84 protein-coding genes, 4 tRNA genes and 5 pseudogenes (1 of these 93 cut by a window edge) are annotated in these 85,926 nt (G+C 62.4%); 31 read left to right on the forward strand and 62 right to left on the reverse strand.

The window, feature by feature from the left end; translation table 11 throughout:
* The 11 genes and pseudogenes from rplJ to rpmB all read right to left on the reverse strand — a co-directional run.
* On the reverse strand, positions 1-43 hold the start of the coding sequence (rplJ, locus tag H7J73_RS15950; RefSeq protein WP_264068424.1) for a 50S ribosomal protein L10. 602 nt of this gene lie to the left of the window's left edge; only the first 43 of its 645 coding nucleotides appear in the window; it begins with the start codon at positions 41-43; the stop codon falls past the left edge of the window.
* 287 nt (positions 44-330) lie between these two features.
* Entirely contained in the window at positions 331-1,239 is a 909-nt protein-coding gene (locus tag H7J73_RS15955; RefSeq protein WP_264068425.1) for an ROK family protein, read from the reverse strand.
* Positions 1,239-1,844 carry a DUF7158 domain-containing protein gene (locus H7J73_RS15960; protein WP_264068426.1) on the reverse strand — a complete coding sequence of 202 codons (606 nt, stop codon included), beginning with the start codon at positions 1,842-1,844 and terminating at the stop codon, positions 1,239-1,241. The genes H7J73_RS15955 and H7J73_RS15960 overlap by 1 nt, the downstream gene beginning before the upstream one ends.
* On the reverse strand, positions 1,841-6,019 hold the full coding sequence (locus H7J73_RS15965; RefSeq protein WP_264068553.1) for a glycoside hydrolase family 38 N-terminal domain-containing protein: 4,179 nt from the start codon (positions 6,017-6,019) through the stop codon (positions 1,841-1,843). The genes H7J73_RS15960 and H7J73_RS15965 overlap by 4 nt, the downstream gene beginning before the upstream one ends.
* Positions 6,020-6,296: 277 nt before the next feature.
* Positions 6,297-7,283, reverse strand: a complete 987-nt coding sequence (locus H7J73_RS15970; RefSeq protein ID WP_264068427.1) for a helix-turn-helix transcriptional regulator — start codon at positions 7,281-7,283, stop codon at positions 6,297-6,299.
* 189 nt (positions 7,284-7,472) lie between these two features.
* A pseudogene (locus H7J73_RS15975) lies at positions 7,473-7,979 on the reverse strand (HAD-IC family P-type ATPase); the annotation flags it as partial.
* Positions 7,934-8,163, reverse strand: a pseudogene (locus tag H7J73_RS15980) (DUF1490 family protein); the annotation flags it as partial. The pseudogenes H7J73_RS15980 and H7J73_RS15975, both read right to left, overlap by 46 nt.
* A 290-nt stretch (positions 8,164-8,453) precedes the next feature.
* Positions 8,454-8,711 carry a 30S ribosomal protein S18 gene (rpsR, locus tag H7J73_RS15985; protein WP_264068428.1) on the reverse strand — a complete coding sequence of 86 codons (258 nt, stop codon included), beginning with the start codon at positions 8,709-8,711 and terminating at the stop codon, positions 8,454-8,456.
* Positions 8,712-8,716: 5 nt separating this feature from the next.
* A complete protein-coding gene (gene rpsN / locus H7J73_RS15990) occupies positions 8,717-9,022 on the reverse strand; it encodes a 30S ribosomal protein S14 (protein WP_264068429.1) in 306 nt (101 codons plus the stop codon).
* Between the two features lie 4 nt (positions 9,023-9,026).
* Positions 9,027-9,194 (reverse strand): 50S ribosomal protein L33, encoded by a 168-nt coding sequence (rpmG, locus tag H7J73_RS15995; protein ID WP_264068430.1) that lies wholly within the window; start codon positions 9,192-9,194, stop codon positions 9,027-9,029.
* Complete coding sequence (gene rpmB, locus H7J73_RS16000) at positions 9,194-9,430, reverse strand: 50S ribosomal protein L28 (RefSeq protein ID WP_264068554.1); 237 nt, start codon at positions 9,428-9,430, stop codon at positions 9,194-9,196. The genes rpmG (H7J73_RS15995) and rpmB overlap by 1 nt, the downstream gene beginning before the upstream one ends.
* Before the next feature lie 111 nt (positions 9,431-9,541).
* On the opposite strand from rpmB, the gene H7J73_RS16005 reads away from it, so the two are divergent.
* The 3 genes and pseudogenes from H7J73_RS16005 to H7J73_RS33990 all read left to right on the forward strand — a co-directional run.
* The gene (locus H7J73_RS16005; protein WP_264068432.1) at positions 9,542-9,694 is read left to right on the forward strand and encodes a hypothetical protein; all 153 of its coding nucleotides are present in this window, start codon (positions 9,542-9,544) and stop codon (positions 9,692-9,694) included.
* A complete protein-coding gene (locus H7J73_RS16010) occupies positions 9,691-9,948 on the forward strand; it encodes a type B 50S ribosomal protein L31 (protein ID WP_264068433.1) in 258 nt (85 codons plus the stop codon). Before H7J73_RS16005 ends, H7J73_RS16010 begins: the two co-directional genes overlap by 4 nt.
* A 28-nt stretch (positions 9,949-9,976) precedes the next feature.
* A pseudogene (locus tag H7J73_RS33990) lies at positions 9,977-10,108 on the forward strand (GTP-binding protein); the annotation flags it as partial.
* A 141-nt stretch (positions 10,109-10,249) separates the two neighbouring features.
* Here the strand turns inward: H7J73_RS33990 and H7J73_RS16015 are convergent.
* Entirely contained in the window at positions 10,250-11,362 is a 1,113-nt protein-coding gene (locus H7J73_RS16015; protein WP_435405505.1) for an N-acetylmuramoyl-L-alanine amidase, read from the reverse strand.
* Positions 11,363-12,038: 676 nt separating this feature from the next.
* Positions 12,039-13,298 (reverse strand): hypothetical protein, encoded by a 1,260-nt coding sequence (locus H7J73_RS16020; protein WP_264068434.1) that lies wholly within the window; start codon positions 13,296-13,298, stop codon positions 12,039-12,041.
* Between the two features lie 558 nt (positions 13,299-13,856).
* On the opposite strand from H7J73_RS16020, the gene H7J73_RS16025 reads away from it, so the two are divergent.
* Together H7J73_RS16025 and H7J73_RS16030 are read left to right on the forward strand one after the other, a co-directional pair.
* The gene (locus H7J73_RS16025; RefSeq protein ID WP_264068436.1) at positions 13,857-14,462 is read left to right on the forward strand and encodes a DinB family protein; all 606 of its coding nucleotides are present in this window, start codon (positions 13,857-13,859) and stop codon (positions 14,460-14,462) included.
* 2,014 nt (positions 14,463-16,476) lie between these two features.
* Complete coding sequence (locus H7J73_RS16030; RefSeq protein ID WP_264068437.1) at positions 16,477-17,685, forward strand: O-antigen ligase family protein; 1,209 nt, start codon at positions 16,477-16,479, stop codon at positions 17,683-17,685.
* A 257-nt stretch (positions 17,686-17,942) separates the two neighbouring features.
* Here the strand turns inward: H7J73_RS16030 and H7J73_RS16035 are convergent, their stop codons facing one another.
* Positions 17,943-19,166: an MATE family efflux transporter gene (locus H7J73_RS16035; protein ID WP_264068438.1), complete on the reverse strand. Its 1,224-nt coding sequence runs from the start codon at positions 19,164-19,166 to the stop codon at positions 17,943-17,945.
* Positions 19,163-20,215, reverse strand: a complete 1,053-nt coding sequence (locus H7J73_RS16040; protein WP_264068439.1) for a glycosyltransferase family 4 protein — start codon at positions 20,213-20,215, stop codon at positions 19,163-19,165. The genes H7J73_RS16035 and H7J73_RS16040 overlap by 4 nt, the downstream gene beginning before the upstream one ends.
* 735 nt (positions 20,216-20,950) lie before the next feature.
* Between H7J73_RS16040 and H7J73_RS16045 the strand changes: the two genes are divergently transcribed.
* Positions 20,951-21,724, forward strand: coding sequence for an FkbM family methyltransferase (locus H7J73_RS16045; protein WP_264068440.1), 774 nt, complete (start codon positions 20,951-20,953; stop codon positions 21,722-21,724).
* A 203-nt stretch (positions 21,725-21,927) separates the two neighbouring features.
* Here H7J73_RS16045 and H7J73_RS16050 read toward each other — a convergent pair whose 3' ends face one another.
* Positions 21,928-23,937 carry a heparinase II/III family protein gene (locus H7J73_RS16050; protein ID WP_264068441.1) on the reverse strand — a complete coding sequence of 670 codons (2,010 nt, stop codon included), beginning with the start codon at positions 23,935-23,937 and terminating at the stop codon, positions 21,928-21,930.
* A gap of 1,727 nt (positions 23,938-25,664) precedes the next feature.
* Here H7J73_RS16050 and H7J73_RS16055 point away from each other — a divergent pair.
* Entirely contained in the window at positions 25,665-26,975 is a 1,311-nt protein-coding gene (locus H7J73_RS16055; RefSeq protein WP_264068442.1) for a nucleotide sugar dehydrogenase, read from the forward strand.
* 83 nt (positions 26,976-27,058) lie between these two features.
* Positions 27,059-28,198, forward strand: coding sequence for a glycosyltransferase family 4 protein (locus H7J73_RS16060; protein WP_353961997.1), 1,140 nt, complete (start codon positions 27,059-27,061; stop codon positions 28,196-28,198).
* Between the two features lie 173 nt (positions 28,199-28,371).
* Here H7J73_RS16060 and H7J73_RS16065 read toward each other — a convergent pair whose 3' ends face one another.
* Both H7J73_RS16065 and H7J73_RS16070 read right to left on the reverse strand, forming a co-directional pair.
* Positions 28,372-29,142: an alpha/beta fold hydrolase gene (locus H7J73_RS16065; protein ID WP_308207421.1), complete on the reverse strand. Its 771-nt coding sequence runs from the start codon at positions 29,140-29,142 to the stop codon at positions 28,372-28,374.
* Positions 29,143-29,284: 142 nt separating this feature from the next.
* Positions 29,285-29,710, reverse strand: coding sequence for an Lrp/AsnC family transcriptional regulator (locus H7J73_RS16070; RefSeq protein ID WP_264068445.1), 426 nt, complete (start codon positions 29,708-29,710; stop codon positions 29,285-29,287).
* A gap of 70 nt (positions 29,711-29,780) precedes the next feature.
* Between H7J73_RS16070 and H7J73_RS16075 the strand changes: the two genes are divergently transcribed.
* Both H7J73_RS16075 and H7J73_RS16080 read left to right on the forward strand, forming a co-directional pair.
* Positions 29,781-30,419 carry a LysE family transporter gene (locus H7J73_RS16075; RefSeq protein ID WP_264068446.1) on the forward strand — a complete coding sequence of 213 codons (639 nt, stop codon included), beginning with the start codon at positions 29,781-29,783 and terminating at the stop codon, positions 30,417-30,419.
* Between the two features lie 59 nt (positions 30,420-30,478).
* Positions 30,479-31,815 (forward strand): annotated as a pseudogene (locus H7J73_RS16080) (ISL3 family transposase).
* A gap of 371 nt (positions 31,816-32,186) precedes the next feature.
* Here H7J73_RS16080 and H7J73_RS16085 read toward each other — a convergent pair.
* The 7 genes from H7J73_RS16085 to H7J73_RS16115 all read right to left on the reverse strand — a co-directional run bounded on the left by H7J73_RS16085 (position 32,187) and on the right by H7J73_RS16115 (position 41,084).
* Complete coding sequence (locus tag H7J73_RS16085; protein ID WP_264068556.1) at positions 32,187-33,596, reverse strand: tyrosine-protein kinase domain-containing protein; 1,410 nt, start codon at positions 33,594-33,596, stop codon at positions 32,187-32,189.
* A gap of 161 nt (positions 33,597-33,757) precedes the next feature.
* Complete coding sequence (locus H7J73_RS16090) at positions 33,758-35,605, reverse strand: DUF4012 domain-containing protein (protein WP_264068447.1); 1,848 nt, start codon at positions 35,603-35,605, stop codon at positions 33,758-33,760.
* A gap of 158 nt (positions 35,606-35,763) precedes the next feature.
* A complete protein-coding gene (locus H7J73_RS16095; RefSeq protein WP_264068448.1) occupies positions 35,764-36,138 on the reverse strand; it encodes a hypothetical protein in 375 nt (124 codons plus the stop codon).
* Between the two features lie 631 nt (positions 36,139-36,769).
* Complete coding sequence (locus H7J73_RS16100; protein ID WP_264068449.1) at positions 36,770-37,666, reverse strand: cyclopropane mycolic acid synthase family methyltransferase; 897 nt, start codon at positions 37,664-37,666, stop codon at positions 36,770-36,772.
* Positions 37,667-37,796: 130 nt separating this feature from the next.
* Positions 37,797-38,666, reverse strand: a complete 870-nt coding sequence (locus H7J73_RS16105; protein WP_264068450.1) for a cyclopropane mycolic acid synthase family methyltransferase — start codon at positions 38,664-38,666, stop codon at positions 37,797-37,799.
* Between the two features lie 107 nt (positions 38,667-38,773).
* Positions 38,774-39,712, reverse strand: a complete 939-nt coding sequence (locus H7J73_RS16110; RefSeq protein ID WP_264068451.1) for an alpha/beta fold hydrolase — start codon at positions 39,710-39,712, stop codon at positions 38,774-38,776.
* 10 nt (positions 39,713-39,722) lie between these two features.
* Positions 39,723-41,084, reverse strand: coding sequence for an ABC1 kinase family protein (locus tag H7J73_RS16115; RefSeq protein ID WP_264068452.1), 1,362 nt, complete (start codon positions 41,082-41,084; stop codon positions 39,723-39,725).
* A 241-nt stretch (positions 41,085-41,325) separates the two neighbouring features.
* Between H7J73_RS16115 and H7J73_RS16120 the strand changes: the two genes are divergently transcribed.
* Together H7J73_RS16120 and H7J73_RS16125 are read left to right on the forward strand one after the other, a co-directional pair.
* A complete protein-coding gene (locus tag H7J73_RS16120; protein WP_264068453.1) occupies positions 41,326-41,784 on the forward strand; it encodes a hypothetical protein in 459 nt (152 codons plus the stop codon).
* Positions 41,785-41,877: 93 nt separating this feature from the next.
* Complete coding sequence (locus tag H7J73_RS16125) at positions 41,878-42,900, forward strand: endonuclease/exonuclease/phosphatase family protein (protein ID WP_264068454.1); 1,023 nt, start codon at positions 41,878-41,880, stop codon at positions 42,898-42,900.
* Between the two features lie 248 nt (positions 42,901-43,148).
* Here the strand turns inward: H7J73_RS16125 and H7J73_RS16130 are convergent, their stop codons facing one another.
* Both H7J73_RS16130 and H7J73_RS16135 read right to left on the reverse strand, forming a co-directional pair.
* A complete protein-coding gene (locus H7J73_RS16130; RefSeq protein ID WP_264068455.1) occupies positions 43,149-44,639 on the reverse strand; it encodes a sugar transferase in 1,491 nt (496 codons plus the stop codon).
* A gap of 215 nt (positions 44,640-44,854) precedes the next feature.
* Positions 44,855-45,523, reverse strand: a complete 669-nt coding sequence (locus H7J73_RS16135) for an arsenate reductase/protein-tyrosine-phosphatase family protein (RefSeq protein WP_308207422.1) — start codon at positions 45,521-45,523, stop codon at positions 44,855-44,857.
* Positions 45,524-45,624: 101 nt separating this feature from the next.
* Here H7J73_RS16135 and rfbA point away from each other — a divergent pair, with 101 nt between their 5' ends.
* Genes rfbA through H7J73_RS16150 form a run of 3 tightly spaced genes read left to right on the forward strand, consistent with a single transcriptional unit; the run spans position 45,625 to position 48,958 of the window.
* Entirely contained in the window at positions 45,625-46,494 is an 870-nt protein-coding gene (gene rfbA, locus H7J73_RS16140; protein WP_264068456.1) for a glucose-1-phosphate thymidylyltransferase RfbA, read from the forward strand.
* A complete protein-coding gene (gene rfbB, locus H7J73_RS16145; protein WP_264068457.1) occupies positions 46,494-47,492 on the forward strand; it encodes a dTDP-glucose 4,6-dehydratase in 999 nt (332 codons plus the stop codon). The genes rfbA and rfbB overlap by 1 nt, the downstream gene beginning before the upstream one ends.
* A 17-nt stretch (positions 47,493-47,509) precedes the next feature.
* Complete coding sequence (locus H7J73_RS16150; protein ID WP_264068458.1) at positions 47,510-48,958, forward strand: sugar nucleotide-binding protein; 1,449 nt, start codon at positions 47,510-47,512, stop codon at positions 48,956-48,958.
* 37 nt (positions 48,959-48,995) lie between these two features.
* Here the strand turns inward: H7J73_RS16150 and H7J73_RS16155 are convergent, their stop codons facing one another.
* The 12 genes from H7J73_RS16155 to H7J73_RS16210 all read right to left on the reverse strand — a co-directional run bounded on the left by H7J73_RS16155 (position 48,996) and on the right by H7J73_RS16210 (position 54,889).
* Positions 48,996-49,847 (reverse strand): heparin lyase I family protein, encoded by an 852-nt coding sequence (locus H7J73_RS16155; protein WP_264068459.1) that lies wholly within the window; start codon positions 49,845-49,847, stop codon positions 48,996-48,998.
* A gap of 272 nt (positions 49,848-50,119) precedes the next feature.
* A complete protein-coding gene (rplA, locus tag H7J73_RS16160) occupies positions 50,120-50,830 on the reverse strand; it encodes a 50S ribosomal protein L1 (protein ID WP_264068460.1) in 711 nt (236 codons plus the stop codon).
* Between the two features lie 163 nt (positions 50,831-50,993).
* Positions 50,994-51,425, reverse strand: coding sequence for a 50S ribosomal protein L11 (gene rplK, locus H7J73_RS16165; protein WP_264068461.1), 432 nt, complete (start codon positions 51,423-51,425; stop codon positions 50,994-50,996).
* A 45-nt stretch (positions 51,426-51,470) separates the two neighbouring features.
* Positions 51,471-52,205 carry a transcription termination/antitermination protein NusG gene (gene nusG, locus H7J73_RS16170; RefSeq protein WP_264068462.1) on the reverse strand — a complete coding sequence of 245 codons (735 nt, stop codon included), beginning with the start codon at positions 52,203-52,205 and terminating at the stop codon, positions 51,471-51,473.
* Positions 52,206-52,258: 53 nt separating this feature from the next.
* Complete coding sequence (gene secE, locus H7J73_RS16175; RefSeq protein ID WP_264068463.1) at positions 52,259-52,708, reverse strand: preprotein translocase subunit SecE; 450 nt, start codon at positions 52,706-52,708, stop codon at positions 52,259-52,261.
* 70 nt (positions 52,709-52,778) lie between these two features.
* Positions 52,779-52,851, reverse strand: a tRNA-Trp gene (locus H7J73_RS16180).
* Positions 52,852-53,010: 159 nt separating this feature from the next.
* Positions 53,011-53,520 carry a (3R)-hydroxyacyl-ACP dehydratase subunit HadC gene (hadC, locus tag H7J73_RS16185; protein ID WP_264068464.1) on the reverse strand — a complete coding sequence of 170 codons (510 nt, stop codon included), beginning with the start codon at positions 53,518-53,520 and terminating at the stop codon, positions 53,011-53,013.
* Positions 53,521-53,523: 3 nt separating this feature from the next.
* Positions 53,524-53,952 carry a (3R)-hydroxyacyl-ACP dehydratase subunit HadB gene (gene hadB, locus H7J73_RS16190; RefSeq protein WP_264068558.1) on the reverse strand — a complete coding sequence of 143 codons (429 nt, stop codon included), beginning with the start codon at positions 53,950-53,952 and terminating at the stop codon, positions 53,524-53,526.
* Positions 53,939-54,418, reverse strand: a complete 480-nt coding sequence (gene hadA / locus H7J73_RS16195) for a (3R)-hydroxyacyl-ACP dehydratase subunit HadA (RefSeq protein WP_264068465.1) — start codon at positions 54,416-54,418, stop codon at positions 53,939-53,941. The genes hadB and hadA overlap by 14 nt, the downstream gene beginning before the upstream one ends.
* Positions 54,419-54,500: 82 nt before the next feature.
* The gene (rpmG, locus tag H7J73_RS16200; RefSeq protein ID WP_264068466.1) at positions 54,501-54,668 is read right to left on the reverse strand and encodes a 50S ribosomal protein L33; all 168 of its coding nucleotides are present in this window, start codon (positions 54,666-54,668) and stop codon (positions 54,501-54,503) included.
* Positions 54,669-54,704: 36 nt separating this feature from the next.
* Positions 54,705-54,778 (reverse strand) — tRNA-Met (locus H7J73_RS16205).
* Between the two features lie 38 nt (positions 54,779-54,816).
* Positions 54,817-54,889, reverse strand: a tRNA-Thr gene (locus tag H7J73_RS16210).
* A 229-nt stretch (positions 54,890-55,118) separates the two neighbouring features.
* Here H7J73_RS16210 and H7J73_RS16215 point away from each other — a divergent pair.
* The 3 genes from H7J73_RS16215 to H7J73_RS16225 all read left to right on the forward strand — a co-directional run bounded on the left by H7J73_RS16215 (position 55,119) and on the right by H7J73_RS16225 (position 57,300).
* Positions 55,119-55,838, forward strand: a complete 720-nt coding sequence (locus H7J73_RS16215; protein ID WP_264068468.1) for an MBL fold metallo-hydrolase — start codon at positions 55,119-55,121, stop codon at positions 55,836-55,838.
* 114 nt (positions 55,839-55,952) lie between these two features.
* Entirely contained in the window at positions 55,953-56,654 is a 702-nt protein-coding gene (locus tag H7J73_RS16220; RefSeq protein WP_264068469.1) for a crotonase/enoyl-CoA hydratase family protein, read from the forward strand.
* A gap of 7 nt (positions 56,655-56,661) precedes the next feature.
* Positions 56,662-57,300 carry a TetR/AcrR family transcriptional regulator gene (locus tag H7J73_RS16225; protein WP_264068470.1) on the forward strand — a complete coding sequence of 213 codons (639 nt, stop codon included), beginning with the start codon at positions 56,662-56,664 and terminating at the stop codon, positions 57,298-57,300.
* 24 nt (positions 57,301-57,324) lie between these two features.
* On the opposite strand, the gene H7J73_RS16230 is transcribed toward H7J73_RS16225, so the two are convergent.
* Positions 57,325-57,543, reverse strand: coding sequence for a hypothetical protein (locus H7J73_RS16230; RefSeq protein WP_264068471.1), 219 nt, complete (start codon positions 57,541-57,543; stop codon positions 57,325-57,327).
* Positions 57,544-57,699: 156 nt separating this feature from the next.
* On the opposite strand from H7J73_RS16230, the gene H7J73_RS16235 reads away from it, so the two are divergent.
* Positions 57,700-58,581, forward strand: coding sequence for an NYN domain-containing protein (locus H7J73_RS16235; RefSeq protein WP_264068472.1), 882 nt, complete (start codon positions 57,700-57,702; stop codon positions 58,579-58,581).
* Positions 58,582-58,630: 49 nt separating this feature from the next.
* Here the strand turns inward: H7J73_RS16235 and H7J73_RS16240 are convergent, their stop codons facing one another.
* The 12 genes from H7J73_RS16240 to usfY all read right to left on the reverse strand — a co-directional run bounded on the left by H7J73_RS16240 (position 58,631) and on the right by usfY (position 65,410).
* Complete coding sequence (locus tag H7J73_RS16240; RefSeq protein ID WP_264068473.1) at positions 58,631-58,846, reverse strand: hypothetical protein; 216 nt, start codon at positions 58,844-58,846, stop codon at positions 58,631-58,633.
* A 149-nt stretch (positions 58,847-58,995) separates the two neighbouring features.
* On the reverse strand, positions 58,996-60,261 hold the full coding sequence (locus H7J73_RS16245; protein WP_264068475.1) for a L,D-transpeptidase: 1,266 nt from the start codon (positions 60,259-60,261) through the stop codon (positions 58,996-58,998).
* A 182-nt stretch (positions 60,262-60,443) separates the two neighbouring features.
* Positions 60,444-60,572 carry a hypothetical protein gene (locus H7J73_RS16250; RefSeq protein WP_264068477.1) on the reverse strand — a complete coding sequence of 43 codons (129 nt, stop codon included), beginning with the start codon at positions 60,570-60,572 and terminating at the stop codon, positions 60,444-60,446.
* Between the two features lie 699 nt (positions 60,573-61,271).
* On the reverse strand, positions 61,272-61,508 hold the full coding sequence (locus H7J73_RS16255) for a hypothetical protein (protein ID WP_264068478.1): 237 nt from the start codon (positions 61,506-61,508) through the stop codon (positions 61,272-61,274).
* Positions 61,509-61,525: 17 nt separating this feature from the next.
* A complete protein-coding gene (locus tag H7J73_RS16260) occupies positions 61,526-62,176 on the reverse strand; it encodes a biliverdin-producing heme oxygenase (RefSeq protein ID WP_264068479.1) in 651 nt (216 codons plus the stop codon).
* A 107-nt stretch (positions 62,177-62,283) separates the two neighbouring features.
* Entirely contained in the window at positions 62,284-62,850 is a 567-nt protein-coding gene (locus H7J73_RS16265) for a TetR/AcrR family transcriptional regulator (protein ID WP_264068480.1), read from the reverse strand.
* Between the two features lie 20 nt (positions 62,851-62,870).
* Positions 62,871-63,110, reverse strand: coding sequence for a hypothetical protein (locus H7J73_RS16270; protein ID WP_264068481.1), 240 nt, complete (start codon positions 63,108-63,110; stop codon positions 62,871-62,873).
* Between the two features lie 147 nt (positions 63,111-63,257).
* On the reverse strand, positions 63,258-64,109 hold the full coding sequence (locus tag H7J73_RS16275) for a glycoside hydrolase family 16 protein (protein ID WP_264068482.1): 852 nt from the start codon (positions 64,107-64,109) through the stop codon (positions 63,258-63,260).
* Between the two features lie 86 nt (positions 64,110-64,195).
* Entirely contained in the window at positions 64,196-64,420 is a 225-nt protein-coding gene (locus H7J73_RS16280) for a hypothetical protein (protein ID WP_264068483.1), read from the reverse strand.
* Positions 64,421-64,505: 85 nt separating this feature from the next.
* Positions 64,506-64,601: a hypothetical protein gene (locus tag H7J73_RS33855; RefSeq protein WP_353961996.1), complete on the reverse strand. Its 96-nt coding sequence runs from the start codon at positions 64,599-64,601 to the stop codon at positions 64,506-64,508.
* A complete protein-coding gene (locus H7J73_RS16285; RefSeq protein ID WP_264068484.1) occupies positions 64,598-65,074 on the reverse strand; it encodes a carboxymuconolactone decarboxylase family protein in 477 nt (158 codons plus the stop codon). The genes H7J73_RS33855 and H7J73_RS16285 overlap by 4 nt, the downstream gene beginning before the upstream one ends.
* Positions 65,075-65,098: 24 nt before the next feature.
* Positions 65,099-65,410, reverse strand: coding sequence for a protein UsfY (usfY, locus tag H7J73_RS16290; protein ID WP_264068485.1), 312 nt, complete (start codon positions 65,408-65,410; stop codon positions 65,099-65,101).
* A gap of 236 nt (positions 65,411-65,646) precedes the next feature.
* Between usfY and H7J73_RS16295 the strand changes: the two genes are divergently transcribed.
* Positions 65,647-66,261 (forward strand): hypothetical protein, encoded by a 615-nt coding sequence (locus tag H7J73_RS16295; RefSeq protein WP_264068486.1) that lies wholly within the window; start codon positions 65,647-65,649, stop codon positions 66,259-66,261.
* Positions 66,262-66,356: 95 nt separating this feature from the next.
* Here the strand turns inward: H7J73_RS16295 and H7J73_RS16300 are convergent, their stop codons facing one another.
* Positions 66,357-66,488 carry a hypothetical protein gene (locus tag H7J73_RS16300; RefSeq protein ID WP_264068487.1) on the reverse strand — a complete coding sequence of 44 codons (132 nt, stop codon included), beginning with the start codon at positions 66,486-66,488 and terminating at the stop codon, positions 66,357-66,359.
* Between the two features lie 197 nt (positions 66,489-66,685).
* Between H7J73_RS16300 and H7J73_RS16305 the strand changes: the two genes are divergently transcribed.
* The 6 genes from H7J73_RS16305 (at position 66,686) to H7J73_RS16330 (ending at position 72,188) form a co-directional block, all read left to right on the forward strand.
* Positions 66,686-67,324, forward strand: a complete 639-nt coding sequence (locus H7J73_RS16305; RefSeq protein WP_264068488.1) for a response regulator transcription factor — start codon at positions 66,686-66,688, stop codon at positions 67,322-67,324.
* Between the two features lie 4 nt (positions 67,325-67,328).
* The gene (locus H7J73_RS16310) at positions 67,329-68,513 is read left to right on the forward strand and encodes a sensor histidine kinase (RefSeq protein ID WP_264068489.1); all 1,185 of its coding nucleotides are present in this window, start codon (positions 67,329-67,331) and stop codon (positions 68,511-68,513) included.
* Between the two features lie 193 nt (positions 68,514-68,706).
* On the forward strand, positions 68,707-69,768 hold the full coding sequence (locus H7J73_RS16315; protein WP_264068490.1) for a hypothetical protein: 1,062 nt from the start codon (positions 68,707-68,709) through the stop codon (positions 69,766-69,768).
* A gap of 113 nt (positions 69,769-69,881) precedes the next feature.
* On the forward strand, positions 69,882-71,219 hold the full coding sequence (locus H7J73_RS16320) for a sensor histidine kinase (RefSeq protein WP_276031372.1): 1,338 nt from the start codon (positions 69,882-69,884) through the stop codon (positions 71,217-71,219).
* A 137-nt stretch (positions 71,220-71,356) separates the two neighbouring features.
* On the forward strand, positions 71,357-71,596 hold the full coding sequence (locus H7J73_RS16325) for a hypothetical protein (protein ID WP_264068492.1): 240 nt from the start codon (positions 71,357-71,359) through the stop codon (positions 71,594-71,596).
* A 46-nt stretch (positions 71,597-71,642) separates the two neighbouring features.
* Positions 71,643-72,188, forward strand: a complete 546-nt coding sequence (locus tag H7J73_RS16330) for a hypothetical protein (protein WP_264068493.1) — start codon at positions 71,643-71,645, stop codon at positions 72,186-72,188.
* Positions 72,189-72,469: 281 nt separating this feature from the next.
* Here the strand turns inward: H7J73_RS16330 and H7J73_RS16335 are convergent, their stop codons facing one another.
* Positions 72,470-72,970 carry a hypothetical protein gene (locus tag H7J73_RS16335; protein WP_264068494.1) on the reverse strand — a complete coding sequence of 167 codons (501 nt, stop codon included), beginning with the start codon at positions 72,968-72,970 and terminating at the stop codon, positions 72,470-72,472.
* On the opposite strand from H7J73_RS16335, the gene H7J73_RS16340 reads away from it, so the two are divergent.
* The 3 genes from H7J73_RS16340 to H7J73_RS16350 all read left to right on the forward strand — a co-directional run bounded on the left by H7J73_RS16340 (position 72,939) and on the right by H7J73_RS16350 (position 76,074).
* Complete coding sequence (locus tag H7J73_RS16340; protein ID WP_264068495.1) at positions 72,939-74,912, forward strand: CocE/NonD family hydrolase; 1,974 nt, start codon at positions 72,939-72,941, stop codon at positions 74,910-74,912. The two genes, H7J73_RS16335 and H7J73_RS16340, sit on opposite strands and share 32 nt — an antisense overlap.
* Before the next feature lie 497 nt (positions 74,913-75,409).
* Positions 75,410-75,547 carry a hypothetical protein gene (locus H7J73_RS16345; RefSeq protein ID WP_264068496.1) on the forward strand — a complete coding sequence of 46 codons (138 nt, stop codon included), beginning with the start codon at positions 75,410-75,412 and terminating at the stop codon, positions 75,545-75,547.
* 353 nt (positions 75,548-75,900) lie between these two features.
* Positions 75,901-76,074, forward strand: coding sequence for a hypothetical protein (locus tag H7J73_RS16350; RefSeq protein WP_264068497.1), 174 nt, complete (start codon positions 75,901-75,903; stop codon positions 76,072-76,074).
* On the opposite strand, the gene H7J73_RS16355 is transcribed toward H7J73_RS16350, so the two are convergent.
* The 5 genes from H7J73_RS16355 to H7J73_RS16375 form a co-directional block, all read right to left on the reverse strand.
* Positions 76,071-76,541 carry a DUF5994 family protein gene (locus H7J73_RS16355; protein ID WP_264068498.1) on the reverse strand — a complete coding sequence of 157 codons (471 nt, stop codon included), beginning with the start codon at positions 76,539-76,541 and terminating at the stop codon, positions 76,071-76,073. The genes H7J73_RS16350 and H7J73_RS16355 overlap by 4 nt on opposite strands.
* A gap of 245 nt (positions 76,542-76,786) precedes the next feature.
* Entirely contained in the window at positions 76,787-77,740 is a 954-nt protein-coding gene (locus H7J73_RS16360; protein ID WP_264068499.1) for a carbamate kinase, read from the reverse strand.
* Between the two features lie 39 nt (positions 77,741-77,779).
* Positions 77,780-78,817: an ornithine carbamoyltransferase gene (gene argF, locus H7J73_RS16365; RefSeq protein ID WP_264068500.1), complete on the reverse strand. Its 1,038-nt coding sequence runs from the start codon at positions 78,815-78,817 to the stop codon at positions 77,780-77,782.
* 4 nt (positions 78,818-78,821) lie between these two features.
* A complete protein-coding gene (locus H7J73_RS16370; RefSeq protein ID WP_264068559.1) occupies positions 78,822-80,063 on the reverse strand; it encodes an arginine deiminase in 1,242 nt (413 codons plus the stop codon).
* 60 nt (positions 80,064-80,123) lie between these two features.
* Positions 80,124-80,255, reverse strand: a complete 132-nt coding sequence (locus tag H7J73_RS16375) for a hypothetical protein (protein WP_264068501.1) — start codon at positions 80,253-80,255, stop codon at positions 80,124-80,126.
* A 425-nt stretch (positions 80,256-80,680) separates the two neighbouring features.
* On the opposite strand from H7J73_RS16375, the gene H7J73_RS16380 reads away from it, so the two are divergent.
* Positions 80,681-82,156 carry an APC family permease gene (locus H7J73_RS16380; RefSeq protein ID WP_264068502.1) on the forward strand — a complete coding sequence of 492 codons (1,476 nt, stop codon included), beginning with the start codon at positions 80,681-80,683 and terminating at the stop codon, positions 82,154-82,156.
* Between the two features lie 7 nt (positions 82,157-82,163).
* On the opposite strand, the gene H7J73_RS16385 is transcribed toward H7J73_RS16380, so the two are convergent.
* A tRNA-OTHER gene (locus tag H7J73_RS16385) sits at positions 82,164-82,270 on the reverse strand.
* Between the two features lie 285 nt (positions 82,271-82,555).
* On the opposite strand from H7J73_RS16385, the gene H7J73_RS16390 reads away from it, so the two are divergent.
* On the forward strand, positions 82,556-83,068 hold the full coding sequence (locus tag H7J73_RS16390; RefSeq protein ID WP_264068503.1) for a GNAT family N-acetyltransferase: 513 nt from the start codon (positions 82,556-82,558) through the stop codon (positions 83,066-83,068).
* An 861-nt stretch (positions 83,069-83,929) separates the two neighbouring features.
* Here H7J73_RS16390 and H7J73_RS16395 read toward each other — a convergent pair.
* Positions 83,930-84,265: pseudogene (locus H7J73_RS16395) on the reverse strand (MraY family glycosyltransferase); the annotation flags it as partial.
* Between the two features lie 124 nt (positions 84,266-84,389).
* A protein-coding gene (locus H7J73_RS16400) for an IS3 family transposase (RefSeq protein ID WP_264068504.1) occupies positions 84,390-85,807 on the reverse strand; the annotation gives its coding sequence in 2 pieces (ribosomal slippage) (positions 84,390-85,441 and positions 85,441-85,807; 1,419 coding nt in all).
* Positions 85,808-85,926: the final 119 nt, after the last annotated feature.

The following is an 85,926-nucleotide window of genomic DNA, read 5'->3' on the forward strand; positions in this document are numbered from 1 at the left end:
CGGTGATCTCTGCAACGGCGGTGGCCTTGTCAGCCTTGGCCATGCATGCCTCCTCGGTTAATGTCTAGCTGCTTGCAGCGGTTTCGGTCTTCCACCAGACCCGGAAACGACGAACGCCCCGACGCAGGATGCGGTCGGGGCGTCAATATGCGCCGGGCTGAGCCCGATCAGATATAGCCTCGTCCTCCTGCGTGGGCCGCCCGGGATGTTCCGGGACTTTCAACCGATTGCTCGGTGACCGACGGTCTTCGGTGGATCGTGGACAAGAGTAGCGCGCCACCGTGCGATCAGCCAAAACGCGCTCGACCACACCGCGCTCGCCAATGTCGGTCAACCCCCCAGCAACGCCGCCGCGCCGATCAGTCCGGCGTCACCGCCGAGTTGCGCGGGTAAGACCCGTAGATCGGCGATGAAGTCCAGCCGGGCGTACCGCGCCAGCTGTTCTCGGAGCGGATCGAACAGCAGCGCACCGGATTGCGCCACGCCGCCGCCGATCACCACCAGGTCCAGATCACATACCGCCCCCACCGAGGCGATCATCGCCGCGACGGCGCGAGCGCCGCGGGTGAACGCCTGCAGCGCAGCGCTGTCGCCGGCAGCGGCCGCTTGGGCCAGTTCCTTGGCGTCGGCACCCGGCGGCCCGGCCCAGCCGTGCGCGCGGGCCCAGCGAGTCATCCGCGGGCCGGCGGCGATTGTTTCCACGCAGCCGTAGCCCCCACATGAGCAGAGCTCACCATCCTGGTCCACCACGACGTGACCGACATGTCCGGCATTTCCGGTGCGCCCGTCATACGGCGCGCCATCGAGGACCAGTCCGCCTCCCACTCCGGTCGAGACCACCATTCCGAGCAGGAACGCCGCGCCCCGGCCGGCGCCGCACCAATGCTCACCCAGTGCCATGCACAGCCCGTCACCGCCGAGCCTGACCGGCAGACCGGGCAGCGTCGCGCTCACCCGATCGCGGATCGGAAAGTCCCGCCAGGCCGTGATGTTGATCGGGCTGACCGTCCCGGTGGGCAGGTGTATCGGCCCCGCCGACGCGATGCCGACTCCACTGACCACGGTGCCTGCCGTCATCTGGGCGATCAACTCCGCGACGACATCCCAGATCGCGTCGCCACCGACGTCGTCGGCGGGGGTGGGCAGCCGGCGGGATGCGACGAGTGCGCCGTCGGGGTCGACGAGTCCGGCGGCGATCTTGGTGCCGCCGATATCGAGAGCCAGCGTGAGGTCGGCCATCAGTGCTTGTGGGTGTTGTCGGGTTGACGGGGATCGCCGGGATGCTCGTATCCGGGGGCGAGGTGCACCAGTTCGGCCGACCGTTCGTCGAGCCAACAGCGGAACGCGCGCCGCCGGGCGGCGGCCACCAGGTGCGCCGTGATCACGGGTCGAACCTGCGCGAGCCGGGGTGGTGCGGCGGGTCGCCGCCAGCCGACGCCGCCCTGCGCGCCGGCGGCGAAGCGCAGCGGGTTGCGCTCGTGATAGGCCGTCACCTGCTCCTCCGTCACCTCCACCGCAGCCGTCACCTCGCGAAATACTGTCCTTGCCAACGGATTTCCGAGTGCCGCAGCGGCGATACTGCCGATCTCTACACGCGCGGTCATATCGGGCAGGACCTCGTCCTCGCTCGGCGCGCCATCAGCCGTCAGGCCCAGCGCTGCGGCGTGCGCCGCTATCACTTGTTCGGTCGCGATCAGCTGCGTCAGCCAGCGGCGCAGCTGTCTGCCCTCGCTCGTACCAGGCACCGGGAGAGCAGCTGCTTGGGGCCCGGCGCGCAGCTGACGCTCCCGTGCCTCGACGTCGGCGACGGTCACCACGCACCCGCCGACTATCGCCGCGGTCACCGCATCCCGCCGAGTACCCGTACCCGCACTGCCGGTGAGTACAGCAGCTCACCGGCGCACGCGACCCGCACCAGTGCCCACCACTGTCCTGGTTCCGTCCACGGCGGCGGCGTCACGTCGAAGGCGAGTTCCGCAGTGCCCGCTGCCGGTAGTACCGCACCGGTCGCCGCGGGTCCGATCCACTCCCAGGTACCCCACGGACTGATGAGATGAGCCTCAAGCGCCAAGTCGCCGCGCGCGCCGGATTCGATGGTCACCGTGAGCCGATCACTCTCCCCCGCTACGACCTCAATATCACTGGGCTCATTGATGATTCGTAGCACGTCGCCACCACCGCCACCAACGCTCACCAGACACACGTCCTCGACAGTCTGACGCCAGGCGGCCGGAAGGTCCGCGCCGTCGAGGGTGAGTTGAGCGCGCACCGGATAGCACCCCGGTACGGCGTCGGCGGGGATGGCGACCGCCAGGTCGGCTTCGAGGAAGCTGCCAGGAGCCATCTCGAACTGCAGTTCTGCCGGGATAACCGACCACCCTGGCGGACAGCGCATCCGCACCGTGCCGGTCAGCGCGGCGTCGGTGCAGTCGCTGGCGGCGGTCAATCGCAGCGTGACGGCCTCGCCGGCGGCCGCCTCACGCCGGTGCGGCTGCAGGTGTGCGACGGCCGGAAGTCCACCCAGCGGAGCGGGTCCGCGATTGTGCAGCCAGTACCGGGCGAACAGCGGTTGGGCCGCTTCGGTGTCGGGGGCCAGCACGGTCGCTGTGCCGGCAGCTGGCGTGGGGACGTCGAGGCGGGCCAGGATGGTGGCGATCTCGTAGCCGTGTAACTCGATGGCGCCGATGTCGCGCTGCGACTGCTCCAGCAGATTCGCCTTGGCCAGAACGGATATCGTCGCCACGTCGGATGACACGCCGACTCGGGTTGATGTGCCATGACTTTCGACCATTCGCAACGTCACCGCGTCGGGGTCGATGGTCCGGGCGCTCGCAGCGGCCGTCGGGTTACCCGTCACCTTCAGCGCCTCCAGCGCGACGGCACCGGCCCCGTCGAGGTACAGCAGTGAGCCGACGGCAGGCAGGTCACCCGAGCCGCTCGCGGTGAGCGCGACAAGCGGCCGGGAGAACTCGGCGCTGCGGGCCGGGATCCGCGCCTGCCGCCAATCTCCGTCGTCGGCGATCAGTGCGTAGTCGAAGGCGTGGGTCCAGTGCTGCTGCTGGAAATGCGAGCCGTCGGGGGCGCTGCGGCGCTGGTGGGTGGGCCACACGCCCGACGGCCACCCGGTGCAGGACCGCATCAGCGACGTGTGCAGGGTGCGGTCGGTGTCCACGGCGAAGCTGGGCACCCCGCGATTCAGCAAGGCTACCGTGCGCGCTTCGGCGGCCTCGGCATCGACGGGCGTGGCCTGCTCGACCGCGATCTCGGCATCATCGAGATCCTCTGTCACCGAGGTGATTTCGGTGACGAGGGCGGCCTGGTCCCGTCCCGCGATCACCAGAACCGGCAGTGCCCGCACCGCACGCAGGTCGGCGCCGGGACGCCAGTGGCCGGCCAGCGGACCGGTGGCGGGGACCCAGACCCTGGCGGTACCCGACTCCCGAAGCTGGCGGTGTACCTCGTCGGCATAAGCCGGGTCGGCGTCGGCCAGGACCGCCGCGGTGAATGCGTTCTGCGCGGGGCCGCCCAGCGCAATCCGGGTGTCGGGCAGGTTGGAGTCGACCTCGAGATGGCCGTAGCGGGGCTTGTCCGCGACCGAGCAGGTGGCCGTCACCCCGGCGCGGACCAGCGCCACCATCAGGTCGCGGGCCAGCGGGCCGGACTCGGCTTCGGTCGGTGCCACCACCTCGGCAACCGAGACCGCGCGGAACAGACTGTCGCCGAATGTGATTCGCACGGCCGATGACACGCCGAACCAGGTGTAGGCCGGATTCTCCAATGTCCACGGATGCACGGCGGTGTCCACCGACACCGACGGGTCAACCGGATCGTGGATCAGCCCGAACCCACGGCCGACGACGGCGTCACCCACCTCGCTGACCGGTAACCCTCCCGGCACCGGGCATGGCCAGCGCAACCGCAGCAGCCGGTCGGCGCCGCTGAATTCGTCGATCACAGTGCGGCAGTCGATCCGCCCGATGCCGGCCCACAGAGTGACAGTCTGGGTGTAGCTCAGAACGTCCCCGATCTGGCCGCGGACCACCAGTCGCTCACCCAGCGCACACCGGTACGCCTGGACCTGCGCGGGACCGTCCGAGGACACGACGACGGGCCCCTTCGGCAGCAGGTGCCACGGCCCCTCCCCCGCGCTCGGGTGCGCCGGGTACTCCTCGTAGACCGCGAGCTCGTTGCCCACCCGTCCGTCGGCGATGAGCTCGCATCCAGCACGGATCAGCGACACCACAGCACCTCCGCGGCCGGGATCGGCCCGCAATGCGTAGTGCTCGTTGGCAATCGCCGCGCCGTCGATCGCGCTCCACCCTGTCGATGTTCCCGCGGCCAGGCGGTACGCCCGCCAGCCCAGCGATGGCACATCCCGCGCGAGGAAGGTGATCGACGAACCATCATCCGCCACCACGGTCGGCACCTCGTTTCCCGACGGGTCGAGGATCCGGACCGGTGACGATTCGCCGAGTACCAGCGTGACGATATCGGTACGGTTGTGCACCAACGGGTTCCAGACCACGATGTCGCCGTCCACAGCCGCTGACAGCACGGCGAGCGAGTTGTCTCTGGCGGCTCGACCGAGCTCCCAGGCGTCGCGCCAGCCGGTCAGCAGGTCGAGGTAGACCTGATCCGATTCCGAGCCGGTGATGGCGTCGTGGTGCGCGCCGTATGCCAACTGGACCCACGCTTTCGCGAACGCGGGCTCCGGATAGGTCGAACCGGACAGCAGGGCAGCGAATGTGGCGAAGCGCTCGCCGTCCAGCACCGCCGCCTCGGCGGCGCGGTTGGCCTGTTTGGTGTCGATGAACGACACGTCCTTACCGGTGTAGATCGGGTTCATGTCGCGGGTCTGCGGCGACGCCGCCACGCCCCGCTCGTCGAGTTCGGCGCGCACCGCGGCGAAGAACTCCCGCGGCAGGGCGCAGACGAACTTCGGCCAGGTGTAGCGCGCGTTCCAATCCCGGTGGATCTCGGTGACCCATTTGTTGGGCGGCGTGTAGTCGGTACCGACCGGCAACAGCACATTGCGGGTGGACGTCACCGTCTGCAGACGTTCGAACAACTGATGGGTGGCGTCCTCGGCCTCCGCCAGCGAGGCCGCCGAATCCATCCACCAGCCCGCCGAGTAGTGCGCGGGCATGTAGTGCGTGAGCAGCCCAAGCCCTGACGGCGCGATCCACTCGAACTCGCTGGCGAACTGCATCCGTTTCGGATCACCGTCGCCGGCCATCGGTCCCCACTGGTGGAACGGTCCGCGCGCCCACGAACTCGACGTCAGGCCGGCGTCGGCCGCCATCCCGGGAAATTGCGGGTCATGCCCGAACACGTCGAGCTGCCAGGCGGTGGCCGGCTCGGCGCCAAGCACACCACGCTGAAACCCCATGCCGTGCACGAGGTTACGGATAGCCGTCTCGGGTCCGGTGAGGTTGGTGTTCGGTTCGTTGTAGGTGCCGCCCATGATTTCGATCCGGCCCGCCGTGATCAACCGGCGCAGGTCTGCCCGGTCTTCGGGGTGGGTGTCCCAGTACGGCTTGAGGTAGTCCACTTCGGCCAGAACGAACTTGTAATCCGGGTCGCGCCGAGCCATGTCGAGGTGGGCGTGGACGAGTTCGAATCCGTTGGTCTGACGTGCTTTTCCCGGCGGATCCTCGGTCCACAGGCTGGTGTACGCAGCTTGGGTGTTCCACCACACCGGGTCGTAGTGAAAGTGGCTGATCATGAACATCGTCGCGCCCGGCTCGGCGTCGACGAACGTGAAACCGCTGCTGTCGGCGCCCGCGATGACCGTCGCCGCCCGCTGTCTTCCCGGTTCTCGGGCGCTGACGGCTACCGGTATCTCGACCGTCGCGTCACCGACCGGTGCCATCGTCAACCCGGCGGTGACCAGGCCGGGCCCGGCGATGTGCAGCGGGGTCGGCGCCGTGGCTCCGGCGACGCTGACGCGCACAACTTGCAGCGGTGCATCCACCGGTCCGACGAACAGCCCGGTGGACTCCGCGGCAATCACCGACAGCGGCATCTCCGCACTGTACGCATCCCGGCTGGACGAATTCCGGGTAACGGCTCAGCAGGCAGCAAAACGCCCGGTGAACGGCGGTTGACCGCACACTCCGGTGTTGTTGAACGCCAGCTCATTTCGCCTGTGACGTGCGGCGCGTCACATTGACCGAGAGCGGTGTTGTGTCACAGTGGAGACATCATGAGGACCGATCCGCTCGCTCTGTCATTCGAGGCGCACCGGCGGCTGCTGTTGTTGCGGCTGCGGCTGCGACGTTCCGCCGACCGGCCGGCTACCCGCCGCCAGATGCTGCGCGACGCAGTCGTTCGGCCATCGACTGCGCGCCGGCGATCACCTCGGGTGGCCCGATGATGTCGAAATCACACCCGACCATCGCCAGATAGAGCGCCAACTGCTGCGGATCGTCGGCCCCGGCAGTGACCAGACAGGCTTCCGGTCCGTCGGCCTCGATGGTCGCCGCCGCCGGTGAAAAGTGCTGAGCCACAAACTCTGCTGACGCGTGATAGCGGACCTGCGCGATGTACCGATACGGCGAACTGCTGATCGAGCGGCTGATGTAGGCCGCGGCGTCGGGAGCCTCGCGCGCGCTGAAGGTGGTGCCGCGGGCAAGCACCTCCGACATCCGGTCAAGCCGCAGGCTACGCCAGTCTTCTCGGTCCCTGTCGTAGGCCAGTAGATACCAGCGCCGCCCGGTAGTCACCAACTGATAGGGCTCGAGCCGGCGCTGAGTGACATTCCCGCGCAGGTCGGTGTAGCCGGTGGCAATGTGCTCGTGATCTCGGCACGCCCGGGCCAGTGTCATCAATACGTCGGGATCGACCGGGTTGTTCGGGTAGGGGGTGAGCGTAACCGTGGCGTCGTGCACCGCCGCGACCTGCGATCGCAATCGCGCGGGCATCACCTGGTCCAGCTTGCTCAGCGCGCGCAGCGCGGATTCCCCGACTCCGGCGACGCTACCGCCCGCGGCCAGCCGTAGGCAGACTGCCATCGCGACGGCCTCGTCGGCGTCGAGTAGCAGCGGCGGCAATGCCGCGCCCGCTCCCAGTTGATAGCCACCGCCGTGGCCCTTGCTGGCCGACACCGGATAGCCGAGGTCACGCAGCCGTTCGATATCGCGGCGCACGCTGCGACCGGTGACACCGAGCCGCTCGGCCAGTTCCTCGCCGGTCCAGACTCGCCGCGACTGCAGAAGTCCCAGCAACTGCAGGACCCTGCTCGTCGTTGTAGGAGCTCGATTTTCGTGACCTGTGGTCACCATCTGACCTGCAATGATGTCGGCTTTCTCAGTTCTGTGTCATCGATGTTCTTCTCGAGTTGGTGTCATTCCCGCAGGGAATCTCTCGTCCGACAGATGAGGCGCAGCGGGAGATTGCTGACAACTGTATGAGCCGATAACGACATCTGGTCAGGTGACGCACGAGCAGGATGAACCGGCCGTGAACGTCGGTCAGGCCGGGAGTTGGTACCGGATCAGGCGTGAACTGTTGGCGACAACGGCAACGGAGGAGGCGTTGTGCAGAATCGCGGCCAGGACTGGCGGCAGGGCGCCGCTGGCACCGATGAGCAGCCCGAGAGCAGCCCCAGAGCATTGACGGCCATGGACATCGCGGAGTTTTGTTGGATGACGTCGACGGTGTGTCCGCCCAGCTCACGGATATCGAGGACGCGGTTCAAGTCGTCGCCCGCGAGCGCAATATCGGCTGTTTCGACGGCCACGTCGGTGCCGGCCAAGCCCATCGCGATGCCGATATCGGCTGCCGCCAGCGCAGGCGCGTCGTTGACGCCGTCACCGACCATGGCCACCTGATGACCTTGGGACTTGCAGCGACCGGACGACGTCGAGTTTGTCCTCCGGTAGCACCTCAGCGCGCCATTCATCGATACCCAACTCGGCAGCGACCGCCGCAGCGGTCTCGGCGTGAGGCGTTCGCGCGCTTCGGATACCACGTCGGCGACCTTCAGTCTGGCCGACTCCGCGCCCTCTTCGGCTTTGCGAATACCACGCAGTTCCCATTCGGTGATGGTGACAGCCGCCTCGTGGACGGGCGCTTTGGCCGAAGCAGGTCGTAGGCGGCCGCACCAACCGTCCCGGTCACCACCGTTGCGGCCACTTTGGCCAGTAGTCCGTGTACAACCATCGTCATCGGTTCTCGCTGTCGAGCTGAATTGGTGTTGTTACGGCGTCATCCTGGTCGGTACTGGCGCAGCGCGCGGTAAACGGCTCTCAGACAGACACTTTCCGCGCAACCCCGCAACCGGAAACACAGATCTTGCGCCGAATGGGATGTGCCGGAGTCCGCATTGCGCCTCATTGCAGCGGTCCGCAGCGGTCCGCAGCGGACCCATGCGTTCTCGGCTCCGCTACCGACGACCGCCGGCAATCCAGGGACGAAACAGGCGGTGGCGCTGCGCGCATAAGAACCTGCGATCAGCCGCCGGGAAAGGGCAGCAGCGCCATCTCCCGAGCGGTCTTGATCGCCATCGCGACCTTGCGCTGCTGTTGCACCGTTAGCCCAGTGACGCGGCGGGACCGGATCTTTCCGCGTTCCGAGATGAATGTCCGTAACAGCGCCGCGTCTTTGTAGTCGACTGCAGTGACGCCGGCCGCCAACAGCGGATTGCGCTTTTTTCGGGGCGGCTCCGGCACCGGGCTTCGCCGCGTCTGGGGTCTCTTGCGAGTTGCCATCGCGGTTACCAACTGGCCTTGCGGACACCGGGGAGTTCACCGCGGTGCGCCAGCTCCCGAACCCGGACGCGAGACAGGCCGAACTTGCGCAGGTGCCCGCGTGGGCGGCCGTCGACGGAATCGCGACGACGAACCCTTACCGGGCTGGCATCGCGGGGCAACTGCTGCAAGGCGGCTTGCGCGGCGGTTCGCTCGGCCTGGGTGCTCGAGGGCCGCCGGATGGTGTCTTTGAGAGCGGCCCGGCGCTCGGCGTAGTGCGCAACCATCGCGATGCGGTGTTCGTTCTTGACGATCTTGGATTTCTTGGCCATCAGCTCAGCGCTCCTCGCGGAACTCGACGTGCCGACGCACGATCGGGTCGTACTTTGTCAAGGTCAGCCGGTCAGGATCGTTGCGGCGATTCTTACGGGTGACGTAGGTGTATCCGGTGCCGGCGGTGGAGCGAAGTTTGACGACCGGGCGGATGTCGGTGCTGCGGGCCATCAGAGCTTCTGTCCTTGTGCACGCAGGCGGGCAGCGACCGCCTCGATGCCATCGCGGTCGATCACCTTGATGCCTTTGGCACTGACTTTGAGCGTGATCCGTCTCCCCTCGGACGGCAGGTAATAGGTCTTGGTCTGGATGTTGGGATTCCACCGCCGACGGCTACGTCGATGCGAATGCGACACGGTGTTCCCGAAGCTGGGTTTGCGGCCAGCGACCTGGCAATGCGCGGACAACGCGGATTCCCCCTTCTCAACGTTAATGACAATCATTTTCGACAACGGCCGGTTCAGACGGTAGCGTACGGTCACGCATAATGACAATCATTTGCAATAGCGGTGAAGGTGATGCGCACTCCAGTAGTGCTGGTGGCCGGTCAGCAGTGGCCCACCTACCCAGACCCTTTCGGCGACGAGCACACCGAACCCTGCCCCGAGCGGGCGACCGACATCGGCGACGCCGCCACCCACCAGAGCCAAGACCAAGGAGACATCCGATGAAACCCGGCATCCACCCCGACTATCACCCCGTGGTCTTCCAGGACGCCAGCACCGGGACGGCTTTCCTGACCCGTTCCACCATGACCAGTTCGCGCACCATCGACTGGCAGGCACCCGACGGGGTGGTGACGACCTATCCGCTGATCGTCGTCGACGTGACCTCGGATTCGCACCCGTTCTGGACCGGGAATCGACGTCTCCTCGATACCGCCGGCCAGGTCGAGAAGTTCCGTCGCCGCTATGGGCCGCGCTGAGTGATGAATCCGTCTACCCCGCAAGGACTTCCGGTTCGAGGACGGCTCCAGCCTGAGTGACCTGGCCCGGCTCGACACCACGGCGACCGTGGTCGATGCGTCGACCTTTCTGTCGGAGCTGGCACACGGAGACGCGCTGGCTGACCGACCTGCAACCGCACCGACCTACGCGCCGTACGCAACTGGATCGAAGACGGCCGCTGGAACCTCCGCGTCTTGCCCGGCAGGCTGAATACCCAGCTGCGGCAACAACAATCAGCTCCACCTGACCTGCCACATCTCGTTGACGTGGTGCGGAGGTTCAGACTCGATTGCGAGCTGGGGAGAACCTCTCAAGTTGCACTGGCGGCCCACTGGCAGACAGAGGCGGCAACACTTGCGCGACCCCTTCCATCACCCGAGTGATCGTCCCGGTCTGCCGGTCGAGGTTCAGCGTCCCGTGTTGGAAGTTCTGGCCAATCCACTGCGGCTCCTGGATCTCGCCGCTGGTCGGCAACCCTAGTGCTCCGCGCTCGAAACCCAGTGTCGCCCAAGCGTCGTAGATGGCTCCGGTGACCGGTGCTGCGCCGGTGGTGGGCGACCAGTACATGGCGCCGCGGTCGAAGGTGACGTATCGCGACGACCCGAAGCCGGGCGTCTCCGGTGAGGTGGGCGCACCGAGTGCGCTGTTCATTCCTCCCATGGCCTGCCACCGAGCGTAGATGGCGCCGCCGCGCATCGCCGCCGCGAGATCGGCGGCGCTGGCCGGTTTGTTGAACCGGGCAGCGATATCACGAATCTGATCGAGGCATCCGTACCCGATGCTGCCGGGACAGGCGGTGTCACCGACATCGCGGTGGGCAAAAATGCTCGGCAGGGTTGGGGTAAGACCGGCGTGAATTCGGGTGTAGGGGCCGCCCGCAGAGGTCAGTCGCACAGTGCCTTTGGGGTCGATGCCGTCCATGGCCAATCGCCAGCCCAACAACAGCCCCACCGCCTGCAACTGCGGAGGTGTAGGTGCGGCGGCGTCGAAATTTCCGATCATCGACACCGCCCAGGTGTTGCGGTTGAACCCGCCGGTGTGCGAGCCCTCCACCGACCGGGTGACGCCCCCGTACCGACCCTCGAAGATCTGCCCGTATCTGTCGACCAAAGCGTTGTAGGCGATGTCCTCCCAGCCCAGAGTGCGGGTGTGGTAGGCGTAGATCGAGCGGACGATACCTGCGGCATCCGCCGGAGAGTAATCGTTATCGGTGGCCGTGTGGTGAACTATTCCAGCTTTGATTCCGCTGTCGTACAGCGGAGTTCCGTGTCGCATCGACTCATCGGCGCCCCACTGTTCACGACTGATGATCCGCGGCTGCAGGCCGGGCACATTGATTGCCTCCGCCAACGCGGTATCGGCCCACGCCCGCGCCGAGCCGTCACCGAGCACTGGCGCAAATCCACCCAGCCCCAGCAAGACTGGAGCGGCTGCTACGCATTTCAGGGCGTTCCGCCGCGTCACTGCCCGGTGACCACCCGTGCAGTCGCGTTCCATCGCGTCAACCTAACCCCCGTCTTGCGGCAAATCTGTCACGACTCGCCGAGCTCAGCGGAGGTAGCAACCTGGATCCCGGAAACGCAACGTGCGGAAAGGATTGAGACGGCGCACCGCTTTCTGGACGCACCGAGTCCGCAGTGGTAGCGCCGTGACGAATCGGTGAACCGAGCATCCGATAAACAGGAGCATCATCAGCAACTGAGCAGGACGGCACATTTCAGTCGTCCCTGCCAGTGGCGCGGAAACCGGTGGAAGTCGGCGTGCTGACCGCAGTCGTCGCCGCCCTGCCTATGCGCGCTAATTCTCTTGGCGGCTCCTGACCACTATCGGGTCGAGACCCAGGTTTTCGGCCTCGGCCGTCACCGCTCACACCTGCGCACAATGTCCTCCACGGAATGCCGCTTCCGACGGGCCATCGGTTTCAACGTCCCTTCTCGCCCGAGACCGGGCTTCAAGACTCTGAAACTGGTAGGACTCATTCACTGGGAGCACGCTGACGGTGACGACAGTGAGGTCGCAAACAAAGGTGCCCCTCCCGATGGGAGGGGCACCTCGTTATACGCGAATCTCAGTTTGCAGCGTGGACCGCCTTGGCGGAGGATTTCGCTGAGCTACCGCCGGTCGTTTTCGGTCCCGATTTCGCTGAGCTGCCGCTATTTGTCTTACCCACCGACGCCGAAGAATTGTCTTCACTGCCGGCCGCAGCAGCGGATTTCGCTGAGCTACCGCCAGTGGGCGTGGCAGCCGGTTTCGCTGAGCTGGCACTCTTCACCAACGGGGCGGGTTTGACCGGGCTGGCATCAGCGGAACTCGCACCACCAGCACTCACGTCTTCCGAAGTGGCTTGGACCTCGGGAGCATCCGACGAAAGCGCCGGCGCCGCCGTCGCCAACGGCGCAGCAGAAGCAATTATCGGATTGGTGGTCAGATCAATCGTCGGGAAGTTGCCGCCGAGAGCGTTGGCGACCTCGTAGACCGCATTGTTCGCCCATACCCGAAAGCTCGGCTGGTAGACCGTCGTGGGCGGCTCCTCGTTCGTGGGGTCAGTCGGGACGGGAACCTGGACGCCACCACCGATGGTCAGCTGTTCCACCAGGCCGGGAAGGCCCGTCGGGCCGAGCAGTCCCTCAACGCCGGCATTCCAGACTCCCTGCGCATCAAGGCTGGCGGCCGCGGTGAGGATTGCCGTGCCGACCTGGATCGCTTTTCCGAGCACCAGCTGAACCGCGCCGATCGTGGTGTTGGCGAGGCCGCCCACCAGGTTGGGAATGGTCGCGATCACATTCGAGAGGTTGGTCAAAACCCCGTTGAAGACATAGGCACCCGCGTTCAGAGCAGTCGTGCCGGCAGCTTGGATGGGCGTGATGATGGCGGCAGTAAGGGTGGCGAGCGCACCGGGAATGTTCCCTGCCAGCGCCTGTTGCGTTGCGTAAAGCAACGCATCCGGCAGACCCCAGGCGGCATCGCTGAGGACCGCCAGGCTGGAATCCGGGCCGGTCAACAGGTTGTAGACCGAGCTACCGATGAAATCGGATCCGTTGTAACCCAACTGGGACAGGATGGGCAGATGGTCGTAGATGAACTGCGGAACCATGCCTTGGTAGAGATCCAAGGAATTCGGCAGGATGTCGGTGCTTTCGGTGTCCCAAAAGTTGGTGTTGACCAGGTCGAGAGTCCCTAAAACCGCAGTCACTGGATTGTCGAAGCCGAAAGCGGAGAGCGATACCGCCGGCGACAGCGAGTGCAGTGCGGGTAACTGGACGGTTGACGGTGCGATGGGCGTGATGGCGATCGCGGTCGCCCCGACGAGCGCTACTCCGGCCAACATCTGTGATCGTAGTGAGATTTGCATTAGGTAATTCCTCTCGGAGTAAACACTGATGTAACAAAAGCTACCTGAGAAAAACCTAAGTGGGGCCGTTATTGACGTTTATGTTGGTGCGAGTTTTTTGGCACGGGTCCACTAACTCTATAATTTGCTATCTGAATAATTCGGGCTACGCTTATCAGCGCCTAATCGTTTGCCGTCGGACGCAGTGACGCACCGATCGGCCGTGCACCGGCGATGATCTTGAGCGGCTCGCCGACCTCCACATCACGGCCACCCCACACCAGCTAGGGCATCGGCAGTGGGAAACCGTCAGCTCCGTCAGCACCGATGCCCACGTCCGCCGAGCCAGCTTCGATAGCCACCGGCCGGTGAAACACGTTGTGCCGCAACGTGAATGTAGTGACGCGGGCGACCACCGCAACTGGCACTGGGCCCGTTCCAGCTCAGTTCGCGGGTCGCGGTTGAACTCCCCACACAGCCCACCGTGCTCATAGGACAGAAACTGTCCTTATCGGGTGAGACGGTGGATCCACCGAAACTGTAAGGAGACCTGAAATGCCCGCTATGCCGCCTCCCGTCGCCGATGAACGTCAAGGCTTGCGCGATTACCTGACACAGCAGCAGTACGCGTACCACGCGCTGGCCTTCGGGCTGACCGACGAGCAGGCCCGTGCCACCCCCACCGTCAGCGCGCTCTCCATCGGTGCTCTGATCAAGCACGCCACGGGTGTTCAACGGACGTGGATGCAGCGCGTGGCAGCAGCGCCCCAGGCCCCGCCCGACGATGACCGTCCGACCGAACAGCGCCAGGCCGAGTATGTCGACGAGTTTGTGATGAAACCCGATGAGACGCTGGCCGAGATCCTGACGAAATTCGAGGCGGTCAATGCCGAGACGCTGCGGGTCACGGAGTCGGCCGATCTGAGTGCCGCCATCCCGGTTCCCCGCGACGCGCCGTGGTTCCCGAAAGATATCGAGGCCTGGTCGGTGCGGTGGGTGTTGTTCCACATGATCGAGGAACTGGCCCGGCATGCCGGGCACGGCGACATCATCCGCGAGAGCATCGACGGCGCCACGATGTACGAGTTGCTTGCCGGCCTGGAGGATTGGGAGCCCACGTCCTGGCTCACTCCCTGGGGCAAGGCGCCCGTGAGTGGGTGAATAGTTCTGTGGCTGGCGGGCTGAACCATCCAGCAAGACGTCGGCTTACTAGTCCGCTTGGCGGCCGGCGCCCCAAGGAGACAAGCAACCGCGATCGGTCTCTCCAATACTGTCGCCGCGGATCGGAGTCATTGATTCCTGGCATCGCCGGTACTGGCACCATCGGGCTCGCTCGGCATTAGAGTCGTCGTCGCTATCGCGACTAGGCCTGCAGGGGTGGCGACGGCGACTGTTGTGACTAACAGAGAGCGAACGAAACTCGTTGACCGTCAACGTGATCAGCCCAGCAGGTGTGGGCGAGTATGGCGACGGTGACCCCGCAATACCCGCGAACGCATGCACCAAACTAATAAAGGTCGAGACCGACCGGGCCTTTGGCGACTCGGAATGATCCCTCGATGCGGCTGCGCTGCGCAGCCACCGCCACCAGGTGCACAGCGGGTCGTGACAAGCGAAACGCGGCGCGATCCGACCCATCACTGCCGAGAGCTCAGCTAGCCGCCACTCAGGGTCTACGTTGTGAGCCGCAGCCCCGAAGGTGCCGTGTTCAGATGTCTCCACAAACTCCGGACAAGGCAGCGGTGACCGCACCGAGCAGCACAGACACTCAGATTCTCATCAGCCGCGATCTACGGCTGCAGCACTAGTGCGGGAGTCAGATCAGCGCCAGGACCTCGTCCGAGCACTTTCCGACGTTCGCATCGCAGAATTTTCTGCAGGCGCTCAAATTGGCTGAGCATCTTTCGGGATGGCTATTCAACCGCTGAGCCCTAATCTCATTCTTCTTTTCCTCTTGGCCTGCGGGCGACATCAATGAGTTGCCAGGCTGCCCAGCGTGGGCAAGTTTCGCACTACAGTTGAGTGCGATCGAGTAGTTGTTGTTGTGACTGAAGCCGGTATTACGAACGTACGTCAGACGTCGCCAGGACGTTACGATGCAATCATTTGTCCCCAGTTCGGATCCGACCACGGTTGAAATCACAGGAGTCCCGCCGTACTTCGCAATCCTGTCTGAGACGTAGGCGTAGGTCCGCCCGACGTATGGGTCTTGCGCTAGTGCATCCGCCGTACCGAACGTCACCATCACCGCGAGCACTGCGACCACCACCGCAAGAACTCTGTTACAGATCGACTTCACGCTCGTACCCACCCCTATGATTCGCTGACCTTCAAGACGCGCCCGTTCCCACGCTCGCGTCATATTACATTGGGGCTCACCCCTGTCGCGGCTAACCTCGCCGTGGAATCCAACTTCGTCGATGCGTCAGATTGACGAAAGTCTATGTCCTGCTGGGCATGCGGAGACTGACCAGACTGTCAGCAGGCGCAGCACCAAATTCTGCAAGCATGAACTCGGCCCCATCGGCCTCACGCTCTCGAGCGCGTTCATCGGAACTTGCTGTGCCATGCCGACAACATTGATGCGAAGGCTCGACGATGGCAACGTCGGGGCTACAGCATCCGCCCCGCCCAATTCTGCCCAGGGCAGCACACCCGCATGGCAGCTCGCACGTTCAACCGATATCTAGCAACAAAAGCTCGTACTTCAGCTGAGCAGTCGCGTACACCGGAGTTACGACAGGCCAGCCCCGCCGGGCCAGTCGGTGAAGATCGCATGACCAGCGAGCTAACACTTTTCCGGTTGCGCGTCATGCGATCGTGGGTGTCATAATGCTGCTTTGGCTTCGTATCATCGGGCACCTGAGGGGAATTCAGGCATGTCCCCATAATCACGAAGACGGACCAGCTAATCACTGGCCCAGATCGTTACAGAAGGGGAAGAGACGTGCTCCTAGGCGTGGGCGCCGCGCTCCTCACGTTACTCCTCAATGTGGTTGTGCCGCATCGCATTCGACTCATAGGGGTAGCGCTACTCGTCGTTCCCCAGGTGTGGGTCCCAGGACTCCCTCAAGTGGAGCTAGCGACACTCGCTGTGCTCTGGACAGCGGCTACCTGCGTCGCCGGGTTACTTACGCGTGGGCGCTCACGGGCGGACAGTCCCCTAGTTGTCGTCATGAGTATGTTTGTCGCGATCACCGCAGCCTCTTTGTTGTGGGCACTCCCCTCTGGGATGGAGTTCGGAGCCTCGACCGCAGCCCGCGGCGCACTGTTTGCACTTTGGCTACGCGAGGTGGTCGTCCTAGCGCGCGACGAGCCCAAGCTACTCGACACAATTATGTTGTGGACCATTCCCGGGGTCGCAGCACAATCGGCACTCACAATTGTTTTCCGGATCAGCCCTGATATTGAAGAGCAGTTCCTTCGCTCCAACTTGGCTGCGATTTTCGTAGGGCCACAGGCGGCGCACCTGTTTACGGACATGCGGAACAACGTTCTCTACGCGAACAAGGCCGGCGGACTCTTCGTGAACGGTAATGTGGCGTCTCTGTTCGGCGGAATCACAGCCCTTGTACTTATCGTCGTTGCTCGCCGCTCCGGACGTCGTTGGCTTTATGCGGTTGCGGCGTTGTCACTCGCCGGTACGTTCTTCACAGGTTCGAAGACGGCTCTCGTTGTCGGTGCGGGGTGCGTTGTCGCGACACTCCTCTTACCGCACATGCTCAAGCGCGGATTTGCGCTTGTCGGCGTCACCATTGTGCTTCTAGGGTTGCTCACCTCCGTTGGCGCGTCGGCGTTGTTGGAGCAGGTTGCTCCGAAGTTCTACACCGATTCGAGCGACAGCCTTGCTGGACGCGAACCGCTGTGGCGGGGCGCCCAGGAGTTGTTTTTTGCGTCGCCTTTTTCGGGCGTTGGCTTTGGCGGGTGGACGGTAGAAATCGCTAGATTCACCGACCGCCCGGATCTTCCCCCACACAACTTGATTCTTGCCGCGTGGGCATATTCGGGCGTCGTGGCTGCAATCTTGGTCATTGCATTCATCGCAATGTCATTATCCATGGGCTTTCATGTCGCAACGGCACAAGCCACACTTCGCGATCGTCGTACCGCGATGATCGCGGTGTACGCGCTTGCATGGGTTTTTATGCACGGCATGGCGGACAACACAAATGTCTACGGCGAACAGAGGTCAATGATTATTGTTGCACTCGCCCTCGGATATCTGTACGTGATGATGCAGGAAGCTCAGCAATCTCCAAGCAGTGAACTGCCAAAGGCCGCGCCGGCTATGCCTTCAGGCAAGAGCCGCGCAGAGCTGTCCTCACGAAGGCGGGCAATGAATACCTTCGAACGTAATGCGGACAGCATAGTAACGCAGAGCTAATCTGAAGTAATGAAGATCTCCCCCACAGCCCTCTAGCGCAAAGCACAATCTTGGCTAGCCGATTACCGTGGCGATAAACAAATAACGCAAGAGCAGAGTGTGCATTCTTCAGAATCTTTGCAAGTCGGCTTGAACTAGTTGGGCTCAGCATTTTCGATATCTCACGCCGGCGGGGTCTTGGCACCTGGATGCCAAAACGTACTCAGCCCTGTGTGCCGCAGCAAAGCGGTGATTGGCCGTAACCATAAAAAAGCGACTCAAGAGCCTTCATCTCTAAACGTTCGTTTTGAATGCACAAGAGCGAACCACCACGGAACGATTGAAATTAGGGGGGCGAGTACGAATGCGCTAGCTGCACCCATCAAGCCAAAGAGGGCTGCGCCGGCAAGAACCCCGACCGTCATTAATACGGCCACGAACATCCTGACTCGCACCACTAATCCCGCTGAGCCTCGAAGCCTCATTACCTGCACCATAACTTGCGCCAAAGTCTGCAGGAGATAAGCGGCGATAAGTAAAGGCGCGACAGAGCGCCCTGCTTCCCAGCTCGGTCCGAGTAGAAACTCACCCAGCCAATCGGGAATGAGCAAGACTGCCAATGCAAAGAGTCCGCAGAATATCGCTAACGCAACCAAAACAACGGGAGCCGGACTTGGCAAGATCCGGTGCGGTGTCTTCGATCTTCGGATTCGCGGAATCAAGAACACGATCAGCGCCGAATAGACGACATTCAGCGGACCCAAAATAATGGCACCGGCGCGAAGGCCTCCAGCCACAGCCAGGCTCGAAACCACAGGCACCAACGCCGTGACAGCTTGTCCGATACCATTGTTTGCGAGAAAATCGAGCGCATACTGCGTTCTCGTGACTCGTTGGTGCGCCGCCCATTTAAAGGCTCCCTTGAGCCTTGGCCTCAGTCGGGCTTGTCCGATCAAAGCAAAGCCCACGCCAAGGGTTGCGCCCAGTCCCCACCCGAGGATCGCAGACGCAATGGGAGGCACACCCAAGACAGCAATCGCCGGCGGCGCCAGTAATGTTCCGAATAGCCAGAGCGTGTCCAAAATCAACGCATTACGGGGCACTTCATCTGTGAACGCGACATACCGGAGTGAGTCGGCAAGGACCACCAACGGCATAGCGGCGGCGAAGCTCCATCCAATCCAGATGGCATCAGTTGAAGATGTAAGGCTGAACCCGACTAAGAAAACGATGCCCGAGACAGTTCCGGCGAAAACCGCTGTCGCCGAACTGAATGATCGCCAGTCGGCGGTGCTGTCAAGCTTCTCACTACCGTCGATGAGGCTGACTTCACCCAAGAATGCGCGGCTCACTCCTAAAAGAATCCACGACAAGGCATAGGCCACTGCGAACACGCCAAAGTGATCAACTGACGCATCTCGCGCAGCATATACAGACAGCGCGAGTGTGGTCAGACTTGAGACGCCCTGATCAGTCGCGAGTTCGACAACATTCCGTTTCATTTTTTGAGGCCGGACACTAATGCGTTCCAAGAATCCAAGATGGAGGAGTGACTTAACTGTTTTTCGCGAGCCCGGGCAACTTTCGCGTAGTCATAAATCGAAGTGCGGGCTCTTTCGATAGCGTGCGCAAATTCTGCAGGTACCGGCTTCGCACGTTCCCCGCATGCGAATATCGGCACCATTTCATTCATTGCGGGCATGTCCAGCACCACGACTGGCCGCCACTTTTCCGCCGCTTCAACCATTGTGTAGCCAAAGGTTTCCGCAAATGATGGATGGACAACAATATCGGCGTCCGACATGAGACGGTCTCCGCCGGCGACATATCCGAGGAGCCGGACGCGATCCGTCAAACACAGTTCCTCGATCAAGGCGCTGAGCCGGTCGTACTCCTCCCCGGCGCCTGCGATTTCCAGGCTGCATTCCTGGGAAAGGTACTGCATCGCGCGTATGGCGAGCTCCCAATTCTTGCGTCTAATCAGCGAGCCAACGCCCACCAGCCTGGCCGCAGATCGAGTGTTGGAATTATGGCCACCCGCAGCAGGTTCACTTCCAGTGACTGCGGTTACGTTAGGTATCACGGTCAGCTGCTTCAGCGGCCACACAATGCGCGCAACTGCGGCACGGTTTGATCCACTGACACAGACCGCCGCCTGCAGCCGAAACGATAAGAGACGTAGGGCAACCGCCGCGATAGTCACTCGCCACTCGTTTCGCAGCCGCCAAGGGAGAATGCTGTGCTCCCAGAGAATCAACTTGAAATCTGAGAAGACAGTTGCGGCAGCCAGCGCGACGAAAGCCCATGAGCCTGCCGCGATAACGACGGCACCCGCCTCAGATCGACTCTTCGCGATCCTGCGCAGCTTCCGCAATGCCAACAGACGTCCTCGCCATCCACCCTGCTGGTCCAACGTTGTCACTGGATACGCTGCGTTGTCAGGGGGCGCCCCAGTAATCACCACAAGCTCGACCTGTCCGGCTGGTAACAGTTCCAGCAAAGCCTCGATAGCTTTTTCCATGCCAAGACGTGGCTTCACCCGATCCGCCACGAAGACGACCTGTCTCGATAGCCGCATCATTCGATTGTCCTAACTCACGCTCCCAGGGCGGGAGTCATGGAGATCTAGCAAATATCTTTCAAAGGGCCTGTTACTGTTCTTCGTGCGGCCCCACCGAAGCTCAGCTGAATACGTTATTAGCCGCTGCAGAGCAATGGCTGATGGCACCACGGTCCATCAATAGCCTAACAATCGGGACTCGATGGCCGCTAACGTCTTCCGCCTCTTGACTTTCGGTGGGCGGTGGCCCCCACCCAAGCTTGCATAAAGGCAACCCAGGCGATCGACAACCCCGGTGATCATTGTCGAGGAGCATCCGCAATTCGTCGACACCTTTGTGAGTTATCGCACCATCCGTCGGCCGTGGCGGTTGGCGATCGCGCTTTGTCCGCAGATACTGCTGGGCGACTCCTAGCCTCGTTGCCGGTGTTGCCTCATCCAAACGATGACTAGCCAGGGACTGATTCTGTTGCAGTGCAATATGATCACATCATTCATGCGCTGCCCCGACAACTAGGTCGAGCCGCCGACGATCTCAGAGGCTGAACTGCAAGATCCTCCACGCGCTCAACCTCACCGGACTCTGGCCCCAGCATCGCCTTAGACGGGAAAACGGCGGCACACCGTTGGCGGCCCTGTTGAGATCTTTCCACTCGGTTGGGCCGTAGCAAATGGTGCTAGATTAATCGGTGACAACAAGTTCTAGATAAGGATCGTGGAGGAACGTTGGAGTTGAAAAAGGCAGTCAGAACTGCCCAGACCTACGCCGCACCCCTGGTCGATATCAAAGCGTGGGGCCAGCGAGAGCTACGTAGAATACGCCATAGCCCCTCTGATTCGTGCTATCGAGCGTTTGAGAAACTTCCGGTAGCAACCGGGCGTCAATTTCTTGATATCGGTGCCAACCGCGGACAAACCATTGATTCATTTCGTTTGTATCAAAAGGCGACTCCAATACTAGCTTTCGAGCCGAGCGCAGTTTTAGTGCGGAGACTTGTCAAGCAGTACTCTGAGGATCCTGCCGTGACCATTCATCCCTTTGGTTTAGGTCATGAAAACGGTCACTTCGACCTTTTCGTCCCATTTTACCGCGGCTTTATGTTCGATGGACTGGCGTCATTTGACTATGATTCAGCGCATGACTGGCTCAATTCGGAGCATATCTATGGATTTAAAGAACGTCATTTGAAGATCGAGAAAATACGTTGCGAAGTGCGCATATGGGACGAAGTGGAGACCTCTCCCGATCTGGTCAAGATAGACGTTCAGGGCTATGAAGCAAGCGTGTTGCGAGGTGGACTTCAGACGATACGCAATCATCGCCCGACTTTCCTCCTCGAGAATAATTCCGAATTCCTGCATGAGGATATTCTCTTCGCGGAAGGATATCGTCGCGCATCGTATACGAACAGTCGAATGATCCTGGGCGAACTGGGTGCCAAGAATACTTTTTACTTCCCAGAAGAAAAGGCCGAGGATATTCGGGCGTCATTCAGTTGACCCTGCGGTTCAAAAGTCCAGTATAGAGATCACTTCCATTAATCGGGACCGATAGAAGACGATTCTTGGAAAATCTCTGATTCAGCGTGCTATGAGCAATCGATCGCGTTTAGAGGACAACGTCGCTAACACCAACAGCTTGGTAAGTGAGCTAATTTTTTTTTTCCGCAAAAGCCAATTTTTGTTGTATCGATTGCTTGTTCTTACCCCAACAAGACGGATGCCGGTTTGTCGATATCAACGACGGCATTACGACTGCGTTCACCGTCCACCCACTGAACAACGATCTGGCTTTTCAAAGATTTGACGGACAGACTTTCATTGATGTCGCCCTCATCAGATGAAATTAGCGCAACCATGACGACGGGCAACTCCGACAGGCAATTGGCACTGAGCCACCAAGCCGGTGTCCGACCTTCCGCGGGGTCTGACCACCAACCTCTGTTGGATTCTTCGTCGCCGCGGACAGCTGAAACGGTCAGTGGTTGCGTTGCTGCGTAATGAAACCGCAGCGCCTCGGATCCCCTGCAGGAAGCTATGTGTCCATCGCTAACCGGTACGACGTCCAGGCTCGGATGTAGCGGCCAGTTCTGTTCGCACGAATGCGACCCCTTACCCGTGATGAGGTCGATAATCAGCTGCGAGCGCTCGTTCGGCGGAGCTATGAGCCAGCGCCGATGAATAACAGTGTCCCGGAGGCGCGCATAGCCGTCGTGCCTGGCGTCAACGACGCCCGCCTCTAGATCAATTCCTAAAATCTCCACCCCGGCGTGCTGCAACCACAAATACGGGCCAGCAACGACCGACTGATCCTGCCCGTCAACACAAACGGTCGAATGCGCACGCGTTCCACGCACGACGGTGCGCCAACCCGGATGGCCGTAATAGCTCCCTGTTCCTGGATCGCCGATCAAATCCTCACCGGCCTCGCTCAAAGTCACTGCCAAAGCATCTGCGTGCCCGTGCGCTGCGGTCGAGAGGTAACCGAGAGGTCCGACGTCCATCGTGATTCTGCGATTTTCGTTGCGCAACACGACCAGTCCGCCATGAGGCGCGACAAAGCTTGGCGCGCGAGCGAAGTCCGGTTCAGCAGAGCTCAGAAGCCTGTTGGACGTAGATCCAGACTGTGCGAGAGCTCTGAACCATTGTGCGTCAAGGCTGTCACGGCCCGCGTCAATCTGCGCAGCGCACCGGCCAGATGTGGCGACGATGCCAAGATGATCGTGCACCGTACGCGCCGGCTGAACACCAAGCCGCAAAGCGAATCCTTCGTCGTCGTCGCCATAACGCGGTGCTGGATCTCCTTTGCCTGCCAAAGCAGCCAAAAAGGAGCAGCTTCGGCCCAAGGCCTCTACCAGCGGAACTGGGGCCGAGCCGTCGCGCCCAATCAGGAGCGCAGTTACCAGATGGAGCAACTCGACGGTGTACAGCTGATAGCAAATCGATTGCTCAGCTGCCGCGCCGTCGGCAAGCACCTGCTTACCAGCCTCATTTGAGAGAACCTCGATTGCGGAGCGCTCCCACTTCCGAGACTCGCGTAGTTCTGGGAACATGATGGCGACAACAGCGAGACCCGCCATCTCGCCGATTAGATGGTTGTTCGCAGAGCTGAAACGAGACCGATCTTCCCAGCATCGCCGTGCGCTCTCGGACAAGACATCGACGACTCGGCGAAACCGCTCGGGCGTCAATTGAGGCGCGTCACGCAAGCCCTGCATAGCGATCGTGATGGCGATAGCGCGGAGGCCCGTTTCCATCGCGCCTGACCAGGCGATGCCGTGCCCGGGAGGATTTTGGTCGATCCAGCTATCCAGTTGCTCGAACGCCGCCGCGCAGTAGCGGTCGTCGTTCGTGAACAGCCAAGCTTGCGCCAACCAAGGCAGGTGTTGTAGCCGATGGAGCCGCCACATCAACCCCATTTTTCCCGGAAGCGTCCGAAAATTGATTCGGTCCGAAGGACGAGTCGGAAGAAGTTGCCCTGTGATCGGCTCATAATTCCAATCGATGGGGCGGCTTAGGGAGACTTCTGGATATCCGGGAAACCGAAAGCAGAGGTCAGCGACTCGATCAGCTTCACTCACCAAGTCGGCTACATAGTCTGGATGCTCTTCCGAGATACGTTGAGCCTGTTCGCGATCCAGAAGTACCGGCCGCTCTGTGCCGTCACGAAACAGTTTCAGCGCTGCTGCCCAATCTTTGGGTCCAGTTGCCAACGAGGCCCCGCTTGAAGCACTTCGGTTACGGGTAAGTCGACTGCGGGCCATACTTCTTGAACGCCAGATCAGCTCCCGGGCGTGCATGGCGCGGAGGCGACGAAAATACCACCCGACATCATGCATCCGGCAGCCCGTTGACTGCACTGCGTTCGATGATCTTGCGCCAACGTTGTTCGAATTCCCCCAGTTTCACGAGGACAAAGATACAAGCAACTCAGCTGTCCCGCCCGGTGCGGACGCGGGTATCAGTCGGTAGCCGGCTCTTCCCGAGCCTCAGGATCTGCGGCTTGTCAAAGACCGCTGGGGCCTTGGCGTTCAAGCGTCTCCAGATGAGCCTGAATGACAGCCGTCAAAGCACACACCCGTGGCAAGCGCCGACGGCTCACGGTCACCAAGACCACCGAAAGCGCTGAGCGTCAGCAGTTCCGATTTCAGCAACGAGAAGACGGCCCCATCGACGGCTGTGTCCAAGTGCGACTTGAAAAAGCTGACTCGGTGGCAACTTCCGATGCCTAGCGAGACGAGCAGCACCGAAGCGCTACTCTCTAATACCATCTCTGGCGCATCGAACCGATTGTCGCGCAAGACCGTTCACCAGGATCCCGATGATCGTCAGGTGTCACTTGCCCGAACTTCTGCCGACCCCCAATACAGCACGACGCAAGGCCGTGCGGCCGCACTTGTACTTGCCGAAATCCTTTTCGTCTCTTTACCTTCAGCTCGGCTCGACCAGCCACAGTGAGCGGCGAAGTTTGCTCAGACGATCGAGCAGCGAAGTTGCTTCCCTATAGTGGAACTCTTTGCGAACTCAGGTCGGTAGCTACTGTGCGCCTCCTTGCGAGGGGCGCCACCGACAACGACCGTGATGAACCGCCGAAGCGTCCGCGTTGAGAAGAACCCGAATACCCCCGGCGTGTCGCAACGCGTGACCCGTCTGGGCCTATTCGGAGCCGCGGCGAGCGACTTACCGGAATCTGTCGAGGTTCCTGGCTAGCCAGGAACCGCCGACGTTCTTCGGCCCGCTGGCGATAGACCTTCCCGCTATCGACGTATCGCGGCAGGCGTCGCCACGCACTACGACGCCACGGCGAGATCATCCGAACATCGATCTCCGCAGGTCGAAGGCACTATCACCGCAGAACCGCATGCCCGTGAGAGGCCAGAACAGACTCGATAGGCCGACCCTGAACCACCTCTGTTCGAGTGCAGCTCATCGAGCAGAGCACACGTTGCCAAAGCAGATCGCTGCGCGCTTTGCTGGCCCATCCCGAAGAGTCCAGCTAAGACAGCAATACCGATAAATTCCTCTGAGCTTGGCACTTCGCTGTCGGGCACAGCCACTTGCCGAACCGCGGCGTCGGGCCCGAGAAACGCAGTCACCGCCCCAAACGACGACTGGTCATCGCGGCCTCGGCGCTCCGCTGTTGAGCAACAGAATCTTGCGATAGGGGGTGCATCACAGCGACATCGGCACCTGATTACCTTGCCCCACAGGAAGTTTGATCCCTCGGCCACTAGAGCAGGAGCGCCGCACCACTTCGCGGCGCGTGAATCACATGTCGACGCCGAAAGCGGTACCCTGCGACGGGCAGCGCGATCCAGCGTCCAAGCATCGCCACTTCAGACCCCAACGGTCGAGCAGCCTGCACACTTACTCGGACGGTGCACGTTGATCCGACGGCAACACTTGAATTCTTCTAAGATCATCGATGACAGGGGGGCATATGAAGATAAGCATCTTCGGCTTGGGTTACGTTGGTGCCGTTTCGGCGGCATGCTTGGCGTCTGACGGCCACGACGTAGTCGGCGTCGACCCCAACCAAACAAAAGTCGACCTCATAAACGCCGGTCAGACGCCAATTATCGAAGCTGATATCGGCGAAATGATCGCGACCGAAGTGAAGTCCGGCCGACTCCACGCGACCACCAATGCCGCCGAAGCGGTTCACGCCAGTGATCTTTCGTTGATCTGCGTTGGTACGCCTAGCCAGCTGAACGGGAATCTTGATCTCAGCTACGTGCGTCGCGTATGCGAACAGATCGGCGAGGCGCTCCGGGAAAAGGGCTCCTACCATGTCGTCGCGGCTCGGTCGACAATGCTGCCGGGGAGTATGCGCGGTGTCGTGATCCCCACTCTCGAAACCGCCTCCGCGAAGGTGGCCGGCACCGACTTCGGTGTTTGCAATAATCCGGAATTCCTCCGCGAAGGTACCGCAGTGTGGGATTACTATCATCCACCTAAAACTGTGATTGGTGAGACGGATGCCAGAGCGGGCGAACCACTGGTCACCCTTTATGGTGACCTAGATTCGCCAGTGATCCGCACATCAGTAGAAGTCGCTGAGATGGTGAAATATGCCGACAACAACTGGCATGCAGTAAAAGTCGCTTTTGCCAACGAAATCGGCTCGATCAGCAAAGCTGCCGGAATCGACGGCAGACAGGTAATGGAGATCTTCTGTAAAGACACTAAACTCAATCTGTCGGCGTACTACATGAAGCCCGGCTTTGCATTCGGCGGTTCATGCCTACCAAAGGACGTGCGTGCGCTGACCTATAAGGCCCGCGATCTGGACCTTGATGTGCCGCTGCTCAATTCGATCCTGCCGTCCAACCGCCGCCAAGTCGATCGCGCGATAACGATGATCACCTCGAAAGGTAAGCGCAAGATCGGAGTTCTGGGGTTTGCGTTTAAAGCCGGCACCGACGACCTGCGCGAATCGCCTATCGTCGATGTGATCGAGCACCTTCTCGGAAAAGGATACGACCTCCGGTTGTACGACAACAATGTCAGCATGGCAGCGCTGACGGGAGCAAACCGCGACTATATCCTCAATCACATTCCGCATATATCCAGACTGATGGTGGAAACTGTCGACGAGGTGATGGAGTTCGCAGAGACCATTGTGGTAGGCAACGGCGCCGACGAATTTAGATCTGCAGTTGAAAGCGCACGAAACGACCAAATGGTAATCGATCTCGTGCGGGTGGATGAACGTGTCAGCGATAACAACTACGATGGGATCTGTTGGTGAGGTCAGCGTTACCAGATCGGCGGGGCGGCGCGAAGCGCGTTCTGATCTTGGTCGAAAATCTACCCTCGCCATTCGACCGACGTGTGTGGCAAGAGGCTACTACGTTGCATGCCCACGGTTGGCAGGTCAGCATAATCTGCCCTACAGGCAAAGGTTACGAACAAACGCGAGAAATTGTTGACGGGATTTATATCTACCGCTATCGCCTGCCGACCGAGGGAAATGGAGCTCTCAGCTATCTGGCTGAATACTCCACGGCACTTTGGCATACTTTCCGTTTGGCTTTCAAAGTGCGAAATGAGCGCGGTTTTGATGTCGTGCATGCCTGCAATCCGCCTGACTTCCTTTTCCTGGTGGGCGGATTCTTCAAGATTTTCGCCAAGACCCGTTTCTTATTTGATCACCATGACATCAACCCCGAGCTATATGAAGCAAAGTTCGGGCGCAGGGACATTTTTTGGAAACTGATGGTTTGGCTAGAACGGGCGACATTCCGAACGGCCGATATCTCAATCGCAACGAACGAGTCCTACCGCCGAATCGCTATTGAGAGGGGCGGTATGGATCCTCAGCGCGTATTCGTGGTGCGCAGCGGGCCGATGCTTGACCGGCTCAAGATCGTTCCCGCCAAGCCCGCGTTGAAATGCGGCAGAAAGTACTTGGTCGGCTATGTAGGTGTGATGGGCAAACAAGAGGGAATCGACCTCCTCTTGCTCGCAGCTAAGCACATCGTGGAGGACATGGGTCGTGAGGACGTACACTTCGGCCTGGTCGGAGGTGGTACTTCGCTGGATGAGATGCAGCGTCTCGCAGTCACTCTCGGCGTCGCGGACTACGTCACCTTCACCGGCCGCGTTCCCGATGACGAACTCCTCGACATGCTCAACAGCGCGGACGTCTGTGTCAATCCAGACGTGGCGAATGAAATGAATGACAAGTCGACGATGAACAAAATCATGGAGTACATGGCACTCGGCAAGCCGATCGTCCAGTTCGACCTGACCGAAGGTCGATACTCAGCCGGTGAAGCGTCGCTATACGCGGCGAAGAACGATGCAGTTGACATGGCACAAAAGATCACGGAGCTCCTCGATGACCCGGAGCGCCGAGAACGAATGGGCGCGTTCGGCTTAACCCGTGTGCAGGATGAACTTGCGTGGGAGTACGAGGTACCCAATCTGCTCCGTGCATATGACGCTGTAATCGCCGGCACTAAGCCCTGACTTCCATCTTCAGTGTCCATCCGTTGACCGGCCTTTTTTGGGCGTTACAGCGCGCATCCCTCTTAGCGGGAGCCTCGACGTGGCCGCAACGCGGCGCCCGTTGACCAGCAACGGCGCATCGACGCGGTCTCGTGATCTCGCGAGTAGGCGGCGAACGCCACCGACAGCTGCCTTCACACTGGGGGCTCTCTGAGCCACGCGCAGATTCTCTCCGCAAACCATCTAGGCCGCTGCAACGGAATGCCATGCCCACACCCGTCAATGATCGCCAGACGGCTACCCCGAAGTGCGTTATGGAGGAGTTGAGCAGAGACCTGCATAACATCTCGCTCGCGCTCCCCTGCAAGTATCAAGGACATGCCAGGAAAGTACGGCCATTCTGGAGGGGGTGAAAAGCGCATGTTCTCACCTACCGCGGCAAGCAGTGTCTCCTTGGAAAGATTCGAGGACGTGCGGAGGTATTCGGTCATGAGCCCTGCCGGGACAAAAAGCGCCTTGGCCTGTTGTTTGGCGAACCAGTGATGTTTTGCGAGGTTAGCCGTCGCGGCGAGCAGAGCAAGTGTCAAGGCGGGCGCCCGGCTGGGCTTAGCTTGAGCACTCACTACTGCGACGCGCTCAACGAGGTCTGGTCGTCTTGAGGCGAGCAGCACCGCAAGTTGAGCGCCGAGTGAGAACCCGACGACTGCCACCTGGGTAGTCGCCTCTTTCTCGATGAGGTAGATCAGCTCCGAAACCGTCTGATCATGGGATTGGTAGGTCTGATCGGCGCTGTGATCGTGACCAGGTAGATCCGGGACGATAAAGCGTGCTCCCGTGGTCATGTGCCCGACGGTTGGATTCCACATCCAACCGCCAACGCCTCCGCCGTGAAGGAGCAGCACTGGGCGGTCGTCGGCCCGCCCAAAAGTCTCGATATACAAGCACACCGCCTCAATCGCCCCCACCGATTCGCCATGCTGCGATCTCGTGTCGATGTGGTGTCAGCACAAAGTCGCCGGCAGCCTATACCAGGCGGAACGATTGCTCGCTCTTCGCAGTCGAGGGTGTAGTGGTATTGCGGAAGCGTTCTGTTCTTGGCAAGAAGTGTCAGGGGGCGCGCAGGGCTACGCGCGTTTGTGTCTGTGCCGCCCCGCACTTCTTTTTTAGTCGGCGTAGCAACAGATCCAGCGCGCGGGTGTCCGGGACGTATGCCCGCAGTAGGTAGTCGTAGGGGCCGGTCATGTGGATTGCCTCAACGACCTGTCGGTCGGTCTCGATTAGCGTGGTGAAGGTGTCGTAGTCGGTCTCGGTATCGAGGCGGACGTCGATGAAGACCTCAAGGCCGCCGCGAGGACCGGGTACGTCCTGGCCGGCGAGGATGGTGTAGCCGAGGATGACCCCGTCGGTTTCCAGCCGTCGCACCCGGGCCGCCGTGGCGTTCGTGCTCAGCCCAACCCGACGGCCAAGCTCGCTGAACGAACGGCGGGCATTCTCCCGAAGCAGTCCGAGAATCTGCTCGTCTATCCGATCCATGCTTGGCAGATTAGCTGCACCGCGGTAAATCTGTCGGTGCCGCTAGCGGACACTTCCTCACACTGGGCCAATGCTGGATGAGATGTGGACCCCGGCCGCCGCGGGGGTCGTCGCCGGACTCGGCGTGGCGATGCCGTTGGGCGCAATCGCGGCGCTGTTGTTGCGTGAGGGACTGGTGAATGGGTTCCGTGTGGCCGCCGGCGCAGCCGCCGGGATAGCGACGGTAGACCTGGTCTATTGCGCCATCGCGGCGCTGACCGGCGCGACGTTCGCTCGGGTGATCGATGATCACCGCGGAGCCTTCCTGCTCGCCTCGGGACTGTTGATCGTCGCAATAGGCTTGAGGCAGCTGTGTCAGGGCCTGAAGCAAGATTCCCGAGTAGCGCAGGAAGTCGAACGAGCCTCTGCGCGCAGGGCGTTTGGCCGGTTCGTTGGACTCACCGCGATCAACCCAATCACTCTGGTGTACTTCGTCGCCTTGTCCGGCGCGGTGACCACTTCCGGTGGCTCATGGGTCGGGTCAATCATCTTCGCCGTCGCGGTCGGCGGTTCCTCGCTCGCCTGGCAGCTCCTACTCGCCGGGGTCGGTTCGAGCGTCGGTGCGTCGGTGAGCCTGAGCGCTACTCGCGTCATCGGTGTCATCGCTTCGCTACTCATCCTCGCTCTGGGCGCCGTAGTCCTGATCAATGGCTCTGCGGCACTGGGATAATCGTGGCTTGAACGGTTCCAGATTCCGTGGTGGCCAATCGCGTCATCGGGAGCCGCGACGTGTCTGATGTGGGCTTCTCCGGTCCTGATCTAAGCGCGTTCTGCCTCGTCGAGGAGCTCGGCCTCGTGGTTACCGGCCAACATCTCGGACGCGACCGCGCGGTGCTGGCCTGTCGCGTTGTCGACCCGGGCGATGGATCAGATGCGTGGTGCCGTCGCTGCGGGTGCGAGGGCAGAGTGCGGGACACCGTGGCCCGGTCGCTGGCGCACGAGCCGTTTGGCTGGCGCCCGACCACGCTGGTGGTCACGATCGGCCGCTATCGCTGCATCGGGTGCGGCCACGGATGGCGCCAGGACATTAGCCGCGCGGCTGAGCCGCGGGCGAAACTGTCGCGCCGTGGGCTGCGGTGGGCGTTGGAAGCCAACGTGGTCCAGCATCTCACCGTCGCCCGTGCCGCCGGAAGGGCTCGGGGTCGCGTGGAACACCGCCAACGACGCCGTCCTGGCCGAGGGCAAACGCGTCCTCATCGACGAACCGAGTCGGTTCAATGGCATCACCACGATCGGCGTCGACGAACACGTGTGGCGTCACACCCGACGCGGCGACGAGTACGTCACCGTGATCATCGACCTCACCGCAGTACGTGCTGGCACCGGCCGAGCCCGGCTTCTGGTCATGGTCGAAGGCCGCTCGAAGCGCGTATTCAAGACTTGGTTGGCCGAGCGTTCCGCCGCGTGGCGCGACAAGTGTTGAGGTTGTGGCGATGGACACCTTCACCGGGTTCAAGACCGCCACGGCTGAGGAACTCCCCGGCGCGATCGCGGTGATGGACACGTTCCATGTGGTCCGCCTGGCCGGCGATGTGGCCGGACCGCTGCCGCCGGCGGGTGCAGATGGCGATCCACGGACACCGCGGGTTCAAGGACTACCCGCTATATTCTGCCCGCCGGACGTTGCATACCGGCACTGGGTTGCTCACCGACAAGCAGCAGGCCAAGCTCAACGGCCTCTTCAAGGACGACCGGCACGCCGAAGTCGAGGCGACCTGGGGCATCTACCAACGCATGATCGCGGCCTACCGTGACCCCGACCGCTCCCGGGGTCGCGAGCTGATGGTCAAGCTGATCGAGTCCATCAGCACCGGGGATGCCCGAAGCCCTTACCGAACTCATCATCCTCGGCCGGACGCTGATCGAGCGTGCCGCCGACATCGTGCCGCCGACATCTTGGCCTACTTCGACCGGCCCGGTACGTCTGTCGGTTCCACCGAAGCCATCAAGGTTGCCTCGGACACCTCCCCGGATCCGCCCTCGGCTTCCGCAACCTCACTAACTACATCGCCCGATCCTTACTCGAGACCGGCGGGTTCAGGTCGCACCTACCCCTCAGATTGTGAAGAGCCCGATTCCTACAAGGATGGCGGCGTCACCGGTTTCTGAAAACTGGCCCCCTGCGGATCGGTGGGCCCTAAGGCTTGTCGCAAAACGCCCCCCACCGGGAAGCGGTATCCAGATGACGCGACGGGACCGCAAACGACGGCTGGTGTTGGACCAAAGCGGACACGATTCCAGATCGATGGCCCGCATGCGCAACATGCTGCGCACCTCGGCGGGTTAGACCCCTCGTCGAACCCGGACGAACCTAGATCCAGTGACGGCCCCGCAGTGTCATGCGAGCACTACGACAACACAATTCCGGACACCACGTTCGGCAGCTGTCCTACTGAGCGCTCACCCCTGACTCTCGATCTCGAGAGCCTTTCGGATATCAAGACCCGCTGGACTTTGCGGCGTCTTTAGCGGACGACTTCTGCGAAGGTCGCAGGTCGCTGTCTTCGCCGTAGTAGCTGTAGCTGTAGGACGTACTTCCGCGCGTAGGCAACATGGTGAAGACCGCGCCAAGTACAGACGCGCCGACATCTTCGAGATTCCCAACCGCATGTGCGAGTTGATCGCGCTTGGTCTGTCCGAATCGCGATATGACAAGCACGCCGTCGGAATTGGCTGCCAGTATCGCGGCATCCGTGACTGCCAGCAGCGGAGACGAATCCACGATGACGTAGTCGAATTGTTCCCGCAGTTCTGCCAACATATTCTTGGCTGCCTGTGAGCCGAGCAGCTCACTTGGATTCGGCGGCACTGTACCCGCAGTGAGAACAGTCAATCCTGGAAAAATCGTCTTCTGCAGCGACTCGTCAAGCGATGCTGCGCCACTGAGAACCGTGCTGAACCCTACCGACCCAACCAAGTCAAGGTATTTATGCAAGGAAGGACGGCGCATATCGCCATCGATGAGCACTACGTTGTGCTCAGCCTCAGCCAGCGCTAGCGCTACGTTGATCGAAGTTGTGGACTTGCCTTCAGCAGGTGTGGAGCTGGTTATAACAATAACGCGCGGCGGGTTGTCGACCGCCAGGAACTGCAGATTAGTTCTGAGCTTTCGGAATGCTTCGGCGATGCCCGAGTTATCGGTCTCGAAAGATATTGCCGCATGTTTTCTACGTTCTTTGTCGAGCGGAATACTGCCGATGACTCCGGCTCCGGTGATCTCTTCCAAGGTCTCCCGGGTCTTTACCGTGTTGTCGAGTACATCGCGTAGAACCGCAACACCAATGCCCAGCAGTAATCCAATTGCAACGCCTATCGCAATGTTCCGCCCGGGTTTCGGAACCACGGGACCGTCCGGGATCGCCGCACGCTGCTCGACGATTACGCGAGTGTCCGGCCGTGCGCCACTCTCCGGAGTTTCCAATTCGCGCGCCATTACGACGAACTCATCGGACAATGCGTTAGCAATATCGCGTGCCCGGACAGGCGACTCGTCCTGAACCTTCACATCTATAAGGACCGTATCGGGCTTTGCCGTCGCCTTGATGTTCGTAAGGAGGTCCTGAGCCGTCATGTCCAGGCCCAGCTTGTCGATGGTTCGTTGAGCAATAGTTTCACCCATAAGAAGCTCGGTGTACGAAAGTACTCGCTCTTGTGAGAGCCGATTGCCTTGATACAACTCGTTTGCCGATGACCCAGCCGACGTCGATACATAAAGCCTCGTAGATGCTTCGTACAGTGGCGTCGTCAGCAGAGTAATTACGACTGCACCGAGTACAGAAACGAGTGTTATCACGCACACCGTGATCCACCGAACACGGATCACCTTTGTGAGGTCCTGAAGATTCAACGCCACCCCTTACCGCTAATGCTTACAGCCATGGCCCATCCGACAGTGAAGAAGTCTGCGGGCTCGACAAAATCTGAAATCCGTTTGGGCATGCAATCCGGTCCAGCAGCAAACTAAAGTTCGTGCTTCCGTATGTGGAAAGTATAAGGCGTCTTGGCTCATTACGGGCATTGAGGAACAGCCACCTTGGGCGTCACGGCGTCAACTAACGGTTGCACCGGAACCCTTGCTGCGCCTGGCGCTGTCGGCTCCGAAAGTCGGAAGGTCAATTCACCGGATTTCCCGGGAGGTATCGATACCTGCACCACAAAACTGGGGTGCCCGCGTTCCATCTCCTGAAAGGCAGGTACCCTCTTCCCGTTCGAGAGAGCGCTTATCAGGTTCGTGCCTGTAGTTGTAAGAAGCCGAACCGATGTCAACATGGTTCCCCGCGGAACATCGAGCGCTGACTTCGATGTAAATCCAAGCTTTCCCGCGACATATTCCGGCAGACTCGCTACATCCTGCACTGTATTCGTCAGCCGAACTGTCACGGTTGACATTCGCGTATCGCCATCACAGCCGTCAGCAACATATTCGATCTGGCGATCGAGGTAATAATCCATCTTGTTACCGCCAAGATTGTTGATTATGACCTCGGCATATGGTGCTGGATCATCGGGAATTATGTGAGCCAGCGGCGTCTGTTCGAGCACTGCTTGGTCGGCCGGCACCGAACTCCACACGGAGATACGACGTTCACTGACGGCCTTACCCAGTGCATCGAGCAGCTTTCTCGGGGACTGCACTGGTCCGGTGATTTTCCGAACGACTTGAGTGGCAATTTCTTGGAGATATTGCTTGCGGGCCGCTTGATCATCAGGAAAGCGGGTGTAGATAGTCGACTCTGTCAATTCGATGACATTATCTTTAGTGATCGTTTCACCGTCTGGCATGGTGACTGGCCCCGTCGCTTCGAGCAGATAGCTCAGAGCTACTGGATCGATAGCGATGACCCCATCGACATTCTGGCCGGATTCCTGCGCCCACATAGATTTCCAAATCTGGGCCGCATAAGGAAAGTGTGAACTTTGGTTACTGTTCCGGATATCGATCGTGGGATTGGTGAATCCGTACTGCTGGGCAAATTCAGGACCAAGATCAAGCGGGGAGAACGCCTTACCAAAGGTGGTATTCGGCCCCAAAGTATCTACGGTCGCCTTGCCATTATCGAAACGCAGAATGCCCCATCCACCGAGCAGCCCACCAGTGCCGCGAGCTTCAGCGTTGGTTTGGAATCCCATGAAGTAGGTGCGCGGTCCGTCGGCTCCCAGCATGGACGGAGCGACGCGCGCCGCTAGAGAAGTATTTCTCAGTAACGCCGCGATGTTGGCGGTCTGATTCTGAACCTGAGTCCGCGCTTCACCGATCACCGAGAGGTACGCGGGATCAGAGATTGACTTCGCCTGGACGTCGAGGCTTTCGGCGTCCGTCGCCAACTTGGTGAGCACTGGCTCTTCCTTGCGCAGCGCCTGAACATCCAACCGTCCGTTGGCGAGGAGCTGATCGGGTGCCACGGTCGCGCCGGCGTCTGCCGCAGGTTTCAACACCTTTGTCGCAAGGCCCAGCACTACGTCCGCTATCTGTTGGCTGGTCTCGAAAGGACTGCCCAACCACGGTACGGAGGAGGCGATACTCCAAGACAGGGAGTGGGTTGTGTCTCGGGCTGCCTGCGCATGAAACTGCGCATCTGCCGCAAAGCGGGATGCATCGCTCGGCTTTCCTTGCAGCAGTGCGTCTTTGGCCTGTTGCGCGCTATGCCGCGCCTCTTCAAGACTCGCTTTAGCGGCCTGCGCCTTGAAACCGAGCCAGCAACCGAAAGCCACGACCACAGCCAGCACGGCGAGCGTCGCCCAGGCGGCAGTCCGGCGACTGAGCCAGTGCGGCTCCCCATCGTTGTCATGTTCGGTCAGATCATCATCGTCGCCGTTCGGATCATCCCTGAACGGTCGTCGAGAGAAAATACTCAAGTCAAAGTTTCCCGTGCTCGGGTGTGGACTGCCTCAACAAACGGCCATCCACAACGGTGCAAAATCCGAAACGGCGCGATTCGTCATATGACGAATCGCGCCGTACGGACTAGCAACAGACGGTCTCGCGTCGGACGGAACTACCAGCTAGCTAGTTACTAGACGGCGTAAGGACCGACCTGGAAGAACCGCGCAACACCGTTGGCGACTGCGACGATCGTGTTACCGATAAACGACAGCGTTTGGTAGACAATGTTCGCAAAGAACTTGACGATTCCCGTGATGGGGTCGACCGCGAAGGCGGCGAAATCATCGCCGACTGCGGACGAGACGTCGCCCGGCGTGGCCGAGTTGACCGGAACGATCCAATCCTCGACCGTACTTCCCAGCGCCTGGCTGATCGGAGCGAAGCTGACCGACGGCGCAGCCTCGGCGACGGCCGGCGTCAGCGTTGCAGCGGCCAAGACCGTCGCGACAGCTGCCGTACCTAGCTGGAGCTTAGCTGCAGAAAATTTGGTGGCAATGGTGGACATTGTCCCCCCCTTTGGTGGGCTAGATATGTGTGCAGTTGCTGTCTGTGTTGCTGAAATTCCCCTGTGAATTGAGGAAAGAATCTCAGACTGCACAGGTCTTGTCAACACGAAACGGTGGCGTTGCCAGGCGCTTTGCCCTTCGGTAACCGGACGTTGGCCGCAGCGCGCTCTCGCCGCGACAGCCGCGCCTGGCGAGTTGCTGGCAATCATCAGCCGGAGACAGCGGACACCTGCGCACTGCACGCTAGAGCAGATATTTGCCAGCAGCCTTTCGTTGCTACGGTTTGGTCACGTCAGGTATCTAAATCAGATGGTGTCTGCATCGCCATATCGGCATCAGCGGTTCCGGCTGCCAACCGGCTTTGGCGAGGAGTTAGAACATCGGTTACCAGAGGTAAGTAAAGTCCGACGATGCTGCCGGTTGTCTCTCGCCCCGGTTTTGCTTGAGAGGGCCGGCTCAGATTCCCGACCCATCGCTGTGCGGCGATGACGACCGCCAGGCGCTGAGGATCTCGCGATCCACTGTCACGTGCAGTCCCGCCGCTGAGAATCCACCGGCACTTGGGGGCCTTGGCCATACCGAAAACAAAACCCCCGCTCTGGGAGCGGGGGTCCGTCGTGAGCGCTAAATCTAAGCCGCAGCCCCCGGCTTCAGGTACGTCACCAGGCTCACGTCGATCGACTCGTCCACGAAGTAGAACTGGCAGCCGGTCAAGTACTTCATGTAGCGGTCGTAGTTCTCTACACCGGCCGCCGCGATCGCCTCGTCCTTATGGTTTTCCAGCCGAGCGGCCCAGATGCCCAGCGTCTTGATGTAGTGGTTACGCAGCGACAGCGGTTCCGGGACGACGAAGCCGGCCTTCTCGCCGTGGGCCACCATCATGTCGGTGCTGGGGATACGACCGCCGGGGAAGATTTCCGTGATCATGAACTTGATGAACCGGGCCATCTGGAACGTCAACTTCTTGCCACGGGCCTGCAGGTTATCGGGGTGGTAGCTGACGCTGCTCTGAATCGTCATCCGGCCGTCGTCGGGCAGGATGTCGTAACAGGTCCTGAAGAAATCGTCGTAGCGCTCGAAGCCGAAGTGCTCGAAGGCCTCGATCGACACGATGCGGTCGACCGGCTGGTGGAACTGCTCCCAGCCCTCCAGACGGACGTCGAAGGTCCGGTCACTGTCGAGGCCGCCGAGCAGCTGGTTGCAGTAGGCCTGCTGGTTCTTGGACAGGGTCAAGCCGATCACGTTGACGTCGTACTTCTCCATGGCGCGCTGCAACGTTAGGCCCCAGCCGCAGCCGACCTCCAGCAACGTCATGCCTGGCTTGAGGTCTAGCAGGTCCAGATGCTGATCCACATTGGCGATCTGCGCCTCAGACAGCGTTGCTTCCGGATGAGTGAAGTACGCGCAGCTGTACTTGCGCGTCGGATCCTGAAATACCCCGAAAAAGTCGTCCGACAGGTCGTAATGCGCCTGAATGTCCTCGAAATGCGGTCGCATCTCGGCGGTTGTGGATGGTTTATCAGCCATCTGCGTGTATTGCCTTTCCTGGTACTTCCCAGCCCGTATGCGGCGTGCCTGTGACGAACGCCATACACCGCGTTGCGTCGATGCTAGCCCGCCGGAACCTCGTGGATGCCCGACGACGCGGGGATCAAACCTACTTCTGCTTCTCCAGCGTGAACTGGCAAACGTCGACCTGTCCCTGGCGGAACATCTTCGCGCAGCCGGTCAGATACTTCATATAACGCTCGTAGACCTCTTCGGACTGGATCTCGATGGCCTCGTCCTTATGGGCTTCCAGGGCGGCGGACCAGGTATCGAGGGTCCGCGCGTAATGCGGCTGCAGGTGCTGCGTCCGGGTCAGTGTGAACCCACCCTCGGCGGCGCGCTCCTCCACCATCGGAATCGACGGGAGTCGTCCGCCCGGGAAGATCTCGGTCATGATGAATTTGACGAACCGCGCCAGCTCGAATGTCAGTGGAATACCGAGTTCCTTGGCGTGCACCGGGTTGAATCCGATGATCGTGTGCAGCAGCATCACGCCGTCATCAGGCAACGCGCCGTAGGCCATCTTGAAGAAATCCTGGTAACGGTCGTGCCCGAAGTGCTCGAACGCTCCGATCGACACAATCCGGTCGACGGGCTCGTCGAATTGCTCCCAGCCCTCCAGTAACACCCGCTTGGTGCGGGGGCTGTCCATCTCGTCGAACTTCTCCTGGACATGGGCTGCCTGGTTCTTGGACAGCGTCAGTCCGATGACGTTGACGTCGTATTTCTCCACTGCGCGGCGCATAGTGGCACCCCAGCCGCATCCCACGTCGAGCAGGGTCATGCCGGGCTGCAGACCCAGCTTGCCCAACGCCAGGTCGATCTTGGCCAGCTGCGCTTCTTCCAGAGTCATGTCGTCGCGCTCGAAGTATGCGCAGCTGTACGTCTGGGAGGGATCGAGGAAGAGGGCAAAGAACTCGTCAGAGAGGTCGTAATGGGCCTGGACGTCTTCGAAATGGGGCTTTAGTTCTTTGGGCATGGCGGGTCACGCCTTCCTGATTGGTTCAGAGGCGGACGAAGCGTTCCCCGAAACGCAGCAGTGATCCACCCCTGATGCATGTCGCCAGAATGCTAGCTGATCAGCACTCAACCAGCCGAATCTAGCACGTCAGAGGACCTGGCCCGGCCCTCGGAGAAGGTTACGTCGAGTTCGCCGACGACCTGGTCCCACAGTGGTTCAGGCAGTTCATGGCCCATCCCGGGGAACAGCACGAAGCGGGCGTGACGGATCGATGTCGCGATCGCGCGACCGCCGTGGGGCCGCATCAATTTGTCCGCCAGACCGTGGATGACCACGGTGGGAACGGTGATCTGCCGGTCGTAGCGTCGCAGGCTGCCGCTGCCCATGATCGCGCCGAACTGCCGGGCGATACCCACGGGGTAATAGCTGCGGTCGTAACCTTCCGCAGCCTCGGCGCGGATCTGCTCCTCGGGCGCGGGATAAGCGGGGCTGCCGATGACCCGGGTGACTCGGACCGCGTTGTCGATGATCGCTTCGCGCGGTGAACCCGGCGGCGGCCCCTTGATCACGGAGAATAACGCGCGCGGCGCCGGCGGTGGCAGAGCCGACTGGTTGTTGCTGGAGAAGATCACGGCCAGCGAAAGTGTCCGTGGGGCGTGCCGAGCCGCGAAGACCTGGGCGATCATCCCACCCATCGAGGCGCCGACGACGTGCGCGCGGTCGATGTCCAGCTGGTCGAGCACCGCCGCGGCGTCGTCGGCCATGTCCTCCAGGGTGTACACCGCCGTACTGCGAATACCGAGAAAGGACCGCAGCATGCGCGGGTACTGGGAGCCGGGTGCCCGCAGTCCGTCCAGCTTGCTGGACAACCCGACATCGCGGTTGTCGAAACGGATGACGCGATAACCCCGATTGACCAGCTTCTCGCAGAAACCCTTGCGCCACAACAGAAGTTGCGCCCCGAGGCCCATGATCAACAGAACCGCCGGATCCGAGCGTTCGCCCATCTCCTCGTAGTAGATGTCGAGGTCACCCGACTTCGCGTAACCGCCTCTCACGTCCACCGATATGCCTCTAGACCTCTAGTTCGTTCTTTTTGGTCTCGTCTTGATGCTCGCGGCTGACATCCACCATGAAGTTGGCGAAGTAGCCCATCAACTGAGGGTCCGACATCATCTGCCAGCGCGGCGCCAGCAGCTTCATATAGCGCTCGACATAGAGGAACTGCTTGCCGATCAACACCAGCTCGCGCGGAAGCTTCACGTCGTAGGCGTCGGCCAGCGTCGAGAGCTGCCTGCCGATGTCGGCATAGGACATGTCTCCCAGCGTCGACAATGTCAATGGGGTGGCGAAAGCCTCGAGATCCTTGGCTGCTTCCTGCTCGGGCTTGGTGGTGCCCACAGCACCCATCAGGACGACGATCTTGCCCGCGGCGGCGTGGTCCTTCTTCACCAACAGCGCATACACCAACTCGCGCAACAGCCAGCGGGTCCGCGGGTCGATGCGGCCCATGATGCCGAAGTCCAGGAAGACGATGCGTCCCTGATCGTCGACCAGGAGATTGCCCGCGTGCAGGTCTCCGTGGAACAGGCCGTGCTTCAGGCCACCCTCGAAAACGCTGAACAACAGTGCCTTGACCAGCTCGGTGCCATCGAAACCAGCCTTGCGGATGGCCGCGACGTCGTCGATGCGCACGCCGGTGACGCGCTCCATCGTCAGCACTCGCTCGGTGGTGAAGTTCCAGTGCACCTGGGGGACCCGGATGTTCTTACCCAGCGTTGACCCCTGCAGATGCGAAATCCACGCGTCCATCGACTGGGCTTCCAGGCGGAAGTCGAGCTCCTCGGCGAGGTTGTCGCTGAAATCGGCCACCACATCCTGGGCGGACAGCCGGCGGCCCAGCTTGGCCAGCTCCACCATTTGGGCGAACCGCTTGAGGATCTGCAGGTCGGCGGCGATCCGGCGGCGGATACCCGGGCGCTGAATCTTCACGACAACCTCTTCGCCGCTGTGCAGCGTCGCGAAATGGACCTGCGCGATGGATGCCGAGGCGATGGGTGTGGCGTCGAAGCTCTTGAACAATTTCGACGGCTCGTCGCCGAGCTCCTGTTTGAACAGTTTGTGCACTTCTTCGGGGTCCGCCGGCGGTACCGAGTCGAGCAAACTGCGGAACTCCCGGGACATCGGCTCGCCGAAAGCGCCTGGGCTGGACGCAATGATCTGGCCGAACTTCACGTAGGTCGGGCCCAGGTCGGCGAAGGTCTTGGGGATCTCGTGGATGAACTTGCCTTGCAGTGATCCCGGTTTGGTCAGCTTGCTGAGAAAGCGTGCGCTGGTGCGGGTGAGTTGCCAACCCGTCACGCCGACGCGAGCCGCCTCGATCGGCAACGGCACCCGATCCAGCTTGGCCGCCTCGCGGTGTTTGGTCGGAGTCATAGTTGCAGTGTGCCAAATTGGCCAGGTCTAGCCCAATGTTGTGATGGATTGGCGGCGTTCCGCGGCGCGGGAAATCGTCGTCGCTGACGTGCCCAAAGGCAACCTAGGTGGTGACTTGTCGTCGCTCGCATGGAAGGGTGAGGCCGTCTGTGGTTAACAAAGTTCGGCGATTGTCGGAGTAGTTACTACGCGCGTATCGCATGCTGTACGACGTCAATAGTTGTCAAGACCGGAGGTCCCGATGAGCTTCACCGTCCGCATCGCTGGAGTGTTCGCTTCAGCATTGGCCCTGCTGGCCTCGGCTGGCGGACTCTCCTCTGCAGCCGGCGATCCCCTCATCGGAAAGACCTATGCGGAGGCCTCCTCGGCGGTCGCGAGTTGGAACGGGACACCGAAGATCTCCACCGTCGTGGGCAGTCGGCTGGCCACTGATGACTGTCTGGTCTCCTCCTGGCAGAAGTCCAGCGCCCTCGACAGTGCCGGAAACCGGCAGCGATACATCTTCTTGATCAACTTGAACTGCAATGACTTGCTCGCATCTGCGGGATCTCCGGGCAACTCCATCACCAGCCCGGTGGGCCAGCATCAGAACGAGCTGCTCAAGTCCGCCGAATGGTGCTCCGAGCCCGAGCAGGCCGAGTACGCGCCGTGCGCCCCATTCTGTGCCCGCAACGAAGGAATGTGCACCGCCAACTTCTGAGAACGGCGTGCTGATCACCGTGGGCGTGAGGCCATCCAAATGACGCGTGCGCTGGTGCGTGAGAGCGGCTCTTAGCTGCTAATCTGCCCTGCAATGCAGGCCCACCGCGCGCAACTATCGCGGCGTATCAACGTTCGGCGCTCATTGGCGACGGCAATGACAGTGGCCGTGCTGGCGTATTCGGTGATAGCAGTCGTTGTGCGGGCGCGTCCGCTGTCAAACCTTCTCGGACTGGTGGTCGCGGTCGGATCACCGTATGTGCCCCTGGCAGCGCTGGTTGCTCTCGCGCTGGCGATTCGATGCCGTCGCGTCCTGTTAGCGGTTGTCGCGGCCTCGGTGGTCATAGCCACGCTGGCGGTCCAGTTTTCGTGGTATTACCTGAGCAATCCGGTTGACGTCGGCCAGCACATCGACATCCGGGTGCTCTCATCGAACCTCCGCAAGGGACAAGCGGACGCGTCCGTCTTCGTCGCCCTAGCGAAACAAGGCGCCGATGTCGTCACCGTCTCGGAGTTGACTCCAGCAGCGGTCAGAGCATTCGCACACGCTGGAATGGACGACACTTTTCCGTACTCGGTTCTCATTCCCGAAAAGGGTGCCGCGGGTTTCGGCTTGTGGAGTCGTTTCCCCGTGACCGAAGTGCGGCTCCCAAAACACAGGAACACCGGTATTGCCGCGGCTCGCCTCGACGTCCCCGGGGTGAGGTTCGACCCGCTGATCGCAAGTATCCATATCATGTCCCCCGTGGCATCGGACCAAAACTCTTTTGCCGCATGGCAATTCGGCATCGATGGAACGAAACAGGAATTGACCGACTTCGCCTCGGACACTGACCCCGGCGCAGTGATCGTCGCCGGTGATTTCAACAGCACACCCGACATGCGCCAGTTTCGCGATCTTGCGACCAACGGCTATCGCGACGCGGTCGACCAAACCGGTGCGGGGTTTACGCCGACGTTCCCCTCCAATGAATGGTTTCCACCTCTGATCACCATTGACCATGTGCTCACCCGTAACGCTGCAGCGGCTTCCATTAAGACGGTAGAGATGCCCGGCTCGGACCACCGCTCGTTGCTTGCCACCGTCCGCATACCGCTAGATCCGACGACTCCCTGACTGACGCGAGTGGATGAATAGACAACGCGGCGGCGTTGGTCAGCGGGTGGACGGCCAGTGAAAATGCGCATCCATAGCACGCGCAAAGCTGTCGGCGAACAACTAAACGTTCTGGCCCAGCGCAATGTTCATGCGGCGCGGGCGGATTATAGAGCCCGTCCGTGCCCTACTAGTGCCTACGACCTCGACGAATTCACCACCAAATTGGCGATTTCCCCGCGCAGGATCGCCTGGCCGGCCCCCGACGATCAGTACGCGCCAGAGTGGCCAACCATCGCTTTGACAGTCTTAATAGCGATCAGCAGGTCCGAAATCATCGACCAGTTCTCGACGTAGAACAAGTCGAGCCGCACCGAATCCTCCCAGGATAGGTCCGAGCGACCACTGACCTGCCAGAGGCCAGTGATACCGGGGCGGACCAGCAGCCGACGCCTGGCGTAGTCGTCGTAGGTCTTGACCTCGGTAGCAAGCGGCGGGCGGGGGCCAACCACACTCATGTCGCGTTTGAGGACATTGATGAACTGGGGCAGTTCATCAATGCTGTACTTCCTCAGGATACGACCGACCGGTGTGACCCTGGGATCGCTTTTGATCTTGAAGAGCACCCCTCCATCGCTGTCGTTCAGCGATGCGAGATCAGCGACCATCGTGTCTGCGCCGTCGACCATTGTGCGGAACTTGATCATCTCGAACGCTTCGCCGTCGATACCAATCCGCTCAGATCGGTAGAAGATCGGTCCCTTGCTGGTGAGCTTCACGGCAATCGCAACAGCTACCAGGATCGGCAGTCCGCAGAGCAGTACCGCGCCCGAGAACACTATGTCGAACAATCGCTTCTCGAACCGCTTCGCACCGTGGTATTGCGGCTTCTCCACATGAATCAACGGCAGTCCGGCGACCGGACGCATCTGCAACCGAGGGCCCGCAACATCGACGACGCCAGGCGCAACGAGCAGATCGATATCCAGTTTTTCCAGCTCCCACGACAAGTCGCGGATCCCGCGACCGTCGAGCCGCTCAGTAGCCGTCACGGCGACCGCATGACTGTTAGTGGCAGTCACCGCACCGACCACATTCGACTCGTCACCGAACGTTGGGACTGTTCCGACGCCCGGGACGTCGATCTTGGTCCAGGAAGCCGAATCGGGAATACAGGCCCCGACTACCTCGTACTCGGAGTGTGAGCCCCGGGCGAGCGATGTGGTGAGGTCTCGAACGGCTGGGGCGTTGCCGACAACCAACACTCGCGTAATGCAGCGACCGTGCTTGCGCCGCGCCCTAACCACTATCTGGCGAGCAAACCAACGTAGAGAGATCAAGAGGGTGATGCCGACCGGCAAGGCGATCATCAGATATCCGCGGGCCAACTCGAGCTTGAAAAGCATCGAGATGATGGCAACGCTGCCGAAAACCGTCAATGTTGCCAGCCATACCCGTCGGTACTCTTCGGCTCCAGATCCGATGATGCGCGGCGAGCGGGAATGGTTTATCCAAAGTGCCAGAAACCATGCCACAGCTATGGCAAGGGACACCACGGTGTAGTCCGCAAAATGGTAGATATCCGCCGCATCGGGCAGTTCACCGAACCGTAACCAATGCGCCAGTGCGACCGCCAGAACCACCCCAACTACGTCGAACGCGATGAGCCGGCGCGCATACCCCCGTTGCCACGCCGGAAGCTTGTTCGCTAGTGGGATAATGTTTGCTGGAGCGCCCAGCCGATCATTTACCGCCGTCACGTGTCCCCCCAAGACATTGCACCTCTTAGCTGGCACTTTATCCACCCACTGCGATCATCTCAACCCGTAGGACGACTTCGCTCGGGAACTTGACACTTTTGCACCGCGGGACGTGCGCGATGAGCGAAACGACGCCTTCCAAGGCTCACAGTTGCTGGACCGGGTCGAAAGCGGAATGGTCAGTCGTCCTGACCACATAGACGTCCGCGCACGAGCTAACCGGCGGCTGACGAAGAGGATCGCCGGCAAAGCTCCAGTACCGGGGGGAGGAGGTCGGCAATCTGCGCGCCGATTCTCGCAAAAACTTCTGCGTCGTGACCAATCGGATCGGTAATGTCGGGGACCTCGCTGGCTGTCAACAACGGACGGAGAGCGGTGAGGTCTTCGACCGTTTGTGCCTGATGCTCCGACACGAGCCGGGCCAATTCGGTCAACGTGAAAGTCTTCCGAAGCAGGCGCGGAGCAAGCTCAAGCACGCTGTCCCGATGGCGCCGCGCCATAGTCACCACCAGATCTGCGCTCGAGGCGACCCGCTGCGTCAGCTGGCGAGCAGCGAAGTGGGAGGTTTCAACTCCCATTTTTTCGAGAACGAGCGCAGCCTCGTGATGGATCGGATTCCCGATCACCGCACGAGTCCCCGCACTGGAAGCCGTAAAGCCTGGGATCGGGTTTTGCAGGACGTACGCGGCGGCAAGTCGTTCCGCCGTTGGCGACCGACAAATGTTCCCAGTGCAGACAAAAAGGACGTGCAGGATAAGACTCCCTGTCTCGATCGGGGCTCGTTGGCCAACCCAGATCCCCGGGAGCCTTGCTTGAGTAGTCGCCAGTATCCACGGGTTTGGTCCATGGCTGCCACCCGTTGAATCTCTACCCCGAGTGAACACTGAGTCTCAGACGGCGGTATTACCCGGGTACCACTGCTGAAGCGGTTGTCACGAACAGGTCTCGCAGCAGTCCCAGTGGTGGTCTGTGCCACGATAGGTCTGTGAGAGGGCTCATCTTGGCGGGCGGGTCCGGCACCCGCCTCCATCCGATCACGCTTGGGGTCTCCAAGCAGCTCATCCCGGTGTACGACAAGCCGATGGTGTACTACCCGCTGTCCACGCTGATGCTGGCCGGCATCCGTGACATCCTGGTCATCACGACACCGCACGACGCTGAAGCGTTCGAGCGGCTCCTGGGCGACGGATCCCAATTCGGGGTGTCGATCACGTTCGCACAGCAGCCGTCGCCGGACGGGCTCGCGCAAGCATTCACCATCGGGGCCGACTTCATCGGCGACGAAACCGTCGCCCTCGTACTTGGTGACAATCTGCTGTATGGGCCGGGGTTGGGCGGCCAGCTCACTCGATTTACCGACATCGTCGGTGGCGCTATCTTCGCGTACTGGGTCGCCGAGCCCTCCGCCTACGGCGTGATCGAGTTCGATGACGATGGCCTCGCGGTGTCGCTGGAGGAAAAGCCGAAGCAGCCGAAGAGTAACTACGCGATACCAGGGCTGTACTTCTACGACAACGACGTGGTCGCGATTGCGCGAGACTTAAAGCCAAGTGCACGTGGTGAATACGAGATCACTGACGTCAACAGCGCCTACCTTCACCAAGGCCGACTGCAGGTCCAGGTGTTGCCGCGGGGAACCGCTTGGCTCGATACCGGGACATTCGATCAAATGACCGACGCCGCCGAGTTCGTCCGCACGATGGAGCGGCGGACCGGTCTGAAAATCGGTGTGCCGGAGGAAATCGGCTGGCGCCAGGGCTTTCTCACTGATGACGAGTTGTGCACGCGCGCAGGAAAACTGATGAAGTCGGGATACGGCGCCTACCTGCTGGAGCTACTGGAGAGGGGACGCTAGTGGCCCGGCTGCTTGTCACCGGAGGCGCCGGATTCATCGGCTCAAACTTCGTTCACCACGTCGTCGAACACACTGACCATGACGTCACCGTGCTGGACAAACTCACCTATGCCGGCAATCTGGCGTCGCTCTCGGATCTGCCTGAAGATCGGCTGCGGTTCGTCCACGGCGATATCGCTGATGCGGCTGTTGCTGACGAACTGGTGGCAGCCTCCGACGCGGTGGTCCACTACGCCGCCGAATCTCATAATGACAATTCGCTCGATGATCCGCACCCGTTCCTGCACACGAACCTGGTTGGCACATTCACCTTGTTGGAGGCGGCGCGCAAGCACGGCACCCGGTTACACCACATCTCCACCGACGAGGTGTACGGGGACCTCGCCCTCGATGATCCCGCCAAATTCACCGAGGCCACGCCGTACAACCCGTCCTCGCCGTATTCCTCAACAAAGGCCGGCAGCGATCTGCTGGTACGCGCATGGGTTCGGTCATTCGGTGTCGCCGCGACAATCTCGAATTGCTCCAACAACTACGGCCCCTACCAGCACGTCGAGAAGTTCATCCCGCGCCAGATCACCAACGTCCTGCGTGGGGTGCGCCCCAAGCTGTACGGCGAAGGCCGAAACGTGCGGGACTGGATCCACGCGGATGATCATTCATCGGCCGTGCTGGCCATCCTGGATAAAGGCCGCATCGGCGAGACGTATTTGATCGGCGCGGACGGCGAGAAGGACAATAAGACCGTGGTAGAGCTGATCCTGACGCTCATGGGCGAGGCTCCCGACGCCTACGACCATGTCACCGATCGCGCTGGTCACGATCTCCGGTATGCCATCGACTCCAGCAAGCTCGCTGACGAACTGGGCTGGCGGCCTCGGTACCAGGACTTCGAGCGCGGTCTCGCCGCGACCATCGAGTGGTACCGCAACCACGAAGACTGGTGGGCGCCCACCAAGGACGCCACTGAAGCGTTCTACGCAAGGCTCGGCCAGTAACAGAAGGATACGAGCACGTGACAGAGTACGGAAAAGTGTTGCGGGCCAACGCGTCCCCCATACCTGGCCTGACGGTGTGGGAGCTGCCCGTCCACGGCGATAACCGTGGTTGGTTCAAGGAGAACTGGCAGCGCGAAAAAATGGTGGCCGCCGGCCTGCCGGACTTCGCGCCAGTACAGAACAACGTGTCGTTCAATGATGCTGTCGGCACCACGCGCGGTATCCACGCCGAACCGTGGGACAAGTTTGTGTCGGTCGCAACAGGACGCATTTTCGGCGCCTGGGTCGACCTGCGGGCTGGTGCCACGTTCGGCGCCACGTTCACCGCCGAACTCGATCCGTCGCGCGCGGTATTTGTGCCCCGCGGTGTCGGCAACGCCTTTCAGACACTGGAACCGAATACCGCGTACACCTACCTGGTGAACGACCATTGGACACCCGATGCGCAGTACGCGTCGGTGAACCTCGCCGACGAGACCGTGGCCATCGACTGGCCGATCCCGCTGGAGCGCGCAGAACTCTCAGCCAAAGACCGGGCCCACCCGCGGTTGGCCGACGTCACCCCGATCCCTCCGCGTAAGACGCTGGTCCTCGGAGCGGGTGGGCAACTCGGTCAGGCGCTGCGTGATGTGTACGCAGATGTTCCGCATGTCGAATACGCCAACCGTAGCGAATTCGACCTCATTGCAACCGATCTCGATTCACTACGTCGGTGGCGTGACTACGACACGATCATCAATGCGGCTGCCTACACGGCAGTGGACGCGGCCGAGACCCCGCAAGGGCGTACGGCGGCGTGGGCGGCCAATGTCACCGGCATCGCCGCCCTGGCCCGGCTGGCCACTAGGTATGGCCTCACTCTTGTCCACATCTCCAGCGACTACGTCTTCGACGGCACCTCAGAGCAGCCGTACCTCGAAGACGACCCGATCGCACCACTCGGTGTCTACGGCCAGACCAAGGCCGCCGGCGACCAGATCGTGGCGACCGTGCCGCGCCACTACATCGTGCGCACGTCGTGGGTGATCGGCGACGGGAAGAACTTTGTGCGCACCATGCTGTCTCTGGCGGAGCGGGGCATCAACCCGTCCGTTGTCGACGACCAGCGCGGTCGCCTGACGTTCACCTCGGATTTGGCCAGAGCGATCCGGCACTTGCTCGACACGGCCGCAGCGTATGGGACCTACAACGTGACTGGGGCAGGCGCTGTGACCACCTGGGCAGATATTGCACGCCAGGTATTCACGCTGGCGGGGTACGACCCTGAAAGGGTCACTGGAGTCACAACTCACGAGTATTTTACTTCCGCCAAAGGACCGATCGCACCGCGACCAGCGTGCAGCGTTCTCGACCTGGCAAGAATCGAAGCGGCGGGCTTTAGCCCCTCATTAGCCGACGAAATACTCGCCGACTATGTCCACACGGAAGTAAACGCTGCGCAGCACAAAAGCCTTCGAGGTATTTAGCCATGCATTGCCAGGTAAACGAAACGGGGCTTGTCCGCTAACCCCAGCCATAGTGAGCGAGGGCGTCGTTCATGTCGGCCCAGCGGTAGGTATCGCTGAACCAGAGCGTCAAGTCGGCGTCGTCCGCTGCGCGGTACACCCCCTGCTTCCAGTACATACCAGGGTCGCCGCAGTAGCCGATCCTTTGATTGTCGGCATCTGTCGACATCTGCCCATCGAGCCAGACCGTGACGTGTCCGTCTCCGTTGCAACCGAATTGGAGCTCGACCACGAAGTCGTGCCACTCCCCCTTCGACAACGACCCCAGCTGAAACCTCGACCTGACACTGCCGTCGGGCTGCCCGCTCTTCTGCCATTGGCCGCCGCCCTCAAGCGCCATCAAAACCTCGGGCTGGTCCCCCGAAAAACTCAAGCTGAACGGCGGCCGGTTTCCGCCGCCAGCCGCATGGATCTGCGAAAAGATATTCCAGTTGTTCTCGGGACTGGAGAACGAGGGGTCGAGAAGGACTCCGAAAGAAATCACAATAGATTGCCCGTCGACAAAGCCGCCAAGGTCGCCGGTCCTCTGAGTCACCTCAGCGCGCTCGGCGTCCATACCGGATCCATACACCTGAGTGTCGCCGGACTTCACTTCGATGCGTTGCACGATGCCCCGCTGCCCCTCGGGATCTGGGACATACCGCACTCGGCCTGATGCCTTAACCTGTTCGACCCAATAGTCGTAGTCACTCGAGCCCGGAGACACAGAATCGTAGTTCGTCTGGGTGACAGGCGGAGACGCCGCCCAGGCAAACGGGGCATTCATCGCCGACAGCGAGGCGAGCACCACTCCCGCCATGACCACAGCCAACAATGCTCTGGCCGACTCACGGAGGAGCTGAGAGTTCATAGCTTGCGCCACCGCCTTCGGACAGCCCCGACCAGTAGAGCACGACGCTCTGCGCGGCGAAGCCCGTAGTGATGCGTGCAGCCGGCCGGCGAGTACGCGATTTGTTCATTTAGCACCGCAGCGATCACCCGCACACTAGCATTTTAGGCCCGCCACAGGCGGAGGCGCATTGCGCTCAGATGACGATGTCGTATGAGAATGGCTCGCTTCTGTCACGAAAGCGCCCCCGGAACCGGAGTTCCAGGGGCGCTCAGCGTCAGCGATCAGAAGTACTAGGACTCCTCGGTGAAGTTCCGGGTGATCATCGGGTCGACCGGGATGCCGGGGCCGGTGGTCGTCGAGACGGTGACCTTTTTCAGATACCGGCCCTTCGAGCTCGACGGCTTGGCACGCAGGATTTCGTCGAGGGCGGCGCCGTAGTTCTCGGCCAGCTTGGCCTCGTCGAACGACGCCTTACCGATGACGAAGTGCAGGTTGGCCTGCTTGTCGACGCGGAAGTTGATCTTGCCGCCCTTGATCTCGGTGACAGCCTTGGCCACATCCGGGGTGACGGTGCCGGTCTTGGGGTTCGGCATCAGGCCACGCGGGCCCAGCACGCGGGCGATCCGACCGACCTTGGCCATCTGGTCAGGAGTTGCGATGGCGGCGTCGAAGTCGGTCCAGCCACCCTGGATGCGCTCGATCAGGTCGTCACTGCCGACCACGTCGGCTCCGGCCGCTTCGGCTGCTTCGGCCTTCTCGCCCACCGCGAACACCACGACGCGGGCGGTCTTGCCGGTGCCGTGCGGCAGGTTGACGGTGCCGCGCACCATCTGATCAGCCTTACGCGGATCGACACCGAGTCGGACAGCCACCTCGACGGTCGCGTCCTGCTTCTTCGACGACGTCTCCTTGGCCAGCTTGGCGGCCTGCAGCGGGGTGTAGAGATTGTCGCGGTCCACCTTCTCGGCGGCTTCGCGGTATGCCTTGCTCGTCTTGCTCATGATTCTTCCAATCAGTTTCGTTGGTTGTGGTTGACGGGCCGAAGCTGGCCCTCCCACGACTTCTGTATAGAGGTCGTACTACTCAAACCGTGTTGTCCGGTTAAGTAGTCCTGCGAGTTCGTCGACTGGGGCTCATTCTTCGCCCCGCCTCCTCACTCTTCAGTTACTTGACCGTGATGCCCATCGAACGAGCAGTGCCGGCGATGATCTTCGCGGCCTGGTCGATGTCGTTGGCGTTGAGGTCTTCCTTCTTGGTCTCGGCGATCTCGCGGACCTGATCCCACGTGATCGTGGCGACCTTGGTCTTGTGCGGCTCGCCGGAACCCTTCTGGATTCCCGCGGCCTTCAGCAGCAGCCGAGCAGCGGGCGGGGTCTTGAGCACGAAGGAGAAGGTGCGGTCCTCGTAGACGGTGATCTCTACGGGGATGACGTTACCGCGCTGCGACTCGGTCGCGGCGTTGTACGCCTTGCAGAACTCCATGATATTGACGCCGTGCTGACCGAGCGCAGGACCAACCGGCGGGGCGGGGTTGGCCGCGCCAGCCTGGATCTGCAGCTTGATCAGCCCGGTGACCTTTTTCTTCTTCGGGGCCATGAGTTGTTCGGTTTCCTGTTCTTGTTCTTGCGGTTCTTGGGGTTCTTAGATCTTTGAGACCTGGGTGAAGGTCAGCTCTACGGGTGTTTCGCGACCGAAGATCGACACGAGCACCTTGAGCTTCTGCTGCTCGGCGTTGACCTCGCTGATCGAGGCGGGCAGCGTGGCGAACGGACCGTCCATGACGGTGACCGACTCGCCGACCTCGAAATCGACCAGGATCTCGGGACGCTCCATGCTGACCTCGGACGTCGCGCCACCGGACGTGCTCTTGGCGGCCTTCTTCGGCTGGCCCTGCGGCAGCAGGAACTTGACCACATCGTTCAGCGACAACGAGGTGGGACGCGAGGTTGCACCGACGAAGCCGGTCACACCCGGGGTGTTGCGGACCGCGGCCCACGAGTCGTCGGTGAGATCCATGCGAACCAGGATGTAGCCCGGCAGCACCTTGCGATTGACCTGCTTGCGCTGGCCGTTCTTGATCTCGGTGACTTCCTCGGTCGGAACTTCCACCTGGAAGATGTAGTCACCGACGTCGAGGTTCTGCACGCGTGTCTCGAGGTTGGCTTTCACCTTGTTCTCGTAGCCGGCGTAGGAGTGGATGACATACCAGTCGCCGGGCTTGGCGCGCAGCTCACGCTTGAGCGCGTCGGCGGGGTCGATATCTTCATCAACCTCGGCCTCCGCGACGGCAGAATCTTCGGTCTCCACCGCTTCGGCGGTCTCGTCGATCACGTCGACCGACTCACCCGCGGGCGTGTCGCCCTCGAAGCTAGTCACGGTTGTCAGTCCTCTCTTGCGTTAAAGCGTCGTGGTGGCTGGTCGCTGGGCGCTTAGCCGAATACGAGCAGTACGAGCCTGCCCCAGCCAAGGTCGACACCACTGATCAGCGCCACCATGAAGACCAGGAACACCAACACCACGGAGGTGTAGCTGACCATCTGCTTGCGGTTGGGCCAGATGACCTTGCGCAGTTCTGCGACGACCTGCTTGAGGTAGTTGATGACGAAGAGAATCGGGTTACGGGACGGACCGTCAGAGCCCTTCGCCGCCTTACGGCCGCCCTTGCCCTTGGATCCCGAACCGTTCTTGCCAGCGCCGTCTTCGACTGCGATGACTTCGGTATCCGTGGAGTCTTCGTCGTCGCCAGCGGCCAGTCGCTGCCTGGTCCGCTTGCCGGTGGGGCGCTGCGGTGTGACAACTGCTGTCTGGCCGCGACTAACTGAGCCACTGTCTTCCGTGCCGTCAGCTGCAGCGTCAGCACTGTCGCGCTCGTCGCTCACGTTCGTCCTACCCTTGTCTCGGCGTGGTTCACACTCTCCAGTGTCCACCACCTATACGTATTCAGTTGAGCAGGGGCGACAGGACTTGAACCTGCAACCTGCGGTTTTGGAGACCGCTGCTCTGCCAGTTGAGCTACGCCCCTTCGCGTTGGTTGGCAGGCCAACCTGCGCTTTTCTTTCTGCTACGGACTCCCTCACAAAACTCACGCGCTCCCCGATCGGTCACTAGCGACCGCCAGATTGCGCGCTTGAACTGGGAGAAACCCCGAGGTCCGAGTGTACCTCGGGGTAACTGGGAACTACTAATCCGTTGCGGCGGTCCGGACCACCTGACCGGTCTCTGGATCCCATTTTGCCGAGATGGATTTGTCGCCTTCGTGGCCCATCAACGTGGTGTAGGCCTCCATCACCACTGTGCCATCTTCTTCGGCGCACACATTGCGGGTCGTGACGATATCGGCGCCGAAGCGCTCCTCGACCGACTCGATATACATGGTGCCGGTCAGAGCGTCTCCGACCCTGATCGGACGGTGGAAAGTGAACTTCTGGTCCACCTGCACGATCTGCATGGTCTCCAGGCCGACGTCAACGTGCTGGAAGAAGTGGTTCTGGATCATCACGGCGAAGATCGCGGCGAACGTCAGCGGCGCGATGAGGTCCTGGTGGCCCATTTCGGCGGTCGCTGCTTCATCGATGGTGACCGGGTGCGCGGATTTGACGGCCTTGGCGTACTGCCGGACCTGTTCGCGACCCACGACGAATGTGTCCGGGTATCTCCAGACCATTCCGCGGATGTCAGTTTTGAGCGCCATAGGTCACGCAAGCTTCGCTGTAGCGACCGCTCGACCGAAGATCTTCTTTCCGCCGGTGGTGGCGGAGATGGCGATGACGACGGTCTTCGATTCCGGATCGGTGGACTTCACTCGACCGCTGAAGACGATCTCGGCGCCGACACCGTCGTTGGGAACAGGCACCACAGCCGTGAAGCGGACGTTGTACTCCGAGACCGCGCCCGGGTCGCCGACCCAGGAGGTGACGTAACCGCCGCCGAGACCCATGGTCAACATGCCGTGGGCGATAGCGGTGTCGAGCCCGACCTGCTTGGCGATTTCGTCGTCCCAGTGGATCGGATTCAGGTCGCCGGACACCCCGGCGTAGTTCACCAGGTCCTGACGAGTCAGCGGAACGGTGCGCTCCGGCAACTGGTCCCCGACCTTGACTGAACTGAACTCACGCAGCGCCATTGCTAAAGCCACTTTCTCCGTTTTCTTCACTACGCCCCGCGAGCGTGGTGTACGTCTCCTGTACTACTTCACCGTCCTGGTTGGTGATGATGTTCTTCGTGACGATGATGTCGGTGCCGTGCGCCTGCCGAACCGAGTGCACGTACACATCGCAGTAGAGTTTGTCGCCGGCCTGGATCGGAGCCATGAATGTCAGCTCCTGATCGACCTGGATGATCTTGCGGTCGGTAATCCCGATATCCGCGTTGGCGAAGAACGCGGTCTGGGCCTGATACCCGAACACGCTGATGAAAGTCAGCGGGGCGACCAACCCCTGATAGCCGAGCTTCGACGCGGCGTCCTCTGTAAAGAAAAACGGATCCTCGAGCTTGACAGCAATTGAGTATTCGCGGATTTTCTCGCGCTCGACTTCGTAGTGGTCGGGGTAGCGATAATGCATCCCGACAATGCTTCCGGACAGGGCCACGGACTCGAACCTACCTAGTCAGCCTCAACAAACCTTCATCGGTCTCAAAGAAGCCGATTTACCTGCTTTACCGCCGTGCGGGTTAGCGCGACTCGCGGTGCGGCTGGTGCTTGACGCAATTCGGGCAGAACTTCTTCAGCTCCAGCCGATCGGGGTCGTTGCGGCGGTTCTTCTTGGTGATGTAGTTACGGTGCTTGCACACCTCGCAGGCCAGGGTGATCTTGGGCCGTACGTCTGTACTTGAGGCCACGTCGAATGCTCTCTTTCACGGTCTTTGTTCGTCTTGTAGCGGTGGGGAGGCTCGATCTCCCGACCTCACGATTATGAGTCGTGCGCTCTAACCAGCTGAGCTACACCGCCCCGATAGTCACGAGCGGCGCACCGCCCCGCGTCCACCGAGCCCCCTAACGGAATCGAACCGTTGACCTTTTCCTTACCATGGAAACGCTCTACCGACTGAGCTAAGGGGGCCTACCTGCTGCTGGACCCACGCAGAAGTTCTCGTGGGCCTTAAAGAGGGTACAGCCTGGTCCAATTGAGCACCAAACCGCTGGTCATCGCATGCGTCTTAGCGCCAGAAGCGGCCAAACCATTCCGCAGGGGCCCGATTCGCGCGCGGGCGCCGCCGCCGACTCCCCCGCCCGGTGCCCGTCGCGACACACCTCCCTGCCGTATCCGGGCAACACCATATTGTGGACGAATGGCCAGCTCCCCTGATCGCCTGTACTTCCGGCAGTTGCTCTCCGGTCGCGACTTCGCGGCCGGCGACATGATCGCCACCCAGATGCGCAACTTCGCGTATCTGATCGGCGACCGCGAGACCAAGGAGTGCGTGGTCGTCGACCCCGCCTACGCCGCGGGTGATCTGGTCGACGCGCTGGAGAGCGACGGGATGACGCTGTCCGGCGTACTGGTCACACACCACCACCCCGACCACATCGGCGGGTCGATGATGGGCTTCGAGCTCAAGGGCTTGGCCGAACTCCTCGAGCGCGTCAGCGTGCCGGTCCACGTCAACACCCACGAAGCGGAGTGGGTGTCACGCATCACCGGTATCCCGCGCACCGATCTCACCGCCCACGAGCACGGCGACAAGGTCGCCGTCGGCGCGATCGACATCGAATTGCTACACACCCCCGGTCACACGCCGGGCAGCCAGTGCTTTCTGCTCGACGGACGCCTGGTCGCCGGCGACACCCTCTTTCTCGAGGGCTGCGGGCGAACCGACTTCCCCGGAGGCAATGTCGACGAGATGTTTCGCAGCCTTCACCAGCTCTCGACACTCCCCGGCGATCCGACGGTCTTTCCAGGGCATTGGTATTCGGCTGAGCCGAGCGCGCCGCTGGAGACCGTCAAGGCAACCAATTACGTGTACCGCGCGTCGAATCTCGACCAGTGGCGCACCCTGATGGGTGGCTGAGTTTGTCGAATTCGTGTCGCCCGATCGCGCCGAGCGGACTCGCCTGTTGACGTTTCGTAACGTCGTTACGTAACGTCGCCCTGAATTGGTAACGCGCCAACTTCAGGAGCAGTCATGAGCGGTCCGGTCACCTACCGACACGATGATGCGATCGCGGTCATCACCCTCGACGACGGCAAGGCCAACGTGCTGGGCCTTGGCATGCAGCAGGCCATCAACGAGGCCCTGGACCAGGCGGATCGTGACAACGTCGGCGCAGTGGTGATCGCCGGCAACCAGAAGGTATTCAGCGGCGGCTTCGACCTGAAGGTCTTCCAGTCCGGCGACGTGGCGGCGTCGGTCGCGATGCTCAAGGGCGGGTTCGAACTGTCCCACCGACTGCTGTCGTATCCCAAGCCGGTGGTGATGGCCGCGACGGGTCACGCCATCGCGATGGGCGCCTTTCTGCTCTGCAGCGGCGATCACCGAATTGCCGCACCGGGCTACAACATTCAGGCCAACGAAGTCGCGATCGGCATGGTGCTGCCCTATGCCGCGCTCGCCGTGCTGAAGCTGCGGCTGACGCGCTCGGCCTATCAGCAGGCGGTCGGTCTGGCCAAGGTGTACTTCGGCGAATCGGCGCAGGCCGCCGGGTTCATCGACGAAGTCGACCTACCGGAGCGCGTACTGGAGCGCGCCGAGGAGGCCGCCCGCGGATTCGCCGGACTGCATCAGGGTGCGCACGCAGCCTCAAAGCTGCGAGCCCGTGCCGACGCGCTTGACGGGATCCGCGCCGGTATCGACAACATGGAAGCCGAGTTCGGCATCAAGGCCTAGCTGCCCGATGCCCAGGGTCAAGCAGCGCACACCCGAACTGCGCGACCGGGTGCTCAGCGTTGCCGTCGACGTACTCAGCCAGGACGGCGTCTCCGGCTTTACCACCCGCCGGGTCGCGCAGCGGGCCGGCACGTCGGTGCCCGCGGTCTACGAACTGTTCACCGACAAAGCCGGATTGGTGCGCGCGGTCTACTTCGAAGGTTTCGCCCGATTGGGCCGCGCCCTGGCCGAGGTCACCGAGACGGCCGACCCGGTCGGAGATCTACAGCGGGTGATCCCGGCGTTCCGCCGGTTCTGCCTGGACTATCCGGCGCTGGCGCGGGTGATGTTCTCGCGGCCGTTCCAGGATTTCGATCCGGGTCCCGCGGAGCTCGCCGCCGACCCGTCGGTGCGGTCGGTCCTGATCAACAAGGTTCGACGCTGCGTCGATGCCGGACTACTGGTGGGCGATACGACCGATATTGCCCACGTATTGCTCGCTCTTGCACAGGGTTTGGCGGTGCAGGAGGGCGGCCGCTGGCTGGGTAAGTCGCCGCTGTCGGTGGACCGGCGCTGGGAGGTCGGCGTCAGCGGCCTGTTACGAGGGTTCGCGCGCGACGCCGATGCGGACCGGGGCACCGGCGATGGGCAGCAACAGCGCCACTAGGGCGCGTAGAGCGTCAGTTCGGAGTCAGCACCAAGCGCGCGCGAAGAATGCGCAGCCGACGATGCCGATCGCCAGCGCCAGGTTGGTCAGCCCCATCGAGACGGCGATGACAATTCCCGTGATGCCGGCGACGGCGATGATGACCATGAGGAGGCCGAGCGCCCAATGGGTGTCTGAGGTCTTGGCCGGCCGCGTGACGGCGAGCGGGGACGGAACAACGTGGCCGTCATGTGCACTGACCATGGCAGATCCCTTCGTCGTGACGAGGAACACAGTGTAGCGCGTTTTGTGATCCGCGCCACAACAGTTAAATGCACTAATTGTCTTGCGTCGCAAGAGGTTCGCTGTGCTAACAAAACGGCAGTGGGTCCCGGCGGCCAGATAGACGACACTGTGGTGATGACGGAACCTGGCGCCACCCGCGTTGCGGTCTACCTCGATTTCGACAACATCGTGATCTCGCGGTACGACCAGGTCAACGGCCGCAACTCATTTCAGCGCGATAAGACCAAAGGGCTGGACGCGAATCGGCTGGAACGAGCGACGGTCGACGTCGGCGCGATCATCGATTTCGCGTCGTCATTCGGCACGCTGGTGCTCACCCGCGCGTACGCGGACTGGTCGGCCGACGTCAACGCCGGATACCGCGGTCAGCTGGTCGGGCGCGCCGTGGACCTGGTGCAGCTGTTCCCGGCTGCGGCCTACGGCAAGAACGGCGCCGATATCCGGCTGGCTGTCGACACCGTCGAGGACATGTTCCGGCTACCGGACCTGACTCACGTGGTGATCGTGGCGGGCGATTCCGACTACATCGCGTTGGCGCAGCGCTGCAAGCGGCTCGGCCGCTATGTGGTGGGGATCGGAGTGGCAGGTTCCTCGAGTCGGGCGCTGGCGGCCGCCTGCGACGAATTCGTCACCTACGACGCACTGCCCGGCGTTCCGGCGTTCTCTCCTGCGGAGCCCGAAGCCGGCGACCTGCCGAAAACGCGCACACGCCGGACCAAGGCAGCCGAAGCCCCGGAACCCGACGAGCCTGATCCGCAGACCGCCGCCACCGGACTACTCCGCCGCGCGTTGCAGATCGGACTGGAGAAAGACGACGTCGACTGGCTGCACAACTCCGCAGTCAAGGCGCAGATGAAACGGATGGATCCGTCGTTCAGCGAAAAATCCCTTGGCTTCCGATCTTTCAGCGACTTCCTACGGTCCCGGACCGATGTGGTCGAATTGGACGAGAGTTCGACGACGCGGATGGTGCGCCTGCGAGGGGACGCGGGGTAAGACACACCTGAGCCCGGACGCGCGTGCATCCGGGCTCAGAGCCTGCGGGTTACCTGTTGTTCTGGTGGCTGTGGTGGACCTCGGTACCCGGCTGCGGGGCATTCGTCTGGATCGGGAAAGCCGTGTGCTCTTCAGGGATGTAGATGTAGCCGTCGTTGTTCTGGTGGGGATCGGCGTTGCTCGCGGATGCGGTGCCCAGTGCGATCAACAGCGGGGCGGCGATCAGGCTGGCCCCGACAGCGATGCGACGGACCGTGACATTCATGTGAATCTCCTTGTGCACGTTTGCTTTTAGTGGTCAACCCCGAACTTTCCGGGGTGACTCAACTATGTCGCACACAAGCAGCCCGGCCTGTCGGCCAACCGGCCCCTGCCAGGGGCGAATCCGCTGTCCCCCGATCAGGGGACCACAGTTCAGACGGACAGCGCACTACCCTTGATCCACTGATCCCACGGCACTGTCCAGTCGCCGCCCTGGGAGATCTGCAGCGGCGGCCCACCGGTGTTCTTCACCTCGACCACGTCACCGGGTACCGCGAAATTGAAGAACCAGGAGGCGTTGTCCGCGTTCAGGTTCAGGCAGCCGTGCGAGGTGTCGGTGTTGCCCTGCGCCCACACCGTGGAGTCGAGCTGATGCAAGTAGATGCCGTCGATGCTGATCTTGGTGGCGTAGGAGATCGTCTCCTTGTAGCCGAGCCGCGAATTGGTCGGCAGCCCGAAGGTGGACGAATCCATGATCACCGGGTTGGCCTTGTCGATGACGGTGTAGGCACCCGGCGGGGTGAAGAAGGAGAAGGTGGTGCCGGCGATGGTCTGGTATCCGCCCATCCCCATCGACGTCGGCATGGTGCGCACCAGCTGCCCATTGTTGAACACCTGGACCTGATGGGTGTTGTCGTCGGCGATCGAGACATGCGAATCACCGATGGTGAACGACGCCTTGGCGTTGTCCTCGCCATAGAGACCACCACCGAGCGGCGTGCCGTAGATATCGGCTTCGACGCTCACCTTGGTGCCCGGCGCGTAGTACTTCTCCGGCCGCCAATGGGCGACCTGGTCACTGATCCAGTTCCAAGACCCTGCCACGGGAGGGTTGGTGGTCACCTTGAGGTGCCGTTCGGCGCTGGCCTTATCGGTGATCGGCTCATCGAAATGCGCGACGATCACGTTCCCGATGCCGTAGGTGCCGCCGTCGCGCAGCGCGTTGCCGCCGATGGTCTCGAAGTACACCTCGGTCTGGTCACTCGGTGTCAGTGTGGTGAAGCTTGACGTCTCGCGCGCCGGCATCCCGCTGGGGCCGCGGCTGGCAACCGTCATCGTGTAGGTGTGGCCGTAGCCGAGCTGGATGGTCGGCTTCCATGCCCGGTTGTCCGGCGTCATAACCCCGGGAACGGATTTCCCGTTCTCGTTGACCATCTCGACACCGCTGAGTGTTCCGGACGCGGCGATGATCAGAACCCGCTTGGTCGGGTCGACATCGTCGGCGCCGGGAGCGGGCGTGATGGACAGCGCCGCCGGCTCCGGCGCCGGTGGGGGCGCTGCGGGGGCTGCCGCTGCCACCGGTGCTTGACAATGATCCGTGCAGCTCACCGACGAGGCGACGACGTCACCTCCGAGCACGGCAAGCACGGCCACCAGGATGGCCGCGCAGACACCGCGGGCACGGCGAGTAGAGCTCAACTGTTCTCCAGAGTGATACGAGGGCGGATTGATCGATCGGATTGCGATCGGTTGGTGCGATTTTAGCGGCTTCCCGGGCGGACGTGGCTGCGACAAGATGACGACCTAGCGGCGAGTTGCTCACAGCACGAGATAGCGAGGGCCCGGACGTGCATCCGGGCTCTCGCCGCGTTCGTTACGTATTAGTTGTTGTTCTGGTGGGGTGGCGCTCGGGGTGCCGGGTTGGCCACCTCGTCGTACAGGACACTGCTGGCCTGACTGGAGGCGGCGACCTCGACGGCCAGCAGGGCGGGCGATGGCCACAGTAGCACCGGCGGCGATATAGCAGAACGTGACGGTCACGATCGAATCCATCTGTGCAAGTGAGCTTTTGACTTGTTCACACTCCCGACACTCGGCCTGTCATTTGACTGGCCGCTTGGGGGATGAGACTGTCGCCCACCGATCAGAGGACGATCGCAGATGCCCCGCTCTGAGCGAGTCGCCCACCGTGAGCGAATTCGTTCGGAAAATCAATTCGCTGCTATATGGGCAATTCGCTCGGAGCCGGGCACAACAGCACACGGTTCCGCGCCGCCGCGCTGATCTCCCCTACTCCAGGTACGGCACGGTCCGGACCAACAGGGGAAACGCCGCCCACCGGTTGGCCAGGTGGATCCGGCCCCGCGGCACCGCGTCGGCTTCAGCGTGCAACGTAGGCACCAAAACACTGCTTGAAGCGGTACCGCGGATAGTGCTGCTGCAGCTCCGCCAGCCAGGCCGGGCCGATCGTGTCGAGTCGACGTCCCACACAGTCAGCCATGGAACCCGCGTGCACGAGACCCGCCGGATCACTGAGGTCATGGTCGGCCCCCGCAGTGACATGGCCGCAAATGGCACTCGCAACCGCTTCGGCAACGGCCGGATCGGCACCCACTCGGCCAGCAATTGCTGTGCGCGCTCACCGCCGGTGACCGCGAAACATCGTCCCGGCGTGGGGTGTTCCAGGTTGATGTCGTGCATCAGGGCAGTCAGATAAGACGGCTCGTCGTCGACGGTGACACCCTCGACGGTGGCGAGCGCCTTGCCGAGGAAGTACGTGCGGTAGGAATGCGCCAGGACGAACGGCGACCGAGGCGGTATCGGACGACGCCGACCAGGGCGCCAGGGACGTCACGCAGGATCGCCCCGACCAGATGGCAGTGCTCCCGTGGGGACAGATTGCCGCCGGTGCGCTGAGCCCAGTCCCAGTCCAGAGTGACGCCCATGAAGGGCGACGATAGAACTAGCGGCGGTAGGCCGGCAGGTTTCCCGCGAGTTCGTCGAATACCGACTGATTCAGGCTGAACGCGACCTTGACCTCGTCGACCGCACGATCGATATCGTCGGCGTCCAGGCCTAGCCCGTCGATCCGGTCGCGATAGGAGTCTTTGTAGGGCTTGGGGCGCATCGGGAAGTCGTAGAACGCAAGCCCCGCGCCGCCCAACTCGAAGCTGCGGTCAAGGATCCGACCAATGGCCTGGCCACCGGAGAGGTCACCGAGGTAACGGGTGTAGTGGTGGGCCACCAAGGCCCCACCCCAGGAGGCGTCGATGATTCGGTCCCGGTAGGCCTGCGCGGCGACGGATTCCACCTCACGCGGACCGCCGGGTGCCCAATGCTCCAGGTCCTGGTCGATCGCGGTGAGGCGTTCCAGCGCCGGGTCGTAGACCGCGGCGACGATCGGATCCTCACGACGGGCCCGGACGGCGTCCTCCAGCGCGGCGTAGACCGTGCGCAGCCGCAACAGATAGTCGACGTAGCCCTGCTCGTTGACCCGGCCTGCGAGCAGTTCCGAGACGAACGGCGACTGTTCGGCGGCGCTATGTTCTTGGGCCGAGCCTTCTTTCATAGCGACGGACAACGGACGGACGGCCTCGGCGGCGCTCAGCGACATGCTCTGCTCCAGAAATGGTCGACGCTTACCCAACAGGTCTGACAACGTGTCAAAACGATTATGACAGTCTGTCAGGAAGCTAGCACGGTGGCGAGCAGATGTGGGAGCTACGTTTTCGCGCCGAGCGCGCGCAGCACGAACCGCTCGATCGCCGAGACCGGCAGATCGCGCGGGGCCAGACAAGCGTGGATCAGCGACATCGTGGCGGTCTCGTCCTCGATGGTGAACTGACCCCCGGCAGCGCCGGCGGTCAGGATTTCCCGCAGCACATCTTCGATGGCGACGACGTGTTCGCGGATGGCGCGCATGGTGTCCATCGACAATGCGCCGTACAACTGCGGACCCAGTCCCATATGGAATTGCTGACCCGCATCGAGCTGGTACCTGATGTACATCCGCAGGCGCTCGACCGGATCGTCGACCCCGGTCAGGTCGGCGCGCAGGCCGTCGATGTACCGGCTGGTCTCGTGCGACGCGAACGCGACGACCACCGCTTCCTTGTCGGCGAAGTGATGGTAGATCGCCGTACGCCCGATATCGGCGGCGGCCGCGAGTTTGGCCATCGTGATCGCATCGAAGCTGTGCTCAGCCATCAACGCGGCGAACGCCTCGAAAACACGTCGTTGGACGTGTTCGCGGTGCGCCTCCACAGAGGGGGCGGTGATCTTGGGCACGTCGCGACTCTAACCTGGGCTTATTTGATGCCCTGCATCCGCTGCCAGTGGTGATGCTCGCGCGAACCCGGCTTGATATTGGTGCCGTTGACGCCTTGGCCACCCCCGGCGTAATTCTTGCCGGCATGGATCTGCGGGCCCGGGTTGGGGACCACGATGCTGTTGCCTGCGTGACTGGTCGCTGCCACGCCCACCGCGAGCAGCGCGGGCGCGATGGCCAGGGCGGCTCCTGCTGCAAGGCGACGGAAGGTGGCGTTCATCGGAAACTCCTTGTGTGAGTTAGCTTTTCAGTTTCCCTGCCGGTGCGTTCCGGCCTTGAGACAACTATGTCGCACTCACGCACGTCAGCCCGTCAGCTGACTGGCCCCTCCAACAGATGAGCCACGTGTCCTCCGATCGGTGGACGACTACCAGACGCGTACCCAGTCGATGAGCATGTCGGCGGGGTAGGTGCCCGAACTGGGGTCGCCGCCACCGGAGCCCGCAACCGCGAGATCCAGCACGGGAAACAGCTGGTAACCGGGCTCGTTGAACTGCCAGTCGGGCAGCGATTGCGCCGCGACGTTGAAGTAGGGCAGCGCCCCGTCGGAGTAGTCCTTCCAGAACCGCATACCCGCGTCGTCCCACTGGACTCGCCAGTTGTGCCAGGCGCTGTCCGGCGCGATGGTCTGGCTGACGTGCTCGCCACCGTTGAGCTTCGCGTGCACGGCGGTGCCCGCAGCCCACTTGCCGTTGCCGTACCACTCCATGATGTCGACTTCGCCGCCGTTGACCGGGCTGTTGTTGGCCAGATACCAGGCCGGCCAGGCACCCGGGGTGAGGCAGTTCAGCTTGATGCGCGCTTCCCAGGTGGTGCCGATGCCGCCGCGCCATTTTCCGAAGACTTTGCCGCTGTAGTACGTGTTGCCGTCTTTCGCGGCATGGAAGACGAGGTTGGACTTGCCGTCCTGGTAGACGTTGCGGCGGTCGTCGCGGTACTGACCGACGTTCTCGGGTAGCTCCCAGAACGTCGGGTCCTCCATTGTTTCCCGGGCCAGCGCCACCTCCCACTTCGACGGATCGGGCGCAGAACCCGCGGGACCGTTGAAATCGTCCTGGAAAAGGTAGGTCTGACCAGCCGGTGCGGCGGGAAGGGGCAGGCGCCCGGTGGGCACGTCCGGTCGCGGCTGGTCCGCACGAGCTTCGGCGATCGGGATGGTGGCCGCCAGGAGGCCAAGCCCCGTCATCATCATCGCGCGGCGGCGATCCATTTCAGGCATGACCTCCATACAAGCCCGAACCGCGGCCCGCGAGCAAGTCGCCGGGTTCGCTGGGAGGCCCTTGCGCCCTGGATACCGCCCACCGGCTACTGAACTCCCGTGTTGGTGGTGACTGGCGCAGGCACATCCCCGCTGAGGCGATGGGCCAAGTCGGGAAACGCCAGGTAAACCACCAATCCGACGACAAGACACGTGATGACGGTACGAATCACCCGCTGCCACAGCCGCCAGGTGAACCACGCCGCGGCCAGCGCGCCGGCGCCCGTCGCCGACATTCCGACGGCATGCGTCGTCAGATCCGGAATGCTCATCGGGGACCATCTTGCCGCCAAACGCTGGCCCGATCGGGGACCCTCGGCAGTGTCGCTTCCGGGTGGACGTCGTTCACCCACTCGATCACCCCGGGTGGCAGGCACCGATCGCATGGGTGTTGGAGATCGCGATGGGCAGTGACTGCTCACCGACTTCGCCGATCCACGCCGACCCCGTCATCTCGCCGTTCCCGTTGAGCTCGCCCGCACGGGGTGCCTGCTCAGGATCGACACCCGGTTGAACGCGTTGATGGCGATAGCCACCCACACGATTGCCGAGAGTTCCTCCTCGGTGAGCACGGCACGGGCGCGGGCGTACTCGCGTTCGGCGGTGTCGTGATCAGGCAACTCGGTGGTGATCTCGGCAAGCCGCAGCGCCGCCTGCTCACGCTCATCGAAAAGCTCCGTCTCGCGCCACTGTGACAGCGTCGCAAGCTGTTTCGGCGTCACACCAGCCTCGGCTGCTTTCCGGAAGTGCACTTCCAGACAGGTGGCACAGCCGTTGAGCAAGGACACCCGAACATTGATCAGCTCGACGAGTGTGCGCGGGAGTTCCGCTTCCTTCGCGGCATTGAAGACAGCAGTCGAGACACCGACGGCCGCGCGATAGGCCTCTGGTGTCTGCTTATCGATCCAGACATGCTCGGCATCCATCGTCCGAGCGTAGCGACGGGCGTGTCAGCTGGTGGGCAGGTGCGGCCGCCGGTCCGGATGGTCGGCGAACCACCGTTCCTCGACGCGCTTGACGCGGTGGTGCTCGAGGGCGACCAAGAGTCCACCCGCGGTCACCAGCGCCCCCGCGACGAGGCACAGCGGCAGTAGCCATTCGTCGTGTTGATAGGCCATCGCCGCCAGCATCCCGGCGATCGTCACCACTCCGAGCCCGATCAGCCACAGGCCGGGCAACCACAGGGTGTCGATGAACGATTCACCGGCATGCTGCTGAGTTGTGCGGGAGTGATCTATGGGGTCGTGATGGGCACCCTTCATGCGCATCTCCCTTCGATGCAGATAGACCTTTACGTTACGCCTGTTGTGACTCAGCTCACAGAGTTTGCCGATGCGGTCGGCGCCGGATGGAATCATGCAGCCATGGGGACACCGGACTGGTTCGAGCAACTGATGGGCTTTCGCGAGACGGCGTCGCCCGCTACTCAGGCGATCACACGCAGGGGCCAGCGTGTGCAGTCGCCGCCGGCGCAGCCACCATCTACCGCAACTACTGCGTGCCGATCGGCGACGAGGTCGGCCAGACGCGGCACCGCTTTCTCGACGGGCTGGCCCACGTGGGTGCAACCCTGTCGGAACACCTCGACATTCCCGCACACGACTTGTGGGAGATGCGAAACGGCTACGCGCTCTGCACATCCGAGGGTCTTGATGCGATCTCGGCAGCCCTGTCGAATGCCGACGAACGCCTGAGCCAGGAGCTGCGCGGCGAGCTCGCCATCGGCCTGCACCGCAATGTCGAGGTGACTCGCATCCCGGGCGAGACGCCGCATGTCTCGCAAGCCTTCTGCTCTGCACTGCCAGTCGCGTACAGCCACATTCCCGGCCAGAGGTGGGAATCGTTCGCGCGTCTGGTCCTGGAAGCGGCCTATGAAGCAACTCTCCTGGCCGCCGCAGAGGACGTCGATACGAATACCGTCCTCCTGACCCGCGTTGGCGGCAACGCCTTTGGCAATGATGACAACTGGATCGACGATGCCATCGTGCGAGCGCTGAGGACCGTCGAGCATGCAGGCCTCGACGTCCGACTCGTCAGCCACGGCAACATTCACCCGTCGATGCAGAGGATCGCCGATGACTGGAGCCGACACGGCCGCACGACGCCGCGGTGATGCACAGATCAGCAAGCAGTATGGCCTCGACAACGACTCAGGGCCCGGATGCCGAAGCATCCAGGCCCTGACCCCACTTCCGCGACAGTGGTGGCTTAGGCGTTGGTAGACATCCGATGCTTGTGGGCTTCGGCCTGGTTCGCGATCGTCGTGTCGTCCATCGAGATCAGGGCTGCGGCGACGGCCATCCCGATCCCCGCGACGATCAGACCGACGATGATACTCATTGCTAATCTCCTTGTGCACGTGAACTTTTCAGTTCTGTCCCCGCCGTTCTCCGGCGATGAGATAACTATCCCGCGCGCAGCGGCATCGGCCTGTCAGCCAAGTGGTGGATAGACCGGATGAATCGCGTGTCCCCCGATAGGGGGACCCCCTCGCCCCGGCTGTGGGAAGCTCACTTCGTGCGAAAGACGGTGCGCTGATGATGGAAAAGGTCCGAGTCGTGGTCGGGGACGATCACCCGCTGTTCCGCGACGGGGTGGTGCGTGCGCTGCAGAACAGCGGCGAGATCGAAATCGTGGCCGAGGCCGACGACGGAACATCGGCGCTGGAGGCGATCAGAACCCACAAACCGCAGGTCGCCCTGCTGGATTACCGCATGCCGGGGATGGACGGAGCAGAAGTCGCCGCCGCGGTCACCCGCGACGAACTTCCCACCCGGGTGCTACTGATCTCAGCGCACGATGACGCGGCCATCGTCTACCACGCCCTACAGGAAGGTGCGGCAGGCTTTCTGCCCAAGGAATCGAGCCGCAGTGAAATCGTCGCCGCCGTCCTGAGTTGCGCCAAGGGGCACGATGTCGTGCCCGCATCGATGGCGGCCGGCCTGGCCGGTGAGATTCGGAAGCGCAACGAACCCTCGGGGCCGACGCTCAGCGCCCGCGAACGCGAAGTACTCGTCATGATCGCGGACGGCAAAACCGTCCCCGCCATCGCCGGTGAGTTGTATCTGGCGCCGTCGACCGTCAAAACCCACGTGCAGCGGCTGTACGAGAAGCTCGGCGTCAACGACCGGGCCGCAGCCGTTGCCGAGGCCATGCGGCGCCGACTGCTGGAATAGCGGAGTGCGATCACTCAACCCCATCGTCGACTACCTCGCCGCGGAACCAGTGCGGGTGGCGGCGGCACTCCGGCTGCCGATGATCGGCCTGATCGTGTTGATCACCAACGTCGGCGCGGTCAAGAACTGGCTTCCCGCTGTCTACAACACGACGCTGCTCGTCTATTTCATCGCCGCGGTGCTCTGGTTGTCCATCGTGCTGCGTGGGCGGGTGCCGGCCTGGACGGGCTGGCTGTCGACGACGATCGACATCGTCGCCATCGTGACGCTGTGCCTGTCTTCCGGCGGCGCCACCGCCTGGCTGTTGCCGGTCTTCTTTCTGCTGCCGATCCTGATCGCGTTCCAGGACCGGCCTTGGCTGACCGGGGCGCTCGGCGCGGCCACCGCGGTGGCGTACCTCGCGGTGTGGATCGTCTACTCCAAACGCGACGACACGGTCGGGCTGCCGAACATCGTCTACGTCCACTTCGCTTTCCTGTTCTGGTTCGCACTCGCCACCACCGCCCTGTGCCTGGTGCTGTCCCGACGCACGGCCCGGGTGAAAACGCTGCTCGAAATGCGGCGTCAACTGGTGTCGGAATCGATGCGCGCAGATGAGATCTCCAGCCGAGAACTGGCCGAAACACTGCACGACGGGCCGCTGCAGAATCTGCTGGCCGCCCGTCTGGATTTGGAAGAACTCGCCGAGCGCTACCACGACCCGGACCTCGAAGCCGTACGCCTGGCCGTGACCCGCACCGCCACGCAGCTACGGTCGACGCTGACGACGCTTCATCCGGCGGTGCTGGCGGAGCTCGGGTTGGCAGCCGCGGTACGCGAACTGGTGCACCAATATGCCGGTCGGGATCACTTCGACATCGAGACCGAGCTGACCGACGTCGGTAAGCCGCTCGTCCAGGACCTGCTGTACCGGGCGGCCCGCGAGCTGCTGACCAACGTCGTCAAACATGCCGACGCCACCCGCGTACTGATCCGCCTCGAGCGCGACGATCGCTGGATCACCCTGTCGGTGATCGACAACGGCAAAGGGTTCGACCCGGCACTCGTCGACAAACGGATCACCGAGGGACATATCGGGCTGGCATCGCTGGTCGCGCGGGCCGAGGCGATGGGCGGGACGATGGAGTTCGTCCCGGCCGAGGGCGGTGGCACCCGGGCGACCATCACCACGCCGGCCGCCGCCGCCTGATTAGCCCTGGCGGGTTTCTTGAACGGAAGTTCGCGGTCACCGTAGATGCCGCAATCCGACGCCCCGTTGCCCTACTGCGTCGACCTCGCTCAAAGACGCACCAAACCTGAACGTACTCAACCGAATTCAATACATCTCGCCACAAGTCGGGATACGTTCGCCTGGTCAGCGGAACGACAGTCGGGAGTCGCCCATGCCAACCGCCATTCGCCCTTTGACGTCACTCGCTGTTGCGATCGTGGGGGCCGGCGCCCTCGCGATCCCACCGGCGTACATGCCGCCACACTCCCTGGCCCAGGTCTCGCCGACGGTCCAACTGGCCGCCACAACCGACATCCTCGGCCCCGACCAGTCGACCCTGGACGGTAGCCACGCCGCTTTCTATAACCTGTTACCGGTTATGAAAACACTTGGCCTGGTGACGATTTCGCCGACTGCGCAGGAGTTGGTGGACTTCTCTACGAGCTCACTGAGCGGAGTGCTACTCGGCTTGGCAGGTCCCCTCGCCGGGCCCGCCGTGCTACTGACCGCCAACCTGCAGTCCATCGCCGCCGACGTCGCCGCAGGGGATGTCGGCGGTGCCCTCGCGACACTGGCCGGCACTCCCGCCGCCCTGGTCAACGCATTCCTCTATGGCGGCGTTCACCTGGACCTGACCTCGCTGGTGGCGACGGCGGGCCCCGCGTTGGGCCTGCAATTCCCCAACGGCGTCAAGTTGGGAATCGCCTTCGGCGGACTGCTCAGCCCGGCCGGCTCGGTATTCAACGCGCTCGACTTCAACTTCTCCCTGGAACTCGGTTCCCTTCCTCTGGGCACCATCGGCCTCGCGACCGGAACCGGCCCCGGCGCCATCAGCTCGCTGGCCGCGCTGGTCGGTACCGCCGCCGAGGCAGTGACCGGCGCCCTCAACGACGTGGCGACAGCGATCTCCGAGATTCCCCGCTCAGTGGTGAACACCGTGACTGCCCTGGCGACACCGGGTGCGGGGTTGCCTGCGCTGACCGCACGTAAGGCGGCCGCCGACACCGCGGCACCCGCCACTATTCAGTTGCGGGACAAGACAACTCGGGACAGCGTCAAGGCAGTGCCGAACGCCGCGCGCAGCACCGGCGGCAAACACCGCGCCACCTCCGGCGGTCCGGCAGGCGATCAGGTCAGCGCGGCCTCGGCCTCCGCCGATACCGCACCAGCCGCGAAGGCCGGCCCCGCCGGGCAGGCCAAGCACACCAAGACCGCACAGCACGCCGCGGCTTAGACCGCACACCTGCCGGGCTCCACGCGATCGATCAGGCAAGATCGTCGGGTGAGCTGTAACGAGACACCATGAAAGACATCGGCCAAGGAATACGCTGGCTGTTGCGGTTACCGCTGCGGATGCTGTCGCTGCGCACCATCGTGATCGTCGCCGCACTGGGCGTCGTGACCACCGTCATCATCATCGGCACCTGGGTGTGGGTCGGTATCACCAACGACCTGTACAGCCAGCTGGACCGGCGACTGGATTCACTGAGCAGCCTCGGTGATTTCAGCAATCTGCTCGGCAGCGTGCTGAGTTCGGGAACCGACCAGCCCATTCCCGAAGGCGGCCTGGTGCGGACCGCACGGATCGGGGGTGCCACCGTTTCGGTGCCCAGCGACATCGTCCTGCCGGAGTTCGAGAACGGTTTCGCCGACACCACCATCGACGGCGTGCACTATCGCGTCCGCACCTTCGTCGCCGGGCCGGCCACCATCGCGATCGGCGCACCGATCGCCGAGACCCAGAAGCGGATCAACGAACTGCACCTGCGCGTGCTGATCATCTGCGGCAGCATCATCGCCGGCGCGATCCTGATCGGCTGGGTGTTCTCGCTGATCATGATCAACCCCTTCCGCCTGCTGGCCCAACAGGCCCGCGTCATCAATGCCCAGTCCAAACCCGACGAGGTCCAGGTGCGCGGGGTGTGGGAGGCGGTGGAGATCGCCGAGGCAGTGGAGGGCATGCTAGCCCGGATCCAGACCGAACAGGAACGTACCAAGGCGGCACTGGAGTCGGCGCGCGATTTCGCCGCCGTCGCCTCTCATGAGCTGCGCACTCCGCTGACGGCCATGCGCACCAATCTCGAGGTGCTCTCCACCCTGGAACTGCCCGCCGAGCAGCGCGACGAGGTCATCGGCGACGTCATGCGCACCCAGGGCCGGATCGAGGTGACGCTGACCGCGCTGGAGCGCCTCGCGCAGGGCGAGCTGACCACGGTCGACGACTTCGTGCCCGTCGACATCACCGAGCTGCTGGACCGGGCGGCGCACGACGCGATGCGCACCTATCCCGACCTGTCGGTATCGCTGGGGACACTGAGCACGGTGCTCATGCTGGGACTGCCGGCGGGGCTGCGGTTGGTGATCGACAACGCCATCACCAACGCGGTCAAACACGGTGGCGCCACCGAAGTCCGGCTCAACGCCATCAGTTCCGCCGAGGGCGTGGAGATCACCGTCGACGACAACGGCAGTGGTGTCCCCGAAGAGGAACGCAAGACCGTCTTCGAGCGCTTCGCCCGCGGTTCGACCGCTTCACGCACCGGCTCGGGTCTCGGGCTGGCGCTGGTCGCCCAGCAGGCCGAGCTGCACGGCGGGACCGCCTCCCTGGAGGTGAGCCCGCTTGGCGGCACCCGCCTGATGTTGCGGCTGCCCGCACCCGGGCGCACCGACGACACGCCCTTGTGACGTCTGCCCGAAAGCCCGGCACCTCATTACAATTCGATCGCTTCACACTGTTCAATACCGCTTCATCGAAATGCAGAGCCATGCGCTCGAAACGGCGGTAATCTACACACCTCACATCAGACCTCGGGGAGAGATTAATGCGAAGAATTGCTTTGGCGGTTGCCGCCGCGGCACTAATTGTCGTCCCGGTTGCGGGCGCTCAATCGGCACAAGCCGCGTCGACGACCACACCCAACCAGACAATCACCACTCCGGCACCCGCGCAGGGACCGAAGGTGCTCATGTTCGACTGCCAGGGCACCACCGGCTATATGGGCTGCGGGCCTGGCTGGTTCTGGCGGGACGGCTGGCGCGGATTCTCGTGCTACCCGTGCTGACGCGTCCAGACATAAAAGCCAACCGCACAGATTGGAACAGGACGCCATGAGTCGTTCATTTACTGCAATGCGCCGCCTGACCGCGGGCGCGCTGATGATTGCCGGAGCAAGTGTCAGCGGTCTCGGAATTGCTTCCGCAGATCCTGGTGATTACACGGGTTTGCTCGTTCACCCGAATACCGTCACCGATTCCGATGCTTACTCATCCGGGGCGCCGATTCTCGACCCGAATGGGCAGCAGGGCGCGCAGGCGGTTTACAACCACCGCGACGGCAGCCGCGCCATCACCGATACGGTCCTGGTTCTGGCCGATCCGACCGCGGCCACTGACGCGCTGAACGCGGCACGGGCCGGCAGTGGTATCGCCAACCCGAAGTCGCAGCCCGCTCCGGTGGGGGTCGACGGCACGATCCTCACGGGCACTGGGGCCAACGGGCAGTCGGTCAGTCTGTTGTTGTTCACCCAGGGCAACACTGCGACGACGGTCGAATTCACCGGTCCCGGTAACGATCCGGCGCCGCAGGACCTGGTGGTCCAGTTCGGCCAGCAGCAGGACAGCACGATCAAGGGCTGGCAAGCCGAGTTGGGCTGAGCTACCGAGAGTCACGACAGAGAGGCCGGATGCGCGAGCATCCGGCCTCTCTGCTGTCCAGGCTTGTACACCCTGCAACCCGAGCGTGACGGCAAATCGGCAGAAGATTAGAGATTTACTTAAGTGTTAAATTTTCGCCTCATCGAATTGACGGAGGCATAAAGTTTGCCGAGGCGATGGTCGGCCTTTTCCCAGGAGGAAAGCATGTGGGCTGCAAAGCATTTGGACCTGGTCAGTGGATTTGCCGTCGCGCTTGGGGTGAGCGCTGCGATGCTCACCGGTTACGGTGTGGCCGCAGCCGACACCGGCACTCCCGGCACATCAGCGAATTCTGACAGCGCGGCGCACAGCAGCCCCTCGAAACCGTCGGCGGGACCGTCGAAATCCTCGGCATCACGGCCGTCGACAGCGTCGGCCGCATCATCGAAAAAGCCCAAGCCCCAGGTCGTCGCGGCGACCACCACCGGCTCCACCGGAAGCACTGGCACCGACACCTCGGCCGCCGCGGCCGATAACACCGCTGCGCTGCCGGCCATCACCACCCGGTTCGCCCCCATCAGGACATCGAAGCCCGCGGCCACCAGCACCACGTCGACGTCACTGACGACGACTGCCAGCGGACTGGTCGTACCGATTGCGACGGCGCAGCTGTCGGCACCCAGCGCCGCCAGCGCCACATCGTCGTCGCCGGGCGGTTTGCTCGCAGCCCTGATCGGCGACATCTTCACCGGCAACTCGCCCACCACACCGGTGGCCTCGCCGACCGACTTACTTCTCGCCACAGCCAGCCGCCGTCAACTCGTCTCCGCCGCAGTCGATTCCAACCCGAGCTTCAACCTGACCAACGGTGTCATCTACGGCAACGTCAATGGCACGGGTACGTCTCCCCTGACCTACACCGTCATCGGTGCCCCCAGTGCGGGCGGCAAGGTCACCCTCAACAGCACCGACGGCAGCTTCAGTTTCCTGCCCGACTTCTCCGTGGTGCAGAGCCACGGCACCGAAAGCTTCTCGGTGCTGGTGAACGAGACCACTCCGCTGGTGACAGCGTTGGTCGGCATTCCGGTGGTCGGATCGCTGATAGTCCAGCCGGTCGTGATGGCGCTCTACCAGGTGCCCGGCGTCAACGTCTTGCTCGCACCACTCATCGGCGCCTCGACCATCACCAACGTCGTGGTCCCGGTGGGCACTCTTGTCGGCGACAACCCGGTCGCGTTCACCACCAAGGTCCCCTCCGTCGGCGGCGCACTGATCAGCGTCAACTACTTCCCGGCCACCGGGCTCCAGACCGGCCAAAGCGCGCCGACCGTTCTCAACGGTCCCGGCCTGGGAACCGCAGGCAATATCGACCCCACCTCGGTCACGATTGTCAGCGGACTGGTGCCCGGGTTGGTACCGCTGCGCAACGACGGCTACAACGTCATCACCTGGGATCCGCGCGGCGAATTCGCCTCCACCGGCACCCTGCAGCTCGACTCCCCCGCGTTCGAAGGCCAGGACGTCTCGGCCATCATCGACTGGGCCCAGACGATGGACTCGGTTCAGAAGGACGCCACCGGCGACCCGCTCATCGGCATGGTCGGCGGCTCGTACGGCGGCGGCATCCAGTTGGTGGCCGCCGGGATCGACAAGCGGATCGACGCGATCGTGCCCGGTATCGCCTGGAACAACCTGAACGACTCGCTGTACCCCCAGTCCACCTTCAAGACCTCGTACGCATCGCTGCTGCTGCTGTCTCTGGTCACCACGGGCGCCCGGATCAACACTCAGATCTACGAGGGCATCGTCCTGGGGGATCTGCTCGGCGTGCTGACCGACAGCCAGCAGGCGCTGCTCGCCAGTAGCGGCCCAGACTTCCTGGACGGCAACATCACCGCCCCGACGTTGTTCATCCAGGGCACAGTAGACGTGCTGTTCCCCCTCCAACAGGCTCTGATGAACTCGCAGATGCTCAACCCGACCACCCAGCAGGCGATGATCTGGTTCTGCGGTGGCCACGGCGCCTGCCTGGATCTGACCGCCGCCCAGCAGCAAGCGCAATCGGAATTCCTCACGCAGCAGACGCTGAACTGGCTCGACAAATACGTCAAGGGTGAGACCATCGCCGATCCGCCGAAGTTCCAGTGGATCGACCAGAACGGCGTCTACCACGCATCTGATCTGCTCCCGACCGACCCCAACTTCAACCTGCCCGCGGCGGACAATCTGAACACCGAAGGGTCCGGCGGTCTTCTGCCGATCATCCCGCTCATCGGCGGCTCGGGACCCCAGACCGACATTCCGATCCCGTACTCGCTCGGCCTCGGAGCACCGGCCAGTAACGCCATCAACATCCCGCTGAATGTCGGCACCGCCGAAGCGAATATCGCGGGAGCGCCGACGCTGACGATGACCTACTCCGGGCTCGGCACCAGCCGGTCGGTGTATGCGCAGATCGTCGACGAGGACACCGGACGGGTCGTCGGCAACATCGTCACGCCGATCCCGGTGACGCTGAACGGCCAGCAGCAGACGGTGCAGATCCCGATGGAGGACATCGCCTACACCGTCAACGCCGGCGGCACCCAAAGTCATCTGACGCTGCAGATCGTCTCCTCAGCCACCCCCTTCCTGAACTTCACGCAGTTCGGGGTGATCAATGTGTCCGGCGTCAGCGTCAGCATGCCGGTCTACAACACGGCCAACAACGCCGTCACCGCGGACGATCTGGCGAGCGTCGCCTAGCTCAGGGCCGATGCGAGGCGAGGCACCAGCCCCGCTGAGGAGTCAGGCAATCAGACGAACGCCTGACGACCGATGCGAGGCGAGGCACGAGCCCCGCTGAGGAGTCAGGCAATCAGACGAACGCACTCGAGCCCTCTCGGCAAACCGCCGGGAGGGCTCGAACATGTCGGGGCATGCGATTATCGGATCGCCTTTCTGCGCTGGCACAGTTGCAAATATTTTTTCTGATTTTCAATCACCACTTTTCGAGTAGCTTTGCGGCCTCATTCGAATGCCGCGGCCGACGAACCAGCACCGATATTTCGCCTGGAGCCACAGCAAAAGTGCTCGCCAGGGCATGTACTGTCGGGTCCTGGGGGCTACTATCTGCTCAACAATGGCGTGCACAACGGGGTGTCTCAGTTGATCTGATCAACTGTTTTATCGGGGGTAGGGGTAACTCGGTGACAACTGTCCTGGCTGAAATTCGCCGTAAAACTCGGGTAATTCGACGACGAGTGCGGCACAAACGAGATGAGATCGACGTCCGCTACCCGTCGTTGGGTCGGTGGCTGCAGTACTCGGCCGTCGCACTGCTGGTTCTTTTCACCATCGGCATCGTGATCTATGCGTTGCAGGCGGCAAGCGGTCGTTAGCCCGGGCGGGGGGCGGCGCGAACGTGTGGCCGGACGTGAGACGACCCTTCTCGAACGTGGTGTCGGTCCAATCGACCAGGTCGTTCTGGTACATCTCCGGGCCATCCGCAGCAAGACCGATCTGCAGCCACGCCTGCTTGGTGGTGTCGTCGACGTGCACGGAGAACCCGGTACCCCCGAGTCTGACAACAGACACCTGGATGCGGAACGGATACCACGCCGACCCGGGCCCGCACTGGATACTTCGGGGGTCGAAATCTTCACCGCGCGCCAGTATTTGACAAGGGAACTTGCACAGCCTTTCCCTAGGTTGACCGCGGGCAGCTCTCAGACGGCCGATCTACCGTGAATGCATGGGCGTTGAAGTGATCGCACGGTTGTTCCGGAACCGCGCGGTATGCGCGTGCGGCTGGCAGAGCGAATCCCACTTCTTCCGCGGTGGCGCCGTGGTCGATGGCGGCCTGCACCTCAGCACCCATTCCTACGCGGCCGACACGCCGCCGGTCCACGTCCAGCAGGCCAGCTAACTCGGAGCCACTAACTCGGAACCGCTGTCCAAGGACAGCAGGGAATCCACCGTTGAGGCGGAGCCGGATTCCGCTGCAGCCATCATGGTGGTGTGCGCGTGCCGTTCATCAGTGGCCGGCGGGACGACCAGTAGGACGATCCGGCCGTTGTCGAGTCCAATCACTTCGATGGTGTTGCCTGGTTGCAGCGAGTATCCATCGAGCCGTACGACGCGACCGCCGGTGATGAACTTCCGGGGCGCGCTGGGCCATTCGTCGAAGTTGTACAGCACACGAACTATGGGGCCGAGGCGAACCGACAGCACCGCCAACAGGTCCGGCAGCTCGGCCGCGAGGTCATTGCCGTGTGGCCACCAGGCGCCGTCGACGTATCCACTCTGGCGCTCCTTCGGTTTCAAGCGCAACCGCGGCGTGTGCGCCGGAACCGTGGACTGCTCAACGTTGTCAAGTGCCTGCTGTCGCGTCATGCGACGTCCTGTCTCGGCCGGAAATCGGCCAGATTACTCAGATCGGCGGCGCCTCTACTCGAAAGGTCACCTGTACGAAGTACGGCCGATATCGATAACTCTACGCCGATCCGGGAGAACTGCGGCACGAAATCCACGACGAGATGGAGACCGTCGATAGGAAATTGACTTTCGTTGTTGCACAGTTGATTTCGACCTGGCGGGTACCGGGCGTCGCGGACGACAGGCCTCGATCGGACTCAGGTCTAGCGGGATCCCGTCACGGCGGATACTTCCTGCGCCATGCGTGCCTTGACCGCGCTGATAGTGGTACCGGCAGTGCCGGCGAGCAGTGCCGGCGCATCGGTCAGGGCACCGATGACTGCGGGATGTCCAGTGGCCGAGACGAATCGGCGGCAGGCCTCGATCTTCGGTTGCATCGACCCGGCCGGAAACTGCATGGTGGCGAGCTCCTCAAGTTCGAGGTGAGCCAGGGGTGCGGCCTGCGGTGTGCCGAAGTCTCGCATCACGGCGGAAACATCGGTGAGCACAAGCAACCTGTCGGCGTGTACCGCGATGCCCAGCAGGGCGGCGACGTAGTCCTTGTCCACGACAGCATCGATCCCGCCGAGCCGACCCTCGGCATCCGCAGTGACCGGCGCACCGCCGCCCCCGCCGCAGATCACCACCGTTCCGGAGTCCACGAGGTAGGCAATGGAATCCTGCTCGATGATGCGGCGCGGGTCCGGGGAGGCCACGACGCGCCGCCACCGGCCGCCGTCGGCGCGGATGCTCCATCCGTGCCGCTGGGCGAGTTCCTGTGCGCGAGCGGCGGAGTAGCCCGGACCGACGAACTTCGTCGGCGCCCGAAAGGCCGAGTCGGTGGGGTCAACCTGGGTTTGCGTTATCACGCTGAGGATCGGTTTGTGTACGCCGGCGTTGCGCAGCGACTGAGTCAGCCAGTAGCCGATCATCCCTTGGGTCTCGGCGACCAGATCGTCAAGCGGATAGGACCGGGTCAGATCTGGATCGTTCTCACTCTCCACTGCCAACATGCCGACCTGTGGTCCATTGCCGTGGCAGATGAGCAGGTCGTGGGCGTCAGCGAGCGGGGCGAGGACCCCTGCCGCCGCCTGGATGTGCCCTAGTTGGACACTGGCATCGAGTCTTTCGCCTCGGCGCAGAAGGGCGTTTCCGCCGAGTGCGACCACGATGCGCATGTCAGCTGCCGTCCAGAAGTCGGACGGTCACGAGACCGATCATCGCAACTCGTCCGTGGTGAACGCGTTGACCAGCACGGCCTTGACGGTGTGCAGCCGGTTCTCGGCCTGGTCGAAGACGACGGAGGCCGGCGATTCGAACACCGCGTCGGCAACTTCGGCACCGTCGAGCCCGAACCGCTTATACAGACGTCGTCCGAGGTCGGTGTCGGTGTTGTGCAACGAAGGCAGGCAATGCATGAACTTGGTGTCCTGGCGAGCCGTGGACGCCATCAGTTCCTCGGTGACGCGGTACGGCAGGAGCATGGGAACCCTGGTCTCCCAGTCGTCGTCGGACTCGCCCATGCTGACCCACACGTCGGTGTAGACGTATTCAGCGCCCAACACTCCGCGCTCGACGTCATCGGTGACCAGGATGCGCGCACCGCTGCGGGCAGCCAACCGATGCGCAGCGGCGATCACGTCACCGGGTGGCCACAGCTCGCGCGGAGCGGCGATGCGGACGTCCATGCCCAGCAGCGCACCGATGATCAGTAGCGAGCGGGCGACATTGTTGCGGCCATCACCGCAAAAGCAGTAGGCGATCTCTTCCAGGGGACCTTCGTGATGCTCTGTCATGGTCAGGACGTCGGCCAGCATCTGGGTCGGATGCCATTCGGTGGTCAGCCCGTTCCAGACCGGAATGCCCGCATAGTCGGCCAGCTGCTCGACACCGGATTGGGCGAAGCCACGGAACTCGATGCCGTCGAACATCCGGCCCAGCACGCGCGCGGTGTCGGCGATGGACTCGCTGCTGCCGAGGTGGGAGCCGTTGGGACCGAGGTAGGTGACGTGGGCGCCCTGGTCATAGGCGGCGACCTCGAAAGCGCACAGCGTGCGAGTAGAGGCCTTCTCGAAGATCAGCGCGATGTTCTTACCGGCCAGCTCTGCTATCTCGGTGCCTTCGGCCTTGGCGCGCTTGAGGTTTCGCGCCAGCTCCAGCAGAGCCAGTACCTGCGTCTTGTCCAGGTCGAGTTCCTTGAGCAGCGAGCCGGGATGCCGTTGGCGACGTAGCGGGCCGGTGAGAGAAGTCGTCATGTGATCAGATCCCGTCGCGTTGGATGGGGCAGGTCATGCAGCGGGCGCCGCCGCGGGCGCGGCCGAGTTCGCTGCCCGGGATGGGCAGCACCTTGACGCCGTGCGCTTCGAGCATCCGGTTGGTGACCGTGTTGCGCTCGTAGCCGATCACGACTCCGGGCGACACCGCCAGGAAGTTGTTGGCGTCATCCCATTGTTCGCGTTCGGCAGCGCGGCTGTCTTCGTCGGCGGCCAGGACGACGACTTGCTCGACCCCGAGCGCGTCAGCGATGCAGGCGAACAAATCCGCACGCTCCTCGACGTGAAGTCCACCCGTGTCGTGCCCATCTACTTCCTCCGGGTCGGCGGCAGTGATGACCCACGTCCGTAAGTCGGCCGGATCCAGGTCGGGATAACGGACGAACGTGGCGGTGTCGATCATGGTCAGTACCGTGTCCAGGTGCATGAAAGCCCGGGACTTGGGCAGTCGGACGGCGATAACCGTGGTAGCGGCGTTGTGGCGGAACAGTTCTCGCGCCAGGATCTCCACACCCATCGGTGTGGTGCGTTCACCCATTCCGATCAGGACGGCGCCGCGGCCGAGGACGTGGATATCGCCACCCTCGAGCGTGGCGGGCTGATGGTCGTCGTCGTCATCACCGTAGAAGGTGGGGAACGGGGCGCCGGCGAACATCGGGTGATGGCGGTACACGGCCCGCGAGTGAATCGATTCTCGTTGGCGCGCAGCCTTGGCCATCGGGTTGATCGTGACACCGCCGTAGATCCAGGCCGAGTTGTCGCGCTGGAACAGGGTGTTCGGCACCGGGGTCAGGATGAACTCATCCAGGTTCAGGCTCTGCCACAGTAGGCTGCCAGCACGCAGTGGGGACAAGTCCGACTTGGTGACGCCGCCGATCAGTAACTCGGCCAATGTTTTTGTGTCGACGTCTTCGGCAAGCGCACGCAACGACGCCGTCAACGTCGGTCCGACACGGTGCACGCCGCAGACCCGGTCGAGCACGAAAGCCCGCGCTTCGGGTACTGCGAGCGTCTCGGCAAAGAGATCGGCGAAGTGATGCACGATGACGCCCTGGTCGCGCAACTCCTGCGTGAAGATGTCGTGCTCTTCGCGCGCCCTGTCCGCCCAGAGCACGTCGTCGAACAGGAGACTGTCGCAGTTGCCTGGCGTCAGCCTCGTCAACTCCAGCCCGGGACGATGCACGATCGCCTGGCGCAGCTGACCGACCTCGGACTCGACACCCAACATATGTGGCACGGCAATCGACCTTTCACGACGGACCGGCGAATGGCTGGAACAACAAGGTGTTCAAACAGTTTCGCCATCCAGGACACCGGCAATGAAGCGCTGTGGGTTTGAGAAGTCGAAACTCTGGATGCGCTGAGCGAATGCTCCCATGATCATGGCCATCAGGCGACGATCACGGTTCCAGACCGGCATGCTCTCTGCGTCTCTCAGTGCACTCCCCATCTGGCCGAAAGTCAATCGGTCCGGGGTTGGGCCACTTCAGAGGCATCATCGCGCCGCCCGGTGTTCACCTGGTGCGCAGTTAGAGGGTGTACCGTCACGATCGCTGGGAGTCTCAGCCGGTCCGGAACCTGTCCAGCCGCCTTGCCGCTGAACTCGTGGAGCAGCAGCTCAACGCCGCACGTATCCCCGATTATCTGCCATCGCGCGCCGCATGATTCCGCACTCAGCTCTGCTGCACCGTCGTGGGATCTGGGGTAGTTGGCAGACCCGCCGTTCCCGTTCCTGGTGTGGGGCGCCGACGAGATTCACCGCTTGATCCAGTACCACCGACATCCATTGATGCACAACAACATTCAAATCACCGTCTCGAACGAGACTCCCGATAAGGAAGTCCCATGGTCCTAGCGCCTCCGCACCCCTCAGCAGAACCCGACGTCGCGCCGCCCGCCAACGGGGACGGCACTCACTCATTGGGCCTGACCTCGGCGACCGCGCTGGTGGTCGGCAGCATCATCGGCACCGGCGTTTTCACGATGCCCGGCGTGCTCGCCGGCGCCGGGACCAGCTCGATTCTGGTCCTCGGCGTCATCGCCGTCGGTGCCATCCTCCTCGGGGTGATGTTCGGCCAGCTCACCAAACGGGTGCCCTCGTCCGCCGGCGGGCTCTACGCCTACTCGCGCCACGAATTCGGTGACTTCGCCGGCTATCTCACGGCGTGGTGCTACTGGATCACAGCGTGGGCGGGCAACGCCGCCATCGTGTCGTCATGGGTGCTCTACGTGGAGTCGTTGTTCTCCATCGAGCACCCGTCGCCGTGGACGAATCTGGGCATCGCGCTACTCGGGCTGTGGATTCCGGCAGCGGTGAACCTGATCGGGTTGAGGCAGATGGCCTGGTTTCAGAACGTGTCGGTCGTGTTGAAGTTCCTGCCGCTGGTCGTCGTCGGCGTCGTCGGCTGGTTCTTCGTGAAGGCGAGCAACTTCGGCGCGTTCAACGCCAGTGGCGGCAGCCTCTACAGCGCCGTGGGCATCGCGGCCGGGGTGGCGTTGTTCTCCTTCATCGGAGTGGAGTGCGCGTCCATCGCCGCGGCGCGGGTGCAGAACCCTCGGGTCAACGTCGGGCGAGCATCGGTTCTCGGGACGGCAGCCAGCGCGTTGCTCTACATCGCGGTCAGCGCCGCCGTGATGGGTCTGGTGCCCCACGGCGCACTGGTGGGCAACGGCGCGCCCTTCGTCGATGCCTTCCAAACGATGTTCGGTCCCGCCGCCTGGGTGGGCAAACTGGTGGCCGCGACCGCGGTGGTGTCCGGGCTCGGGGCGCTGAACGGCTGGACGCTGGTGACGGCCGAGATGCCGCGAGCAGCCGCGGTAGACGGGCTGTTCCTGCCCCAGTTCGCCAAGACCTTCCGCAACGGCAGCCCCTGGTTCGGCATCCTCGTGTCGACCGTCGTCGCTTCACTGCTGATGGCCTTCGCCTACAGCGGCAACACCGGCCTGACGGTGTTCACCTATCTGGTGGCACTGTCGGTCGTCACGGTTGCGATCCCCTACCTGTTCTCGGCCTGCGCGCAGCTGGCCTATCTCGTCTCGCGGCGACGGAAGGTGCACGGGTGGGCGATGGCACGCGATCTCGCGATCGCCACCACCAGCATCCTGTTCTCGCTGTGGGTCGCCTTCACCGCCGGATATCAGGCCGTCTACCAGGCAATGCTGTTCCTGCTGATCGGCATCCCGATCTACGCCTTCCTCAAGGCACGCCGCGAACGCCGCGGCGATGTCGCGGAGCCCGTCGAACTGCCCGAGGCCGATACCGATGTCCTTGCGACGGCCGCACCCCACAAACACGTCAGGCCCCCTCGAAAGGGGGCCTGATCTGTGTGGCAGGTACAGGATTCGAACCTGTGTAGGCGTTAGCCGACGGATTTACAGTCCGCAGAACGGGGTTTCCTGCGGTGTCGCAACGTGCATCATATGTCCGTGACCTGCGCGGATGATTCCGGTACGTGCCACGCCATTTCTGTGCATCCCGCATGAGTTGTGACAACGCCGTGACAACTCCGGCCTTCACTTCTGGGTGCGGCGTGGCGCTGTACGAACACGCGTTCCACACTGGAGCAGACCTTCATCGGCCCGACCACCTGACTGCGCGGCACATCGCCAATGCGGGTCAGCACTTGACACCATCATTGAGAGTCTCGTCCGGACGGCTGGCTCACCGCGTGGAGGGGAAACAAGGTGTGGGCAGCACCGGGTGTCTGCGAGAATCCGGCGATGACACCTGCGCGCATCATCCTTCGTGCGGCGACAGCTGATGATGATTCGTTCGTTGTCGAGATGGCGCGTCACGCCTGCGTCATCGAAGATTGGCCTCTTCCCGACTCCGACGACGACGAAGTATTGGAGATGCTCCCGCCTGCTGGGGTGGTGCCGATCATCGCCCAAGACCACAGTGGCACACCGCTCGGTGCGGTATGGACCTATTACGGCAGTCCGCCGTTGCGCTGTGACGCTGCTGGTGTGCCGTTGCCCGAGCTGTGCATTGGCGTTGCGCCCGGGCGACGGGGTGCCGGTGTTGGCGGGCTCCTGCTCGACGCTCTCTTCGTTGCCCTCGCGGAAGACCACGACGCGATGTGCACCAACGTTCACGTGCGCAACCCCGCCAAGCGCCTCTATGAACGCAAAGGGTTTCGCGGTGCCGGGCAAGGCAATGGTCCGCTAGGACTCGCTCTGATCAAAGTCTTACGACCAGACGACACAACGGGTTCCGGCTCGCTGCCTGCATAGTCATTCTGCGGAAAGTTGCGAACAACCGAGACCCGGTCGTCGATCTGTGCGAGCTCCGCTTCGGTCAATTTTGACCTGGGATCGGAGATCGGGAGTCTTGTCTCGGGTGCTACCGCCAATCACACGTTCTGAGACGGCCTGATCGGGACGCATACTTGTCACCGTGCTCGATCATGCTGAGGTGGTGCGCTTGTACGGCCCGTGGAAGGTTCGAACACCTCGTGAGGCGGTCATCTTTCTCAGCGGGTACTCGGGTCGGTGGTGGGTTGCCGGCGGGTGGGCGATCGATGCGTTCACCGCAACCACGCGTGCTCACGGATCTCGACATCGGAATCCCACGCTCGGAGGCAGCGGGGTTCATCGAGTTCGCGGGCACCTCTCTAGATGTGTGGGCCGCGGCGGGAAGTCTGACGCCGCTTGCTGTCGACGGGTCGACCGTTCCAGAGGATTGAGGCAACCTCTGGTTGCGGGCCAGCGGTGCCGATCCCTGGGAGTACGACGTCCTCCTCGACGACGTTCGTGAGCGGACATGGGTCTACAAACGCTCTTCCCACATCACCCGGCCTCTCAGCGATTGTCTGTGGTCACACGATGGCATTACGTACTTACGACCAGAGATCCAACTCCTCCTCAAAGCGAAGCACTCCCGGCCCAAGGACACTCTCGACCTGGAACGCTGCCTCCCACATCTCGACGACGACAGCCGCACGTGGCTCACTCAATCACTGCGCCACGAAAACCCTCAGCACCCCTGGGTCCGGAGACTGACCGGCAGTGGCGGTCCGCTGTCTCGTTTGTAAAAAATGTGGACGGCTATTTCCTCTCTCGGGGTAACCGGGCCCGCAGCTGTCTACCGAGGAGCTAGGCTCCGGCGGCCGTCAACCATTCGCTGTAGAAGAGCGCCACTCCAAGGCCGCAGGCGATGGCCGCAATCAGCCAAAAACGAATGGTCAGTGTCGTTTCTGGCCACCCCATCAACTCGAAGTGGTGATGGAGCGGAGATTTACGAAAGACCCGTCGGCCGGTGGTGCGAAACGAAATGACCTGAATAACAACCGAGGTCACCTCCGCGACGAACAGGGCACCCAGGATGACGGCCAAGATCTCAGTGCGACTGGTGACCGACAACCCGGCGATGATGCCGCCCAGTGCCAGTGAACCGGTGTCCCCCATGATGATTTTGGCAGGGGCGGAATTTTTCAAGGTGGATGAGTCCATCGGGTGTTAAGCGGCTGTCGTGTCGGCCTCCTCGGTGGTGTCTTGGGCGGGTCGGTTGATCCAGGCGNACGGAATTTTTCAAGGTGGATGAGTCCATCGGGTGTTAAGCGGCTGTCGTGTCGGCCTCCTCGGTGGTGTCTTGGGCGGGTCGGTTGATCCAGGCGGTGTCGGGTAGGTCGAGGATCTTCGGCGCACGGGCCGTGGCGAAGCGGTGCGGGTGTCGGGTCCGGGCATCGGTCAGCACGACGCGACGGTCGGCGGCTTTGTCGATGGCCAACCCGAAGTGCACATCAGCCGGTGTGTGTAGCCCGATCCCGGTATGACGATGCTCATGGTTGTACCAATTGGCGAACAGATCCATGAATTGCCTTGCATCACAGAGTGATCCGAAACATTCGGGAAACTCCGGCCCGTACTTCAACGTCTTGAACAACGACTCGGAGTACGGGTTGTCATTGGACACCCTCGGTCGCGAATGCGACCGGGTGACCTCCAGATCGGCGAGCAGAGCGGCGACGGTCTTGCTCGTCATCGACGTTCCCCGGTCGGCGTGCACCACCTGAGGCACCCCGTGCACCTTGAACACCTGCTCCATCAGTTCCTTGGCCAGAACGCCGGATTCGTGAGCGTGGACCTGCACCCCGACGATGTAGCGGGAGTAGATGTCGAGCATCACGTAGGCATCGAAGTAGGTGCCCTTGACCGGGCCCGCGAGCTTGGTGATGTCCCAGCTGTACACCTGCCGTGGTGCGGTCGCGATCAACTCCGGACACACCTTCGCCGGATGCCGCGCCACCCGGCGTCGCTCAGCCACCAGCGTGTTCTCTGTCAATACCCGGTACATCGTGGACACCGAACACAGGTAGACACCGTCGTCGAGCAGTTGAGCGTAGATCTGCAACGGCGCCAGATCGACGAACCGGTCGCTGGTGAGAACCTCCAGGACCCGGCGCCGCTCCAGATCGGTCAGCTTGTTGACCGGGGCGCCCGCTGATGGGGCCGACACCACCGGCGTAGGTGCGGTGGCCGCCGTGCGCCGCCGAGCCGCCGTGGAGCGCACCAACCCGGTCAACACCACCGCCCGCCTGGTCGTGACCCCACCGGCGATCAGCGACAGATAGACGTCCGTCATCGCTTCTTGCGCTTGTCGTCGGAATCCGCTCTCTCGGAAAGACTTTCCAAGAGAGCATGTGCTTTTCCCATGATGTCCAGGGCGGCCTCGGTGATGCCCAACCGCTTACTCATCTGGGCGTTCTCCCGCGTCAGCCGAGCGATCTCGGCTTGCTCGGCGCTCAGCCGGCCGACCTTCTCACCGGGCCGCTTACCCGCCAGCACCCCGGCATCGCGTTGCTTGCGCCACTCGCTGATCAACGACGAATACAAACCCTCCTTCCGCAAGTAGGCGCCACCCTCACCGTGCTCACACGCCCGTTCGTAGGCCGACAGGTACGCAAGTTTGTCCGCCGCGGTGAACGCGCGGCGTCGCCGCGGCCCATCCGCTCTCGGGTGGGTCGGATCCATCCGTTCATTGTCGTTCACCGAAACAATCGAGCTGGTCATCGCCTACCGATCCGAATCTCGCCCCGCGTCAGGCCGATTTGCTCTGAACCAGTGGACTCAACTCACCCTGACACGCAGGG

This window comes from Mycolicibacterium komossense (genome assembly GCF_025822605.1).
GTDB classification, from domain to species: Bacteria; Actinomycetota; Actinomycetes; order Mycobacteriales; family Mycobacteriaceae; genus Mycobacterium; species Mycobacterium komossense.

What these genes read in the sequence shown, in the direction of transcription:
- H7J73_RS15955 (WP_264068425.1), bottom strand. Translation starts at nt 1,239, where the DNA reads ATGGCCGACCTCACGCTGGCTCTCGATATCGGCGGCACCAAGATCGCC.
- H7J73_RS15970 (WP_264068427.1), bottom strand. Translation starts at nt 7,283, where the DNA reads ATGGTGACCACAGGTCACGAAAATCGAGCTCCTACAACGACGAGCAGG.
- rpsR (WP_264068428.1), bottom strand. Translation starts at nt 8,711, where the DNA reads ATGGCAACTCGCAAGAGACCCCAGACGCGGCGAAGCCCGGTGCCGGAG.
- rpsN (WP_264068429.1), bottom strand. Translation starts at nt 9,022, where the DNA reads ATGGCCAAGAAATCCAAGATCGTCAAGAACGAACACCGCATCGCGATG.
- rpmG (WP_264068430.1), bottom strand. Translation starts at nt 9,194, where the DNA reads ATGGCCCGCAGCACCGACATCCGCCCGGTCGTCAAACTTCGCTCCACC.
- H7J73_RS16005 (WP_264068432.1), top strand. Translation starts at nt 9,542, where the DNA reads ATGCGCACTCCAGTAGTGCTGGTGGCCGGTCAGCAGTGGCCCACCTAC.
- H7J73_RS16010 (WP_264068433.1), top strand. Translation starts at nt 9,691, where the DNA reads ATGAAACCCGGCATCCACCCCGACTATCACCCCGTGGTCTTCCAGGAC.
- H7J73_RS16020 (WP_264068434.1), bottom strand. Translation starts at nt 13,298, where the DNA reads ATGTTGGCCGGAGTAGCGCTCGTCGGGGCGACCGCGATCGCCATCACG.
- H7J73_RS16025 (WP_264068436.1), top strand. Translation starts at nt 13,857, where the DNA reads ATGCCCGCTATGCCGCCTCCCGTCGCCGATGAACGTCAAGGCTTGCGC.
- H7J73_RS16030 (WP_264068437.1), top strand. Translation starts at nt 16,477, where the DNA reads ATGAGTATGTTTGTCGCGATCACCGCAGCCTCTTTGTTGTGGGCACTC.
- H7J73_RS16035 (WP_264068438.1), bottom strand. Translation starts at nt 19,166, where the DNA reads ATGAAACGGAATGTTGTCGAACTCGCGACTGATCAGGGCGTCTCAAGT.
- H7J73_RS16055 (WP_264068442.1), top strand. Translation starts at nt 25,665, where the DNA reads ATGAAGATAAGCATCTTCGGCTTGGGTTACGTTGGTGCCGTTTCGGCG.
- H7J73_RS16070 (WP_264068445.1), bottom strand. Translation starts at nt 29,710, where the DNA reads ATGGATCGGATAGACGAGCAGATTCTCGGACTGCTTCGGGAGAATGCC.
- H7J73_RS16075 (WP_264068446.1), top strand. Translation starts at nt 29,781, where the DNA reads ATGCTGGATGAGATGTGGACCCCGGCCGCCGCGGGGGTCGTCGCCGGA.
- H7J73_RS16095 (WP_264068448.1), bottom strand. Translation starts at nt 36,138, where the DNA reads ATGTCCACCATTGCCACCAAATTTTCTGCAGCTAAGCTCCAGCTAGGT.
- H7J73_RS16100 (WP_264068449.1), bottom strand. Translation starts at nt 37,666, where the DNA reads ATGGCTGATAAACCATCCACAACCGCCGAGATGCGACCGCATTTCGAG.
- H7J73_RS16105 (WP_264068450.1), bottom strand. Translation starts at nt 38,666, where the DNA reads ATGCCCAAAGAACTAAAGCCCCATTTCGAAGACGTCCAGGCCCATTAC.
- H7J73_RS16115 (WP_264068452.1), bottom strand. Translation starts at nt 41,084, where the DNA reads ATGACTCCGACCAAACACCGCGAGGCGGCCAAGCTGGATCGGGTGCCG.
- H7J73_RS16120 (WP_264068453.1), top strand. Translation starts at nt 41,326, where the DNA reads ATGAGCTTCACCGTCCGCATCGCTGGAGTGTTCGCTTCAGCATTGGCC.
- H7J73_RS16125 (WP_264068454.1), top strand. Translation starts at nt 41,878, where the DNA reads ATGCAGGCCCACCGCGCGCAACTATCGCGGCGTATCAACGTTCGGCGC.
- H7J73_RS16155 (WP_264068459.1), bottom strand. Translation starts at nt 49,847, where the DNA reads ATGAACTCTCAGCTCCTCCGTGAGTCGGCCAGAGCATTGTTGGCTGTG.
- rplA (WP_264068460.1), bottom strand. Translation starts at nt 50,830, where the DNA reads ATGAGCAAGACGAGCAAGGCATACCGCGAAGCCGCCGAGAAGGTGGAC.
- rplK (WP_264068461.1), bottom strand. Translation starts at nt 51,425, where the DNA reads ATGGCCCCGAAGAAGAAAAAGGTCACCGGGCTGATCAAGCTGCAGATC.
- hadC (WP_264068464.1), bottom strand. Translation starts at nt 53,520, where the DNA reads ATGGCGCTCAAAACTGACATCCGCGGAATGGTCTGGAGATACCCGGAC.
- hadB (WP_264068558.1), bottom strand. Translation starts at nt 53,952, where the DNA reads ATGGCGCTGCGTGAGTTCAGTTCAGTCAAGGTCGGGGACCAGTTGCCG.
- H7J73_RS16215 (WP_264068468.1), top strand. Translation starts at nt 55,119, where the DNA reads ATGGCCAGCTCCCCTGATCGCCTGTACTTCCGGCAGTTGCTCTCCGGT.
- H7J73_RS16220 (WP_264068469.1), top strand. Translation starts at nt 55,953, where the DNA reads ATGAGCGGTCCGGTCACCTACCGACACGATGATGCGATCGCGGTCATC.
- H7J73_RS16225 (WP_264068470.1), top strand. Translation starts at nt 56,662, where the DNA reads ATGCCCAGGGTCAAGCAGCGCACACCCGAACTGCGCGACCGGGTGCTC.
- H7J73_RS16230 (WP_264068471.1), bottom strand. Translation starts at nt 57,543, where the DNA reads ATGGTCAGTGCACATGACGGCCACGTTGTTCCGTCCCCGCTCGCCGTC.
- H7J73_RS16235 (WP_264068472.1), top strand. Translation starts at nt 57,700, where the DNA reads ATGACGGAACCTGGCGCCACCCGCGTTGCGGTCTACCTCGATTTCGAC.
- H7J73_RS16240 (WP_264068473.1), bottom strand. Translation starts at nt 58,846, where the DNA reads ATGAATGTCACGGTCCGTCGCATCGCTGTCGGGGCCAGCCTGATCGCC.
- H7J73_RS16255 (WP_264068478.1), bottom strand. Translation starts at nt 61,508, where the DNA reads ATGGGCGTCACTCTGGACTGGGACTGGGCTCAGCGCACCGGCGGCAAT.
- H7J73_RS16260 (WP_264068479.1), bottom strand. Translation starts at nt 62,176, where the DNA reads ATGTCGCTGAGCGCCGCCGAGGCCGTCCGTCCGTTGTCCGTCGCTATG.
- H7J73_RS16270 (WP_264068481.1), bottom strand. Translation starts at nt 63,110, where the DNA reads ATGAACGCCACCTTCCGTCGCCTTGCAGCAGGAGCCGCCCTGGCCATC.
- H7J73_RS16275 (WP_264068482.1), bottom strand. Translation starts at nt 64,109, where the DNA reads ATGCCTGAAATGGATCGCCGCCGCGCGATGATGATGACGGGGCTTGGC.
- H7J73_RS16280 (WP_264068483.1), bottom strand. Translation starts at nt 64,420, where the DNA reads ATGAGCATTCCGGATCTGACGACGCATGCCGTCGGAATGTCGGCGACG.
- H7J73_RS33855 (WP_353961996.1), bottom strand. Translation starts at nt 64,601, where the DNA reads ATGACGGGGTCGGCGTGGATCGGCGAAGTCGGTGAGCAGTCACTGCCC.
- H7J73_RS16285 (WP_264068484.1), bottom strand. Translation starts at nt 65,074, where the DNA reads ATGGATGCCGAGCATGTCTGGATCGATAAGCAGACACCAGAGGCCTAT.
- usfY (WP_264068485.1), bottom strand. Translation starts at nt 65,410, where the DNA reads ATGAAGGGTGCCCATCACGACCCCATAGATCACTCCCGCACAACTCAG.
- H7J73_RS16300 (WP_264068487.1), bottom strand. Translation starts at nt 66,488, where the DNA reads ATGAGTATCATCGTCGGTCTGATCGTCGCGGGGATCGGGATGGCCGTC.
- H7J73_RS16305 (WP_264068488.1), top strand. Translation starts at nt 66,686, where the DNA reads ATGATGGAAAAGGTCCGAGTCGTGGTCGGGGACGATCACCCGCTGTTC.
- H7J73_RS16315 (WP_264068490.1), top strand. Translation starts at nt 68,707, where the DNA reads ATGCCAACCGCCATTCGCCCTTTGACGTCACTCGCTGTTGCGATCGTG.
- H7J73_RS16325 (WP_264068492.1), top strand. Translation starts at nt 71,357, where the DNA reads ATGCGAAGAATTGCTTTGGCGGTTGCCGCCGCGGCACTAATTGTCGTC.
- H7J73_RS16330 (WP_264068493.1), top strand. Translation starts at nt 71,643, where the DNA reads ATGAGTCGTTCATTTACTGCAATGCGCCGCCTGACCGCGGGCGCGCTG.
- H7J73_RS16350 (WP_264068497.1), top strand. Translation starts at nt 75,901, where the DNA reads ATGGGCGTTGAAGTGATCGCACGGTTGTTCCGGAACCGCGCGGTATGC.
- H7J73_RS16355 (WP_264068498.1), bottom strand. Translation starts at nt 76,541, where the DNA reads ATGACGCGACAGCAGGCACTTGACAACGTTGAGCAGTCCACGGTTCCG.
- H7J73_RS16360 (WP_264068499.1), bottom strand. Translation starts at nt 77,740, where the DNA reads ATGCGCATCGTGGTCGCACTCGGCGGAAACGCCCTTCTGCGCCGAGGC.
- argF (WP_264068500.1), bottom strand. Translation starts at nt 78,817, where the DNA reads ATGACGACTTCTCTCACCGGCCCGCTACGTCGCCAACGGCATCCCGGC.
- H7J73_RS16370 (WP_264068559.1), bottom strand. Translation starts at nt 80,063, where the DNA reads ATGTTGGGTGTCGAGTCCGAGGTCGGTCAGCTGCGCCAGGCGATCGTG.
- H7J73_RS16375 (WP_264068501.1), bottom strand. Translation starts at nt 80,255, where the DNA reads ATGCCGGTCTGGAACCGTGATCGTCGCCTGATGGCCATGATCATGGGA.
- H7J73_RS16380 (WP_264068502.1), top strand. Translation starts at nt 80,681, where the DNA reads ATGGTCCTAGCGCCTCCGCACCCCTCAGCAGAACCCGACGTCGCGCCG.
- H7J73_RS16390 (WP_264068503.1), top strand. Translation starts at nt 82,556, where the DNA reads ATGACACCTGCGCGCATCATCCTTCGTGCGGCGACAGCTGATGATGAT.